This window comes from Rhodococcus sp. BP-316 (genome assembly GCF_019836105.1).
Classification (GTDB): Bacteria; Actinomycetota; Actinomycetes; order Mycobacteriales; family Mycobacteriaceae; genus Rhodococcoides.
In genome coordinates this window covers 1-115343 of sequence record NZ_JABUEE010000004.1, presented here as the reverse complement: position 1 = coordinate 115343, position 115343 = coordinate 1, and the positions used below count along the sequence as shown (strand labels likewise).

The 115343-nt window shown below is 69.2% G+C and carries 105 protein-coding genes, 1 tRNA gene, 1 other RNA gene and 1 riboswitch (1 of these 108 running past the window's edge); of the genes, 49 read left to right on the top strand and 58 right to left on the bottom strand.

The window, feature by feature from the left end:
* The 3 genes in view from HQ312_RS09080 to HQ312_RS09070 are tightly spaced (at most 38 nt apart) and all read right to left on the bottom strand, a layout consistent with a single transcriptional unit that may run on beyond the window.
* On the bottom strand, window positions 1-1667 hold the 5' portion of the coding sequence (locus HQ312_RS09080; protein ID WP_261782207.1) for an Rv1355c family protein. The gene continues 448 nt to the left of window position 1, outside the view; only the first 1667 of its 2115 coding nucleotides appear in the window; its start codon is at window positions 1665-1667; the stop codon falls past the left edge of the window.
* 5 nt (window positions 1668-1672) lie between these two features.
* The gene (locus HQ312_RS09075; protein ID WP_222638404.1) at window positions 1673-2425 is read right to left on the bottom strand and encodes a hypothetical protein; all 753 of its coding nucleotides are present in this window, start codon (window positions 2423-2425) and stop codon (window positions 1673-1675) included.
* Between the two features lie 38 nt (window positions 2426-2463).
* A complete protein-coding gene (locus HQ312_RS09070; protein WP_222638403.1) occupies window positions 2464-2877 on the bottom strand; it encodes a PAS domain-containing protein in 414 nt (137 codons plus the stop codon).
* A 245-nt stretch (window positions 2878-3122) separates the two neighbouring features.
* On the opposite strand from HQ312_RS09070, the gene HQ312_RS09065 reads away from it, so the two are divergent.
* Entirely contained in the window at window positions 3123-4967 is a 1845-nt protein-coding gene (locus tag HQ312_RS09065) for a bifunctional diguanylate cyclase/phosphodiesterase (RefSeq protein WP_222638402.1), read from the top strand.
* On the opposite strand, the gene HQ312_RS09060 is transcribed toward HQ312_RS09065, so the two are convergent.
* The gene (locus HQ312_RS09060) at window positions 4886-7126 is read right to left on the bottom strand and encodes a molybdopterin-dependent oxidoreductase (RefSeq protein ID WP_222638401.1); all 2241 of its coding nucleotides are present in this window, start codon (window positions 7124-7126) and stop codon (window positions 4886-4888) included. The two genes, HQ312_RS09065 and HQ312_RS09060, sit on opposite strands and share 82 nt — an antisense overlap.
* Before the next feature lie 71 nt (window positions 7127-7197).
* On the opposite strand from HQ312_RS09060, the gene HQ312_RS09055 reads away from it, so the two are divergent.
* Together HQ312_RS09055 and HQ312_RS09050 are read left to right on the top strand one after the other, a co-directional pair.
* Window positions 7198-8025, top strand: a complete 828-nt coding sequence (locus HQ312_RS09055; RefSeq protein ID WP_307108632.1) for a serine hydrolase — start codon at window positions 7198-7200, stop codon at window positions 8023-8025.
* 147 nt (window positions 8026-8172) lie between these two features.
* Complete coding sequence (locus HQ312_RS09050; protein WP_027505753.1) at window positions 8173-8676, top strand: DUF3145 domain-containing protein; 504 nt, start codon at window positions 8173-8175, stop codon at window positions 8674-8676.
* Window positions 8677-8745: 69 nt separating this feature from the next.
* Here HQ312_RS09050 and HQ312_RS09045 read toward each other — a convergent pair whose 3' ends face one another.
* From HQ312_RS09045 to aceE, 6 genes are all read right to left on the bottom strand, one after another.
* Window positions 8746-10179, bottom strand: coding sequence for an acyl-CoA carboxylase subunit beta (locus HQ312_RS09045; RefSeq protein ID WP_222638400.1), 1434 nt, complete (start codon window positions 10177-10179; stop codon window positions 8746-8748).
* A 130-nt stretch (window positions 10180-10309) separates the two neighbouring features.
* The gene (locus HQ312_RS09040) at window positions 10310-11560 is read right to left on the bottom strand and encodes a KasA/KasB family beta-ketoacyl-ACP synthase (RefSeq protein WP_027505755.1); all 1251 of its coding nucleotides are present in this window, start codon (window positions 11558-11560) and stop codon (window positions 10310-10312) included.
* Window positions 11561-11568: 8 nt separating this feature from the next.
* Window positions 11569-11880 (bottom strand): meromycolate extension acyl carrier protein AcpM, encoded by a 312-nt coding sequence (acpM, locus tag HQ312_RS09035; RefSeq protein WP_027505756.1) that lies wholly within the window; start codon window positions 11878-11880, stop codon window positions 11569-11571.
* 191 nt (window positions 11881-12071) lie between these two features.
* Window positions 12072-12989 (bottom strand): ACP S-malonyltransferase, encoded by a 918-nt coding sequence (locus HQ312_RS09030; RefSeq protein ID WP_027505757.1) that lies wholly within the window; start codon window positions 12987-12989, stop codon window positions 12072-12074.
* Window positions 12990-13117: 128 nt separating this feature from the next.
* Window positions 13118-14482, bottom strand: coding sequence for a CdaR family transcriptional regulator (locus HQ312_RS09025; RefSeq protein ID WP_081821256.1), 1365 nt, complete (start codon window positions 14480-14482; stop codon window positions 13118-13120).
* A 35-nt stretch (window positions 14483-14517) separates the two neighbouring features.
* Complete coding sequence (aceE, locus tag HQ312_RS09020) at window positions 14518-17304, bottom strand: pyruvate dehydrogenase (acetyl-transferring), homodimeric type (RefSeq protein ID WP_261782205.1); 2787 nt, start codon at window positions 17302-17304, stop codon at window positions 14518-14520.
* Window positions 17305-17674: 370 nt separating this feature from the next.
* Here aceE and HQ312_RS09015 point away from each other — a divergent pair, with 370 nt between their 5' ends.
* The 4 genes from HQ312_RS09015 (at window position 17675) to HQ312_RS22295 (ending at window position 18971) form a co-directional block, all read left to right on the top strand.
* Window positions 17675-18097: a DUF3052 domain-containing protein gene (locus tag HQ312_RS09015; protein ID WP_027505760.1), complete on the top strand. Its 423-nt coding sequence runs from the start codon at window positions 17675-17677 to the stop codon at window positions 18095-18097.
* On the top strand, window positions 18097-18561 hold the full coding sequence (locus HQ312_RS09010; protein ID WP_222638399.1) for a peroxiredoxin: 465 nt from the start codon (window positions 18097-18099) through the stop codon (window positions 18559-18561). The genes HQ312_RS09015 and HQ312_RS09010 overlap by 1 nt, the downstream gene beginning before the upstream one ends.
* 31 nt (window positions 18562-18592) lie before the next feature.
* Window positions 18593-18664, top strand: a tRNA-Val gene (locus tag HQ312_RS09005).
* A 4-nt stretch (window positions 18665-18668) separates the two neighbouring features.
* Window positions 18669-18971 carry a DUF1272 domain-containing protein gene (locus tag HQ312_RS22295; RefSeq protein ID WP_374198287.1) on the top strand — a complete coding sequence of 101 codons (303 nt, stop codon included), beginning with the start codon at window positions 18669-18671 and terminating at the stop codon, window positions 18969-18971.
* An 84-nt stretch (window positions 18972-19055) separates the two neighbouring features.
* On the opposite strand, the gene HQ312_RS08995 is transcribed toward HQ312_RS22295, so the two are convergent.
* A complete protein-coding gene (locus HQ312_RS08995) occupies window positions 19056-20213 on the bottom strand; it encodes an iron-containing alcohol dehydrogenase (protein WP_222638397.1) in 1158 nt (385 codons plus the stop codon).
* A 106-nt stretch (window positions 20214-20319) separates the two neighbouring features.
* Window positions 20320-21810, bottom strand: coding sequence for a CoA-acylating methylmalonate-semialdehyde dehydrogenase (locus HQ312_RS08990; RefSeq protein WP_042575241.1), 1491 nt, complete (start codon window positions 21808-21810; stop codon window positions 20320-20322).
* Between the two features lie 120 nt (window positions 21811-21930).
* On the opposite strand from HQ312_RS08990, the gene HQ312_RS08985 reads away from it, so the two are divergent.
* Window positions 21931-22836 (top strand): LysR family transcriptional regulator, encoded by a 906-nt coding sequence (locus HQ312_RS08985; protein ID WP_027505768.1) that lies wholly within the window; start codon window positions 21931-21933, stop codon window positions 22834-22836.
* On the opposite strand, the gene HQ312_RS08980 is transcribed toward HQ312_RS08985, so the two are convergent.
* Entirely contained in the window at window positions 22830-24299 is a 1470-nt protein-coding gene (locus HQ312_RS08980) for an MFS transporter (RefSeq protein ID WP_027505769.1), read from the bottom strand. The two genes, HQ312_RS08985 and HQ312_RS08980, sit on opposite strands and share 7 nt — an antisense overlap.
* Before the next feature lie 189 nt (window positions 24300-24488).
* On the opposite strand from HQ312_RS08980, the gene HQ312_RS08975 reads away from it, so the two are divergent.
* Complete coding sequence (locus tag HQ312_RS08975; protein ID WP_222638396.1) at window positions 24489-25868, top strand: amidase; 1380 nt, start codon at window positions 24489-24491, stop codon at window positions 25866-25868.
* Window positions 25869-26050: 182 nt separating this feature from the next.
* Here HQ312_RS08975 and HQ312_RS08970 read toward each other — a convergent pair whose 3' ends face one another.
* Together HQ312_RS08970 and HQ312_RS08965 are read right to left on the bottom strand one after the other, a co-directional pair.
* Window positions 26051-26458: a PaaI family thioesterase gene (locus HQ312_RS08970; RefSeq protein ID WP_056445720.1), complete on the bottom strand. Its 408-nt coding sequence runs from the start codon at window positions 26456-26458 to the stop codon at window positions 26051-26053.
* A 43-nt stretch (window positions 26459-26501) separates the two neighbouring features.
* Window positions 26502-27197: an acetoacetate decarboxylase family protein gene (locus HQ312_RS08965; RefSeq protein WP_222638395.1), complete on the bottom strand. Its 696-nt coding sequence runs from the start codon at window positions 27195-27197 to the stop codon at window positions 26502-26504.
* Window positions 27198-27267: 70 nt separating this feature from the next.
* On the opposite strand from HQ312_RS08965, the gene HQ312_RS08960 reads away from it, so the two are divergent.
* Window positions 27268-28242 carry a cobalamin biosynthesis protein gene (locus tag HQ312_RS08960; protein WP_222638394.1) on the top strand — a complete coding sequence of 325 codons (975 nt, stop codon included), beginning with the start codon at window positions 27268-27270 and terminating at the stop codon, window positions 28240-28242.
* Here the strand turns inward: HQ312_RS08960 and HQ312_RS08955 are convergent.
* The 3 genes from HQ312_RS08955 to HQ312_RS08945 are packed head-to-tail and all read right to left on the bottom strand — an operon-like array spanning window position 28171 to window position 30267.
* A complete protein-coding gene (locus tag HQ312_RS08955) occupies window positions 28171-29085 on the bottom strand; it encodes an SURF1 family protein (protein ID WP_027505774.1) in 915 nt (304 codons plus the stop codon). The genes HQ312_RS08960 and HQ312_RS08955 overlap by 72 nt on opposite strands.
* 37 nt (window positions 29086-29122) lie before the next feature.
* Window positions 29123-29581 (bottom strand): low molecular weight protein-tyrosine-phosphatase, encoded by a 459-nt coding sequence (locus HQ312_RS08950; protein WP_027505775.1) that lies wholly within the window; start codon window positions 29579-29581, stop codon window positions 29123-29125.
* Complete coding sequence (locus HQ312_RS08945; RefSeq protein ID WP_222638393.1) at window positions 29578-30267, bottom strand: HAD-IA family hydrolase; 690 nt, start codon at window positions 30265-30267, stop codon at window positions 29578-29580. The genes HQ312_RS08950 and HQ312_RS08945 overlap by 4 nt, the downstream gene beginning before the upstream one ends.
* 35 nt (window positions 30268-30302) lie before the next feature.
* Here HQ312_RS08945 and cobC point away from each other — a divergent pair, with 35 nt between their 5' ends.
* Genes cobC through HQ312_RS08925 form a run of 4 tightly spaced genes read left to right on the top strand, consistent with a single transcriptional unit; the run spans window position 30303 to window position 34384 of the window.
* Entirely contained in the window at window positions 30303-31364 is a 1062-nt protein-coding gene (cobC, locus tag HQ312_RS08940) for an Rv2231c family pyridoxal phosphate-dependent protein CobC (protein ID WP_222638392.1), read from the top strand.
* Window positions 31364-32524, top strand: coding sequence for a Nif3-like dinuclear metal center hexameric protein (locus tag HQ312_RS08935; RefSeq protein ID WP_222638391.1), 1161 nt, complete (start codon window positions 31364-31366; stop codon window positions 32522-32524). Before cobC ends, HQ312_RS08935 begins: the two co-directional genes overlap by 1 nt.
* 13 nt (window positions 32525-32537) lie before the next feature.
* The gene (locus HQ312_RS08930; protein WP_027505779.1) at window positions 32538-33275 is read left to right on the top strand and encodes a zinc ribbon domain-containing protein; all 738 of its coding nucleotides are present in this window, start codon (window positions 32538-32540) and stop codon (window positions 33273-33275) included.
* On the top strand, window positions 33272-34384 hold the full coding sequence (locus tag HQ312_RS08925) for a bifunctional RNase H/acid phosphatase (protein WP_222638390.1): 1113 nt from the start codon (window positions 33272-33274) through the stop codon (window positions 34382-34384). The genes HQ312_RS08930 and HQ312_RS08925 overlap by 4 nt, the downstream gene beginning before the upstream one ends.
* Before the next feature lie 37 nt (window positions 34385-34421).
* On the opposite strand, the gene HQ312_RS08920 is transcribed toward HQ312_RS08925, so the two are convergent.
* Together HQ312_RS08920 and HQ312_RS08915 are read right to left on the bottom strand one after the other, a co-directional pair.
* The gene (locus HQ312_RS08920; protein WP_374198293.1) at window positions 34422-35687 is read right to left on the bottom strand and encodes an SLC13 family permease; all 1266 of its coding nucleotides are present in this window, start codon (window positions 35685-35687) and stop codon (window positions 34422-34424) included.
* Entirely contained in the window at window positions 35687-36214 is a 528-nt protein-coding gene (locus HQ312_RS08915; protein ID WP_222638389.1) for a DUF1697 domain-containing protein, read from the bottom strand. Before HQ312_RS08915 ends, HQ312_RS08920 begins: the two co-directional genes overlap by 1 nt.
* Before the next feature lie 161 nt (window positions 36215-36375).
* Between HQ312_RS08915 and rnpB the strand changes: the two genes are divergently transcribed.
* The 3 genes from rnpB (at window position 36376) to HQ312_RS08900 (ending at window position 38887) form a co-directional block, all read left to right on the top strand.
* Window positions 36376-36799: RNase P RNA component class A (gene rnpB / locus HQ312_RS08910), an RNA gene on the top strand.
* 470 nt (window positions 36800-37269) lie between these two features.
* Window positions 37270-37455: a hypothetical protein gene (locus HQ312_RS08905; RefSeq protein WP_037185713.1), complete on the top strand. Its 186-nt coding sequence runs from the start codon at window positions 37270-37272 to the stop codon at window positions 37453-37455.
* A 16-nt stretch (window positions 37456-37471) separates the two neighbouring features.
* Window positions 37472-38887 (top strand): RNB domain-containing ribonuclease, encoded by a 1416-nt coding sequence (locus HQ312_RS08900; RefSeq protein ID WP_222638388.1) that lies wholly within the window; start codon window positions 37472-37474, stop codon window positions 38885-38887.
* A gap of 43 nt (window positions 38888-38930) precedes the next feature.
* On the opposite strand, the gene HQ312_RS08895 is transcribed toward HQ312_RS08900, so the two are convergent.
* The 4 genes from HQ312_RS08895 to panB all read right to left on the bottom strand — a co-directional run bounded on the left by HQ312_RS08895 (window position 38931) and on the right by panB (window position 42796).
* Window positions 38931-40466: a CYTH and CHAD domain-containing protein gene (locus HQ312_RS08895; protein WP_222638387.1), complete on the bottom strand. Its 1536-nt coding sequence runs from the start codon at window positions 40464-40466 to the stop codon at window positions 38931-38933.
* A gap of 39 nt (window positions 40467-40505) precedes the next feature.
* Entirely contained in the window at window positions 40506-41471 is a 966-nt protein-coding gene (gene pip, locus HQ312_RS08890) for a prolyl aminopeptidase (protein WP_027505785.1), read from the bottom strand.
* Between the two features lie 2 nt (window positions 41472-41473).
* Window positions 41474-41890, bottom strand: a complete 417-nt coding sequence (locus HQ312_RS08885; RefSeq protein WP_308123859.1) for a hypothetical protein — start codon at window positions 41888-41890, stop codon at window positions 41474-41476.
* 69 nt (window positions 41891-41959) lie between these two features.
* Window positions 41960-42796 carry a 3-methyl-2-oxobutanoate hydroxymethyltransferase gene (gene panB, locus HQ312_RS08880; RefSeq protein ID WP_027505787.1) on the bottom strand — a complete coding sequence of 279 codons (837 nt, stop codon included), beginning with the start codon at window positions 42794-42796 and terminating at the stop codon, window positions 41960-41962.
* Window positions 42797-42930: 134 nt separating this feature from the next.
* Between panB and HQ312_RS08875 the strand changes: the two genes are divergently transcribed.
* The 3 genes from HQ312_RS08875 to HQ312_RS08865 all read left to right on the top strand — a co-directional run bounded on the left by HQ312_RS08875 (window position 42931) and on the right by HQ312_RS08865 (window position 49154).
* A complete protein-coding gene (locus HQ312_RS08875) occupies window positions 42931-44520 on the top strand; it encodes an alpha/beta hydrolase (RefSeq protein ID WP_308123858.1) in 1590 nt (529 codons plus the stop codon).
* A 103-nt stretch (window positions 44521-44623) separates the two neighbouring features.
* The gene (gene glnA / locus HQ312_RS08870; protein ID WP_027505789.1) at window positions 44624-45964 is read left to right on the top strand and encodes a type I glutamate--ammonia ligase; all 1341 of its coding nucleotides are present in this window, start codon (window positions 44624-44626) and stop codon (window positions 45962-45964) included.
* A gap of 175 nt (window positions 45965-46139) precedes the next feature.
* Entirely contained in the window at window positions 46140-49154 is a 3015-nt protein-coding gene (locus HQ312_RS08865) for a bifunctional [glutamine synthetase] adenylyltransferase/[glutamine synthetase]-adenylyl-L-tyrosine phosphorylase (RefSeq protein WP_056445676.1), read from the top strand.
* A gap of 87 nt (window positions 49155-49241) precedes the next feature.
* Here the strand turns inward: HQ312_RS08865 and HQ312_RS08860 are convergent, their stop codons facing one another.
* From HQ312_RS08860 to glnA (HQ312_RS08840), 5 genes are all read right to left on the bottom strand, one after another.
* The gene (locus HQ312_RS08860; protein WP_027505791.1) at window positions 49242-50216 is read right to left on the bottom strand and encodes a glycine betaine ABC transporter substrate-binding protein; all 975 of its coding nucleotides are present in this window, start codon (window positions 50214-50216) and stop codon (window positions 49242-49244) included.
* Window positions 50216-51028, bottom strand: coding sequence for an ABC transporter permease (locus HQ312_RS08855; RefSeq protein ID WP_027505792.1), 813 nt, complete (start codon window positions 51026-51028; stop codon window positions 50216-50218). Before HQ312_RS08855 ends, HQ312_RS08860 begins: the two co-directional genes overlap by 1 nt.
* Window positions 51025-52230, bottom strand: a complete 1206-nt coding sequence (locus HQ312_RS08850) for an ABC transporter ATP-binding protein (protein WP_056445669.1) — start codon at window positions 52228-52230, stop codon at window positions 51025-51027. The genes HQ312_RS08855 and HQ312_RS08850 overlap by 4 nt, the downstream gene beginning before the upstream one ends.
* The gene (locus HQ312_RS08845; RefSeq protein ID WP_027505793.1) at window positions 52223-52873 is read right to left on the bottom strand and encodes an ABC transporter permease; all 651 of its coding nucleotides are present in this window, start codon (window positions 52871-52873) and stop codon (window positions 52223-52225) included. The genes HQ312_RS08850 and HQ312_RS08845 overlap by 8 nt, the downstream gene beginning before the upstream one ends.
* A 238-nt stretch (window positions 52874-53111) precedes the next feature.
* On the bottom strand, window positions 53112-54548 hold the full coding sequence (gene glnA / locus HQ312_RS08840; protein WP_027505794.1) for a type I glutamate--ammonia ligase: 1437 nt from the start codon (window positions 54546-54548) through the stop codon (window positions 53112-53114).
* Between the two features lie 226 nt (window positions 54549-54774).
* On the opposite strand from glnA (HQ312_RS08840), the gene HQ312_RS08835 reads away from it, so the two are divergent.
* Window positions 54775-55248, top strand: coding sequence for an RDD family protein (locus HQ312_RS08835; RefSeq protein WP_027505795.1), 474 nt, complete (start codon window positions 54775-54777; stop codon window positions 55246-55248).
* A 69-nt stretch (window positions 55249-55317) separates the two neighbouring features.
* Here the strand turns inward: HQ312_RS08835 and HQ312_RS08830 are convergent, their stop codons facing one another.
* The 5 genes from HQ312_RS08830 to sucB all read right to left on the bottom strand — a co-directional run bounded on the left by HQ312_RS08830 (window position 55318) and on the right by sucB (window position 60871).
* Window positions 55318-56070, bottom strand: a complete 753-nt coding sequence (locus tag HQ312_RS08830) for a DUF4191 domain-containing protein (RefSeq protein WP_222638385.1) — start codon at window positions 56068-56070, stop codon at window positions 55318-55320.
* A gap of 82 nt (window positions 56071-56152) precedes the next feature.
* On the bottom strand, window positions 56153-57190 hold the full coding sequence (gene lipA / locus HQ312_RS08825; protein ID WP_027505797.1) for a lipoyl synthase: 1038 nt from the start codon (window positions 57188-57190) through the stop codon (window positions 56153-56155).
* A gap of 24 nt (window positions 57191-57214) precedes the next feature.
* The gene (gene lipB, locus HQ312_RS08820) at window positions 57215-57982 is read right to left on the bottom strand and encodes a lipoyl(octanoyl) transferase LipB (RefSeq protein ID WP_222638384.1); all 768 of its coding nucleotides are present in this window, start codon (window positions 57980-57982) and stop codon (window positions 57215-57217) included.
* A gap of 24 nt (window positions 57983-58006) precedes the next feature.
* Complete coding sequence (locus HQ312_RS08815) at window positions 58007-58894, bottom strand: TIGR01777 family oxidoreductase (protein WP_056445658.1); 888 nt, start codon at window positions 58892-58894, stop codon at window positions 58007-58009.
* A 138-nt stretch (window positions 58895-59032) separates the two neighbouring features.
* On the bottom strand, window positions 59033-60871 hold the full coding sequence (sucB, locus tag HQ312_RS08810) for a 2-oxoglutarate dehydrogenase, E2 component, dihydrolipoamide succinyltransferase (protein WP_222638383.1): 1839 nt from the start codon (window positions 60869-60871) through the stop codon (window positions 59033-59035).
* A 310-nt stretch (window positions 60872-61181) separates the two neighbouring features.
* On the opposite strand from sucB, the gene HQ312_RS08805 reads away from it, so the two are divergent.
* Window positions 61182-61514: a hypothetical protein gene (locus HQ312_RS08805; protein ID WP_027505801.1), complete on the top strand. Its 333-nt coding sequence runs from the start codon at window positions 61182-61184 to the stop codon at window positions 61512-61514.
* A gap of 22 nt (window positions 61515-61536) precedes the next feature.
* Here HQ312_RS08805 and HQ312_RS08800 read toward each other — a convergent pair whose 3' ends face one another.
* Window positions 61537-63045, bottom strand: coding sequence for a leucyl aminopeptidase (locus tag HQ312_RS08800; RefSeq protein WP_222630518.1), 1509 nt, complete (start codon window positions 63043-63045; stop codon window positions 61537-61539).
* Window positions 63046-63150: 105 nt separating this feature from the next.
* On the opposite strand from HQ312_RS08800, the gene gcvT reads away from it, so the two are divergent.
* Window positions 63151-64266 carry a glycine cleavage system aminomethyltransferase GcvT gene (gene gcvT, locus HQ312_RS08795; protein ID WP_027505803.1) on the top strand — a complete coding sequence of 372 codons (1116 nt, stop codon included), beginning with the start codon at window positions 63151-63153 and terminating at the stop codon, window positions 64264-64266.
* Between the two features lie 33 nt (window positions 64267-64299).
* Complete coding sequence (locus HQ312_RS08790; RefSeq protein WP_027505804.1) at window positions 64300-65403, top strand: branched-chain amino acid aminotransferase; 1104 nt, start codon at window positions 64300-64302, stop codon at window positions 65401-65403.
* A 4-nt stretch (window positions 65404-65407) separates the two neighbouring features.
* On the opposite strand, the gene cobS is transcribed toward HQ312_RS08790, so the two are convergent.
* The 4 genes from cobS to HQ312_RS08770 are packed head-to-tail and all read right to left on the bottom strand — an operon-like array spanning window position 65408 to window position 68455.
* Entirely contained in the window at window positions 65408-66160 is a 753-nt protein-coding gene (gene cobS / locus HQ312_RS08785; protein WP_261769347.1) for an adenosylcobinamide-GDP ribazoletransferase, read from the bottom strand.
* Window positions 66160-67215, bottom strand: a complete 1056-nt coding sequence (gene cobT, locus HQ312_RS08780) for a nicotinate-nucleotide--dimethylbenzimidazole phosphoribosyltransferase (RefSeq protein WP_374198286.1) — start codon at window positions 67213-67215, stop codon at window positions 66160-66162. The genes cobS and cobT overlap by 1 nt, the downstream gene beginning before the upstream one ends.
* Window positions 67209-67775, bottom strand: coding sequence for a bifunctional adenosylcobinamide kinase/adenosylcobinamide-phosphate guanylyltransferase (locus tag HQ312_RS08775; protein ID WP_308123857.1), 567 nt, complete (start codon window positions 67773-67775; stop codon window positions 67209-67211). Before HQ312_RS08775 ends, cobT begins: the two co-directional genes overlap by 7 nt.
* 11 nt (window positions 67776-67786) lie before the next feature.
* A complete protein-coding gene (locus tag HQ312_RS08770) occupies window positions 67787-68455 on the bottom strand; it encodes a DUF3043 domain-containing protein (protein WP_374198285.1) in 669 nt (222 codons plus the stop codon).
* An 85-nt stretch (window positions 68456-68540) separates the two neighbouring features.
* Between HQ312_RS08770 and HQ312_RS08765 the strand changes: the two genes are divergently transcribed.
* The 3 genes from HQ312_RS08765 (at window position 68541) to HQ312_RS08755 (ending at window position 71209) form a co-directional block, all read left to right on the top strand.
* Window positions 68541-69590, top strand: coding sequence for a glycerate kinase (locus tag HQ312_RS08765; RefSeq protein WP_222638381.1), 1050 nt, complete (start codon window positions 68541-68543; stop codon window positions 69588-69590).
* Window positions 69591-69687: 97 nt separating this feature from the next.
* Window positions 69688-70068: an iron-sulfur cluster assembly accessory protein gene (locus tag HQ312_RS08760; protein WP_027505809.1), complete on the top strand. Its 381-nt coding sequence runs from the start codon at window positions 69688-69690 to the stop codon at window positions 70066-70068.
* A 166-nt stretch (window positions 70069-70234) separates the two neighbouring features.
* Complete coding sequence (locus HQ312_RS08755; RefSeq protein WP_027505810.1) at window positions 70235-71209, top strand: carbohydrate kinase family protein; 975 nt, start codon at window positions 70235-70237, stop codon at window positions 71207-71209.
* Window positions 71210-71223: 14 nt separating this feature from the next.
* Here the strand turns inward: HQ312_RS08755 and asnB are convergent, their stop codons facing one another.
* Window positions 71224-73149 carry an asparagine synthase (glutamine-hydrolyzing) gene (gene asnB, locus HQ312_RS08750; protein WP_222638380.1) on the bottom strand — a complete coding sequence of 642 codons (1926 nt, stop codon included), beginning with the start codon at window positions 73147-73149 and terminating at the stop codon, window positions 71224-71226.
* Window positions 73150-73444: 295 nt separating this feature from the next.
* Between asnB and HQ312_RS08745 the strand changes: the two genes are divergently transcribed.
* The 3 genes from HQ312_RS08745 to HQ312_RS08735 all read left to right on the top strand — a co-directional run bounded on the left by HQ312_RS08745 (window position 73445) and on the right by HQ312_RS08735 (window position 76016).
* Window positions 73445-74491: a cytochrome c oxidase subunit II gene (locus HQ312_RS08745; protein WP_371831725.1), complete on the top strand. Its 1047-nt coding sequence runs from the start codon at window positions 73445-73447 to the stop codon at window positions 74489-74491.
* Window positions 74492-74497: 6 nt separating this feature from the next.
* Window positions 74498-74914 (top strand): cytochrome c oxidase subunit 4, encoded by a 417-nt coding sequence (locus tag HQ312_RS08740; RefSeq protein WP_027505813.1) that lies wholly within the window; start codon window positions 74498-74500, stop codon window positions 74912-74914.
* A gap of 214 nt (window positions 74915-75128) precedes the next feature.
* On the top strand, window positions 75129-76016 hold the full coding sequence (locus HQ312_RS08735; RefSeq protein WP_222638379.1) for an alpha/beta fold hydrolase: 888 nt from the start codon (window positions 75129-75131) through the stop codon (window positions 76014-76016).
* Window positions 76017-76271: 255 nt separating this feature from the next.
* On the opposite strand, the gene HQ312_RS08730 is transcribed toward HQ312_RS08735, so the two are convergent.
* The 4 genes from HQ312_RS08730 to HQ312_RS08715 all read right to left on the bottom strand — a co-directional run bounded on the left by HQ312_RS08730 (window position 76272) and on the right by HQ312_RS08715 (window position 80811).
* Entirely contained in the window at window positions 76272-78008 is a 1737-nt protein-coding gene (locus HQ312_RS08730; RefSeq protein ID WP_037185718.1) for a cytochrome bc complex cytochrome b subunit, read from the bottom strand.
* Entirely contained in the window at window positions 78005-79240 is a 1236-nt protein-coding gene (locus HQ312_RS08725; protein WP_081821261.1) for a ubiquinol-cytochrome c reductase iron-sulfur subunit, read from the bottom strand. The genes HQ312_RS08730 and HQ312_RS08725 overlap by 4 nt, the downstream gene beginning before the upstream one ends.
* Complete coding sequence (locus tag HQ312_RS08720; protein ID WP_056446281.1) at window positions 79237-80118, bottom strand: c-type cytochrome; 882 nt, start codon at window positions 80116-80118, stop codon at window positions 79237-79239. The genes HQ312_RS08725 and HQ312_RS08720 overlap by 4 nt, the downstream gene beginning before the upstream one ends.
* 78 nt (window positions 80119-80196) lie before the next feature.
* Entirely contained in the window at window positions 80197-80811 is a 615-nt protein-coding gene (locus HQ312_RS08715; protein ID WP_027505815.1) for a heme-copper oxidase subunit III, read from the bottom strand.
* A gap of 287 nt (window positions 80812-81098) precedes the next feature.
* Between HQ312_RS08715 and HQ312_RS08710 the strand changes: the two genes are divergently transcribed.
* Window positions 81099-81590, top strand: coding sequence for a hypothetical protein (locus HQ312_RS08710; protein WP_222638378.1), 492 nt, complete (start codon window positions 81099-81101; stop codon window positions 81588-81590).
* Between the two features lie 11 nt (window positions 81591-81601).
* Window positions 81602-82645 carry an anthranilate phosphoribosyltransferase gene (gene trpD / locus HQ312_RS08705; protein ID WP_222638377.1) on the top strand — a complete coding sequence of 348 codons (1044 nt, stop codon included), beginning with the start codon at window positions 81602-81604 and terminating at the stop codon, window positions 82643-82645.
* A 1-nt stretch (window position 82646) separates the two neighbouring features.
* Here the strand turns inward: trpD and HQ312_RS08700 are convergent, their stop codons facing one another.
* On the bottom strand, window positions 82647-82922 hold the full coding sequence (locus HQ312_RS08700; RefSeq protein ID WP_027505818.1) for an Lrp/AsnC family transcriptional regulator: 276 nt from the start codon (window positions 82920-82922) through the stop codon (window positions 82647-82649).
* A gap of 64 nt (window positions 82923-82986) precedes the next feature.
* The gene (locus tag HQ312_RS08695) at window positions 82987-84729 is read right to left on the bottom strand and encodes a DEDD exonuclease domain-containing protein (RefSeq protein ID WP_308123856.1); all 1743 of its coding nucleotides are present in this window, start codon (window positions 84727-84729) and stop codon (window positions 82987-82989) included.
* A 175-nt stretch (window positions 84730-84904) separates the two neighbouring features.
* On the opposite strand from HQ312_RS08695, the gene HQ312_RS08690 reads away from it, so the two are divergent.
* From HQ312_RS08690 to HQ312_RS08670, 5 genes are all read left to right on the top strand, one after another.
* Entirely contained in the window at window positions 84905-85195 is a 291-nt protein-coding gene (locus tag HQ312_RS08690) for a hypothetical protein (protein ID WP_261769350.1), read from the top strand.
* Window positions 85196-85308: 113 nt separating this feature from the next.
* Window positions 85309-85474, top strand: a riboswitch (cyclic di-AMP (ydaO/yuaA leader).
* Window positions 85475-85490: 16 nt separating this feature from the next.
* Window positions 85491-86060 (top strand): C40 family peptidase, encoded by a 570-nt coding sequence (locus HQ312_RS08685; protein ID WP_222638376.1) that lies wholly within the window; start codon window positions 85491-85493, stop codon window positions 86058-86060.
* Window positions 86061-86350: 290 nt separating this feature from the next.
* Window positions 86351-87352 (top strand): C40 family peptidase, encoded by a 1002-nt coding sequence (locus HQ312_RS08680; protein ID WP_081821287.1) that lies wholly within the window; start codon window positions 86351-86353, stop codon window positions 87350-87352.
* A complete protein-coding gene (locus tag HQ312_RS08675) occupies window positions 87322-88638 on the top strand; it encodes a hypothetical protein (RefSeq protein WP_308119215.1) in 1317 nt (438 codons plus the stop codon). The genes HQ312_RS08680 and HQ312_RS08675 overlap by 31 nt, the downstream gene beginning before the upstream one ends.
* 26 nt (window positions 88639-88664) lie before the next feature.
* Window positions 88665-89789 carry a glycosyltransferase family 4 protein gene (locus HQ312_RS08670; RefSeq protein ID WP_222638375.1) on the top strand — a complete coding sequence of 375 codons (1125 nt, stop codon included), beginning with the start codon at window positions 88665-88667 and terminating at the stop codon, window positions 89787-89789.
* Here the strand turns inward: HQ312_RS08670 and HQ312_RS08665 are convergent.
* Entirely contained in the window at window positions 89777-91585 is a 1809-nt protein-coding gene (locus HQ312_RS08665; protein WP_027505824.1) for a long-chain fatty acid--CoA ligase, read from the bottom strand. The two genes, HQ312_RS08670 and HQ312_RS08665, sit on opposite strands and share 13 nt — an antisense overlap.
* 135 nt (window positions 91586-91720) lie before the next feature.
* Between HQ312_RS08665 and HQ312_RS08660 the strand changes: the two genes are divergently transcribed.
* From HQ312_RS08660 to HQ312_RS08640, 6 genes are all read left to right on the top strand, one after another.
* Window positions 91721-92098: a polyketide cyclase / dehydrase and lipid transport gene (locus tag HQ312_RS08660; RefSeq protein WP_222638374.1), complete on the top strand. Its 378-nt coding sequence runs from the start codon at window positions 91721-91723 to the stop codon at window positions 92096-92098.
* 124 nt (window positions 92099-92222) lie between these two features.
* On the top strand, window positions 92223-92660 hold the full coding sequence (locus HQ312_RS21860; RefSeq protein ID WP_027505826.1) for an SRPBCC family protein: 438 nt from the start codon (window positions 92223-92225) through the stop codon (window positions 92658-92660).
* A complete protein-coding gene (locus HQ312_RS08655) occupies window positions 92636-93916 on the top strand; it encodes an ArsA-related P-loop ATPase (protein ID WP_308123870.1) in 1281 nt (426 codons plus the stop codon). The genes HQ312_RS21860 and HQ312_RS08655 overlap by 25 nt, the downstream gene beginning before the upstream one ends.
* Window positions 93909-94307 (top strand): hypothetical protein, encoded by a 399-nt coding sequence (locus HQ312_RS08650; protein ID WP_222638372.1) that lies wholly within the window; start codon window positions 93909-93911, stop codon window positions 94305-94307. Before HQ312_RS08655 ends, HQ312_RS08650 begins: the two co-directional genes overlap by 8 nt.
* A gap of 37 nt (window positions 94308-94344) precedes the next feature.
* Complete coding sequence (locus tag HQ312_RS08645) at window positions 94345-95328, top strand: ROK family protein (RefSeq protein WP_027505827.1); 984 nt, start codon at window positions 94345-94347, stop codon at window positions 95326-95328.
* Window positions 95329-95518: 190 nt separating this feature from the next.
* A complete protein-coding gene (locus HQ312_RS08640; RefSeq protein WP_027505828.1) occupies window positions 95519-96256 on the top strand; it encodes a 1-acyl-sn-glycerol-3-phosphate acyltransferase in 738 nt (245 codons plus the stop codon).
* A 1-nt stretch (window position 96257) separates the two neighbouring features.
* On the opposite strand, the gene HQ312_RS08635 is transcribed toward HQ312_RS08640, so the two are convergent.
* Window positions 96258-97535 carry a glycosyltransferase 87 family protein gene (locus tag HQ312_RS08635; RefSeq protein WP_222638371.1) on the bottom strand — a complete coding sequence of 426 codons (1278 nt, stop codon included), beginning with the start codon at window positions 97533-97535 and terminating at the stop codon, window positions 96258-96260.
* A gap of 39 nt (window positions 97536-97574) precedes the next feature.
* Between HQ312_RS08635 and HQ312_RS08630 the strand changes: the two genes are divergently transcribed.
* Both HQ312_RS08630 and HQ312_RS08625 read left to right on the top strand, forming a co-directional pair.
* Window positions 97575-98084, top strand: a complete 510-nt coding sequence (locus HQ312_RS08630) for a polyadenylate-specific 3'-exoribonuclease AS (RefSeq protein WP_027505830.1) — start codon at window positions 97575-97577, stop codon at window positions 98082-98084.
* A 46-nt stretch (window positions 98085-98130) separates the two neighbouring features.
* Window positions 98131-99516, top strand: coding sequence for a class II 3-deoxy-7-phosphoheptulonate synthase (locus tag HQ312_RS08625; protein WP_027505831.1), 1386 nt, complete (start codon window positions 98131-98133; stop codon window positions 99514-99516).
* A gap of 15 nt (window positions 99517-99531) precedes the next feature.
* Here HQ312_RS08625 and pknB read toward each other — a convergent pair whose 3' ends face one another.
* Complete coding sequence (pknB, locus tag HQ312_RS08620) at window positions 99532-101553, bottom strand: Stk1 family PASTA domain-containing Ser/Thr kinase (RefSeq protein ID WP_308123855.1); 2022 nt, start codon at window positions 101551-101553, stop codon at window positions 99532-99534.
* Window positions 101554-101714: 161 nt separating this feature from the next.
* Here pknB and HQ312_RS08615 point away from each other — a divergent pair, with 161 nt between their 5' ends.
* On the top strand, window positions 101715-102083 hold the full coding sequence (locus tag HQ312_RS08615) for an Rv2175c family DNA-binding protein (protein WP_027505833.1): 369 nt from the start codon (window positions 101715-101717) through the stop codon (window positions 102081-102083).
* A gap of 12 nt (window positions 102084-102095) precedes the next feature.
* Here HQ312_RS08615 and HQ312_RS08610 read toward each other — a convergent pair whose 3' ends face one another.
* The 4 genes from HQ312_RS08610 to HQ312_RS08595 form a co-directional block, all read right to left on the bottom strand.
* Window positions 102096-103088 carry a phytoene/squalene synthase family protein gene (locus HQ312_RS08610; protein WP_222638369.1) on the bottom strand — a complete coding sequence of 331 codons (993 nt, stop codon included), beginning with the start codon at window positions 103086-103088 and terminating at the stop codon, window positions 102096-102098.
* Window positions 103085-104749: an alpha-(1->6)-mannopyranosyltransferase A gene (locus HQ312_RS08605; RefSeq protein ID WP_051613368.1), complete on the bottom strand. Its 1665-nt coding sequence runs from the start codon at window positions 104747-104749 to the stop codon at window positions 103085-103087. The genes HQ312_RS08610 and HQ312_RS08605 overlap by 4 nt, the downstream gene beginning before the upstream one ends.
* A gap of 101 nt (window positions 104750-104850) precedes the next feature.
* Entirely contained in the window at window positions 104851-106419 is a 1569-nt protein-coding gene (crtI, locus tag HQ312_RS08600) for a phytoene desaturase family protein (RefSeq protein WP_222638368.1), read from the bottom strand.
* Window positions 106416-107519, bottom strand: coding sequence for a polyprenyl synthetase family protein (locus HQ312_RS08595; protein WP_222638367.1), 1104 nt, complete (start codon window positions 107517-107519; stop codon window positions 106416-106418). The genes crtI and HQ312_RS08595 overlap by 4 nt, the downstream gene beginning before the upstream one ends.
* A 222-nt stretch (window positions 107520-107741) precedes the next feature.
* Here HQ312_RS08595 and HQ312_RS08590 point away from each other — a divergent pair, with 222 nt between their 5' ends.
* Window positions 107742-108788 (top strand): methylenetetrahydrofolate reductase, encoded by a 1047-nt coding sequence (locus HQ312_RS08590; RefSeq protein WP_308123854.1) that lies wholly within the window; start codon window positions 107742-107744, stop codon window positions 108786-108788.
* Here the strand turns inward: HQ312_RS08590 and HQ312_RS08585 are convergent.
* The 5 genes from HQ312_RS08585 to HQ312_RS08565 are packed head-to-tail and all read right to left on the bottom strand — an operon-like array spanning window position 108720 to window position 113686.
* The gene (locus tag HQ312_RS08585; RefSeq protein ID WP_222638366.1) at window positions 108720-109898 is read right to left on the bottom strand and encodes a glycosyltransferase family 2 protein; all 1179 of its coding nucleotides are present in this window, start codon (window positions 109896-109898) and stop codon (window positions 108720-108722) included. The two genes, HQ312_RS08590 and HQ312_RS08585, sit on opposite strands and share 69 nt — an antisense overlap.
* Window positions 109895-110626: a hypothetical protein gene (locus HQ312_RS08580; protein ID WP_056445605.1), complete on the bottom strand. Its 732-nt coding sequence runs from the start codon at window positions 110624-110626 to the stop codon at window positions 109895-109897. Before HQ312_RS08580 ends, HQ312_RS08585 begins: the two co-directional genes overlap by 4 nt.
* Before the next feature lie 23 nt (window positions 110627-110649).
* Window positions 110650-111501, bottom strand: coding sequence for a carotenoid biosynthesis protein (locus HQ312_RS08575; protein WP_222638365.1), 852 nt, complete (start codon window positions 111499-111501; stop codon window positions 110650-110652).
* Window positions 111498-113114, bottom strand: a complete 1617-nt coding sequence (locus HQ312_RS08570; RefSeq protein WP_051613370.1) for an NAD(P)/FAD-dependent oxidoreductase — start codon at window positions 113112-113114, stop codon at window positions 111498-111500. Before HQ312_RS08570 ends, HQ312_RS08575 begins: the two co-directional genes overlap by 4 nt.
* Entirely contained in the window at window positions 113111-113686 is a 576-nt protein-coding gene (locus tag HQ312_RS08565; RefSeq protein ID WP_231476337.1) for an N-acetyltransferase, read from the bottom strand. The genes HQ312_RS08570 and HQ312_RS08565 overlap by 4 nt, the downstream gene beginning before the upstream one ends.
* A 397-nt stretch (window positions 113687-114083) precedes the next feature.
* On the opposite strand from HQ312_RS08565, the gene HQ312_RS08560 reads away from it, so the two are divergent.
* Together HQ312_RS08560 and HQ312_RS08555 are read left to right on the top strand one after the other, a co-directional pair.
* Entirely contained in the window at window positions 114084-114524 is a 441-nt protein-coding gene (locus tag HQ312_RS08560) for an SAV_6107 family HEPN domain-containing protein (protein WP_231476320.1), read from the top strand.
* Between the two features lie 167 nt (window positions 114525-114691).
* A complete protein-coding gene (locus tag HQ312_RS08555; protein WP_222638364.1) occupies window positions 114692-115120 on the top strand; it encodes a DUF3040 domain-containing protein in 429 nt (142 codons plus the stop codon).
* The last annotated feature ends 223 nt before the right edge of the window (window positions 115121-115343 follow it).

Here is a 115343-nt window from a genome sequence, read left to right as displayed (position 1 = left end):
GCGACATCGATACCGGTGTCCGGATCGTCGTCGCCGGGCCACCGCAGTTCGGACATCATCTCGGCGTGCAGCGTGGTGGTGAGGTAGCGGAGTCGGTCCGATTCCGCCAGGATCTCGCCGATCTCGGACAGCGCCGCCCGATCCGTGATCACGACCGCTGAGCCGTCCTCCTCTGCAGCCGCCGCGCACAGGTCGCGCACGACCTCGTCGGCCAGGGCGGTCGGTGTGCCCGGGTGACGGTTCGTCGAACGCCGCATCATGGCCTCGTGGAGGGGAGCGAGGGCAGTGTCCGGCCTTCGCGCCACTGTCAGGTCGACGCGTACGCGACCGGCGCCCCCATCGACGACTGTCGGCACCGCCGTGAGTCCGGCTCGGGCCGCGGCGACCCGAGCGTTGAACACCGCGGCGCCCACGGCGATTCGGCTCCCGCGGTGCGCGACATCGAGACCGGTGGTGCGCAGAGGATCGAGCGTGATCGTGACGACGTCGTCGGACGTCGTCACGATCCACGGCTGAACGTTGCCGCCGGACGGTGCGCGCCGAGCGGCCTCCACCATCGAGTCCACGACCGAGGTCGGTGTCGTGGGCGCCGTCGTCGGTGCCGGCTCGTCGATGGGGTCCCCGGCGCTCTCGGTCGTTCCGAGGGTGTCGAGCGCGCCGTCGACGTCGATACGAGTGCGACCGGACGGCATGGATTGCCCCAACACGATGCGCCGCACCACCGCTGCGACCGTCGCTCCTCCCAGAGCGACGTCGCTCCCGAGCTGCGGCCACGTCGAGATCGTGCGGTCGACTTCGACCATGGACGCGGCGAACCGCGCGGACACGTCGGATGCACCGAGGATCGACATGACGTGGGGTGCCTTGTCGCGCGTGCTGAGACCGGTGAGGGCGCCCGACGAGAGCGTGCCGACAGCGCCGTGGAAGATCGGACGATCGGGCTCGAGATCGAACCGTTCCACGTCGAGAAGACCGCGGTCGCTGGTCTCCATGATCACCGGGATGCGATGCCGCTTGGCGGCTTCACGCAGCAGGACCTTCACGTCGAGGGAATCGCATTCCTCGATGACGATGTCGAGGCCGTCCAGGAAGTCGTCGACCGTGTCGGCGGTGATACCGCGTGCTTCGACGCGCACGGACAGGTAAGGGTCCAGCTCGGCGATGCGCCGGGAGACGATGTCGGTCTTGCTCTCGCCCAGGTCGAGAACGGTCGACGGGATCCGGTTGAGGTTGGAGAGCTCCAACTCGTCGAAGTCGGCGACCCGCAATTCCCCGCACAGTCCCTCGAGGGCCAGGGTGTGCGCGACCGCGTGCCCCACGCTGAGACCCACGACGCCGATCTTCGCCGCGCCGAACCGGTCCTGCTCCTCGGCGGTGATCTTGTTGCGGTTGCGGTCGAGCCGGAGCCGCCGGAACCCGCGAGGCCCGAGAACGCGGACGAGCGTGCGGCGCCACGGATAGTGCACCCAGCGAGGGGATTCGTCCAGAACGTCGGCATCGGGCCGGGGGACCAGAGCGGACAGTCCCCGTTCCTGGGCGTCGAGTGTGTCGAGAACGACGGTCACACCGTCGCCGAGCAGAGACTCGACGACCGCTCGGTCGCTCGGGGACCGCGGGTCGAGAATCGTGGGTGTGGCGTCGTCCGCCCGAGTGGGGTCCACCAGCATGTCGGTCACCGAGTTGGGCTCCTCGTCGATCGGTCGGGTACGGCGGTGGCCGCCCACGAATGTGCCAGTTGGGCTGCTGCGTCGTCTATTCGGCGCACATGGCGTGGATCGGCCCGGTCGCGATAGCTCTCGAGATCCCACCACAGAGCGCGGGTGCGATAGCGATCGTCGGGGTAGACGGCCGGTTCGACGGACTCAGCTGTGACGGCGCCGGTGCTCTGCCACATTCGCACCACATGATCCGCTGCCGTGACCAGCGCGTAGCGGGCGCCCAACAGCGAGCAGCCCAGCGGTCCGGCGTACCCGATGACGTCGGCGAGGTGACGATCGCGTGCCGCCGTCGACTCGACCCAACCTGTCTTGAGCTCCACGACTCCGCGCCCCAACCGCTCGTCGACCATCTGCCGCAGTACCATCCGGCCGATCGGGTGATGCCGCCACTCGATGTCGGCATGCGTGTCTCGCGCGTCGGTGTAGGGCCCCTGCAGTCTGGCACCGGCGAGCATCGCCCCGGAGGTGTCCAGCGCGCAGAAGAACAGAGCGGTGGTCGAGCCGTCGCGGATGGTGTCGTGTTCCAGCGCCGGCAGAACGTCGTGGTGGGTGTAGCTACGGTGTGCACCCTTGAGGAAGCGAGTCCACAGATCAGGTCTGCTGGAAGGCGTCGTCGCGATGATCGTGCAACCGAAGTGTCTGTCGACGTAGTGACCCTGAGTGTGCGCCCGGACCGGGGAGAAGGGCAACGCTGACGGGGCCGACATGAGGCACTCCTGCGTCGTGAGTGTGAGCCGAGGGAAAGTCAGGCGACCGCGTCGACCGGGGTCGACTCGACCATCAGGTAGCGGCGGTCGCCCACCACCATGCGGGACATGGCCATGTCGACCTCCACTGCCCGGCCGTCCTTGCGGACCAGCCAGAGACGCGTGGCAACGGACCCTGTGAAGTACGCGCGCTCTGTCGCGTTAATGAGGGCTGCACTGTCCGCAGGATGGAGGATGGAGGACGACGGCACGGCCGCGAGCTCGTTCGCCTCGTACCCGAGCAGGCTGCTGCAAGCGGAGTTGTAGAACGCCAGGGCTCCCGAGGAGTCGTGCACGGTCGTCGCTCGCGTCGATCGGACGACGCGGGTGTAGAGACTGGACAGTTCGGACTGCGTGGAGCGGCGCATCAGCGTCGTGTTGACACGTGCATCGATAGCTTCCGTACCCGACATGTGATCCATTGTGGCACAGTGCCTTACGGAAGTGCTTGGTCGTCCACCAGGGGAAAACCGGCACGAAACCCATTTTGTTGTGGGATGTCATGAGTTGCAGGTCACGTCGTTTTCGGATCAGATGGTGTGCAGAGTGCACTACGACGCCACTCGAGCTGCGACATCGGCGCGCGGTGTGGCGTCGATCGTGGGGGTAGGGCGCCGCAGCGGGGGCATGCGTCGTCCGGGGGATTTCAGGAGAAGTCATGGAAGCGATCGACGGCTCGGCGCATGTTCGGCGTCCGCTGAATGCGTTGGTCTCGGAACTCGCGACCCGGCTTCTCGGCGCAGACGCCGCCAACGTCGTCGTCGCGTATCGCCGACTGCTCCGTGATCTCGCAGTCGACTTCGAGATGGACACCTGTTTCCTCCGCCACAACGACTCCGACGTCGATGCCACTGTGCTCGTCGCCGAGTGGCCGCCCCGTCCGGTCGTACCGGTTCCAGATCCCCTCGGTGTCGTCTACTTCGCCGATGCCGATCCGGTTTTCGCCGTCACCCGGGAGCAGGATCGAGTCCAGATCTACCGGCCGAACGATCAACCCGAGAATTACCGAGAGCGGATCGAGAACGGATCCGGGGTGTCGGCCACGACGGTGGTGACGGTCCCTCTTCTCGGCGACGGCCGCACCCTGGGCGTCCTGGGTTTCGTTCGATTCGCCGACCGCGAGTGGACCGCGGAGGAGCTCGAGGCAGTCACTGCGGTCGGAGCGATGCTCGCCCAGGTGCAGAGGCGCGTGGCCGCGGAGAACGAACTGCGCCACACCGCGATGATCGACGAACTGACCGGGCTGATGAACCGTCACGGGCTGACCGAGCTGCTCGACGGGCGCGCCGGCGACGGCACCGCGGTGGGCGTGCTGTTCGTGGACATCGATCGGCTGGCCGCTCTCAACGACTTCCTCGGCCATCGCATGGGTGACGAGTTCCTGCGCACCGTCGCGGACCGCATCCGCCGCCGACTGCCGGACGGGGACGTGGTGGCGAGGCTCGGCGGGGACGAGTTTGTCGTCGTCCTCGGTGGTGCGCCCACGGCCGAGGACGGTGCGGAGCGTGCGGAGATGGTCCGGTCGGTGGTCGCCGAGCCGATGGTGGTGGGGGACGACAGGGTGACCCGCACCGCGAGTATCGGCGTGGCCGTGGGAACCGCGGATCCGTCGGAGATGCTGCGCCGGGCGGATCAGGCGGCGCTGCACGTGAAGTCGTCGGGTGGCAACGGCGTCGTCCTCTACTCGGACGAGATCGCGGCGACCAACGACCTGCGGACCGACGTCGAGCTGACGCTGGGCCATGCCATCTCTCACGACCGGTTGGTGCTGCACTTCCAACCCGAGGTGGACCTGCGTTCCGGTGAGATCACCGCAGTGGAAGCTCTCGTCCGCTGGCCGCATCCGACCCGCGGCATGCTCGGGCCCGACGTCTTCGTGCCCATCGCCGACGCGGCGAACCTCGCCCCGGAGCTCGGGCGCTGGGTCATCGATGCGGCGTGCCGGGCGTATGTGAGCTGGCGGGACGCCACGGGTCGCACCGACCTGGTTCTGCGCGTGAACATCTCGCCGGTCCACCTCGCCGTGCGCGACTTCGCGCAGGAGGTGGCGGACGTCCTGCGGACCCACGGGATCGACCCGGCCTGCTTCTGCCTGGAGCTGTCCGAGGTCGCGGTGGTGGATTCGGTGGCGCGATCGGGCGCAGCCCTGACCTCCCTGCGCGACAAGGGAATCAGGACGGCCATCGACCACTTCGGTGTCGGGTACTCGTCACTGCTGCACCTCAAGAGGCTGCCGCTCGACGTGCTCAAGATCGACAGGCACTTCACCGACGGGCTCGGCGTGGACGGCGACGATCGTGCGCTCGTCTCGGTCATGATCGGACTTGCTCGGTCACTCCGGCTCGACGTCGTCGCCAACGGAGTCGAGACGTCTGCGGCAGCGCGCACTCTGGTCGAGCTGGGCTGCCACCGCGCGCAGGGTCACGCCATCTGTCCGCCCGTCGACGAACCCACCCTCAGCTCGCTGCTCGTCGACGGGACTCGGCTGCTCGACGTGTCCTGATCGTCGGTCCCGACGAGCCGGAGCGTCACCGGGACACCGTTGAGGACGGCATTTCCCGCGACGCCCTCGACGCGGTCCGGATCGGTGAGGTCGTTGACGCTCGGTCCGCGGACGTCGCGGGCCACCGTCAGTAGCACACCGTCGCGGTCATGCCCGAAACCGTGCGGGATGCTCACGACGCCGGGCATCACCGAGTCGCTCGCCGTCACCTCGATGCGCACGGAGCCGGCGGCGGACACGACCTCGACGGTGTCCCCGTCGGCGATGCCGAGACGGTCGAGATCGGCGGGATGTGCCAGCAGACCGTGGCGCGGCTTGCCCTTCACGAGACGCGGCGCGTTGTGCATCCACGAGTTGTTGCTGCGAACGTGGCGGCGCCCGATCAGGAGCAGTTCGCCGTCCGCGGACGGCGTCGCGGCGAGCAGAGCGCTCCGCAGTCTGTCGATGTCCGGGGTGATCACGTCGTGCATCAGACCGATACGCCGATCGCGGGTGAGCAGCTTGCCCGGCAGACCGGGACGCAGCGGACCGAGGTCGGTGCCGTGCGGGTTCTTTCGAAGTGTCCGCAGAGTGACCCCGCGAGCGCGCAGCAGCAGGAGTTCGACCGTTCGGGCGGGGGACAGCCGAGTGCGCACCTCACGGACCACCGCCGCGGCGTTCACCCGACCCAGGGTCCGCGCACGCGTTCCGCGGCGGCGGACGGCGGCGTAGCGCAGACTCAGATCGCGGAAGATCTCCCAGTCGTGGCGCGCGTCGGCCTCCTTCGGCAGGACGGCCGGATTGAACTTGGCGGTGTTCCGCACCGCGAACGTCGAGAAGATCAGGTCGTAGTGGTCCCGCTCGAGGGCCACCGTGGACGGCAGGATGATGTCGGCGTGGCGTGAGGTCTCGTTGACGTAGATGTCGAAGGACACCATGAAATCGAGCCCGGCGAACGCGTCGTCGAGCCGGGGGCCGCCCGGCATCGACAGCACCGGGTTGCCCGACGCCACCACCATGGCGCGGACGCGCCCGGGCCCGTCGGTGGTCATCTCGTCCACGAGGGTCGACGCCGGGAGCTCGCCACTGAACTCGGGCAGATCCCGCACCCGGCTGCGCCACTTGTCGAAATGACCGCGGCCGGTGATCTTGTTCGCGATCAGGTCGACGGCCGGATCGGTGAACAGCACGCCGCCGACCCGGTCGAGATTGCCGGTCAGGATGTTCAGGACGTGCACTGCCCACTGGCACACGGTGCCGAACTCCTGGGTGGAGACACCCATCCGGCCGTAGACCGCGGCCGATCCGGCGCTCGCGAGATCGCGTGCCAGCGTGCGGATCACGTCGGCGTCGATACCGGTGAGAGGTGCCACGGCCTCGGGCGTGAACGCCGCCACCGCCTCGGTCACACCCTCGACGCCGTCGACGTACGGGGCGGGGGTAGCGGCGCCGTCGGCCAGGACGACGTGAACGAGCGCCAGCAGCAGATGAGCATCCGTGCCGGGACGGATGAAGTGGTGGGTGTCGGCGACGTCCGCCGTCTCGGTGCGCCTCGGGTCGATCACCACCATGCGCCCGCCACGTGCGTGCAGTTCCTTCACCCGCTTCCCGAAATCGGGCACCGTCATCATGGATCCGTTCGACGCCATCGGGTTGGCGCCCAGGACGAGGAAGAAGTCGGTGTTGTCGATGTCGGCGATCGGCTGACGGAGCTGATGCCCGTAGAACAACATGTTGGTCAGCTGGTGCGGCAACTGGTCCAGCGACGTGGCGGAGTACCGGTTGCGGGTGCGCAGCATCGACAGGAACGGGATGCCGTGGGTCATGGCGCCGAGACTGTGCACGTTGGGGTTGCCCGCATAGACACCCACGGCGTCGGCGCCGTGCTCGTCACGGATGGCGGACAGGCGTCGGGCCACGAGGTCCACCGCCTCGTCCCACCCGATCTCGCGCCACCCCGACTCGGTGCGCTGCAGCGGTCGGCGGACACGGTCGGGGTCGTTCAGGATGTCGACGAGCGCGGTCGCCTTGGGGCAGATGTGTCCGCGGGACAACGGATCCTTCTTGTCCCCGCGGACGGACTGCACACCCTCGTCGGTCACCGTGTACTCGAGTCCGCACATGGCCTCGCAGAGGGTGCAGGTGCCGTGGGCGGTGCGGGTGGTTCCAGCCGAGGTCATTCCACGCACGCTAGTCGCGTGTACCCGGACGCATCGAGATTCTGTGACGAGTGTGAATTACAGTCGGGCTCGTGGTCACCGGCAACGCATCCGAGATTCTGTCCTCACTCACCGACTGGCCGGTCCCGGCGGTGTCGGCCGCGGTGATCACCGACGGTCCCGACGTGGCCGCGCGGCACGGTGATCGGGATCGCGTGCAGGAACTGGCCTCGGTCACCAAGCTCCTCGTCGCCTACGCGGCGCTCGTCGCGGTGGAGGAGGGTGCCGTCGAGCTCGACGAGGCGGCGGGACCCGAAGGATCCACCGTCCGACACCTTCTCGCCCACACCTCGGGAGTCGCGTTCGACGACCGACGGCCCACCACGGCGCCGGGGACGAAACGCATCTACTCGAGCGCCGGCTTCGAGATCCTGGCGGAGCACGTGACCGAGCGTTCCGGCATCGAGTTCGGGGAGTACCTGTCCGCCGCCGTGCTCGAACCGTTGGGTATGACCTCGACCGAGCTGCACGGGTCGGCCGGCCACGGAGCCCGCTCCAATCTCTGCGACATGGAGGCGTTCGCGGCAGAACTGCTCGCACCGACGCTCGTCTCCCGCCAGACCGTCGACGAGGCGACGAGCGTGCAGTTCGAGGGACTCGGAGGCATCCTCCCCGGGTACGGGTCGCAGCGACCCAACGACTGGGGTCTGGGCTTCGAGCTCCGTGACCACAAGTCGCCGCACTGGACGGGGGAGACGAACTCGGCGCGCACGTTCGGGCACTTCGGGCAGTCGGGAACGTTCCTCTGGGTGGACCCCGAAGCCCGCGTCTCGTGCGTCGTGCTCGCCGACCGCGCCTTCGGGGACTGGGCCAAGCCGTTGTGGACCGCGTTGGGTGACACGGTGCTCGCGGGCGTGTGACCCGCCGCGACACGCCGCCGGAACCCACCCGACACACCGAACGACTGGTGTAACAGGGGTAACTCGAGGCACACTGGTAGAAGCCGTACATCAGCAGACGCGTCAGGCCGTTGGGGAAGACGTCCCTCGTCGAAGCTGGAGGCAACGGTGAACGCACTGAACCAATTCGCGGACTCGACCACGGGTGTCGTCTACATTCACTCGTCGCCGGCCGCGCTGTGCCCGCATGTCGAATGGGCGCTGTCCGATGCGCTCGACTGCCGAGCAAATCTCAAGTGGACCGCGCAGCCCGCATTCGACGGTCAACTGCGGGCCACCACCAACTGGACCGGCCCCGTGGGCACCGGCGCCCGGTTGGCCAGCGTGCTGCGCTCATGGCAGATGCTGCGTTTCGAGGTCACCGAGGACCCCAGTGAGGGTGTCGACGGTGAACGCTTCGCGCACGTGCCCGGCCTCGGCCTGTGGCACGGCGCCACCAGTGCCAACGGCGACGTCATGGTGGGCGAGCAGCGGCTGCGGTCGATCCTCGAACAGGGACGCGGCGACGTGTACGCGCAGCTGGATCACGTTCTCGGTACCGCCTGGGACGCGGAGCTCGAACAGTTCCGTCTCGGTGGAGTCGGCGGAGAGGTCACCTGGCTCGCGAGTTAGTGGGCCTCCGGCCCCCGTGAGCCTTTTGCGCATCCAGGGATGCGCAAAAGGCTCACGGGGCGACGCCACTCAGAGCGGGATGTTCTTGTGGCGACCACGGCGCGCCGGGGCGTCCGCCAGCGCGCGGGTGAGAGTGCTGCGGGTGGCGGCCGGATCGATGATCGCGTCCACGACGCCGATGCCCACGGCCCGCTCGACACCACCGGCGATGGCCTCGTGCTCGGCCGTCAAACGGTCGTGCAGCGCCTCGCGCTCGTGATCGGGCGCCGCTGCCAGTGCCTTCTTGTGCAGGATGCCCACGGCCGCCTTGGCGCCCATGACCGCGACCTCGGACTCCGGCCAGGCGTAGACGGCCGTTGCTCCGAGAGCCCGTGAGTTCATCGCGATGTACGCGCCGCCGTAGATCTTGCGGGTCACCAGTGTCACGCGGGGCACGGTGGCCTCGGCGAACGCGTGCAGCAGCTTGGCACCGCGGCGGACCACGCCCTCCCACTCCATGCTGACGCCTGGCAGGTATCCGGGGACGTCCACGACGACGACGAGCGGGATGCCGAAGGCATCGCACAGGCGGACGAAGCGGGCGGCCTTCTCGGCGGACTCGGAGTTGAGGCACCCACCGAGGCGGATCGGGTTGTTGGCGATGACACCGACCGAGCGACCGCCGAGGCGGCCGAGCCCGGTGACGATGCTGCGCGCCCAACCACCCTGGAACTCCTCGAAGGACGACTCGCCCTCGACGTTGTCGAGCAGCTCGTTGACGACCGGGTGCACGTCGTACGCGCGGCGGTTCGACGCGGGCAGGAGTGCCTTGAGATCGGTGTCGCCGTGCTGGGCGGCGGCCAGGTCGAACTCGCCCTGCTCACTGAACATCGACACGAGCCGACGTCCCCGTGCGAGGGCGTCGAGTTCGTCGTCGGCGACGATGTGGCAGACGCCGGACTTGCGGAAGTGGGTGTCGGGCCCACCGAGCGAGGCCATGTCGACCTGCTCGCCGGTGACGCTGCGCACCACGTCGGGACCGGTTACGAAGACCCGGCCCTCGGGGGCCATGATCACGACGTCGGTGAGCGCGGGGCCGTACGCGGCGCCGCCGGCGGCGAATCCGAGCACGACCGAGATCTGCGGAACGGTGCCCGACGCACGGACCATGGCCTCGAAGACCAGCCCGACGGCGTGCAGGGCCTCGACGCCCTCGGCGAGACGGGCCCCACCGGAGTGCCAGATGCCGACGATGGGCGCTCCGGAGTCCAGGGCCTCGTCGATGGCGGAGACGATGTGCTTGCAGCCGTCGACTCCCATGGCGCCGCCCATGACGGTGGCGTCGGAGCAGTAGGCGATGGTGCGGACTCCGTCGATCTCACCCGAGGCGGCCAGCACACCGGACTTGTCACGGTCGTGCAGCGGGGTGGTCGTACCGGAGTCGAAGAGCTTCTCGAGACGGGCGAGGGGGTCGCGCGGGTCACGCGACGAGGAGTGGCGGGTGTGCGGAGCGAGGACGGTCATCGTGTTCTCCCCTTCATACTGCCGCTCCCGGCAGGGGAGTGGTGGTGCGGGCGAAGATCCGGCGACCGCGGTCGCCGGACCTCCGCCCTCGTGCGCGTACGACTGTCACGCCGTGACGGCTGCGGAGCCGTCAGTGGCGTCCGAAGGCGAGCGCAACATTGTGCCCACCGAATCCGAACGAGTTGTTCAGTGCGTACTCGATCTCGCCGCGACGGGCCTCGCCCGACACGACGTCGAGGTCGATCTCCGGATCCTGGTTGTCCAGGTTCAGCGTGGGCGGAACGATCCCGTCCCGGATGCTGAGCACTGTCAGGATCGACTCCAGGGCGCCGACAGCGCCGATGGAGTGCCCGAGGGCCGACTTCGGCGCGTACACCGATGCGTGGTTGCCCACCGCAGCGTTGATCGCGGTGGCCTCGGCCGTGTCCCCGATGGGAGTGGCCGTGGCGTGTGCGTTGACGTGCGAGATGTCCTGCGCCGTCAGTCCCGCCGTCTCGATGGCCCGGCGCATCGCACGCGCCGCACCGGTTCCGGCCGGATCGGGAGCCACCAGGTGGTACCCGTCCGAGGTGATGCCGGCGCCGAGAAGGCGAGCATGGATCGTCGCGCCGCGAGCCTTGGCGTGCTCCTCGCTCTCGATCACCATGAGCGCACCGGACTCGCCGAAGACGAAGCCGTCACGATCCTTGTCGAACGGCCGCGAGGCCGCCTGCGGATCGTCGTTGCGTGTGCTCATGGCACGCATCATCGAGAAGGCCGCGATCGGCACCGCGTCGATGTGTCCCTCGACCCCACCCGTGACCATGATGTCCGCGTCGCCCATGACGATCATCCGCCATGCGTGAGCGATCGCTTCCGATCCCGACGAGCATGCCGACACCGGTGTGATGACACCGGCGCGTGCACCCAGGTCGAGCCCCACGACAGCCGACGGTCCGTTCGGCATGATCATCTGCACGGCGAGCGGGGACACCTTGCGGTACCCGCCCTCGCGCATCTTCTTGTCGGCGTCGAGCAGTGCGTCTCCGCCGCCCAGGCCGGTGCCGATCGAGACGCCGAACCGCTCCGAGTCGACCTCGGGGCTGCCGGCGTTCTTCCACACCTCCTTGCCCAGGACGTATGCCATCTGCTCGACGTAGCTCATGCGTCGTTGCTCGACGCGAGAGAGAAGAGTCGATGGATTGACGGCCAGATGGCCGCCGATGCGAACCGGAAGATCGAACTCGGTGACGAAATCGTCCTCGAGCACGTCGATGCCGCTCTCCCCGTTCAGCAGTCCCTTCCACGTCGCGTCGACGTCACCGGCGATGGAGGTGGTCACCGCCAGGCTGGTCACGACGACGTTGCGGAAGCCCCCGTTGGCTGTGCTGGGCGTGGTCACGGTCGTGCTCACTCGCCTGCGGAGTCGCTCTGGTTGTCGAGCTTCGCCTTGATGGCCTCGGCGGCCTCGGGGTTCTCGGCTTCGAGCTTCTGGATGTAGTTCACGGCGTCGCCGACGGTGCGGAGGCTGGCGAGATCCTCGTCGGGGATCTTGACGCCGTACTTGTCCTCGGTCTGCACTGCGATCTCGACCATGGAGAGGGAGTCGATGTCCAGGTCGTCGACGAACGACTTCTCGACGGTCACCTCGGACGGCTCGATGCCGGTGACCTCTTCGATGATCTCGGCGAGTCCGGCGATGAGTTCTTCCTGCGTGGCCACGGAGTGGCTCCCTTCGTGTAAGGAACTGTGCACACGGCGCGACTGTGCGCCGGTGCGGATGCTGTCTCGACGAACGCTCGTTCTCGAGTCGGGCCGGCTACGTACCGGCCCCGCTCACCTCACGACGTGCGGTGAGCGATGCGCATCCCCGGCCCGGTCCGTGACGGACCGGCGGGGTTGCGCGCAGTAACCTAACCGACCGATACCGGGGCGGTGAGGCCGGAGACGTCCTCCGGAGTCTTGAGGGCGACCGTCGGGGTGCCGCGCATCTCGCGCTTGGCGATCCCGACGAGGGTGCCGGCCGGCGGGAGCTCGACGATCGAGGCGACCTCGGCCGCGCGCAGCGTCGCTGTGCACAGATCCCACCGGACGGGCCGGGTGACCTGGCCGGCGAGCTTGGCCAGTGCGTCCGCGCCGGAGGTGACCTCGCGGCCGTCGAGGTTGGAGAGCAGGCGACGCGTCGGATCGGACGGCGTGATGGAGGCAGCTGCGGCGACCACGGCGTCCTGCGCGGGTGCCATGAAGCGCGTGTGGAACGCGCCGGCGACGGGCAGCGGGCGAATGCGTGCCTTCTCGGGCGGGTTCGCGGCGAGCTCGGCGAGGTCGGTGAGGAGACCGGCGGCCACGATCTGGCCGGCGGCGTTCCGGTTGGCGGCCTCGAGGCCGAGCTCGGTCAGACGCTCGAGCACCGCGTCCTCGTCGCCACCGAGCACGGCGGACATGCCGGTCGGAGCCAGTGCGCAGGCCTTGGCCATCTCGGCGCCGCGGATCGCGGCGAGAGCGACCGCGTCGTCGGCGGAGATGACGCCCGCGACGGCGGCTGCGGCGAGTTCACCGACGGAGTGGCCGGCGACGACCATGTTCTCCGGCAGTCCGTGCGTGCGCTCGATCTCCTCGAAGGCGAGGAGCGCAGCGGCCACGACGAGCGGCTGGGTCACGGCGGTGTCGGTGATCTCCTCCGCCGTGGCGGTGGTTCCGAGCCGCGTCAGGTCGAGGCCCGACGCCTGCGACCAGAGGGCGAGACGATCCGCGGCCCCGGGGAGTCCGAGCCACGGCACGAGCATGCCGGGTGTCTGAGAGCCCTGTCCGGGCGAAAGCACTGCAATCACGGAACTAAGAAAACACTGTGAAGGCCGTTTCAGGAGATGTTCTACGCGATGAACCTTGTCGGTCGTATTTGTCAGAACCCTACAAACGCCCTGCAGGATGGGTCGCATCGCTCCTGGCGCAAGATCCGTTACTGTATGAGATTCCCAAATGTTCCGGCTGTGACTGTTGTTATCGGTGATGGGCTTTCGTTATGGGATTGCGACAGGCGACCCACTGTTGCCGCGATTCTCAGGACGTACGCATCACGGGCATTGGTGGGATCCCGACCAGTCACCTCCGCGATTCGCTTGAGCCGATATCGCACAGTATTTGGATGAACAAACAGTGACCTGGCACACGTCTCGACCGCTCCGCCGCAATCGAGATACGCATCGAGCGTGTCCGAGAGTGCCGATCCGGCAGCCTGGAGCGGCTGGACGATGAGCTCGTTGAGCGACGTGACCGCCGCCTGATCGCCCAGCAACGCTCGTTCCGGCAGTAGTTCACCCGCGTGCACCGGCCGCGGTGCTCCCCGCCATCCGACCACCGCCTGCATCCCCGCGAACGCCTCCACGGCACTCGAGTGCGCGGCGCCGAGGGTGCGGGTCGTCGGGCCGATGACCACAGGGGTGTCGGAGAAGTTGCGCATGAGGTCGTCGAGGAAGGCGGCACTGGTCGGGTCGCCGGAGAGATGACCGGAGACCACCATGACCAGACGCGTGCCCTGCACCACGGCGAGCGCGGCGCGATGGTGGCGCTGCGCCACCGTGTGCACGGTCCCGACGACGGAGACGCCCTGATCCGGTGGAGGCGATCCGACGAGCACGGTGGCCGGGGCGGTCGCGTCCCAGTTGAGGGTCGCAGCACGCGAGAGCATGTCCGAGCCGGTGTCGCCGCGGACGACGGCGTCCACCACGAGGGCCTCGAGCCGGGTGTCCCACGCGCCACGCGACTCGGCCGCGCTCGCGTACACCGACGCGGCGGCGAATCCCAACTCGCGCCCGTAGCGCAGCACTGCTTCCGTGAGTGCGACGAGTTGCTGATCGTTGCGCGCCAGGGCCGGGAGCCACTGCTCGAAGAACTCCATGGCGACCCGGACCATGTCGACGGTCTGCCGCAGAGTCAGGCGCCGCGCCAGATCCTGCGGGATGACCTGGAACGCGTCGAGGCTGAAGCGGATGTCGCTGTCGGGGTTCTGCAACCACTCGAGGAAGTTGACGACGGCCGTCTGCACGAGCATCTGCACACTCGCGCGCTGCGACGCATCGAGGTCGCTCACGAACGGCAGCTGATCCTGCATCTGGGTCAGCGCCTCGGTGGAGAGCCTGCTGGAGAACTGCTTCACCCGTCGCAGCAGTGCATCGGGAAGCGGGACTCGTTGTTGTCTCGCGCGGATCGCGCCACCGGGTCGGTGGGCCTCCGCGGCGGCGCGGCGGAGCTCGCGGCGTTCCCGGACACGCTCCGATTCCCCCTCCGGCGAACCGTCGGGGGAATCGGGAGCGATGTCGGCCATGGCCACGAACTTACGCGGCGTGCCTGGTGCAACTGTCAGGCGACGCCCGGATCGGCCGTGGAGATCGGAGCGGCCAGGACGTCGTCGATCTGGTAGCGCTCGGCTGCCTCGACGGCCTTGTCCTTGTCCACCTCACCCGAGCGGGCGAGCGCGGACAGCACGGCGACGACGATCGACTCGGCGTCGACGTTGAAGTGCCGCCGTGCCGCGGTGCGGGTGTCGGAGAAGCCGAACCCATCGGTGCCCAGCGTCGTGTAATGGCCGGGAACCCACTGACGGATCTGATCCGGGACAGCACGCATCCAGTCCGACGCGGCGACGAAGGGTCCCTCCGCCTCCTGCAGCTTGCTGGTGACGTACGGGACGCGCGGCTCGTCGCCGGGGTTGCGCAGGGCCTCGGTCTCGGCGTCGACACCGTCGCGGCGGAGTTCGCCCCAGCTGGTCACCGACCAGACGTCCGCGGACACGCCGTAGTCCTCGGCGAGGAGTTCCTGCGCACGCAGCCCGGACGGCATGCCCACACCGGAGACCAGGATCTGTGCCTTCGGGCCGTCGGCCTTGCCCTTCCGGAACAGATAGATGCCCTTCAGCAGACCCTCGACGTCGAGGTTCTCGGGCTCCGCCGGCTGGCGGTACGGCTCGTTGTACAGAGTGATGTAGTAGAAGATGTTCTCTCCACCGAATCCCTCCACACCCTCGGTGCCGCCGTACATCCGGCGCAGACCGTCCTTGATGATGTGCGCGATCTCGAACGAGAACGCCGGGTCGTACGCGACGGCCGCCGGGTTGGTCGCCGCGAGCAACAGCGAGTGTCCGTCGGCGTGCTGCAGGCCCTCACCGGTGAGGGTGGTGCGGCCGGCGGTGGCGCCGAGCACGAAGCCGCGGGCCATCTGGTCGGCAGCGGCCCAGAGGCCGTCGCCGGTCCGCTGGAAACCGAACATCGAGTAGAAGATGTACAGCGGGATCATCGGTTCGCCGTGAGTGGCGTACGACGTGCCGACGGCCGTGAAGGACGACGTCGAGCCGGCCTCGTTGATGCCCTCGTGCAGGATCTGGCCGGTGACGTTCTCCTTGTAGGCGAGCATCAGTTCCGAGTCGACCGAGGTGTAGAGCTGGCCGTTGCGGTTGTAGATCTTGAGCGACGGGAACCACGAGTCCATACCGAAGGTGCGGGCCTCGTCGGGGATGATCGGCACGACGCGATGGCCGATCTCCTTGTCGCGAAGAAGTTCCTTCATGACGCGGACGAGCGCCATGGTCGTCGCGACCTCCTGCTTGCCGGAACCCTTCATGATCGACTTGTAGGTCGAGTCGGGCGGCATGGGCAGCGGCTTCGCCGACGTGCGACGCTCCGGGACGTATCCGCCCAGGGCCTTGCGGCGATCGAGCATGTACTGGATCTCGGGGGAGTCCTCGCCCGGGTGGTAGTACGGGGGCAGGTACGGATCCTTCTCGAGCTCCTCGTCGGAGATCGGGATGTGCTGGATGTCGCGGAACGCCTTGAGGTCGTCCAGCGTCAGCTTCTTCATCTGGTGGGTCGCGTTGCGGCCCTCGAAGTGCTTGCCCAGCGTGTAGCCCTTGATGGTGTGCGCCAGGATCACCGTCGGCTGGCCCTTGTGCTCCATCGCGGCGGCGTACGCGGCGTGGACCTTGCGGTAGTCGTGGCCACCGCGCTTGAGGTTCCAGATCTCGGCGTCGCTCAGATCCTTGACCAGTTCCTTGGTCCGCGGATCGCGACCGAAGAAGTTGTCGCGGACGTAACTGCCGTCGTTGGCCTTGTACGTCTGGAAGTCGCCGTCGGGCGTGGTGTTCATCAGGTTCACCAGCGCGCCGTCGCGGTCCTTGTGCAGGAGCGTGTCCCACTCGCGGCCCCACACGACCTTGATGACGTTCCAGCCGGCGCCACGGAAGAACGACTCCAGTTCCTGGATGATCTTGCCGTTGCCGCGCACCGGGCCGTCGAGGCGCTGCAGGTTGCAGTTGACGACGAAGGTCAGGTTGTCCAGACCCTCGGTGGCAGCCACGTGAGCGAGGCCTCGCGACTCCGGCTCGTCCATCTCGCCGTCGCCGAGGAACGCCCACACGTGCTGATCGGTGGTGTCCTTGATGCCGCGGTCGGCGAGGTAGTGGTTGAAGCGCGCCTGGTAGATGGCGTTCATCGGGCCGAGGCCCATCGACACCGTCGGGAACTCCCAGAAGTCCTGCATCAGACGCGGGTGCGGGTACGACGGCAGGCCGCCGCCCTGATCCGCGTGGCTGTACTCCTGGCGGAAGCCGTCCATACGCTCGGCCGGAATGCGACCCTCGAGGAACGCGCGGGCATAGATGCCGGGGGAGGCGTGGCCCTGGATGAAGATGTGGTCACCGCCGCCCGGGTGGTCCTTGCCGCGGAAGAAGTGGTTGAAGCCCACCTCGTACAGAGCAGCGGACGAGGCGTACGTGGAGATGTGGCCACCGACGCCGACGCCGGGGCGCTGCGCGCGGTGCACCATGATCGCGGCGTTCCAGCGGATCCAGGCGCGGTAACGGCGTTCCATGGACTCGTCGCCGGGGAACCACGGCTCGTTCTCGGTGGGGATGGTGTTGACGTAGTCGGTCGACGTCAGCGCGGGAATGGACACACGCTTCTCGCCGGCACGCTCGAGCATGCGCAGCATCAGGTAGCGGGCGCGCTGCGGCCCGGAGCGCTCGAGGAGCTGGTCGAAGGATTCCATCCACTCGTCGGTCTCGTCACTGTCGATGTCCGGAAGGTACGACGCCACCCCCTCTCGGATGACGCGAACACGGCCGTCCGTGCTCGCCTTCCTGGCGACAGCGCCCATCGCGGCGTCTGCCGCGTCGGTGCGCTCTTCCTTCGTCGATTCCGACAACGTGTGTTCTCCTCGATGTGGCGGGAGCATGGTGTGCTCCCGGTCCAGTGCGAGCCGGTCCTGTGACGCCGGCCCGCTGTGCAGCTTCACGGTGATCTGGGTCAATCTCGGGTGATCGAGGTCAATCCTGCCCCATCGGACCCCGCTTGGTGCAGGTGGTTCCCGATTGGGTAAGCGTGAAATCAATGCAACGGAAAAACGCGCAGATCGCCGCGTCGGCTTGCGCCGGGGCGCCCGACCCTGTTCGCTTTGACTACTGCACACTTTGCTGTATCGCCCGGTCGGTCTCGATCGGGTTCACGACTCGAAGGAGGACACGACCGTGGTCGCCGCGGCGGACGCCCAGAACTATGCCCAGAAGCTCGGAGTCACCCGCGACATGGTCGTGCAAGAGTTGGGTTGGGACGAGGACACCGACGACGACTTGCGGGCCGACGTCGAGGAGATGATCGGCGGCGAGACCGTCGACGAGGATTCCGACGAGGTGGTCGACGTCGTGCTGCTGTGGTGGCGCGACGGGGACGGAGACCTGGTCGACGCCCTCATGGACGCCATCACCCCCCTCTCCGACGACGGTTTCGTGTGGGTCCTCACTCCCAAGACAGGCCAGTCCGGCCATGTCGAGCCCAGCGAGATCGCCGAGTCCGCACCCACCGCGGGCCTCACCCAGACCTCCACCACGAACCTCGGTGCGTGGATCGGCAGTCGGCTGGTGCAGCCCAAGGCTCAGCCCACGAAGCGCTGATGACGCTCGAGGTGGGAGTCGAGGCTCCCGACTTCACGTTGAAGGACCAGAACAACCAGCCCGTCACGCTGTCGGACTATCGCAGCAACAAAAACGTGCTGCTGATCTTCTTCCCGCTCGCGTTCACCGGCACGTGCCAGGGTGAACTCTGCCGGGTGCGCGACGAGCTGCCGAAGTTCGAGAACGACGACACCGCGGTGCTCGCCGTCTCGGTCGGTCCGCCTCCCACGCACAAGATCTGGTCCGCCGAGCAGGGATACACGTTCCCGCTCCTGTCGGACTTCTGGCCGCACGGCGCCGTGGCGCAGCAGTACGGCGTGTTCAACGAGGACCTCGGGTTCGCCAACCGCGGCACCTTCCTCATCGACACGTCCGGAGTGGTGCGGTTCGCCGAGATGATGGGTCCGGGCGAGGCCCGTGACCAGGGGGCTTGGGAGAAGGCTCTCGCCACGCTAGATTCTTGAGCGCGTTCCCCGGCTCGGTCGGGGAACGACGGGGCGTATAGCTCAGCGGTAGAGCTCTGGTTTTACACACCAGCGGTCGGGGGTTCGAACCCCTCTGCGCCCACATCATGGACATGCGGCCCAATTGCGAACGGTGCGACGTGGATCTGCCCCCGTCGTCCGTCGACGCTCGTGTCTGTACCTACGAGTGCACCTTCTGCACCGCCTGCGTCACGCGCCTGTCGAACGTGTGCCCCAATTGCGGTGGCGGATTCGCCCCGCGTCCGGTTCGACCCTCCCGCGAATGGCGGCCGGGTTTGTCGGTGGCGCTGCGACCCGGATCGACCGTGCGAGTGCACACGCCGTACACCGAAGCGGAGCTCGACGAGTTCGTGGACCGGGTGAAGGGTGTGCCGCCGACTGAGCGGTGAGTGGGTTGTCGTGCGCTGGGCGATGGGGTGCTGGGGCTGCCGGGCGCTGCGCGCGGGGGAGCGCGACGGGGCGGCGCCGACCGGTCAGAACACCTGTCGGTACAGTTCCTCGATCTGCTGCGCCGTGGGGACCACCGGGTTGTTGTTCGGCGAGCCCGAGGCAAGTGCCTGCTCCGCCATCAACGGGACGAGCTTCTCCCACTTGTCCGCATCGAGACCGTGCGCGCTCGGGGATGGCACTTCGACCGTCGCGCAGAGGTTCTCGATGTAGGTGACCAGTGCTGCCGAGGCCACGTCGTCGCCGTCACCCTCATGTGCGGCGCCGAGTTGCCGCGCGCACTCCGCGTACCGCTCCGGGGCGCCGGGGATGGAGAACGCGGTGACGGCGGGCAGCAGCATCGCGTTCGACAAGCCGTGTGCGACATGGAAGTGGCCACCGATGGGTCGGCTCATGCCGTGCACCAGACACACGCTGGCGTTGGAGAACGCCATCCCGGCCTGGGTGGACGCGGCCATCATCGCGGCGCGCGCCTCGGCGTCGTCCCCGTCGGTGTACGCGCGTACGAGGAACCGTCCGATGGTGCGCATGGCGTTGAGGGCCAGCGCATCGGAGATCGGGTTCGCCTTCGTGCTGACGTACGCCTCGATCGCGTGGGTCAACGCGTCGACACCGGTGTCCGCGGTGAGGCGTGGCGGCATGGACATCGTGAGTTCGGGGTCGACGACGGAGGCGATGGGGAGGAAGGACAGGCCGGGGCACAGCATCTTCTCGTCCGACTCGCTGTCGGTGATGACGGTGAACTGCGTCGCTTCCGAACCGCTTCCGGCCGTGGTCGGGATGGCGATGATGGGCAGCGCCGGTCCGGTGTACGGGCCGGGTGCCTTGTAGTCGCGCATGACGCCGCCGCCCTTGCTCAGCACCGACAGTGCCTTCGCGGTGTCCATGGGGCTCCCGCCGCCGAAGCCGATGACGGCGTCCGCGTCGTGCGCTGCGACGGCGGCGACCCCGGCGGTGAGGGAGTCGGTGGTGGGGTCGGGAACCGTCTCGGCGAACAGCGCGCCGGTCTTGCCGGCGGCCGCGATGATGCCCATGACGCGGTCCGCTGCACCCGTGCTGACCATGAACTTGTCGGTCACGAGGAGGGGGCGCTCGACTCCGAGGTCGTCGAGTACCTGGCCGAGGTCCTCGACGGCGCCGGGTCCCATACGCAGGAAGCGGGGAAAGGAAATGGATGTCGACATCGTCGTCGTGCTCCTTCTCGTGGTCGGGCGGTGCGTGATGCGGAAATGCCGATGCCGCACCGCCTCCCGAACTGCGGAGAGACGATGCGGCGCGGCGTGGACCTGACTAGTCGTTCTCGGGGAATCCCAGGTTGATGCCGCCGTGGCTGGGGTCGAGCCAGCGGGAGGTGACGGCCTTGGCGCGGGTGAAGAAGTGCACGCCCTCGGTGCCGTGGGCGTGGGTGTCGCCGAAGAGGCTGTTCTTCCAGCCACCGAAGCTGTAGTAGGCCATGGGAACCGGGATCGGCACGTTGATGCCGATCATGCCGACCTCGACCTCGTTCTGGAAGCGTCGAGCGGCGCCACCGTCGTTGGTGAAGATGGCGGTGCCGTTGCCGTAGGGGTTGTCGTTGATCAGCTGCAGCGCCTCGTCGTACGTGTCGACGCGGACGACGGAGAGCACCGGTCCGAAGATCTCGTCGGTGTAGATGCTCATCTCGGGGGTGACGTGGTCGATGAGGGTGGGTCCGAGCCAGAAGCCCTCGTCTCCGCCGTCGGCCTTCACGGTGCGGCCGTCGACGACGATGGTGGCGCCGGACTCCTCGCCCGCGTCGACGTACGAGGCGACCTTGTCGCGGTGCGCCTTGGTCACCAGCGGGCCCATGTCTGCGCCGCGGGTGCCGTCGCCGGTCTTGAGCGGGGTGGTGCGCTCGGCGATCTTGGCGACCAGCTCGTCAGCGATGTCGCCGACCGCGACGAGGGCGGAGATGGCCATGCAGCGCTCACCGGCGGAGCCGAAGCCGGCGTTGACCATGGCGTCGGCAGCGAGGTCGAGGTCGGCATCGGGGAGCACGATGGCGTGGTTCTTGGCGCCGCCGAGGGCCTGGACGCGCTTGCCGTGCGAGGTGCCCGTGGCGTAGACGTACTGCGCGATGGGGGTGGAGCCGACGAAGCTGATGGACTTGATGTTGCGGTTCTCGAGCAGCTCGTCGACGGCCGTCTTGTCGCCCTGGAGGACGTTGAAGACGCCGTCGGGCAGGCCCGCTTCCTTCCACAGTTCGGCGATCCAGATGCTCGCCGTCGGGTCCTTCTCGGACGGCTTGAGCACGACGGTGTTGCCGGCGGCGATGGCGATGGGGAAGAACCACATCGGCACCATGGCCGGGAAGTTGAACGGGCTGATGATGCCGACGGGTCCGAGCGGCTGGCGCAGGGAGAAGACGTCGACTCCGGTGGAGGCGTTCTCGGTGAAGCCGCCCTTGAGCAGATGCGGGATACCGCAGGCGAATTCGACGACTTCCTGGCCGCGGCTGATCTCGCCGAGCGCGTCGGAGAGGACCTTGCCGTGCTCGGCGGTGATGATCTCGGCGAGTTCGCCCTTCTTCGCGTTGAGCAGTTCGCGGAAGTTGAAGAGGATCGCGGTGCGCTTGGACAGCGAGGTGTCGCGCCAGGCGGGGAAGGCGGCGGTGGCCGAGTCGATGACGACGCGGGCATCCTCGACGGTGGCGAGAGCGAGCTCGCCGGTGACCTGACCGGTGGCCGGGTTGGTGACGGGGGAGGTCTTGTCGGAGGTGCCGGCGAACGGCTTGCCGTCCACCCAGTGCGTGATCGTGTTCACGGAGATTCCTTCGGTCGAGTGCTGGCCTGTGACCTGAGTCTCCCTAGCAGAATTGCGTCTGTCAAAGGCCAAAGGCGCACTCTCGCGTGCAGATCTGCACGTCGTGGGTACGCTCACGGCATGTTCTCCGCCGATCACCTCCGCTTCTTCCTGGAGGTCTCGCGCCACGGGCGCCTCAACGACGCCTCGCGAGTGCTGGGTGTCGACCACACGACGGTGGGCCGCCGCATCACCAGTCTGGAGAAGGCGGCGGGCCATCGACTCTTCGATCGCACGCCGTCGGGCTGGCGGCTGACGGAGGCGGGGCGACGCCTCGTGGGCTACGCGGAGACGGTGGAGTCGACGCTGATCGCGGCGTTCGAGGACCAGACGACGTCCGTGGGCTCGCTGACCGGCTCCGTGCGGATCGCCGCCCCGGACGGTTTCGGTGCCTTCGTGCTCACGCCGCAGCTGACGCGGCTGCGCCGGGACCACCCCCGACTCGACGTCGAGCTGGTCACCGCCACGGAGCACGACGCGCTGAGCACCCGCGGCTTCGACGTCGCCGTGAGCCTGGAGCGGCCGTCGCCGCGATTCATGTCATCGCGGAAGCTGGCGTCGTACGAGCTCAAGCTGTACGCGTCACCGTCGTACCTCCGCGCCGCGCCCACACTGGAGAGCCTCGACGACCTGCGTCGGCACGTCCTGATCTGGTACGTCGACGCGCTGTTGGACGTGGTGCCGCTGCGCATCCTCGACGCCATGCATCTCGACGGTCGACCGCAGTTCCAGACCAACAACATCACCGGGCACTGGCTCGCGGCCCGCCACGGGCTCGGGATCGCACCGTTGCCCAACTACATCGGCGAGCCGGACGACCAGCTGGTCTGCGTGTTGCCCGACGAGTTCGCCGTGCGCCGCGACTACTGGACCGCGATGCCTCGCGATCTCACGCGACTGGCGCGGGTGAAGGCCGTCGACGAACTACTGCGATCGATCGTCGCCGACGACGTGCACCTTCTGGCACCGGATGCGGACGATCAGTGAGCCCGTCGCGGTAGTGCGAAGACCAGGACGAACGCGAGCACGGCGAATCCGGCGCTGACTCCCATGGCGTGCGCCGCGCTGTCGGTGAACGCCGTCGCGACGGCGTCCTCACCGGGGCCCATGACGTTCAGCGAGCCGAAGAGGACGCTGCCGATGATGGCGATGCCGATCGCGCTGCCGACCCGCTGCATCGTCGAGATGACACCGCTGGCGGCGCCCGCGTCGGGCCGATCTACCGTCGCGACGATGAACTGCGCATTGGGAGCGATGAAGGCGCCGTTGCCCAGGCCTGCGATGAACAGGGGCAGCAGCAGCTTCCAGTTGGTCAGGGCCGACGCATCGGTGAACAGCAGGACCAACCAGGCCCACACGAGTCCCAGGGTGACGAGGGCCGTGCCGAGCACCAGGACGTTACGGCCGAGACGTTCGGCCAGCCTGTTGGACTGCGACGACGAGATGATGCTGCCGATCGCGAACGGGATCGACACCACGCCCGAGGCGAGGGCCGAGTTGCCGAGACCGGTCTGCCACAAGATCGAGATGGTGAAGAAGATCGACGTGAAGGCAGCGAAGTAGACGAGGGCGAGAATGACCCCGCCGGTGAACGCGGGCCGGGTGAACAGTCGCGGCGGGACCAGGGGGGTGCGGCCGGCACGCGAGTAGCGCACCTCCCACGCGCCGAACAGCCCGATGAGCACGATGCCGGCGCCGAGTGTCACGTACGTCCATGTCGGCCATCCGGTGTCCTGGCCCTCGATGAGGGGGACCAGGATGGCGACGAGACCTGCCGTGACGAGTGCGAGACCCACCCAGTCGATACCGCGCGCGGGGGCGTCGGGGGAGTCGATCTCGGAGCGGGTCGGCAAGATCTTCGCGGCCAGGATCAAGCCGATGAGTCCGAACGGCAGGTTGACCCAGAAGACCAACCGCCATCCGCTCTCGCTGCCGGCGGCCTCGATGATCAGACCGCCGATGATGGGGCCCAGTGCGGACGAGACGCCGATGACGGCGCCCATGATGGCGAAGGCCTTGCCCCGCATCTGCGGCGGGAACAGCAACTGGATGTAGGCGGTGACGGCGGGGACGAAGATGCCGCCCGCGAGTCCCTGCACGATGCGCGCCGCGACGAGCTGCAGATCGTTCTGCGCGAGTCCACACGCGAGGCTGGCCACCGTGAAGAGGGCGAGTCCGGTGAAGAACACCCACTTGTGGCCGATGCGGTCGCCCACCCGACCCGCCGGGATCAGTGCCAGGCCGAACGCGAGCGCGTATCCGGAGATGATCCAGGACAGGGTGGCCTCGGACGCGTCGAGGCTGGTGCGGATGGTGGGGAGCGCGACGTTGACGATGGTCGTGTCGAGCAGGGCGATGAACATGCCCATGAGCAGGACGATCAACGACTGCCAGGCGCGTCGGGAGACCGCGGGGGCCGCGTTGTCGGCCGAGGTGGAAGTGGTGGACACCCGAGAAACCTTTCGCACAGGACAGTAACTGACGACCGTATTCGGTGAAGACGTGAGTCTCGGACCGGTCGTGGCCGCATTCTCTAGAGTTGCGTGCACCACGGAGCGCGGCGCACGGGGTGCAGCGTTCCCCGCGGGACGCGCACGCAATCACCGCTTCGCCGGTGACGGAAGCGAGGGGGATCTTCGATGACACATGCGTTCACGGACGATGCGTTGGGGCGCGACGACGCGGTGGGGCTCGCGCTGCGAGTGCGCAGGCGCGAGGTCTCCGCCGCGGAACTGGCGTCGGCGGCACTGTCGCGCATCGAGAAGATGGCCGAGTTGGACGCGCTGGTGGGGCCACCACTGACGACTCCCGTCGTCGGCGACCAGGCGGGGCCGTTCGCGGGTGTGCCGACGCTGATCAAGGACAACAGCGACGTCCGAGGGCTGCCGACGGGCCAGGGCTCCGAGATCATCCGTGCTCGTCCCGCGGACCGGCACGGTCCCGTGGCCCGCGAGATGCTCTCGATGGGGTTCGGTGTCATGGCCAAGACGACGCTGCCGGAGTTCGGTCTCAGCGCGTCGACCGAGTTCCCGACCCGGCCGCCCACCCGGAACCCCTGGAACACCGAGTACTCGACGGGCGCGTCCTCGGGCGGATCCGCGGCGCTGGTGGCGGCGGGGGCGGTTCCCCTCGCACACGGCAACGACGGCGGCGGCTCGATCCGGATCCCAGCGGCCTGCACGGGGCTCGTGGGCCTCAAGCCGTCGCGCGGCAGGTTCGTGCTGCCGGCGCTGGAGAAGCTGCTGCCCGTCGCGATCGTCTCCGAGGGCGTGCTGACGCGCAGTGTCCGTGACACCGCCGCGTTCTGGGCCGCGGCCGATCACGCGAGTGCACGACGCCTGCGACCGATCGGCACCGTGACGGGCCCGTCGGCGCGGCGACTGCGGGTCGGTGTGATCCGGCAGTCGCCCGCGGGCGGCCCCACCGACGTCGAGACGCTCGCCGCGCTGGACGCCGCCGCCGCGCTCCTCGAGCGCCTCGGTCACACGGTGGACGAGATGACCACCGTGCCGATCGACCCACGCTTTCCCGAGGACTTCGTCGAGTACTGGTCGTTCCTCGCCTACGTTCTGCAGAAGACGACGCCGCGTCTCGAGGGCCGCACGGAACGCGACTTCGACACGCTCACCGTGGGACTCGCGGACCGCTTCCGTCGTACGCGGTACCGATTGCCGTCGGTGGTGCGTCGACTGCGCAGGGCCGGTGCCGACTACGCCTCGATGTTCGCGAGCGTCGACCTGGTGCTGTCCCCGGTGCTCGGGCACACCACGCCGCGGCTGGGGCATCTGTCGCCGCACGTGCCGTTCGACGAGTACCTCGAGAGGCTCACGTCCTACGCCGCGTTCACTCCGCTGCACAACGTGGCGGGAGCGCCGGCGATGTCGCTGCCGCTGGGGCGCTCGAGCGCCGGACTGCCGGTAGGGGTCATGTTCTCCGGTGTGCAGGGCGACGAGCGAACGCTGCTCGAGGTGGCCTTCGAGATCGAAGGCGCGGCACCGTGGCGTTCCCTCGCCGACTGACACGAGAACGTCGCCCGTTCTCCGTGTTGCGACCCCCGACGGGCCGGCGGGTGCCTAGTGTTCTGGGACAGGGGGCGACCCGAGCCCGCTGACAGGCACGAACGTCGGAGGAACACATGTCCGCAGGGCTCGTCGACATCCTGATCCGCATCAGCTACCTGTTCCGCGGCTGGAGCTTCTAGTCAGGCGTTCGGGTTCGCCACGTTCTGCAGTCGCACCTGACCGCGGGCGATCTCCTTACCTGAGTCGGCGCTGGTGATGATCACCTGCCAGAGCTGCTGTACCCGACCCTGTTGCAGCGGGGTGGCGACCACGTCGACCCGCCCCTCGGTCATCGACCGGAGGAAGTCCGTTCCGTTGTGGACGCCGACCGCGAACTGTCCGCGGTCCGAGACCGCCACGCTCGCACCGATACTCGCGGCCGATTCGACGGCCGAGGCGTAGACGCCGCCGTGCACGACGCCCCACGGGGTGTGATGATCGCTCGTCAGATCGATGTGTCCGCGTACCTCGGTGCCGGTGGCCGTGGTGACCTGCAGCCCGGCTGCGGCGGTGAAGACGGTGTCGGCGAAGTTCTGCAGGTCGGTCATGGGGTCTCCTGTGTAGGCGGACCCACAGTCAACCCCAACGAGCTCAGCGTCGGTCGACGTGTCCACCGAACACGATGGAGGCGTCGGCGAGTGCCACGCTCACGGTCGGCGTGCGTCCGTGCAGGTGACCCAGCGGACCGTCCGATGCGAACGTCCACGTCGTCGACAGCGCGCGGGTGGTCGCGTAGATCGTGTTGCGGGACACGACGGTGCGACCGCCGAGGTGCTGTGCGGTGGTGAGCGGAATGCGCGGCGTGCCCGGTGTGAGTCGGCGCCCGACCCGCGCGTCGAGCGCCGCGACGGGGGCACCGTCGAACGTCATCGACGCGGTGACACGCGGCCCGCTCGTCTCGCGGCGGAATTCGCCCAGATGCTTCGGTATGGACCACAGTTCGCGCCCACCGGTGCGGGACTGCGGACTGTCGACCCAGATGTGCGGGATGGTGGCCATGACGGTGACGCCGCGCCGGACGAGTACCGAGCCGATCAACTCGTCGTAGGACAGGACGCCGCCCGAGGTGTAGCGCACGAAGGCCGCGGAGACGACAGCGTGCCCGCCGACCGTCACCAGCCGGGCATCGGCGTCGGACACGGCGGACACCACGTCCTGCGGGAGCTGGTGGACGGGAACGCGGTAGACCGACACCAGCAGGGTGCCGCCGAGGTACCAGGGCTCCGGCGGATACAGCTCGCCGTCCGCGCCGGTGTGCCAGTCCTGCGTCCGCGTCGACTCCGTCATGCGCACAGGGTAGCCGAATACGTGGACGTCCGACTATCTGACCGTGACGCGACGGATAGGATCGCGGACGATGATCACCGCACCCGCCGTCGGAATCGTGTCCGGATACCTCGCCGACCTGATGCTGGGGGATCCACGACGCCGTCATCCCGTGGCCGCCTTCGGATCTCTCGCCGCCGCCCTCGAGACGCGGACGTACCGGGACGACCGACTCGCCGGAACCGTCCACACCGCACTGCTCGTCGGTGGAGCCATCGGCGCGACGGCCGCGGCGGATCGACTCGTGCGCGATCACCCGGTTCCGCGTGCGACGCTGACGGCCGCCGCGGTCTGGGCGTGTCTCGGCGGAACGACGCTGGCCCGCACGGGTCTCGCGCTGGCCGACGCCCTCGACGCCAACGATCTTCCGGCCGCGCGGGCGATTCTGCCGTCGCTCTGCGGGCGTGATCCCGCTCTGCTGGACGACGCGGGCGCGGCGCGGGCGGCGCTCGAATCGGTGGCCGAGAACACGTCGGACGCGACGACGGGCGTGCTCTTCTGGGCCGCGGTGGCAGGGGCTCCCGGCGCTGTCGGCTACCGCGCGGTCAACACCCTCGACGCGATGATCGGCTACCACTCGCCGCGCTACGAACGGTTCGGATGGTGTGCCGCCCGGCTCGACGACGTGGTCAACCTGATCCCCGCCCGACTCACCGGACTCCTCACGGCAGCATCGGCGCCGACGGTGGGTGGGACGCCGCGGGACGCCCTGGCCGCGTGGCGCGCGAGCGCGTCCAACCATCCGAGCCCGAATGCCGGAGTGACCGAGTCGACCGCCGCGGGCGCCCTCGGAGTACGGCTCGGCGGCGAGACGGCCTACGCGCACGGTGTCGAACAGCGGCCCGTCCTGGGCAGGGGAAGCGTCCCCACGACGAACGATCTGCGGCGTGCGGTGCGCCTGTCGGCCGCGGTGCAGGCGAGCGCCGCGGCGGTGTCAGCGCTTCTTGCCGTAGCGATCGGTCAGCAGCGTCGTCGACTCGGCCGCGGGCGCCGACTTCCTTCGTAGGCCTCGCCGCGGCTTCAGCAGCGCGTCCAGTCCGTCGTCGTACTCGTCGGGAGCGGCGGTGGGCTCGAGATCGTCGCTCGGTTCGAGATCGTCACTCGACTCGGCGTTGCCACGCCGCCGTTCCTTGATCTCGGCGCGCACGAAGTACGCCAGACCCAGCGGAGCCATGATGCCGAACGCCAGCCACTGCAACCCGTAGGACAGGTAAGGCCCGGCGTCGAGCTGCGGCAGCGCGAGAACACCGAGACCGCCGGGCTGCGCGTCGGCGAGCTGCACGTACCCGTCGACCGGATCGGTGCCGGTCAACTCACCGACCTGGGCGGGCGTGATCGTGTAGACCTGCGGGACCCCGGGGCCGGCGACGGCGGGCTTGTCCGGAACCGACGGTTCCGAGACGCGCAGGCGGCCCTCCAGCGTGACGGTGCCGGCCGGCGGGGGATCGAAGGTCGGGACGTCGATACCCGTGGTGGGCAGCACGTAGCCGCGGTTCACCAGGATCGTGGGCCCGGCGTCGGTGACGAACGGGGTGAGGACTTCGAAGGCCGGGGTGTCGTCGACGCTGCGCAGGCGGACCACCACATCGCTGTCGGCGTCGTACGTCCCGGTGACCACGACCCGTCGCCAGTCGTCCTCGGGGGCGACGACCTGCTCGGTCAACAGGTCGGCAGCATCGACCGGTTCCGCGTCGAAGGAGCGGCTGATCTGCTCGTTCCGCGCCGACGTGGTGGTGTTCTTGCCCAGTTGCCAGGGCGCGAGAACGGAGAAGCAGAGGTACGCGAAGAGGATGACGACAGCCGCGAGTGCCAACCACCCGGGACGGAGAAGGAACGACAGTCGGCGCACGACTACACAGCGTAGTCGTCGCGTCGCGACGGGGGTGTCAGTGCTGCGTGAGGGCCTCGAGTAGACCGGGGACGGCCGCCTCGATCTGCTCGCGCACCGTCCGGAAGTCGCCGTCGTCGCCATAGTACGGATCGGCCACCGAGTCGGAATCGGCGTCCGGGTCGAACGAGCGCAGCAGTGCCAGCCGGTCCGCGGGGACGCCGAGGCGACGGAGGTCGCGCTCGTGAGTTCGATCCAGCGCGACGACGAGGTCCGCACCCAGGATCTCGGCATCGACGGTGCGGGCGCGATGGGCCGACGGGTAGCCGTGCGACTCCAGCTCGGCAGCGGCGCGCGGGTCGGCGGCGTCGCCGACGTGCCAGTCGCCCGTGCCGGCGCTGGTGACGCGCACCCGGTCGTCCATCCCGGCATCCGCGAGGGCCTGCGTCACGATCTTCTCGGCCATCGGCGACCGACAGATGTTGCCCGTGCAGACGAAGGTCACGTGCACCGTCATGCCGCGTCCGTCGTGAGCGAGGAGAGCAACGTGGTGAGTTCCGCCGCCGATCCGACGGACCACGAGGCCGCGTTGTGCTCGGACTCGAATCCATATCCCCACCGGACCAGGACGACGGGGATGCCCCAGTGCCCGGCGCCGAACACGTCGTGGTCGCGGTCGCCGACCATCACCACCGACGCGGTACCGCCCTCGGCCGTGGACCGAGCCGGGCGCCCCACCTGCTCGAGTGCGCGCGCGACGACGTCCGCCTTGGACCGGCGGCTGCCGTCGTCGCTGGCGCCCGCGATGAAGCGGAAGTAGTCGGCCAGGCCGAAGTGTTCGAGAATGCGCCGTGCGAATCGTTCGTTCTTCGACGTCGCGACCGCCATCGGGACACCGGCGGCCACGAGCGCGTCCAGCACGTCGACGATGCCCTCGTACACCCGGTTCTCGGACCAGCCGCGGCTGTCGTAGTACTCCGTGTAGGCGGCGCGGGCGCGCTCGACCCTGTCCTCGTCGAGACCGAGGGACCGGAACGTGTCGATCATCGGCGGACCGATGACGTGCGCCCGGACGTCGTCGCCGGGCGGCGGGCTCCCCACCGTCGCGAGCGCGTGATCGAAACCGGCGAGGATGCCGGGTGCGGAATCGGTGAGGGTGCCGTCGAGGTCGAAGAGGACGAGGTCGACGGCTGTGGTGGACATGGGGGTCAGTATATGGAGCGCCTACAGTCACCCGAGTGACAGGCGACGCCCGTATCGATCCGCTGCTTCGCCACCACGGCGACGTGGAGGTCGAGGCGGGCATGCTCGACTTCGCGGTGAACGTTCGTGGGTCCCGGCCCCCCGAGTGGTTGCGGCGCAGACTGATCGAGGCGGTCGACCGACTCGCGGCGTATCCGTCCGAGGCCGAGGACCGGCGGGTTCGTGACCGAGTGGCGTTGCGCCACGGTCGATCTCCGGACGAGGTGCTGTTGCTCGCCGGAGCGGCCGAAGGATTCGCGATGCTGCCTCGGCTGCGCCCGCGCCTCGCCGCGGTCGTCCACCCGTCCTTCACCGAGCCGGAGTTCGCCCTGCGCAGTGCCGACGTCCCGGTGCATCGGGTCGTCCTGCCCGCGCCGTACCGGCTCGTCGACGCCGCCGTTCCGCACGACGCCGACCTGGTGGTGCTGGGCAATCCCACCAACCCGACGTCGGTCGGCCATCCCCGCGCGGACGTGCTCGCACTCCGGGCGGAGGGACGCGTGCTCGTCGTGGACGAGGCATTCGCCGACACCGTGCCCGGCGAGCCCGAGTCCCTGGCGTCGCAGTCTCGTCCCGACGTGGTGGTGCTGCGCAGCCTCACCAAGTCGTTCGCCCTCGCGGGGCTGCGGTGCGGGTACGCGCTCGGAGCGCCGGACGTCCTCGCCACACTGAACCGGGGCCGACCCCACTGGCCGCTGGGCACCCTGCAGCTGGCCGCGATCGAGGCGTGCTGCGAACCCGACGCCGTCGCGTCCGTGGACGCCGACGCGCTCGTGCTCGCCCGCGAGCGGCAGTACCTCGTCGAACGGCTCCGCGTACTCGGGGTGGAGGTGTCGGCACCGGCGACGGCGTCGTTCGTGCTCGTCCGCGCGGAGAACGGCGCAGCGATCCGGGCCGCGTTGCGGGACCGCGGTGTCGCGGTCCGCCGAGGCGACACCTTTCCCGGCCTCGGCCCGGATCACCTGCGGATCGCGGTGCGGGGCGCGGACTCCGTCGACCGACTCGCCGACGCGTGGGGTGACGTGGTGCGCGAGATGGGCACACCTAGGGTCGAGTGATGGCATCGACGGGAACCGCAGCGCCCACCCTGGCCGAGATCATCGACGTGCTCGACGCGGCGTACCCGCCCCGGCTCGCCGAGAGCTGGGACTCGGTCGGTCTGGTGTGCGGCGATCCCGCGAACTCCGTGACCACCGTGATGTTCGCCGTCGACGCCACGGCCGCCGTCGTGGACGAGGCGATCACCGCCGGTGCCGATCTGCTCGTGGTGCACCACCCACTGCTGCTGCGCGGCGTGGACACGGTCGGTGCCCACACGCCCAAGGGCGCGTTGGTGCATCGCCTGATCACGGCGGGGTGCGCTCTGTTCACCGCCCACACCAACGCGGACTCGGCGCAGCCCGGAGTGTCCGACGCGCTGGCGACACTGCTGGGCCTCACCGATCTGCGCCCCCTCGACGAGAAGTCGGACGGGGGCCTCGACAAGTGGGGTGTGTACGTCCCGGTGGCCGACGCCCCCGCTGTGCGGCAGGCCATGTTCGACGCGGGCGGCGGGTCGATCGGCGACTACCGCGAGTGCAGCTGGAGCGTCGTGGGCGACGGCCAGTTCCGTCCCGTCGACGACGCGCGGCCGGCGATCGGCACCGTCGGCACCGTCGAATCGGTCGAGGAACGGCGCGTCGAGATGGTCGCTCCGCGCTCTGCGCGCGCGGTCGTTCTCACCGCGCTGCGCTCGGCGCACCCCTACGAGGAAGTGGCGTTCGACGTCGTCGAGACGGCCGGGTTGCCGGCCGACTGCGGGCTGGGCCGGATCGGGACGCTGGCCGAGCCGATGTCGTTGCGCGCCTTCGCCGACCGCGTCGGCAGCCGGCTCCCGTCCACTGCCTGGGGAGTGCGCGCCGCCGGCGACCCGGACGCGACGATCCGGCGGGTGGCCGTGTGCGGTGGATCCGGGGACTCGATGCTCGGCGCCGTCACGGCAGCGGGTGTCGATGCCTACGTGACCTCCGACCTGCGACACCACGTGGCGGACGAACACCTGCGGGCCGGCGGACCCGCGCTGATCGACGTCGCGCACTGGGCGGGGGAGTTCCCGTGGTGCGCCCAGGCGCGCGACCTGCTGGACAGCGCGTTCGGTGATCGCGACGGCTGGACCACCCGGACACTGACGATCAGAACGGATCCGTGGAGCATCGGCGTCCGTCCCCCGCAGGACTAGTACCGTGACACGCGTGAACGTCGACCCGAAGATCCAGCTCTCCCTCCTCGACCTGGCCGCCATGGACACCGAACTGGCCCAGCTCGCACACCGTCGACGCACTCTTCCCGAGCAGGTCGAGCTCGATGCACTCGAACGCGAGCGGATCGACCGCAAGGACGCAGCCGTGGGCGTGCAGATCTCGCTCGACGATCTGGACCGGGACATTCGCAAGCTCGAGGGCGAGGTCGACGCCGTGCGCCGCCGCGAGGAGAAGGACCGCGCTGCGCTGGCCTCCGGCGCGGCTCCCGCGAAGCAGCTCAGCGAACTCCAGCACGAGCTGGGCAGCCTCGAGCGCCGCCGCGGCATCCTCGAGGACGAGTTGCTCGAGGTCATGGAGCAGCGCGAGGCGTCGCAGAGCGACTACGAGCACGCCGGTGCCAATCTGACACAGGTCGAGGACACGATCGTCGACGCCACCCGTCGACGCGACGACGCGCTCGCCGACGTCGAGAACGCCGAGCGCACTCGGTCGGCGCAGCGCGAGGAGCTCGCCGCGCAGCTGCCCGCCGAGGTGTCCGCGATGTACGAGAAGCAGCGTGAGCGGTCGGGCATCGGTGCGGCCCTGCTGCGTGGTCGGCGCTGCGGTGCGTGCCGGATCGAGCTGGATCGCGGCGAGATCGCGCGCATCGCCGGCACCGCGCCCGACGTGGTCGTGCGGTGCTCGGAGTGCAACGCGATCCTGGTGCGCACCAACGAGTCCGGTCTGTGAGTCCCCAGCTCGACTCCGTCCTGGTGGAGGCCGACGGGGGATCGCGAGGCAACCCCGGGCCCGCCGGCTACGGAGCCGTCGTGTGGGACGCGGCGCGAGCCACGGTGTTGGCCGAGCGCCGCGAACACCTGGGAGTGGTGACGAACAACGTCGCCGAGTACCGCGGACTGATCGCCGGTCTCGAGGCGGCCCGCGAACTCGGGGCCTCGCGCGTCTCGGTGCGGATGGACTCCAAGCTGGTGGTCGAGCAGATGTCCGGCCGCTGGAAGGTCAAGCACCCGGACATGATTCCGCTGCGCGCGCGAGCAGCCGCTGTCGCGGACACGTTCGACGACGTGCAGTACGCGTGGATCCCGCGCGCCGAGAACTCGCATGCCGACCGGCTGGCCAACCAGGCGATGGACGGTGAGGACGCGCTGCTCACCGGTGCGGCCGAGGTCGCGAGCGCACCGACGCCGGTGTCGGAACGGCCTGCCTGGCAGTCCGTCTCGGGTGCCGCGACCCGCACGATCCTGCTGCGGCACGGCCAGACCGCCCTGTCGGTGGATCGTCGGTACTCCGGCCGAGGCAACCCGGAGCTCACCGAGCTCGGGCGAGCGCAGGCGGCGGCCGCGGCGCAGCGTGTCGCACTGCTGGGCGGCGTCGACGTCGTCCTGAGCTCACCGCTGGGCCGGGCGTTCGACACCGCGTCGGCCGTCTCCCGCGCGATCGACGTCCCCGTCACCGTCGTCGAGGATCTGACGGAGACGGACTTCGGCGAGTGGGAGGGCCTCACCTTCCTCGAGGCCACCGAGCGCGATCCCGAGCTGCATCGGCGGTGGATGGGCGACACGTCCGTCGCGCCGCCCGGCGGCGAGAGCTTCGACGCCGTTCTCGAACGGGTGCGCCGGGTCCGCGAGCACATCGCGACCGAGTACGCGGGGAAGACCGTCGTCGTGGTCTCGCACGTGACGCCCATCAAGACGCTCCTGCAGCTCGGCCTGGACGTCGGCCCGTCGATCCTCTACCGGATGCACCTCGACCTGGCGTCCATCAGCATCGTCGACTGGTTCGACGACGACGCGGCCTCCGTACGCCTGGTGAACGACACGTCGTTCCTCTGGGCCTGATGGAGGAACCGACACGTCGTTCCTCTGGACCTGACCACTACACCTGCAGGGCGAGCCACAGGGCGACGGTCGCCGCGACCACGGTGATCGGTGTGGTCACCAGACCCACCACGGTGAACGTGCGCAGGCTCGGCGGCTCGCCCTCCGCGCGAGCCACGCGGCGCCACAACATGATCGCGAGCGACCCGACGTAGGTGAGGTTGGGCCCGAGGTTGACGCCGATCAGCATGGCGAGCAGCGCGCCCACCGGTGCAGCGCCTGTCGTCGACGTCAGTGCGGCGAGCAGCAGCAGCGTCGCGGGCAGGTTGTTGAGCACGTTGGAGGCGACCGCGGCCACCGCGGCGACGGTCAGGAGCGCGAGCAGCGTGGACGACGTCGGCAGGATCTCGGTGACGGCCTCGCCCACCGGACCCCCGGCGAGTCCCGCGACCACCACTCCGAGCGCGAAGACGAACACGCAGAACCACAGATCGAGTGCACGCACGATCGCGACGGGAGTCGTCTCGGACCGGCGCAGCGCAGGAACGGCGAGCACGATCGCGGCCGCCGCCGCCACCCACACCGGTTCGAGGCCGAGCGACCCACTGACCGCGAAACCCACCAGGGCGCAGCCGATCACGACGAGGGCGAGCGTCGGCGCCGCCACGGACGGACCGTCGTCGTCCGGCGGGTTCTCCACTTCGCGCAGGTCGCCACGGAACAACCAACGGAACGCGGCGTACTCGAGTGCGATCGCGACGAGCCACGGCGCTGCCATCAGCGCGGTGAAGTGCAGGAACGACAGACCGGTGGCCGAGAACACCAGCAGGTTGGTGAGATTCGAGACCGGCAGCAGCGTGGAGGCCGAGTTCGACAGGTGTGCCACGGCGTACGACGCCGGCCGTGGCGACATCCCGGCGCGGCGGGCTGCGGCGATGACGACCGGGGTGAGCAGGACGACCGTCGCGTCGAGACTGAGCACTGCCGTGGTGAGGGACGCGGTGACGAACACGAGCATCAGGAGCCGCGTGGGGGAGGATCGCGACCGGGCGTGCAGGACGGACGCGATCCACGTGAACACACCGTGCGCGTCGGCGAGGTGAGCGAGAGCCAGGATCGCCGCGAGGAACGCCACCGTGGGGGCGAGCTCCGCCGTCTCCTCGAGTGCGTCGCTCGTCGACACGACTCCGAGCAGGATCGCCAGTGCCGCGGCCGGAACGGCGATGGTGGCCTCGGGGAGTCCGCGAGGGCGAGCGATGGCGAAGACCAGGACGGCAGCCACCAGCAGCGCGGCCACGACGGTCCGCGCGGTGGAATCGGTGATCACGCGAGGATCTTGCGCAGAGTGCGGAGGTTTCGCGTGGTCGTCGTCGACTTGTAGGACGCGCGCGCACTGGCCTTGCCGACGACACTGGACAGGGTGTCACCGCGCACGACCTCCCAGAACAGGACGTGATGCGGCCCGAGTGTCGACCTCTCGACGACGGGGTCGGCCGTCTCGCCGATCGCCGCGAGATCGGTGGTGGACACACCGTCCGTCGAGAAGATCACGTACGGGTGGCGTACCGCCTCGTCGGTCTCCCACGGGAAGGCGGCGACGATCTCGGCGAGCTGCTCCACGGTCACGACCACCACCCACGCCTCGTAGCCGAAGGCCTGCCGCAGGACGCCCTCCACGTCGGAGCGCACCACGGCCGGGTCCTGCGTCGTCGCGGTGAGCACCACGTTGCCCGACGCGAGAACGGTGCGCACCGCGGTGTATCCGGCGTCCTCCAGTGACGACCGCAGGGCCGCCATGGAGATACGGATGCCGCCGACGTTGATGCCGCGCAGGAGGACGACGAAGGTCATGCGCGTGACTCTAGATCCCCGGTCCGACCGTCCGTCCGCTCGGCACACCCACCCCCCGCGAGTACGTCCGAACTGTCGTGATCGGGGCTCGCCCAGCGACGGTTCGGACGTACTCGCGTGGGTGGGACGGGGTGGCGGAGCGGCTACCATGACGGGGCGGACGAGTTGGCCGGGCGGCCGCGGCACGGAGAACTGACGACCGGCGTCGTCAAGCTTCGAGCCGAGGAAAGTCCGGACTCCACAGAGCAGGGCGGTTGCCAACAGCAACCCGAGGCGACTCGCGGGACAGTGCCACAGAGAAGAGACCGCCGACCGGTCCTCGGATCGGTCGGTCAGGGTGAAACGGTGCGGTAAGAGCGCACCAGCACCCCGGGTGACCGGGGTGGCTCGGTAAACCCCGCCCGGAGCAAGATCGAAGGTCGCACCGCCGTTCGCGGTGGTGCGTCTGCGCAGGTGTCCGAGGGCTGCTCGCCCGAGCCTGCGGGTTGATCGCTCGAGGTACCCGGCGACGGTGTGCCCAGATGGATGGTCGCCACCCGGGATTCGTCCCGGGGACAGGATCCGGCTTACACGCCGACTCGTCCGCGCACACGACCAGCACGGACCGCTGCGGTGGAGGGCGGACTAGAACATACGTTCGATGTCCTCTACAGTGAGTATCGGCGGGCCGGCGGTAGGAAACTACGGGAAGCGTCGGCCCGCCGCCACGTATCGAGTCCTCCTGAACGACGAAAGGCCCCGTCCTCGATGAGGGCGGAGCCGTTCGTGAGCAGAGTGGATCAGATGGGGTCGACCACCAGCAGGGTGGCCCAGTACGTCGCGGCGTCATGGCCCATCAGCGGCAACAGTTGATCGAAGAGAAGGGTCGACATGTCGTACTCCTATCGGGTGCGTGGTCCGGCTCCGGTCCGGCGTGTGTACCCGGACATGCGAGAAGTGTAACGCGGCCGCTGGTCCCGCGGTGTGTGCGGTCGGCGCGTCGCCGACCGTGAATCACGAGGCCGCAGAACGCGAAGTCTGTTCCGTCGGGGCGGATCTGGGGCACACTGTCGATCATGAGTGACGACGACGATCAGTGGTACTTCCGTATCAGCGACAAGGCTGTCGTGCAGGGCAAGGAGGCCGGTGCGATGGACCGCATGGGCCCCTACCCCGACAGGGCCACCGCCGAGCGCGCCCTCGAGATCGCCGCGGAGCGTAACAAGGCCGCGGACGACGCCGACGACACCTGGTCTTCGTGACCGCATCGGCGCGCTCGTGACCGCGTCGGTATCGAGGCGGGCCGTTGCGCCTCGGGTCGACGGTGTCGACTTCTCGGCTGTGCGCGCCGAGTTCGACCTGCCGACCGGGTACCCGCCCGACGCGGTCCCGGTGGCGGACTCTCGTCCGACGCGGCGCGACGCGACCGACCTGGAGTTCGTGACCATCGACCCGCCCGGGTCGATGGATCTGGACCAGGCTCTCGTCGTCCACCGCACCGACGCGGGTTTCCGCCTGTACTACGCCATCGCCGACGTCGGTGCGGTCGTCGCGCCGGGAAGCGTGCTGGACGAGGAGGTGCGCCGCCGTGGACAGACGCTCTACCTCCCGGACGACAGCGTGCCGCTGCACCCTCGGCAGATGTCCGAGGACGCGTCGTCCCTCCTGCCGGACCGGGTACGGCCGGCCGCGCTGTGGACCATCGACACCGACCCCGCGGGGACGGCGACGTCCTGGCACGTCGAGCCGGCGACGGTGCGCTTACGGCAACGGTTCACCTACGCCGAGGTGCAGTCGGCTGTCGACTCCGGCACCGTGCATCCGTCGCTGACGGCGCTGCAGGATCTCGGTCGAGCGCGGCGGGCACTCGCGGTCGCGCGCGGAGCCATCGAGCTCACGCTGCCCGAACAGGAGGTCGTCGCCAACGGTTCCGACAGCGGCGGATGGCGCCTCGAGATCGCACCGCGCACCGAGGCCGACGCGTGGAACGCCGAGATGTCCCTGCTCACCGGAATGTGCGCCGCCGCGATCATGCTCGAGGCGAAGGTCGGCATCCTGCGCACTCTCCCGCCGCCGGGCGCGTCGGACGTCGAGGCACTGCGGGCGGTGGTGCGGGCACTGGGCCTGCAATGGCCGACCGGTGCCTCGCCCGGCGAGGTTCTCGCCGGCCTGGACCCGGCGGCTCCCACGACTCTCGCCGTGATGACCGAGGCGACCACGCTGTTGCGCGGCGCCGCGTACGTCGCCTTCGACGGTGAGACACCCGAGGAGCCGGACCATTCCGGGATCGGTGGACCGTACGCCCACGTCACCGCGCCGCTACGTCGGCGCGTCGACAGGTACGCCACCGAGGTGTGTCTCGCTCACTGTGCCGGAACCGCTGTCCCCGACTGGGTGCTCGCCGAGTTCGCAGAGCTGCCCGACGCGATGCGGCGCAGCGATTCGCTGGCGTCGAAGGTGGACCGTGCGTGTATCGACCTCGTCGAGGCCAGGGTGCTGGCGGACCGCGTCGGCGACACCGTCTCGGCCGTCGTGCTTCGCGGACGAACCGACAAGCGGCCCGCCGAGGTCTTCGTTCCCGAGTACACCGTCGTCGGCCCGTGTTCGGGAGACCCGGCCGAGGGCACGACCGTCACCGTGCGGGTGGGGCCGGTGGACGTCGCGACCCGGCGAGTGGAGTTCTCGGTCGGGTAGACCGGAGGCCGGTCGTCGGTGGTCGGGTAGGCCGCTCAGGTTGTCAGCCGAGGGAGGCTGCGCGGCGTCGCAGCTTCGTCCACGCGCGGGGGAGCGGCTCGAGTGCGTCCGCGCTGTCGTGTCCCTCGTTCGCGTACAGGACACCGAAGGTGAAGGTGTCCTCACCCCGTTCGGCCGCGGAGGCGGCCTCGGTCAGGATGGTGGTGCGCGACACCGCACTGTCCTGGACGTCGCCGAGGACGGACTGCACCTTCTTCGCGGCCTTCGCGACGCCGGCGGCCGTCGCTCGTACTGCTCCGTCCGAGAGCGCGCCCGCCCCTGCTTCGGCCGCGTAGCGCAGCTTCTTGGCGTTCTTGCGCACGTCGTGCAGCGCCTCGGCACGCTCGTGTCCGGTGAGCGCGGCCGCGTGGGCCTCGGCTCGGGCGATCTTCCGGTACTGGCCCCGCAGCACCTTCCGGAAGACCTTGTCCGCGCGGCTGTCCGACGGACCGACGGTGGGTGCTGCCAGGAGAGCGTCGAGTGCGTCGAGCAGGGCGAAGTAGCGTTCACCGCTCAACTCCCGCACGACCTCCTCGTGCGCGAGCGTGTACAGCCGTCGCTGGGTGCCGACGAGGGTCTCGACCACGGGACCGCGCACAGCGTCTGACGTCAGCGCCGCGAGCGCCGCGTCGTAACGGGCCGCCAGCACCTCGGCGTCGCGAGCGGTGCCGAGAATGTCGGCGAGCCAGGACAGTTCGCCACGGACCGCGTCGACGGACGGTCGGTCGAGCAGATCGCGGTAGGACCGCAGCACGCTGCGCAGTCGCCGCGTGGCGACGCGCATGGCGTGCACCGCGTCGTCGTCGTTCTCCCGCACGCGCGGATCCGCCGCGAGGAGAGCGGACACGTCGGTGGCCAGGGCGGCGAGCAGCGCGGACCCGGCGGTGCCGTCGGGCGTGGCATCGCCGGTCCGGAGATCCGCCAGGCGGGATCCGAGCGCCCGTGCGAGCTTCGACGGTGAGGAACCGGGGTCGGCGCCGTGGGAGAGCAGGTAGGTGCTCACCTTCTCCAGGGTGCGGCGGTCACCGTCGAGCAACTCCACCTCCCATTCACGCCAGCGAACAGTGGTGTCGTCCAACAGGTTTCGGGCGGTGACGGTGTCGTCGCACAGCTCCGCGGCGGTCTGGTGCCGCTTCGTGGCCACGACGGTGACGATGCGGCGGGTCTCGATGCTCGCGACGGGCACGAGCGGTTTGCCTCGCACGTGCGCCGTCACACGATCGGCGACCTCGGCCGGCACGCGAGCGGTGTTGCCGCCCGCGGACAGCGGGCTCCGCAGCTCGAGACGCTCGTCGGACGAGACGGGCATCTTGATGTGCCATCCCGCGTCGGAGCTTCCGGTCCGTCGACGCACCGTGATGCGTCGACGCGCCAGATCGAGATCCGGGGTGTCGAAGTACGTGGAGACCGGGTGTGTCAGCTCCGGTGCGGACGCAGACACGATCGACTTCGCCCCCGTGAGCTCGGGAACCGGCGTGTCCATGCCGACGTCGAACTTCGCCTCGATCTCCGTGTGCGCATCCGCACCACCTGAACTCATGGTGACATCTTTACCACCTGCAGGTGAACGGCCGGTTCGTCAGCGGCGGAAGGAGTCCGTCGCCTCGACGAGGTGATGGATGATTCCCGGTTCCGCGGCGGAGTGCCCGGCGTCGTCGACGATGTGGAGTGTCGACGACGGCCAGGATCGATGCAGATCCCAGGCGCTCGTGGCCGGGCACACCACGTCGTAACGGCCCTGCACGATGACACCGGGGATGTGGGCGATGGAGTCCATGTTCGCCAGCAACTGATTCTGTTCCAGGAACCCCTGGTGCACGAAGTAGTGATTCTCGATGCGCGAGAACGCGAGTGCGAACCGTGCCTCGGAGTTCTGCTCCACGCGTTCCGGTTTCGGGAGCAGGGTGCTGGTGGCGCCCTCCCACGTGGACCACGCGACCGCCGCGTTCAGCGCGGTCTCCGGGTCGGACGAGTGAAGGAGTCGGTGGTAGATCTCCACGGGGTCGCCGTCGCGCTCCGCCGCCGGGATCGGGGCGAGAAACTTCTCCCACAGTTCTGGGAAGAGGTGTCCCGCGCCGCCGCGGTAGTACCAGTCGATCTCCGACTCACGCAGCAGGAAGATGCCGCGCAGCACCAGTGACGTGACGCGGTGCGGGTGCGCCTGGGCGTACGCGAGCGACAACGTCGATCCCCACGACCCGCCGAACACCGACCACGTGTCGATGCCGAGATGCTCACGCAGGACCTCCATGTCGGCGATGGAGTGTCCGGTGGTGTTGACGGAGAGATCGGCGCCGTCGGCGACGTGCGGCGTGGACCGACCGCACCCGCGCTGGTCGAACAGCACGATCCGGTAGGCCTCGGGATCGAAGTAGCGACGCTGATCGGGACCCGTGCCGCCGCCCGGTCCGCCGTGCACGAACACCACCGGAGTGCCGTCGGGGTTGCCGCTGACCTCGAAGTGGAGGTGCTGCCCGTCGCCGACATCGAGCATCCCCGAGTCGTGCGGGTCGAGTTCGGGGTAGAGGGACCGGCGCGCCGTCATCGTCACAGCCCCACGAGGCCCGACGCGAGATCGGGAATCTCGAGGATGTCGACGACCTGGCTCCGTACGTCGGAGCACGCGTCGGTGGCGGCCGTGTCGACGATCCCGCGGTTCTGGATCACCGCGGCGTTCAGTCCGTAGCGTGCCGCCCACGTCTGCACCAGGATGTTCAGGCCGCCGCGGCCCACGGTCGGACCCTGCACACGCCAGTTCGACAGCTGTGCCTCGAGGTCGGTGCACAGCGACTGAGCCTGATCCTCGGACACCGTCGGGGTGGCTGGAGCCGCCGACGTGGTCGTCGTGGGAGCGGCCGTCGTCGTCGACGCAGTGGTGGTGTCCGACCCGCCTGCGCACGACGTCAGGGTCACGGTCGCTGCTGCCAGAACACCCGCCGCGGCGAGTCCATGTCGCATCATCATGGCCCCGAGTGTGCCACCCGGGTGCTTCCCCGATCGGCCCGCCCGCGTCGCTCGCCCGGGGTCGCAGTCCTAGAAGCTGTGCTCCTGCGCGGGGAAGGCCCCCGACCGCACCTCGGCGGCGTAGGTCGACGCCGCGGCGCGCAGCTGGTCGCCGACGTCGCCGAAACGCTTGACGAACTTGGCGGTGCGACCGCTGGTGAAACCGGCCATGTCCTGCCAGACGAGAACCTGGGCGTCGCACTCCGGACCGGCACCGATGCCGACGGTGGGGATCGTCAGCTTGCGCGTCACCTGGCCGGCGAGATCGGCGGGCACCATCTCCATGACGACGGCGAAGGCGCCGGCCTCCTGGACGGCGATGGCGTCGGCCACGAGCTGCTCGGACGCGTCGCCGCGGCCCTGCACGCGAAAACCACCGAGTCCGTTGACGCTCTGCGGGGTGAAGCCGATGTGCGCCATCACGGGGATACCGGCGGCGGTGATGGCGGCGATCTGCGGGGCGACACGCTCGCCGCCCTCGAGCTTGACCGCGTTGGCCTGGCCCTCGCGCATGAAGCGGACAGCGGTCTCGACGGCCTGCTGCGGAGAGATCTCGTAGGTGCCGAACGGCAGGTCGGCGACCACGAGTGCGTTGGGGGCACCACGGACCACGCCGCGGACCAGGGGGATGAGCTCCGCGATGTCGATGTGCACCGTGGTGTCGTAGCCGTAGACGACGTTGGCGGCCGAGTCGCCCACGAGCAGGACGGGGATGCCGGCCTCCTCGAAGATGCGCGCGCTCGAGTAGTCGTATGCGGTGAGCATGCTCCAGCGGTCGCCGGAGGCCTTCATCGCCTGCAGGTGGTGGGTGCGGGTCTTGCGGCCCGTGGGTGCGGATCCGTACAGCGGGGTCTCAGCAGCAGACATCTAGCGTCCCTTTCGTCCTCGAGGCCCGCTCGGCGGGTCCCCGGGTAGAGGTGATGACGCGTTCAGTCTGCCACCGCCGGGTTCCGCGGCACGAGTGCGCTTGGTCACACACCACGCCGTGCCACCATCGAGACGTGTCCTCCCGTCGCGTGTCCGTCCGTCTCGCCGTCTCCCTCTCGGTTCTCGCAGTGCTGGCCGCGGCGTGCGGCTCCGATGTCGGCGGCACTCCCACCGACGACGAGGGTGGGTCCGTGCCCGTCACGACGACGGAGACGCGTGCCGATCAACCGTCGACGCTGGACGCCTTTCGGGCGCAGCGTGTCACGTGGGGATCGTGCGAGGGATTCGTGACCGACGGGTCCGAGCTGGACCCGAGCCTGCAGTGCGGCCGGGTGACCGTGCCGATCGACTACGACGATCCGGCCGGGCCCACCGCCTCACTGGCGCTGTCCCGGTCGGCGGCGACGGGGGAGAAGGTGGGCTCGATGCTCGTCAACCCCGGCGGACCCGGCGCGTCGGGCCTCTCGACTGCGACGGTGGCGCGGGGTACCGCCGTCGAATCGTCCTTCGACGTCATCGGATTCGACCCTCGGGGCATCGGTGCGTCGGTGCCGGCGGTGCGCTGCGACACTCCGCGGGAGTTCGACGCCGAGCGTGCGGACAACGACGTGGACACCTCGCCCGCCGGCATCACCGAGACCGAGAAGGAGAATCAGGACTACGCCGCGCGGTGCGCCGAGCGCAACGATCCGGTGTTGCTCGAACACCTCACGTCGGCCGACGTCGCGCGGGACATGGACGTCGTCCGGTCGGTGCTCGGCGACGATCAGCTGACGTATCTCGGATTTTCGTACGGGACGCGGCTGGGCTACACCTACGCCGAACTCTTCCCCGAGAACGTGCGCGCGATGGTGCTCGACGGCGCTCTCGACCCCGCTGCGAACGCGGCCGACGAGGTGGTCGCCCAGGGCGCAGGCTTCCAGTCGGTGTTCGACGCCTTCGCGGCCGACTGCGCGGGGCGGTCCGACTGTCCACTCGGTACCGACCCGGCGGGAGCCGTGCGTTCCTTCCGGGCCCTGGTCGATCCGTTGGTGGACCGGCCCGCGAGCACCGAGCTCACCGGGCCGGAGGGTGCCCGCTCGCTGAGCTACGACGACGCCGTGACCGGAGTGCAGCAGGCGCTCTACAGCACCGAACTGTGGGGACCGTTGAGGCGCGGACTGACTCAGCTGGAGAACGGTCAGGGCGACATCCTGCTCTCGCTCGCCGATCTCTACAACGGGCGCCTGAGCGACGGCACGTACAGCAACACCAACGACGCGTTCACCGCCGTGCGGTGCGTCGACGATCCGCGGGTGACCGACCGGGCGGAGGAGGGCGCGCTCGACGCCCGGTTCCGCGCCGCCGCGCCGTTCCTGGACGACGGCCGGGGCAACGGCACCGCGCCGCTCGAGCCGTGCGCCTTCTGGCCGGTCCCCTCGGCAGCCGACCCGGGGCCGGTCTCGATACCGGGACTCGCACCGACCGTGGTGGTCTCGACCACCGATGATCCCGCCACCCCGTACGAGGCCGGGGTCGCTCTGGCCGCGCAGCTGGGCTCGTCGCTGGTCACCTATGAGGGGAATCAGCACACCGCCTCGTTCGCCGGGATCGCCTGCATCGACGACGCCGTGTCCGCCTACCTCGTCGACCTGACGCCTCCACCAGCAGGTCTGCGCTGCTGAGCCGTGACCTCACAGTCGTCGCCACCGCGCTGTGAGGTCCAGAAAGTGCGACCGGTTTCACGATGTAACACGGATTTAATGCAACGTGCCTAGCCTGACGGTCATGGATCGCCAAAAGGAATTCGTGCTTCGCACTCTGGAGGAGCGCGACATCCGGTTCGTCCGTCTGTGGTTCACGGACGTGCTCGGCTACCTCAAGTCCGTGGCCATCGCTCCGGCCGAACTCGAGGGCGCGTTCGAGGAGGGCATCGGCTTCGACGGCTCGGCGATCGAGGGCTTCTCACGAGTCTCCGAGGCCGACACCGTGGCCAAGCCCGACCCCACGACGTTCCAGATCCTGCCCTGGACCACCAGCAAGGGCGAGCAGCACTCCGCCCGCATGTTCTGCGACATCGCGATGCCCGACGGGTCGCCGTCCTGGGCCGATTCCCGGCACGTGCTGCGTCGACAGCTCTCCAAGGCCGCAGACCTCGGATTCAGCTGCTACGTGCATCCCGAGATCGAGTTCTTCCTGTGCAAGGAACTGCCCGACGACGGTCGGCCCCCCGTCCCCGCGGACAACGGCGGCTACTTCGACCAGGCCGTCCACGACGAGGCGCCGAACTTCCGGCGCCACGCCATCGACGCCCTCGAGTCCATGGGCATCTCGGTGGAGTTCAGCCACCACGAGGCCGCGCCCGGTCAGCAGGAGATCGACCTGCGCTACGCCGACGCCCTGTCCATGGCCGACAACGTGATGACCTTCCGCTACCTCGTCAAGGAGGTCGCGATCGACGAGGGCGTGCGCGCGACGTTCATGCCCAAGCCCTTCAGCGATCAGGCCGGCTCGGCCATGCACACGCACATGAGCCTGTTCGAGGGCGAGACCAACGCCTTCCACAACCCGGACGACCCCATGCAGTTGTCCGAGACCGGCAAGGCCTTCATCGCGGGCATCCTCGAGCACGCCAACGAGATCAGCGCGGTCACCAACCAGTGGGTCAACTCCTACAAGCGTCTGATCCACGGCGGCGAGGCCCCCACGGCGGCGTCCTGGGGTCCGTCGAATCGCTCTGCGCTGGTACGCGTTCCGATGTACACGCCGAACAAGGCGTCCTCTCGTCGCGTCGAGATCCGCAGCCCCGACTCGGCGTGCAACCCGTACCTCACCTTCGCCGTGCTGCTCGCGGCCGGACTGCGCGGGGTGGAGAAGGGGTACACGCTGCCGCCCGAGGCCGAGGAGGACGTGTGGTCGTTGACCTCCGCCGAACGCCGCGCCATGGGCTACCGGGAGCTGCCCAGCAGCCTCAACGAGGCGCTCGCCGCCATGGAGGGCTCCGAGCTGGTGGCCGAGGCGCTCGGCGAGCACGTCTTCGACTACTTCCTGCGCAACAAGCGTCGTGAGTGGGAGTCGTACCGTTCGCACGTGACGCCGTTCGAGCTCAAGACCTACCTGGGTCTGTAGGGCCGGCGCGACTGCGCGATTGTCGAGTGAACGGGGCTGTCGAGTAACGTCGACACGCCATGAACATGTCGGAATGCACCACCGTCCCGAGATTCGTCGACCCGCGGTTCGTCCACCCGACGTTCGCTGACGCCGACCCGGCGGTCGACTCGTACACCGTGGTGGAGGCTCGCCCGTGATTCCGCCCAGTTCCCGTTCCACCGTGCCCAGCCCCGGACGGCTCGGTCTCGTCGAGGCGTCTGCCCCGGCGAACCTGTCGCTGCTGGGCTGGACCGACGAGGACAGCACCGAGCTGCTGTGGTCGCTGTCGCGCTCGCCCGACGCCGATCTCGCGCTGCGCACTCTCGCGCGCCTCGCCGAGGATCTCGGTGACAACTGGTCCGACCTCGACGCCCGCCTGCGCACCGACAAGAGTCTGCGCGGCCGCATGTTCGCTCTCGCCGGATCGTCCAGCGCTCTCGGTGACCACCTGGTGTCCGAGCCGGAGAAGTGGCGCCTGCTCACCACCTGCACGGAGTCGTTGCCCACGGCCGACGAGCTGCGCGACTCGATGCTCGCGAGCGTCGGTGCCGTCGCGGAGACGGGCGACGACGCCCTCGGTCAGGTGTTCCGGGCCGAGCTGACCGGACCCAAGGCCATCATCGCGCTGCGCACGGCGTACCGCGACCACCTCATGATCCTGGCCGCCGCCGATCTCGCGGCGACCGTGGAGAACGAGCCCGTCGTGCCCTACGAGGTGGTCGGTCGTCAGCTGTCCGATCTGGCGGACGCGGCGCTCACCGCGGCACTGTCGGTGGCCGTCACCGTCACGTTCCCCGACGGGCCCTGCTCGGTCCGACTCGCGGTCATCGCGATGGGCAAGTGCGGTGCGCAGGAACTGAACTACGTGAGCGACGTAGACGTCGTCTTCGTCGCCGAACCCTCCAACTCCCTCGCCACCCGCATGGCCGGCGAGATGATGCGCATCGGCTCGTCCGCCTTCTTCGAGGTCGACGCCGCACTGCGTCCCGAGGGCAAGCAGGGCGAACTGGTCCGCACTCTCGACTCGCACCTGGCGTACTACCAGCGGTGGGCGAAGACCTGGGAGTTCCAGGCGTTGCTCAAGGCGCGCGCCATGACCGGTGACGCCGAGCTGGGCCAGGCCTACGTCGACGCGGTGACGCCGATGGTGTGGGTGGCCAGTGAGCGCGAGGACTTCGTCCCCGAGGTGCAGGCGATGCGCCGCCGCGTCGAGGAGATGGTGCCGGCCGAGCTGCGCGAGCGCGAGATCAAGCTGGGGCGCGGCAGCCTGCGTGACGTCGAGTTCGCCGTCCAGCTGCTGCAACTCGTGCACGGACGAGCCGACGACTCCCTCCACGAACGCGGTACCGTCGCCGCGCTGTCCGCTCTCGCCACCGGCGGCTACATCGGGCGTGACGACGCGGCCAACCTCACCGCGTCCTACGAGTTCCTCCGCCTCATCGAGCACCGGCTGCAGCTGCAGAAGCTGCAGCGCACGCACCTCCTGCCGCCGGACGACGACGACGAGGCGATGCGCTGGCTCGCCCGCGCCGCCCACATGCGTCCCGACGGCAACCACGACGCGACCGGCGTTCTGCGCCAGGAGATCCGTCGCAACGCGCAGCGGATCCGGCGGTTGCACGCTCGGCTGTTCTATCGCCCTCTGCTCGAATCGGTGGCCCGGCTGGACAGCGACTCGCTGCGCCTCAGTTCGGATTCCGCGATCCGGCAGCTCTCGGCGCTCGGCTACTCGGCTCCGCAGAACGCGCTCGGGCACCTGAGCGCACTCGTCGGCATGGGTGCGCGCAAGGGTCGCATCCAGTCACTGCTGCTGCCTACGCTGCTCGAATGGCTGGGCGACACACCGGATCCCGACGCGGGCCTGCTGGCCTACCGACGGCTGTCCGAGGAGGTCGCCGAGCAGTCCTGGTTCCTGCGGCTGGTCCGCGACGAGGGCCCGGTGGCGCAGCGCCTGATGCAGGTGCTCGGGTCGTCGGAGTACCTGCGCGGTGTGTTGGTCAACGCGCCGGAGGTCATCCGGCTCTTCGCCGACGGATCGACCGGCCCCAAACTGCTCGACGTCGATCCCACCGAGACGTACGGCGCCATCCTGAAGTCCTCTGCGCGCTACGACGATCCGGTACGCGCGGTCGCGGCGGCGCGGTCCCTGCGTCGCTACGAACTGGCGCGGGTCGCCTCGGCGGACATCCTCGGACTGCTCGAGGTCCCCGAGGTGTGCCGGGCGCTGTCCTCGGTGTGGGCAGCGGTCATCAACGCCGCCCTGGACGCGGCGGTCCGTGCGTCCGTCGCCGAGCGCGGCGGCACCGCTCCCGCGTCGATCGCCATCATCGGCATGGGTCGACTCGGTGGTGGTGAACTGGGCTACGGGTCCGACGCCGACGTGTTGTTCGTGTGCGAGCCGGCCGAGGGCGCCGACGACAGCGACGCCGTCAAGTGGGCCAACGCCATCGCCGATCGTGTCCGCAAGCTCCTGGGTTCGCCGAGCCAGGACCCGCCGCTGGAGGTGGACACCGGACTTCGTCCCGAGGGGCGCAACGGGCCTGTCGTGCGCACACTCTCGGCCTACGACGCGTACTACTCGCAGTGGGCGCAGCCGTGGGAGGTGCAGGCCCTGCTCCGCGCCCACCAGGTCGCCGGCGATCAGGACCTGGGAATCCGGTTCCTGCTCATGGCCGACCGCATCCGGTACCCCGAGGGCGGAGTCTCCGAGGACGCCGTCCGCGAGATCCGGCGCATCAAGGCCCGGGTCGACGCGGAGCGACTGCCCAAGGGAGCCGACCCGAAGACGCACACCAAGCTGGGGCGCGGGGGACTGGCCGACGTCGAGTGGACCGTGCAGTTGCTGCAACTGCGTCACGCCCACCGCATTCCGGCGCTGCACAACACGTCGACCCTGGAGTGCCTCGACGCGATCGGCGCCGCGGAGCTCATGAGCCCTGGCGACGTCGACCTCCTGCGCCAGGCGTGGCTCACGGCCACGAAGGCCCGTAACGCGCTGGTCCTGGTGCGCGGCAAGCCGACCGATCAGTTGCCGGCTCCCGGCAAGGTGCTGTCAGCCGTCGCGCAGGTGGCCGGCTGGCCCAGTGGCGACGCGGGGGAGTTCCTCGACAACTACCTGCGCGTCACCCGTCGGGCCAAGGCCGTGGTGGAACGCGCGTTCGGTTCCTGACCCGTACCGGTTCTGCACAGAGAACGACCCCGCTCGGCCGACTGTGCCGGGCGGGGTCGCCTTCTGTGCAGTAGGTGTACCTCGGGGTCAGTCGGCCCCGGCGGTGACGAAACCCTGCTGCACCATCCAGTCACGCGCCACCTCGGCGGGTTCCCGGCCGTCGACGTCGACCTGCTTGTTCAGCTCGGTGATGGCGTCGATGGTGAGCGCCGCGGACACCGGCGCGGTGATCTCCGCGATCTCCGGGTAGCGGTCGGCGATCTCCTGACGCAAGTTCACCGTCGCGTTGTAGCGCGGGAAGAACAGCTTGTCGTCCTCGACGACCACCAGGTCGAGACCCTTGATGCGGCCGTCGGTGGTGAACACCTCGCCGAACTTGCACTGCGAGCCGTCCGCCGTCGCCTGGTAGATGATGCCCGTCTGCAGGATCTGGCGGTTCACCGCGTTCGCGTCGAAGCCGTACGCCGCCGCCATGCCGGGGAAACCGTCCTGGCGGGAGTTGAACTCGGTCTCCACGCACACCGCCGCGGCGGCGGGATCACGCTGCACCAGGGCGGCGTAGTCGGACAGCGTCTTCACGCCGGTCTCCTGCGCCGTCTGCTGGTTCATCGCGAGTGCGTACGTGTTGTCCATCGGCGCCGGGTTGACCCAGACGATGCCGTTCGCCTTGTCCGCGTCCCGCACCGCGTCGTACTGCTCTGTCGCGTCGGGAATGGGAGTCTCGTTGCCGAGGTAGTTGATCCAGCCGGTGCCGGTGTACTCGTAGGTGACGTCGACCTGGCCGCTGATCATGGCCTGCCGCGTACTGTTGGATCCCGAGATGTTGGTCAGGTCGCGGACGTTCGCCCCCGCCGCCTCGAGCGCGAACTCCAGGATGTAGCCGAGGATGATCTGCTCGGTGAAGTCCTTGGAACCGACGGTGAGCTCGGCACCTTCGAGACCCGGCTGCGCCGTGATGCTTCCGGGTTCGACGGCCAGGGGCACCGCGCTGCCGGACTGCAGCCCGCAGCTGGTGAGGGCGAGGGTGGAGACCGCGCACAGTGCGATCAGGGTACGGCGCATCAGCGCAGTCCTTTCGGTCCGAGGAAGGCCTCGGCGAGAGCGCCCAACCAGTCGACGAGCAACGCCAACGCCACCGCGAGCACGGCGCCCACGACGAGGATGAGCGGCTGATTGAGCTTGTACCCGGTGTCGATGAGCACGCCGAGGCCGCCGGCGCCGACGAGGAAGCTCAGCGTGGCGGTACCGACCGCCAGCACGAGAGAGGTGCGCAGGCCGGCGAGGATGTACGGCACCGCGAGTGGGAACTCGATGCGCCACAGGATGCCGGAGCCCGACATGCCCTGTCCGCGTGCGGCATCGATGTAACTGGCGTCCACCTGCTGGAACCCCAGCATGGTGTTCCGCAGCACCGGCAGCAGCGAGTAGAACGCGATGGGCAGGACACCGACCCAGAACCCGGTGCTGCCGGTCGCCAGGAACAACAGCACCAGCAGGCCGACGGCAGGGGCAGCCTGGCCGATGTTCGCGATACCGATGAAGACGGGAGCGAGTCGTCGATAGCCGTTGCGAGTGAGGATGATTCCGAGGGGCACCGCGATCAGCACGACGAGTGCCGTCACGACGAACGTGATCAGGACGTGCTCGAGAACGCGCTGGGAGATCGTGGCGACGTTGATCGTCGCCGCCTGCGTCGCCGTGAGATCACGCGTGAGGGCGTAGACCAGCGTGACCACCACGAGGACGAGAACCAGTGCGGGCTGGACGACCAGACGGATCCGTTCGGCTCGCCGCGCTGCCCTGGCCGCGGACTTCGCATCGCCCTCTGCGTCGGCGGGATCGTCGACGACGGACGCCTCGACCGACGCCGTCACGACGACGCGCCCGAGACGGACGCCGCGCCCGCGTCGACCACGTCGTCGTGGTCGTGCGCGTGCTGCGAACGGATGGTCTTGATGGTGTCGATCAGTGCCTCGATGGTGACGGTGCCGACGTACTCGCCGCGCTTGCCCGTCACGGTCGCCGTCGCGTTGCCCTCGGCGAGCAGGGCCTCGAGCGCGTCCTGCAGCGTGGACTGGATCGACACGAGCTCACCGATCGGCACACCGACGTCGCGGAGGCTGCCCACGCCGGCGAGGTGACGACGGTCGGTCCACCGGATGGGCCGCTTGCGGGAGTCGAGGATGAGACCCCACGCCTCCGGATCGGTGCCGAGCGCCCGGTTCATCGTCTCGACGGGCTCGTCCTCACCGAAGGCGGGAACATCGCTGAGCTCGATGTCGCGCACACGCATGAGGGTGAGCTGCTTGAGAGCCGCACCGGCGCCGACGAAGCCGGCCACCGTCTCGTCGGCGGGATTGGCCAGCACGGCCTCGGGGGTGTCGTACTGCAGGATGCGGGACTGGTTGCCCAGGACGGCGATCCGGTCGCCCAGCTTGACGGCCTCGTCGAAGTCGTGTGTCACGAAGACGATCGTCTTGCCCAGCTCGGCCTGCAGGCGCATCAGCTCGTCCTGCAGGAGGCCGCGGGTGATGGGGTCGACGGCACCGAACGGCTCGTCCATCAACAGAACCGGGGGGTCGGCCGCCAGAGCGCGGGCCACACCCACGCGCTGCTGCTGCCCACCGGAGAGCTGGCGCGGGTAGCGCTCGCGGTACTGGCCCGGATCGAGTCCGACCAGATCGAGCATCTCGTCGGTGCGGTCGGAGATCTTCTTCTTGTTCCACCCGATGAGCCCGGGGACCATGCCGACGTTCTGCGCGATCGTCATGTGCGGGAACAGGCCGGCCTGCTGGATCGAGTAGCCGATGGTGCGCCGCAGCTCGTTCGGATCGATGGACAGCGCGTCCTTGCCGCCGATCGTGATCCGGCCGGACGTGGGCTCGATGAGGCGGTTGATCATCCGCATCGTCGTCGTCTTGCCGCAGCCCGACGGTCCCACCAACACGACGACCTCACCCGCGGGGATGGTGAGCGACACGTGGTCGACCGCGGCGGCCTTCTGGTTGGGGTAGGACTTCGTCACGTCCTCGAGGACGATCTCTGCTCCGGTGGTGGTGCGAGTCGTGTCAGTCACGGATACCCCTCGAGGTGGTGAGTTTGCCGATCAGGACGTAGATCCCGTCGAGGATCAGCGCCAGGATGACGATCAGGACGGTGCCGGTGAGGGCCTGGGGAACTGCGGTGGGGCTGCCGACGCGGGCCAGTCCGGAGAACAGGAGATTGCCGAGGCCGGGGCCCTTGGCGTACGCGGCGATGGCGAGAATGCCCATCGCCATCTGAGTGCTGACGCGCATCCCGGTGAGAATCGACGGCCACGCGAGAGGAATCTCGATGCGACGCAACACGGTGGCTCGGCTCATGCCGATACCGCGTGCCGCATCGCTGACCGCCGGATTCACCGCGTCGAGTCCGACCACCGTGTTCCGGATGATCGGCAGCAACGAGTACAGCACCAGCGCGGTGACGGTCGGCTTGACGCCGAGACCGAGAATGGGAATCAGCAGTCCCAGCAGCGCGAACGACGGGATGGTGAGCACCGTGCTCGCGAGAGCGGTGGCGACGGCGGAGCCGGCGGGACTGCGGTAGACGAGAACTCCGATGGCGACACCCAGGATGGTCGCGATGACGACACACTGGACGACGGCGGAGACGTGAAGATAGGAATCGATCGCGAGCTGCCTTCGGCGGCCGACGATGAAGTCCCACAGAGCATCCATCAGGTGCAGATCCTTCGCTCGGCAACAGGAGAGACGCGACTGTGGTGGTGCCACGACGTCCGGCGTCCGGGTGGATCGTCACCCGGAACACAGCGGACACCCGTATCTACCCCGAAAGTTCGGAGTTCAATCCAGCTTTCGGTCGAGTCGTGTCCGCATCGTTCCCGAATCGTCCCGGAAACGACGCGAGCCCGCGCCGGACAGGGTCCGGAGCGGGCTCGACGTGGTGGAACGTGACTCAGCAGTCGTAGTACAGCTGGAACTCGTACGGATGCGGACGGAGGTTCACCGGCGCGATCTCGTTCTCACGCTTGAGCGAGATCCAGGTCTCGATCAGGTCGGTGGTGAAGACGCCACCGGCGGTGAGGTACTCGTGGTCGGCCTCGAGGCGGTCGATCACGGCAGGCAGCGAGGTGGGTGCCTGCGGGATGTTCTTCGCTTCCTCGGGCGGGAGCTCGTAGAGGTCCTTGTCGACGGGAGCGAGCGGCTCGATCTTGTTCTTGATGCCGTCCAGGCCGGCCATCATCTGCGCGGCGAACGACAGGTACGGGTTACCGGACGCGTCGGGCGCGCGGAACTCGAGACGCTTGGCCTTCGGGTTGTTGCCCGTGGTGGGGATACGGACGGCGGCCGAGCGGTTACGGCCCGAGTACACCAGGTTGATGGGGGCCTCGTAGCCCGGCACCAGGCGGTGGTACGAGTTGATCGTCGGGTTCGTGAACGCCAGCAGCGACGGCGCGTGGTGCAGGATGCCGCCGATGTAGTGACGAGCGAGATCCGACAGACCCGCGTAGCCCTTCTCGTCGTAGAAGAGCGGCTTGCCGTCCTTCCAGAGCGACTGGTGGACGTGCATGCCCGAGCCGTTGTCACCGAAGAGCGGCTTCGGCATGAAGGTCGCGGACTTGCCGTGCTGCCAGCAGGTGTTCTTGACGATGTACTTGAACAGCTGCAGGTCGTCGGCTGCACGCAGCATGGTGTTGAACTTGTAGTTGATCTCCTGCTGACCGCCGGTGCCGACCTCGTGGTGGCCGCGCTCGAGCTCGAAGCCCGCGTTCTGCAGGTTGGTGGAGATGGCGTCGCGGATGTCGACGTAGTGGTCGTACGGCGCGACGGGGAAGTAGCCGCCCTTCGGGCGGACCTTGTAGCCGAGGTTGGGGGACCCGTCGGCCTCGGTCTCGGCGCCGGTGTTCCAGGCGCCGGAGCTCGAGTCGAGCTCGTAGAACGCGCCGTTCATCTGGGAGTCGTAGCGCACCGAGTCGAAGATGTAGAACTCGGCCTCGGGACCGAAGAACGCGGTGTCGGCGATGCCGGTGCTGGCGAGGTACTCCTCGGCCTTGCGCGCGACGTTGCGGGGGTCGCGGCTGTAGGACTCGCGGGTGTACGGATCGTGGACGAAGAAGTCCATGTTCAGCGTCTTGGCGTGACGGAACGGGTCGATCTGAGCGGTGCCGTAGTCGGGCAGCAGCATCATGTCCGACTCGTGGATCGACTGGAAGCCACGCACGGACGAGCCATCGAACGCGAGACCGTCTTCGAGGGTGTCCTTGGTGAACGCCTTCGCCGCGATCGAGAAGTGCTGCTGGATACCCGGGAGATCGGTGAAACGGATGTCGACGTACTCGACGCTCTCGTCCGCTATGTACTTGATGACCTCTTCGGCCGTGGTGAAATCCACGCTGGAACTCCTTCTTGTCGAGTGCTGGTCCGCGACGTCTGTGTGAGTGCGGCAGCTGCGCCACGCCGACGGTAGGGAAGTGGTGTTGCCTCACCGTCAAGTCCGTGTTTCGTCGGTGTTACGCGTCCCGTCGTCGCAGCTGCTGGCTGGTGGGAAGACCCTCCCGCCGGGGCGACACCTATCCTGGAGCAATGGCCCCGCACTCACACCAGTATGGAGAACACTCATGGCACGGATGACCGGATCGTGGCTCTCGGGCCCCGCCGCCGCGCTGCCCGACGGTGACCACGAGCAGCAGGCCTACCAGGGCGAGTACCTGGGACTTCCCAAGGTGGGGCCGGGTTCGCTCGCGCCGACACCGAGGCGTGTCGCGGCGTTGGCCATCGACTGGCTGATGTCGATGGGTGTGTCCGCGCTGTTCCTCGGCGGCAGTGTCGCCGGGGGCAACCTGTCGACCCTGACCCTGGGAGTGTGGTTCCTGCTCGGATTCGTGTCCGTGAGCTTGTTCTCCTTCACGCCCGGTCAGTTCTGCATGGGCATGCAGGTGGCGCGCATCGACGCTCCGGGCCGCGTGGGAGTCGTGCGCGCGCTGGTGCGTCAGGTCTTCATCGCCTTCGTGGTGCCCGCCGTCATCACCGACATCGACAGCCGCGGCATGCACGACCGCGCGACGGGCACCGCACTCCTCATGTCCCGGTAGTGGGGCTCACCCCTCGTGCGCCCTTTGCGCATCCCTGGGTACGCACAAGGCGCACGGGGCCGGAGGCCACTAGCGACGCTTGATGGTGCGCTGCACACCCTTCATCTTCGCGCCGCCCGGCATCGGTCCCTTGGGGAGTGCCGGGCCACCGCGGGCGCCCAGCGCCGAGAGCCGTGACTCGATGGTCTCCATGCGCTTGCTGTCGATGTTCTTCGGCAGCTTGGTCAGGTACTTCTGCAGCTGCGAGAGCGGCACCTGGCCCTCGTCGTTGCCGACGACGACGTCGTAGATCGGGGTGTCGCCGACGAGGCGTGCGGTCTTCTTCTTCTCCTGCGCCAGCAGTGCCTTCACGCGCTGCGGTGCGCCCTCGGCCACCAGGATGACGCCGGGACGACCGATGACGCGGTGCACGGCGTCCAGCTGCGTGGTGCCGGCGACGGCGGTCTTGACACGCCACCCGCCCTGCAGGTTGTCCAGTGCCCACGCGGCGGCGCCGGCCTGGCCCTCGGCCTTGCCGTACACCGACTTCTGCACGCGGCGACCGAAGATCACGAACGCGATGAGCACACCGATGAGGAGCCCGAACGGCAGCAGGAGCCACTCGATCCCGAAGATCAGCCCGATCAGGAAGAACAGCACCGCCATACCGACGACCGATCCGATCATCAGCGGCAGGAGGAGCTTGTCCTCCTTGCGCTGCATCTGGAAGGCCTGCCACAACTGGGAGCGCCGTTCCTTCGACGCCTGCTTGCGTGCTGCCTTCGCCGCGGCCTTCGCCTCTTTCGAGGCCTTGCCCTTGCCTGCTGTACCGCCGTTCGCCATGGCTCCCAGGATAGGCGCAGACGCAGCGCGACCCGCCATCCGGTAGGACGGCGGGCCGCGTGGTGTCGCTGGGGGTGTGGGGTCAGCGGGCTGCCAGGCGCGCCATCAGCGAGCTGGCTTCCTGGGACGCCTCGCCGCCGTGCTCGAGGTGGGACATGTTCTCGGAGATCGCACGGCCGTGGTGAGCCATGGCCTGCGCGTAGAGGCGACCCGCGCGGTACGAGGAGCGGACCAGGGGACCGGCGAGGACGCCGGCGTAGCCCATGGCCTCGGCGGCCTTGGAGTGCTCGACGAACTCCTCCGGCTTGGCCCACCGGTCGACCGGATGGTGCCGCGGCGACGGGCGCAGGTACTGGGTGATGGTGAGGATGTCGCAGCCGGCGTCGTGCAGGTCCTGCATCGCCTGCGTGACTTCCTCGTAGGTCTCGCCCATGCCCAGGATCAGGTTCGACTTGGTCACCAGGCCGGCGTCTCGCGCCGCGGTGATGACGTCGAGGCTGCGCTGGTAGCGGAACGCGGGACGGATGCGCTTGAAGATGCGCGGCACCGTCTCCACGTTGTGCGCGAGCACCTCGGGGCGCGAGGAGAAGACCTCGGCCAGTTGGTCGGGGTCGGCGTTGAAGTCGGGGATCAGCAGCTCGACACCGGTGTTGGGGTTGAGGCGCTTGATCTCACGGACGGTCTCGGCGTACAGCCAGGCGCCGCCGTCCTCGAGATCGTCGCGGGCGACACCCGTGATGGTGGAGTAGCGCAGACCCATCGCCTGCACCGACTCGGCCACGCGGCGCGGCTCGTCCCGATCGAGGTCGGCAGGTTTGCCGGTGTCGATCTGGCAGAAGTCGCAGCGACGGGTGCACTGCTCACCGCCGATGAGGAACGTGGCTTCGCGGTCTTCCCAGCATTCGTAGATGTTGGGACACCCGGCCTCTTCGCACACCGTGTGCAGTCCCTCGCGCTTGACGAGTCCCTTGAGTTCGGAGTACTCGGGGCCCATCTTCGCGCGGGTCTTGATCCACGACGGTTTGCGTTCGATCGGGGTCTCCGCGTTTCGGATCTCGAGGCGGAGAAGCTTGCGTCCGTTCGGAGCTTGTGCAGGAGAGTTCTCGGGTGCGACGGTCACCGCATCGATGCTACTCGCGGGGGGTCATCCGCCGAAGTTCACCGTGGTGAAGCGTGGCGTGGGTGCGACGGGCGTTCTGTTCAGATCGTGCACCGCCAACGGCAGGCGACCGTCGAGTGCGTCCAGGATGCGCTGCGTGACCGCCGGAGTGACCTCGTCGACGGTCACGTCGCGGCCGAGTTCGTCCGACAGTGTGGTGACGCCGGCGTCCGCGATACCGCACGGAACGATGGTGCCGAAGCCCTCCAGGGACGCATTGCAGTTCAGGGCGAAGCCGTGCAGAGCCACACCCCGCTGCACGCGGACCCCGATGGCAGCCACCTTGCGTTCGGGCTGCCGTCCCGGACCAGAATTTCGGGCTCCGCGCACCTCGCCGGCCGCGAGCCAGACGCCGGAACGGCCGTCGATACGCCCGACCTCGAGGCCCAGATCGGTGCACACGGCGATGAGTGCCTCCTCGATCAGCCGGACGTACCGAACGACGTCGACGGGCTCCGCGAGCCGCACGATGGGATAGCCGACCAGCTGCCCGGGGCCGTGCCAGGTGATCTTGCCGCCACGGTCGACGTCGATGACGGGGGTGCCGTCGCGCGGCCGATCCTCGGGAGCCGTACGCCGACCCGCGGTGAAGACGGCGGGATGCTCGAGAAGCAGCAACTCGTCGGCGCCGACGTTCTCGGCACGACGGCCGGCGACCTCGCGCTGGATCTCGAGAGCGTCGAGGTAATCGATCGTGCCGAGCGAACGCACGAGCATCGGCCGGGAGTCGGCGCGGGCGGAGCGGGTGATCATGACATCGAAGAGTACGCCGCCGGGTCAGCCGACGGTGTCCGCGAGCGCCTCTCCGATGGTGTTGTGCTCGAACGTGAATCCGTGCTTCTCGAGCACCGCGGGGATGGCTCGCGGATTGTGCAGGATGGCCTCGTTCGCGAACTCGCCGATGATCGCGGAGATCGCGAACCCGGGCACCATCCACGGTGCCGGGCGATGCACCGCTCGCGACATGGCGCTGTTGAACTGGGCGTTGGTCACCGGTGCGGGCCCCTGGAGGTTGACCGGTCCGGTGATGTCCTGATTCTCGAGGGTGAAGACGATCGCCCGGACCTCGTCCGTCAGTGAGATCCACGGGAAGTACTGGCGGCCGCTGCCGAGCCGACCGCCCAGCGCGAAGAGGTACAGCGGGCGGAGCTTCCCCATCATGCCGCCGTGCCGGGACAGGACGGCAGCGCTGCGCAGGAACACCACCCGGACGCCGTTCGAGGCCGCGAAGGACGTGGCGTCCTCCCAGTCGCGACACACCTCGGCGAGGAAGCCCGTACCGACCGGCGCCGTCTCGTCGACCACGGTGTCGCCGGTGTCACCGTAGAAGTTGATGCCGCTGGCGTTGACGAGCGTCGGCACCTTCGCCTCGACGACGGCGCGGGAGATCACCTCTGTGGGGACGATGCGACTGTCGCGGACGGCCTGCTTGTACGCGCCGGTCCACCGCTTGTCACCGATCCCGACACCGCACAGGTTCACCACGGCGTCGGCGCCCTTCAGCGCCTCCGGGTCGAGCGATCCGGCGGTGGGATCCCAGCCGATCTCGTCCGGTCCCGCGGGTGCACGGCGGACGAGGCGAAAGACGTCGTGCCCTCCGCTGCGCAACGCCGCCACGAGCGACGTGCCGATGAGTCCGGACGAACCTGCGATGACGATGCGCACGAGTGACTGCCTCCTGGGACGGCGACGGGGGCACCCACTGCGCGGTGTGCAGCGAGTGCCCCCTCGTTCGACAGGTCACAGATTCCCGGAGGTCGGGGCTGCGAAGTGTCGGGGACTTCCGAGATTACCGAAGAAGCGTCAGAGGCCGAGGTCGGCTTCGAACGCGCCCTCCTCGAGGCGGTGCTTGATGGTGGTCAGGAAGCGACCCGCATCGGCGCCGTCGACGAGACGGTGGTCGTAGGTGAGCGGCAGGAACGCCATGGAGCGGACACCGATGGACTCGCTGCCCGAGGCGTCGGTCACCACGACCGGGCGCTTGACGATGGCCCCGGTGCCCAACATGGCGGCCTGCGGCGGAACCAGGATCGGCGTGTCGAACAGGGCGCCCTGGCTGCCGATGTTGGTGATGGTGAACGTGCCACCGGACAGCTCGTCCGGCTTGAGGCCGTTCGACCGTGCCCGTGCCGCGATGTCCGCGATGGCGCGTGCGATGCCGGCCAGCGACAGGTCGCTCGCGTTGTGGATGACGGGGGAGAGGAGGCCCTGCTCGGTGTCCACCGCGATGCCCAGGTGCTCGGCGTCGTGGTACGTGATCTCCTTCTTCTCCTCGTCGATGCTCGCGTTCACGTTGGGGTGAACCTTGAGCGCCTCGACGACGGCCTTCGCGAAGAACGGCAGGAACGTCAGGTTGACGCCCTCGCGCTCCTTGAACGTGGCCTTGGCGCGGGTGCGCAGTGCTGCCACCTTGGTCAGGTCGACCTCGAACACCTGCGTGAGCTGCGCCGACGTCTGCAGCGACTCGCGGGTCTTCTTGGCGGTGATCTGCCGGATGCGGTTGATCTTCTGCGTCGAACCGCGCAGGTGCGCGAGTTCGGGCCGCACGCCGGCAGTGGACGGTGCCGAGGGCGTGGCGGACGCGGCGGGAGCTGCGGCAGCCGGAGCGGCCTTCTCCTCGGCCGGTGCCTTCTTCGCCTCGGCGGCGGCGAGGACGTCCTGCTTGCGGATGCGCCCACCCACGCCGGTTCCCGACACGGAGTTCAGGTCGACGTCGTTCTCCTGCGCGAGCTTGCGCACCAGGGGAGTGACGTACGGGCTGGAACCGCTTGCGTTCGAGTCACCTGCAGGCGCCTCGGACTCGGACTTCGAGGAGTTCTCGGACTTGCTCTCGGACTTCGGCTCCGGCGTGTAGACCTCGCCGGCGGGCTCGGGGTCGGCCTGCTTGGCGGGCTTCGCTTCGGCCTCGGGCTCCGGCTTCTTCTCCGGCTCGGGCTTCTTCTCGGGCTCCGGCTCGGGCTCGGGCGCGGGCTCCTTCTTCGCGGGAGCACCGGAACCGATGACGGCGAGCTGGCCGCCGACCTCGACGGTGTCGTCCTCCTCGGCGCTGATCTCGAGCAGAGTGCCGGCGACCGGGGACGGGATCTCGGTGTCGACCTTGTCGGTGGAGACCTCGAGGAGCGGCTCGTCCACGGCGACCTCGTCGCCGACGGCCTTGAGCCACCGGGTGACGGTGCCCTCCGTGACGGACTCGCCCAGTTCGGGCATCGTGACGGGAGTGCCGTCGCCGCCACCGGTGGAACCGCTGCTCGCACCGCCGTCGTCGTCGCTCTCGGGTGCGGGCGCGTCGGCCTCGCTCTCGCCCTCGACGGACGCCTGCTCGGCGGCGTCGGACGGGCCGGCGTCGGCTTCGTCGCTGCTCGAGTCGTCGCTGCTCGAGTCGTCGCCGTCGGACGGTGCCTCGTTCGCGTCACCGATGACACCGAGCTCACCGCCGATCTCGACGGTGTCGTCCTCCTGCGCGACGATCTTGGTCAGGACACCCGCTGCCGGAGACGGAATCTCCGTGTCCACCTTGTCGGTGGAGACTTCGAGCAAGGGTTCGTCGACTTCGACCGTGTCCCCCTCCTGTTTCAGCCACCGTGTGACAGTCCCCTCGGTGACGCTTTCACCGAGAGCTGGCATCTGGACGGAGAAGGTCATGTCTGTTGACTCCTCGACAAGTTGTAGTACGGGTGTAGCGGCTCGTGGTCGCTAGCGGGTGTGGTGTCTAGCCGGTCGCGGTACGTGGACCATTGTGGCCGCGTCGCACCGTTCTCGCGGCGAGTTGTGCCGGTAACGGGTGACGCGCACCGTGAGATGGTTCACGCGATGCCCGATCATCCTGTCACTTCGTGAGACGGTTCGCGCTCGGTGGGGTCGGCGTGCCGTCCGGATGATGGTGTGTACCGGATTGAGTGCATTTCGTGCACGCGAGAGTCGCGTGCACTGCTCGGCGGATGGAGGAGACACCGTGGGACTGTTCGACAGATTCAAGCGCCCGAGTCGATCCCGAGGCGGAGCGTCGTCGTCCGACAGAGCGCATCTCGCCGACTGGACGGCCGCCCGCATCGGCGTCGAGGCCTACGTCGAACCGGAGACGACGGTCACTCCGATCACCGTGGTGCTGGTCGCGAACGACGGTGAGTGGACCCGCCGCGCGGTGGGCGGCGAGAAGGGCGCGCGCAAGCTGGGCGAGGACCTGAAGATCCCGGTCTACGACGTGCGCAAGACCGGGTATCCGCAGCGGATGCGGGACCACGACGCCCGACAGAAGATCATCCGGAGGCGCGAGCAGGGAGCCTGAGCTCCCCGCTCGCGCGAGCGGGTCAGCCCTGCTCGGCGATGTCCTCGAGCACCGAGATCATGGTGCGAACCGGGACACCGGTGCCGCCCTTGCTCGTGTAGCCGTGCGGCCCGCCGGTGTTGAAGGCCGGCCCGGCCACGTCGATGTGCGCCCACTGGACGCCCTCGGCGACGAACTCCTTCAGGTAGAGCCCGGCCGCGAGCATGCCGCCCCACCGGTGGTTGGTGACGTTGGCGAGGTCGGCGACGCGGGAGTCGAGATCGGGTCGCAGTTCGGCCGGCAGCGGCATCGCCCAGGCGTTCTCGCCGATGCGCTGCGAGATGGCGGCGACGCGGTCGCGGAACACCTCGGTGCCCATGACACCCGGGGTGCGCGTGCCGAGGGCGACCATCTGCGCTCCGGTGAGGGTCGCGGTGTCGATGAGATAGTCCGGCTCGTCCTCGCAGGCGCGCACGATGGCGTCGGCGAGAATGAGGCGGCCCTCGGCGTCGGTGTTGATGACCTCGACCGTGGTGCCGCCGTACTGGGTCAGCACGTCGCCGGGACGCTGCGCCGTGGACGACGGCATGTTCTCGGCCATCGGCACCGTCGCGGTGACGTCGATCGGCAGCTTCAACTTGGCCGCCAGCACCACCGTCGCGACCACGGCGGCCGCGCCGGCCATGTCCGAGGTCATGTTCTCCATGCCCGCCGCGGGCTTGATCGAGATGCCGCCGGTGTCGAACGTGATGCCCTTGCCGACGAGTGCGACGGTGGGGGACTTCTTCTTTCCGCCGGACCAGGACAGCCGGACCAGACGCGGCGGGCGGGACGAGCCCTTGCCGACGCCGACGATGCCGCCGTAGCCCCCGCGCTCGAGTGCCTTCTCGTCGAGCACCTGCACGGTGAGGCCGGCCTCGGTCCCGAGGGCACGGGCGCGCTCGGCGAACTCGGCCGGGAAGAGGTGGCTCGGGGGCGTGTTGACGAGGTCACGCGCGGTGGCGACCGCCTCGGCGACGGCCTCGGAGCGCGCGAGTTCGGCGCGAGCCTGCTTGTCGCGCGGCGATCCGACGAGCAGATCCACCCGCGTGATCGGTGTCGCGTCGTCCTTGGGCGCCGACTTCTGCTTGTACTCGCTGAACTGGTAGGCGCCGAGGTAGAGGCCCTCGGCGGCGGCGGCGAGGCCGACGGCGGACAGGGTCGTCGCGACGTGGCCGATGCCGGTGAGCGCGCGCGCCGCCGATCCGGCCGCACGACGCAGCACGTCGTCGGTGCGCTCGGCGGCGGTGCCCAGACCGACGGCGAGAACGCTGGCGGCGGGCAGGGACGAGGGTGCGGGAACGCGGGTGACCTGATCGGCCCGGCCGGTGGCGCCGAGGGCCGTGACCGCGGCGAGGACGTCTGCGGCGGCGTTCCCGAGGAAGTCCTCGCCGACGATGCGGACACCGTCGTCGGTCTTCTCGAGTCCGACGACGACGACCTCGACGGCCTTGTCGATGGTTCCGGCGAGGACCAGTTCGGGTCCGAGTGTGCGCTGCGACTGACTGCTCACGTGCTGCTGCTCCTGATGGTCGGGGACGGTCGGTGAGGGTGGAGCGACGCAGTCGATCGTATGCCGACCCCGACATCGGGCTCGTCTGAGTTAGCGTTCCCCACCATGAGCGAAGAGTTGTTGCACGGTCCGGTCCACGAGGCGCACGTCGCCCTCGGAGCCACGTTCGCCCCCTTCGGCGGGTGGACGATGCCGGTGTCGTACGCGGGCACCGTCTCCGAGCACACGTCGACGCGCACCACCGCGGGGTTGTTCGACGTGAGTCACCTGGGCAAGGCGGTCGTCTCCGGTCCCGGCGCCGCGGCGTACGTCGACTCGGTGCTGACCAACGCGCTCGACCGCATCGGGCCCGGCCAGGCGCAGTACACGTTGTGCTGCACCGAGAACGGCGGAGTGGTCGACGACCTCATCGCCTACCTCGTGTCCGACGACGAGGTGTTCCTCGTGCCCAACGCGGCCAACACCGCCGCCGTGGTCGAGGTGCTCGCGCAGGGTGCCCCGGCCGGCATCGAGGTCCGCTCGGCCCATCGGGAGTACGGCGTCCTCGCCGTGCAGGGACCGCGGTCGGCCGACGTCCTCGCCGCCGTCGGGCTGCCGTCCTCCCTCGATTACATGGCGTTCGAGGACGTCGCGTTCGGATCCGGCTCGGTACGGGTCTGTCGCACCGGCTACACGGGGGAGCACGGGTACGAGCTGCTGCCGCAGTGGGACACGGCCGCGTCGCTGTTCGAGGCGCTGCTGGGCGCGGTGCGCGAGGTGGGCGGCGAGCCCGCCGGTCTCGGAGCGCGCGACACGCTGCGCACCGAGATGGGCTACCCGCTGCACGGGCACGAGCTGTCCGTCGACATCAGTCCGCTGGAAGCGCGCTGCGGCTGGGCGGTGGGTTGGAAGAAGGACGAGTTCCGCGGACGCGACGCCCTCGTGGCGCAGAAGGAGGCGGGCGCACCCCGCACCCTCGTCGGCCTCCGCGCCGTCGGACGCGGTGTGCTGCGTCCGGATCTGACCGTCCTGCGCCCCGGGAATTCGGTCGGCACCGGAGAACCGGTCGGTGCGACCACGTCCGGCACCTTCTCGCCGACCCTCAAGGTGGGCATCGCGCTCGCGTTGCTCGACACCGCGGCGGGCGTCGCCGTCGGTGACGCGGTCGACGTGGACGTGCGTGGTCGGGCGATCGCGTGCGAGGTGGTCAGGCCGCCGTTCGTCGAGGCGCACGTGCGGTGAGATGCCACACCACGCTGCTTTAGAGTGTTCGGCATGACTGGCCTGGAATTCACGCGTCACGAGCACCCGTCGCCCGCCACCGCGGAAGCGCGGGCAGCGGTGTTGCAGGCGCCCGGGTTCGGCGTGCACTTCACCGATCACATGGTGGCCATCGACTACGACGCCGGCACCGGGTGGCACGACGCGGTGGTGACGCCCTACGCGCCGTTCCCGATGGATCCCGCGGCCATGGTTCTGCACTACGGCCAGGCCATCTTCGAAGGTCTCAAGGTCTACCGCCAGCCCGACGGCAGTCTCGCGTCGTTCCGCCCCGGCGCGAACGCGGAGCGCCTGCAGAGCTCGGCCGCGCGGTTGGCGATGCCGGCCCTGCCGGTGGAGCTGTTCCGCGAGTCCATCGAGCAGCTGCTCGCCGTCGACCACGAGTGGGTGCCCGTCGCCGGCGGCGAGGACGCGCTTTACTTGCGGCCGTTCATGTTCGCCACCGAGGCGGGGCTGGGCGTGCGCCCGTCGTCCTCCTACCGCTACCTCCTCATCGCCTCGCCCGCCGGCGCGTACTTCCCGCGCGGGGTCAAGCCGGTCAGCGTGTGGCTCTCCACCGAGTACGTGCGCGCCGCGCCGGGCGGCACCGGCGCCGCGAAGTTCGCGGGCAACTACGCGGCCTCGTTGCTGGCCCAGGCGCAGGCCGCGGACCAGGGCTGCGACCAGGTCGTGTGGCTCGACGCGCTCGAGCGCCGCTACGTCGAGGAGATGGGCGGGATGAACCTGTTCTTCGTCTTCGGCTCCGGACCCGACGCGCGGTTGGTCACGCCGTCCCTGTCCGGCTCGCTGCTGCCCGGCATCACGCGTGACTCGCTGCTGGCGCTCGCCACGGACGCGGGCTTCGCCGTGGAGGAGCGCAAGATCTCCACGGACGAGTGGCAGAAGAAGGCGGAGTCGGGCGAGATCACCGAGGTCTTCGCGTGCGGCACCGCAGCCGTGATCACCCCAGTCGGCAGCGTGAAGTCGGCCGAGGGCGACTTCCGTATCGGTACCGGAGAGCCCGGCGAGGTCACCATGGCGCTGCGCGACACACTCACCGGAATCCAGCGCGGCACCTTCGCCGACACCCACGGCTGGATGAGCACGCTGCGCGACTGATCGCTCAGCCGACGAGGCAGAGCACGAGCACCACGGCGGTGGTCAGCTCGATGCTCGCCCCGAGCACGTCACCGACGAGACCGCCGAATCGCCGAACGCAGTGCCGGGCGAGCAGAGTGACGGCAGCGAGTGCCACCGCGACGGCTGCCACTCCCTGCAGCGGGACGCCGGGGACGGCGAGCAGCCCGGCGGCGAGTGCCACGAGGACCCACAGGGTGACCACGGCGGGTGACTGCGACGCCGCGACGAGTGAGCCGAAGCCACTGCCGGTGGCGGCGGGCACCGAGCGGCGGCACACGATCACGACGGCGCACCGGGACACGACGGCAGCGACCACGATCGCGAGAGCGTCTCCCCGAGAGACGAGTTCGCCCATGGCCACCGCCTGCACGCCGAGAATCAGAACGAGGGTCGCGGCCCCGAACGGTCCGGTGGACCCGGACTTCATGATCGCCAGCGCACGCTCGGCCGGGCCGTAGGACCCGAGTCCGTCCGCGGTGTCCGCGAGCCCGTCGAGATGCATTCCGCGGGTCAGCAGCGCCAGGGTGCCGACGCCCAGCAGTCCCGCGAGCGTCGGCGGCAGGTCGGCTGCGGCGCACGACCACACCACCAGTGCGGCCGCGCCGCCGAGCGCCAGGCCCACGAGTGGGACGATCCCGATCGCGCGGCGTGCGTCGTCGCGATCGACGGCGTCCGGACCACGCACCGGCAGCACCGTCAGCCAGGAGAACGCCAGGCGCACCGGGTCCAGGAACATCAGGGCCGCGTGCTCACTCCGGCATCGGAGAACGTCGCCATGTCGGCGAGTGTCGCGACGGCACCGGACAGGATCGGTAGCGCGACCATCGCCCCCGAGCCCTCGCCGAGACGCATCGACAGGTCGAGCAGGGGATCGAGTCGCAGGTGTGCGAGCGCCAAGGCGTGTGCCGGTTCCGTCGACCGATGGCCGGCCAGCCACCACGACGAGGCGCCGACCGAGAGATCGTTCGCGACCAGTGCCGCCGCCGTGACGACGACGCCGTCGAGCAGCACCGGTGTGCGACGCACCGCGGCCTGCACCAGGAAGCCGGTCATCGCGGCGAGATCGGCGCCGCCGACGGTGCGCAGCAGTGCGATCGGGTCGCGGGTGACGGGACGCGCACGCCGCAGGGCGTCACGGATCGCGGCGGTCTTGCGGATCCACCCCGCGTCGTCGATGCCGGTACCGCGGCCGACCGCCGCCACCGGTTCGGTGTTGGTGACGGCAGCGATCAGCACGGTGGCGGGGGTGGTGTTGCCGATGCCCATGTCGCCGGCGATCAACAGGTCGGCGCCGCCGTCGACCTCCTCGTCGGCGATGTCGCGGCCCGCTGTCAGGGCGGCGATCACCTCGTCCTGCGACAGTGCGTCCTCGCGGTCGATCGACCCGCTGGAGCGACGCACCTTGTGCGACGACACGGAGTCGTCGGTGTCCGCGTCGACCGCGATGTCCACCACTCGCACGGTCGCACCGGACACCGTCGCCAACGCGTTGATCGCGGCGCCGCCGGCGGCGATGTTCGCGACCATCTGCGCCGTCACCTCGGGCGGGTACGCGGAGACCCCACCGTTGGCGATGCCGTGATCGCCGGCGAAGACCACGGCGCGAGCCCGAGCGAACCGATGCGGAGGGCTCACGCCCTGGCACGACGCGACCCACACGGCGAGGTCCTCGAGACGGCCGAGCGAGTCCGCGGGCTTGGTCAACGACGACTGCCTGGCTCTCGCCTCGCGGGCGATCTCGGCGTCGGGTGGATCCACCGGACGGAACAGTGCGGAACTCTCGGTCACCACGTGCCTCTCGATCGGTCGGTGGGTCGGTCACTCGGTCGGCTGAGGGGGACGAACAACCCGGCCACCACCAACGTCACCGCGTCACACACCTGCGCGAGACGGGCGTTCGCGGCACCGATCTCGTCGCGGAAGAGTCTGCCCGCCCGCGACTCCGGGATCACGCCCAGACCCACCTCGGGGGAGACGAGCACCAGCGGACCCTCGAACCGGTCGACGGCCGTCACCAGGTCGTCGACCGCCCCCACCACCGTGCCCCGCGGCGAGTCCCACGCGCGCAGATCGTCCAGCGCGCCGGTGAGCCAGGTCCCCAGGTCGTCGACCAGTGTGGGCACGTCGTCCCGCAGGGCCTCGGACAGTGCCGCGTACGAGGTGATCTCGACCGTGGACCAGTGCTCCGGCCGCGTCCGTCGATGCGTGTCGATGCGGGCGTCCCAATCGGCGTCCGCACTGTTCCGCCGCCCGGTGGCCACGTACCGGACCTCGGCGTGACCGGCCAGCAACGACTCCGCATGGCCGGACTTGCCGGATCGGGCACCTCCGAGGATGAGCGTGCGCGTCACCGCGGGTGCGCTCAGACCGCGTCGCCGGGGCCGACGCGAGGCTTGGGGGCACGCATCTTGCGGACCTGCGACGCGCGGACGAACGAGTACCAGCCGAGCTTGAAGCCGCCGTCCGGAGTCTCGGGGAAACGGTCCTGCACCTTGTTGTTGACGCGGCGGCCGAGCAGATAGCCGTCGATACCCATGAAGATCATCATGATGAACAGCGCGAGCGTGACGATCGACTGCACCTCGGGGCTCAGGAACAGTGCCACGAGAAGGATCAGGGCCATCGGCATGAAGAGCCCGACGAAGTTGCGACGCGAGTCGACCAGGTCACGCGCGTAGGCGCGGACGGGGCCCTTGTCGCGGGGGAGGAGGAACTTGTCCTCGCCGGCCATCATGCGGGCACGCTGGTCCGCGGCCTTCGCGCGACGCTCGGCCGAGGCGGCCTTGCGCTCGTCCTTGCTGCCCCGCGTCGCCTTGCGTCGCGCCCGGGCCTCCTTGGCCGTCAGCGGCGCCGGTGCGACCGGGCCACGGCGGCGGCCCTCGGCCTCACGCCGTGAGGGCGTCGGACGCCCCTTGCCGAGGCTGACGTTGCCGCGGGTCTGCGCCGTGCTCTCGTCCAGGCTCGTCGACTCGTGGTCGACGGGGGTCTGGGTGTCGGACTTCTCACTCGACTTACCGAAGGGCAGCTTCACCCCCACAGGTTATTCGACGTTCACCCCCACGCGAACACCGCAGTCGTGGGCTCTCACGACAGGCGCTCCTCGTTAGAGTGTTCCGATGCGCGTTCTCATCGCCCCCGATTCCTTCGGAGACACCCTGACCGCGGCCGAAGCAGCCGACGCCATCGCGGCGGGGTGGTCGAGCGCGCGCGACGACGAGCTGATCCTCGCGCCCCAGTCCGACGGCGGACCCGGGTTCGTCGACGCACTCGCGGCCGACGGCGGCGAGGTGATCGAGTCGACCGTGTCCGGACCCCTCGGCGACGTCGTGACCGCGCGCTGGTTGCTCGACGGCGCGACCGCCTACGTGGAGGTCGCGCAGACCGTCGGTCTCGGACTGCTCGGTCGTTCGCCGGATCCGGAGTCGGCCGTCGCGGCGTCCAGCAGGGGAGTGGGGCAGATCGTCGCGGAGGCGCTGACCCGTGGTGCGACCACCGTGGTGGTCGGTCTCGGTGGCAGCAGCTCGACCGACGGCGGCGCGGGCATGATCGAGGCTCTCGGGGGACCCGACGCGGCGGTCGCGGCTCTCGCGGACGTCGACCTCGTCGCGGCCACGGACGTCGACAATCCGTTGCTGGGTCCGGCCGGTGCGGCCGCGGTGTTCGGACCGCAGAAGGGTGCGGACGCGGACACCGTGCGTGTCCTGGAGGAGCGGAACGCCGACTGGTGCGTCGAGCTCGATCGCGTCGCCGAGCGCGCGGTGGCGGACCTGCCGGGGGCGGGTGCGGCCGGCGGCCTGGGCGCCGCGTTGCTCGCGCTGGGAGCGACCCGCACGTCCGGGGCCGATCTGGTGGCCGAGCGCACCCGTCGCCACGAGGTGATGCCGACGGTCGACGTGGTGCTGACGGGCGAGGGGAAGTTCGACTCGCAGTCGTTGCGCGGAAAGGTGGTGACCGCTCTCGCGGGGTCGGCTCGCGAGCACGGTGTGCGCACGGTGGTCCTCGCCGGTCAGGTGCGTCTGGGCGAGGACGACATGCGCGCGGCGGGCATCGAGTCGGCGCACTCGGTGACCGATTTCGCCGGATCGGTCGACCTCGCCATGTCGGACGCGCGTGCCCAGCTGACCGGACTCGCCGCGGACGTCGCCCGCACCGGCTCGTGGGCGTGACCGCCCCGGCGATCGTGTGGAATAGCGGGGTCGGGAGTACCGTTGACTGTGTTCGCCGGCGTTGTCGCCGAGAGGGCACGAACGATAGGGAGAACCCATGACTGTGCAGAACGACGTCGCCACCAGTGACGTGACCACCACCGACACCGAGACGCACGCCGTCCTGATGACCGAAGCGGCCTCGTCCAAGGCCAAGGCACTGCTGGATCAGGAAGGCCGCGACGACCTGGCGCTGCGCATCGCGGTTCAGCCCGGCGGGTGCGCAGGGCTGCGCTACCAGCTGTTCTTCGACGACCGCTCGCTCGACGGCGACCTGGTCAAGGACTTCGGCGGCGTCACGCTCGCCGTGGACCGGATGAGCGCGCCGTACGTCGAGGGCGCGTCGATCGACTTCGTCGACACCATCGAGAAGCAGGGCTTCACGATCGACAACCCCAACGCCACGGGTTCGTGCGCGTGCGGTGACTCCTTCAACTGAGTCCCGAGTAGTCTCCCGCCGTCCCCGGCACCCTGCGTGGGTGCCGGGGACGACGTGTGTCCGGGGTGCGTCGTCCCGGGGCGTCCGTCTGATGGGGTTCACCCACTCGTCACCCGGGTAAGGTTCACAGCAGTTCTCCTCCACCTGCTGCGAAAGGCCCTCGGACGTGACCATTGCGGTGTCCGGCTCCATTGCTACCGACCATCTGATGCGGTTTCCCGGTCGGTTCGCCGACCAGTTCCTCGCCGATCAGCTGGCACACGTCTCGCTGAGCTTCCTCGTCGACGACCTCGTCATCCGCAAGGGCGGGGTGGGCGGCAACATCGCCTACGCCATGGGTGTTCTGGGCGGCGCACCGCTGCTCGTCGGCTCGGTCGGTCCCGACTTCGCCGAGTATCAGACGTGGCTCGAGGACAACGGCGTCGACTGCTCCGCCGTCACCCTCTCCGAGACGGCTCACACCGCGCGTTTCGTCTGCACCACCGACGAGGACATGGCACAGATCGCCTCGTTCTACCCCGGCGCGATGACCGAGGCCGGCGACATCTCCGTCCACACCGTGGCCGAGGGTCGCGACCTGGAACTCGTCCTGGTCGGCGCCAACGACCCGGCCGCGATGATGCGCCACACGGCGGAGTGCCGCGAACTGGGCATCCCTTTCGCCGCGGATCCGTCGCAGCAGCTCGCACGCCTCGACGGAACGCAGGCCACCGAGCTCATCCAGGGTGCCGAGTACCTGTTCACCAACGAGTACGAGTGGGGCCTCCTCCGTCAGAAGACCGGGCTGACCGAACGCCAGATCCGCGACACCGTCGGCCTGCGCGTGACCACGCTCGGCAAGAACGGCGTCGAGATCGTCGGCGCCGACGGCACGGACATTCGCGTCTCCGTGGTCCCGGAGACCAGCAAGGTCGACCCCACCGGTGTCGGTGACGCGTTCCGCGCCGGCTTCCTCGTCGGCCGCGCCAACGGGCTGGGCCTCGAGCGCGCCGCCCAGCTCGGATCGTTCATCGCGGTGCTCGTGCTCGAGACCACCGGCACCCAGGAATGGACGCTCGTCCGTGACGACGCGATCAAGCGCCTCACCGACGCGTACGGCGACGAGGCCGCGGCCGAGATCGCCGCGATCCTCCCGCAGTAGTTCGCGTCTGCCGGCTAGAGCCGAACCGGGTACGTGGGTTCGGCGATGGCCGGCACGATGCGCTTCTCGACGAAGATGCCGTGCCACACCATGAAGATGAGCACGGTCCACAACCGGCGGCTGTGATCGCTGCGTCCCTCGCGGTGGTCGTTCAGCATGCGGGTGATCGCGGCCTTGTCGAGCAGGTGATCGGTCTGGGAATCGGCGATCTGCTGGTGCGCCCAGTCGAAGAGCTCGGTGCCCCGCAGCCAATGCCGAAGCGGCACAGGGAAACCCAGCTTCGCGCGGTTGAGTACATGATCGGGCACGATGCCGTCGAGTGCTTTGCGTAGCGCGTACTTCGTCGTCGACTTCGTGATCTTCTGCTCCAGCGGCAACTGCTCCGCCACCCGGAACACCTCGTTGTCGAGGAACGGCACGCGCAACTCCAACGAGTTGGCCATCGTGATCTTGTCGGCCTTCACCAGGATGTCGCCGCGCAGCCACGTGAACAGGTCCAGATGCTGCATCCGCGCCACCGGGTCCCAGCCGGCGGACTGCGCGTAGATCGGCGCCGTCACGTCCTGATGGGTCCACTCGGGCCGGAACTCGCGCAACACCGACCGCAGCTGCGCATCGTTGAAACTGCGCGCATTGCCGTAGTAGCGCTCCTCCAGGCTCATCGACCCGCGGTGCAGGAGACTCTTGCCGCGGGTGCCCTCCGGGATGCGCTCACTCAGTCGACCGGCGGCGCGTCGCAGGGAGGGTGGCAGCTTCTCGAACGGTGCGAGCGACAACGGCTCCCGGTAGATGGTGTAGCCGCCGAACAACTCGTCCGCACCCTCGCCCGACAGCACCACCTTGACGTGCTTCCGTGCTTCCTTGGCGACGAAGTAGAGCGGCACCAGCGCCGGGTCCGCCACCGGATCGTCGAGATACCAGACGATCTCGGGGATCGCCGCGGCGAACTCCTCGGGCCCGACGACCTTGATGACGTGCTTGGCGCCGATCGCAGCGGCCGACTCGGCCGCGACGTCCACCTCGGAGTAGCCCTCACGCTCGAAACCGGTGGTGAAGGTGACCAGATCCGGGTTGTGCCGCATGGCGAGCGCGGCGATCGCCGTGGAGTCGATGCCGCCGGACAGGAACGAGCCGACGGTGACGTCGGCACGCATGTGCTTGGCGACGGAGTCCTCGAGCGCCTCGGCGATCTTGCGGTAGCGCGCCGCCTCGGTGCCCGACGGGACGGGACGCACCGGGAACGTCGGCCGGAAGTAGCGAGTGACGGTCGGCTCGGAGCCGGGAGTCAGGCGAGCGGTGCAGCCGGACTCCAGGCGACGAATGCCCGCGTGGAGCGTCTCGGGTTCCGGCACGTACTGCAGCACCGTGTAGTGCTCCAGGGCGCGGGGGTCGAGCTCGTCGGACACGCCCAACGACTCGAGGAGTTCGAGAATGCTCTTCTTCTCGCTCGCGAACGCGGTGCCCGCGGCGCCCGTCGAGTAGAACAGCGGCTTGATGCCGAACGGGTCACGCGCGAGGAACAGTTCCCGCTTCTCGGTGTCCCACAGCGCGAAGGCGAACATGCCCCGCAGGCGTCGAACGGCGTCGTCGCCCCAGAAGTGGAACGCGGCGAGAATGGCCTCGCCGTCACCCTCGGTGGCGAACGTCGCGCCGTGCTCGCGTGCCAACGTCTCGCGCAGTTCGAGGTAGTTGTAGATCTCGCCGTTGAACACCAGCGCGTAGCGCTCCGGACTCTCCGCGGGGCCCCAGCGGAGCGGCTGGTGCGAGTGCTCGATGTCGATGATCGAGAGCCGGTTGAAGCCCAGCGCCAGATCGTCGTCGTGCCACGTTCCCGGCTCGTCCGGCCCGCGGTGTCGCATGCAGTGCGACGCGTGGCCGACGGCATCGACGACATCTTCCGCGGATGCGTTCGACGTCAGCAGTCCCAGCAGTCCACACACGGTCGGTACGCCTCGTTTCGTTCGGGTGTCGGCCCGGTAGCGGGCCTGGTCACAGGCGTCGCCGGGACCTCGACGGCCCGACGCGCATCGGTCCGAGTATGCCGCAGTGCGGCGGGAACGCCGAAGTGACCGGCCGGGCCCGGTGTCGCCGCCCAACTCGCACCCGACCCGACACGAGAACCGAGCCCGCTTTGGTCTACGCTGCGTAGTACACGAGTACCTCGTGCGTGTGAGCGACTTCGGTGGCTCGTCCGGACGGTTCTCGTACTCTCCATCTGGCAATCAGGAAGGCGTGATCGTGGCGCAGCGTGGTGGTGGATCCGGTCGTCGGACGACACGACGAGTCGGATTGGTGGCCTCTCTTGCAGTGGCCGCCGTGGTGCTGTCGGGCTGCGGCATCGACAATTCCGTACTTCGATTCGGATGGCCGTCGGGCGTCACGCCGCAGGCCGAGCGGATGCGCGAGCTGTGGACGTGGTCCGTCATCGCGGCGCTCATCATGGGCGTCATCGTGTGGGGCCTGACCTTCTGGACGGTGGCGTTCCACCGCAAGAAGAAGGACTCGCCGGAGTTCCCGCGCCAGACCGCGTACAACGTCCCGCTCGAGCTGTTCTACACGGCCGTGCCGTTCGTCATCATCGCCGTCCTCTTCTACTTCACGGTCGTCGTGCAGAACTACGTCCAGGAGAAGCAGGACAACCCCGACGTGGTCGTGGACGTCACCGCGTTCCAGTGGAACTGGAAGTTCGGCTACCGCACCGTCGACCTCAAGGACGGGCAGCCGCTGTACGACGGCACCGACCAGGAGCGCGAGCAGGCAGCAGAGGAGGCCGGCACCCCCGAGGGTGAGGAGCCTGGCCCGCTGTTCGGCCGCGAGAAGTCCGACCAGTCGTACCTGCACTACAACGAGGTCGAGACAGTCGGCTCCAGCTCCGAGGTCCCGATTCTCGTGCTGCCCACCGGCAAGCGCATCGAGTTCGAGATCGCGTCCTCCGACGTCATCCACTCGTTCTGGGTTCCCGAGTTCCTGTTCAAGCGCGACGTCATGCCGAACCCGGACGAGAACAACTCCGACAACGTGTTCCAGATCAGCGAGATCGAGCGTGAGGGTGCCTTCGTCGGGCGCTGCGCCGAGATGTGCGGCACGTACCACGCGATGATGAACTTCGAGGTTCGCGCGGTCAGCCCCGAGGCCTTCGAGAACTACATGGCGGCGCGTCGCGACGGCCAGACCAACGCTCAGGCGCTGGAGTCCATCGGCGAAGAGCCTCGCGCGACCTCCACCTCGCCGTTCAACACCGACCGCACCGTCAAGGCTGCGACCGTGGCAGAAGGAAACTGACATCCCATGAAGATCGAAGCGAAACTCTTCGAGATCCTGACCGGGTTCTTCATCCTCGTCGGAATCCTCTACGGCGTGTTCACCGGCTTCTCGCGGACCGGCATCGAGTGGGCCGGCCTCACCGCCATCGCCCTCTCGGCGGGCCTGACGCTGATCGTCGGAACGTACTTCCGGTTCGTCGCTCGTCGACTGGACACCCGTCCCGAGGACTACGACGACGCGGAGATCGCCGACGGTTCAGGCGACCTGGGCTTCTTCAGCCCCGGTAGCTTCTGGCCCATCATCCTCGCCGGATGCGCCGCCTTCATGGCACTGGCGTTCGCGTTCTACGAGCCCTGGATGCTCGCGGTCGGCGCCCTCGCCATCATCGCCGCCGCAGCCGGACTGGTCTTCGAGTACCACGTGGGACCCGAGAAGCACTGACACAGCTCCACCCCGAACGCCCCCGGCCTGTGGTCGGGGGCGTTCGGCGTCGGTGAGGTGGGATTGCGCCCTCCTGGTGGGCTTCTCGCACCTCCGGTGTTCCCGCACCCACGCTGCGCCGTCGCACGTCGCCTTGCCGAGCAACACGCATGCGTGACGCGAGGAAGGGTGCGGGAACTGGTGCCCTGCCGGCCGCTCGCGCGATGATGACGACGTGTTCGAGAACTTCGACGAATCGATGATCGAGGTCGAGGCCGCGTCGATCCTCACCCGGCACTGCGGCGCGGGCGATCTCCCCGTGCTGTTGCTGCACGGGCACCCGCGTACGTCGGCGACGTGGCACCGTGTCGCCCCACTGCTGGTCGACGCAGGACATACGGTCGTCTGCCCGGACATGCGCGGGTACGGCCGCTCGCAGGGCCCGGCGCCGACACCCGACCACTCCGCACACTCGAAGCGGGCGATGGCCTCGGACATGGTGCAGGTGATGGCCGCACTCGGGCACCGACGCTTCGCCGTGGTCGGTCACGACCGTGGAAGTTACGTGGCCCTGCGCCTGGCCCTGGATCACCCGGGCCTCGTGACCGCGCTGTCCCTGCTCGACTGCATCCCCATCAGCGAGCACCTCGACCGGGCGGACAGTCGATTCGCGACCCGATGGTGGCACTGGTTCTTCTACGCCCAGCCAGACCTCCCCGAGCGCGCCATCACTGCCGATCCCTCTTCGTGGTACCGCGGCGATCCGGCCCTCATGGGAGTGGAGAACCACCGTGAGTGGCTGACGGCGATCCACGATCCCGATGTCGTACGCGCGATGCTCGAGGACTACCGAGCAGGACTCACTGTCGACGCCGACCACGAACGCGCCGACCGAGCGCAGGGGAGGACGTTGGCCGTGCCGGTGCAGGTGCTGTGGTCCACACGGGACGACCTCGAGGAGTTGTACGGTGACCCGTTGACCATCTGGCGTGCATGGGCGCCGGGCGTCGTCGGGCACGGCATCGATTCGGGACACCACATGGCCGAGGAGGCCCCGCACCACCTCGTCGACGCGCTGTTGCCGTTCCTCGCCTCGGCGGGGCGGTGGGATTCAGTGCAGTAGCCCGCGCTCCACACGGTCCAGTGCACCGGATCTGCTGGGGCGGGGTGTTCTTGTGCAGTGATCCGCGGTGAGCGCGGATCACTGCACACAGGAGTGGTGGGTGGCATCCCGATCCACCGGCGCGGGTCTCGGACTGCGCTGACACCCCGCCTCGCCGAGCGACGACGGGTGCGGGAACGAGCGGTGGGGGAGGGGACAGACGAGAAGAGGCGCCACCCGAGTGGGTGGCGCCTCTTCAACCGTTCAGCGGGTCGCTCAGTGCCCGTTGGACTCCGGTCCGTGACCGTTGCCGTTGGACGAGCCGTTGCCGTTCGAGTGGCCGTTGGACGAGCCGTTGCCGTTCGAGTGCCCGTTGCCGTTCGAGTGCCCGTTGCCCTGCGACAGGATCTTCGCCTGGTAGGTGCGGAGCATGGTGAGCTGATCGTGCTCACCCTCGTGCGACAGACGCTCGTGCAGCCGGTGCTCCTCGTCCGAGTCCGGAGTGAAGATGCTGCCCGAGCCGGGCTTGCCGGCGGAACCGAGCTTGTTCATCTTCTTCGGGATCGCAGCACCCTGGTACTCGAGCGGGATCGGGTGGCCGTGATCGTCGACCGGGCCGAGGGGCTGGTGGATCTCGACGTAAGCGCCGTGGGGCAGGCGCTTGATGACGCCCGTCTCGATGCCGTGCTCGAGCACCTGGCGATCGCTGCGCTGGAGACCGATGCAGAAGCGGTAGGTCAGCAGGTAGACGATCGGAGGCAGGACCACGAGGCCGATGCGGCCGATCCAGGTCATCGCGTTCAGGGAGATCGAGAACTTGTACGCGATGATGTCGTTGACGCAGCTGAGCGTCAGGACCACGTAGAAGGCGATCGCCATGGCGCCGACCGCGGTACGCACCGGAACGTCGCGGGGACGCTGCAGCAGGTTGTGGTGAGCGTCGTCCTTGGTGAAGCGCTTCTCGATCCAGGGGTACGCGATCATGATCGCGAACACCGCACCCATGATGACGGCGACCCAGAAGACGGCCGGGATCATGTAGTTGCCGATGTAGAGCTCCCACGCGGGCCACAGTCGAGCCAGGCCGTCCGTCCACATCATGTAGAAGTCGGGCTGCGAGCCGGCCGAGACCTGCGACGGGTTGTACGGGCCCAGGGCCCACACCGGGTTGATCTGCAGTACGCCACCCATGACCGCGAGGACACCGAAGGTCATGGCGAAGAAGGCGCCGGACTTGACCGCGAAGACCGGGAGGATGCGGACACCCACCACGTTGGTCTCGGTGCGGCCGGGGCCGGGGAACTGCGTGTGCTTCTGGTACCAGACGAGCGCGAGGTGAGCTGCGATGAGCGCCAGGATGATGGCGGGCAGGAGCAGCACGTGCGCGACGTACAGGCGCGGGATGATCAGCGTGCCGGGGAAGTCACCGTTGAAGATCAGCCAGTGCATCCACGTTCCGATGACCGGGATGGAGATCGTGATGCCCGAGAACGCGGCGCGCAGCCCGGTACCGGACAGCAGGTCGTCGGGGAGCGAGTAGCCGAAGAAGCCCTCGAACATCGCCAGGATGAGCAGCAGCGAGCCGATGACCCAGTTCGCCTCACGCGGGCGACGGAACGCACCGGTGAAGAAGATGCGCATCATGTGCACGATGATCGAGCAGGCGAACAGCAGAGCTGCCCAGTGGTGGATCTGGCGGATGAACAGACCGCCACGCACCTCGAAGGACAGGTCCAGCGTGGTGGCGTACGCCTTGGTCATCTCGACACCGCGCAGGGGAGCGTAGGCGCCCTGGTAGGTGGTCTCCGTCATGGAGGGGTCGTAGAAGAGGGTCAGGTACGTACCGGACAGCAGCAGGATGACGAAGCTGTACAGCGCGATCTCGCCCAGCAGGAACGACCAGTGGGTGGGGAAGACCTTGTTGATCTGACGACGCATACCCGCTGAGAGGTGATAGCGGGAGTCGACGTCCTCGGCTTGCTTCGCAGCGAGCGTGGCGATGGATGGACTCATCGTGAACCTTCCGATGACGACGCAGCAGAAGCGCTCTCCTGCTCGTGTACTCCGGCCGGACGTTCCCAGTAGGCGGGTCCGAGCGGCTCGATGAAATCGCCCGCGGCGACGAGGTAGCCCTCGTCGTTGACCGTGATGGGCAGCTGCGGAAGAGCGCGGGCGGCCGGTCCGAAGATCGGCTTGGCGTACTCCAACGCGTCGAATTGCGACTGGTGGCACGGGCACAGGATCCGGTTGGTCTGCTGCTCGTACAACGATGTGGGGCACCCGAGGTGGGTGCAGATCTTCGAGTAGGCGAAGTAGTCGCCGTAGTTGAAGCTCTCCTGGCCCTTCCGCTTGATGGTGCGGTCGGCGTCCTCGGTGCGCAGACGGATGAGCATGACCGCGTTGCGGATGCCCTTCAGTGCGTGCGAGAGCTCCTCCTCGTTTCCACGCTCCGACTCACGGAACGGGAAGACGGTCTCCATGGCGCCGGCGTCGAGATCCTCCGGGCGGACGAGAACGATGTCGTCGACGCGTCCGGTGTAGCGACGCAGGTAGACGGTCTCGCCCTCGTAGTTCGGCGTCCAACCCGAGACCCAGAGCGAGGACTCGTCGCCCTCGGCCCACGGGTTCTTGATCAGACCGCCGAGCGGGAGGATCGACATGACGCCGAGCGCGCCGCCGCCGAAGACGAGGCTGCGCTTGATCATCTTGCGTCGACCCAGCGTGGAGGTGTCGAAGGAATCGCTGAGCTCGGCGACGACCGTCTTCTTGTCCACCTCGCTCGATCCACCGTCGTGGCGGTCCTGGATGGACACCTCTTCGGGGATGAACTTCTTGGTGAACTGCACGGCGCCGACGCCGACACCGATGATCGCGAGACCCATGGTGAGACCGATGAGCGGTGTGTACAGGCTGTACAGCCCGTAGCTGTCCTCGCCCATGCCGGCGTACTGCCACGGCCAGAACAGGTAGATGGCGATGAAGGCCACGGCCGACACACCCGCCAGGAAGAACCAGAGGCTGACGCTGCGCTCGGCGCGCTTCTCGGCCTTGGTTCCGGGGACGGGCCAGCGTGCGCGACGGAACGCCACGTCCACGTGATCGAGGTTGGTGCCGAGTGCGACGAGCTCGTCGCGGCTCATGGCGGCCAGTTCCTCGTCCGTGTACTTGCGGTCCGGGTCGAAGCCCTCGGGGAACTTGTTCGGATCGCCGGGCACGCCGTCGTCCTTGCGGTTGTCGTCGCTCATGACCTCACTCCGATCCACAGTGCTGCTGCGACGACCGCTCCGATGCCGACCACCCAGATGGCGATGGCTTCCGTACCGGGGCCGAAGCCGCCGAGTCCGTATCCACCGGGAGGCTGCGTCTCGGAGGAGGACTTGACGTACGCGATGATGTCTTTCTTCTCTTCGGGCGTGAGCTGGCGGTCCGAGAACTTGGGCATGTTCTGCGGGCCGGTGACCATCGCCTGGTAGATCTGCTGCTCGTTCGCCGGGTCGAGTGTGGGTGCGTACTTGCCCGAGGACAGCGCGCCGCCGCGACCGGTGAAGTTGTGGCAGGACGCGCAGTTGAGGCGGAAGAGCTCGCTGCCGCGGGCGATGTCGCCGCCACGGAGTGAGTCCTGCGCGATCTCACCGTTGTCGGTGCGCACCACCGTGGGTCCGCCGCCGTTGGCCTGGATGTAGGCGCCGAGAGCGTCGACCTGCGACTGGTTGTACTTCGGGGGCTTCCGCTCGGCCTGGGCCTCGTTGCGCGCCATCGGCATGCGACCGGAAGAGACCTGGAAGTAGACGGCTGCTTCGCCGACGCCGATGAGGGACGGTCCGCGGTCCTGGACACCCTGGAGGTTGGCGCCGTGGCACGTCACGCAGGACGTGTCGTAGATCTGCTGGCCTTCGCGCACCATGGCCGCGCTGTCTTCCTGCGCGGTGGCGACCTGGGCGTCGGGGGTGAGGGCGGCGGCGAGGAAGCCCGCGCCGACGAGACCCATGAACAGCGCCATGGCGCCACTGACCCGGCGACGGGTACGACGCTTGCGACGCGCCTTGGTCGCCGAGGCGTCCGGCGTACCGGCGGACACGACAGTGCCGTCGTCGTCGGGAGTGGCGGGGGGAGAGGAACTCATCTGTATCCCTTGTCGTGTCGGGACGGCTTGTCGGATGCGACCGATGAGGCTGTCATCGGGTATTCGACGCCTGCTCGGTCAGCGGATGAAGTAGATCGTCGCGAACAGCGCGATCCAGACGATGTCGACGAAGTGCCAGTAGTACGACACGACGATGGCGGCGGTGGCCTGAGCCGGCGTGAACTTGCTGACCAGGGTGCGGGCGATCAGGAAGACGAAGGCGATCAGACCGCCGATCACGTGCAGGCCGTGGAAGCCGGTGGTGATGTAGAAGACGGAGCCGTAGACGCTGCTCGAGATCGAGGTGCCCTCGTGGACGAGGTGGTAGTACTCGTAGCCCTGGCCGGCGACGAAGAACGCGCCCATGGCCAGAGTGATCGTGTACCAGCGACGCAGTCCGAACACGTCGCCACGCTCGGCGGCGAACACGCCCAGCTGGCAGGTGAAGGACGATGCGATGAGCACCGCGGTCACGGGGACGGCCAGCGTCAGGTTGAGCTCGGTCGGCTCTGGCGGCCACTGGCCGGGAGCGGCCTGAGCCCGCGCGACGAAGTACATCGCGAAGAGGCCGGCAAAGAACATCAACTCGCTGGACAGCCACACGATGGTGCCCACGCTGACCATGTTCGGTCGGTTCAGCGAGTGGACACGCTGGGTGATGGCGGATCCCGAAGTACCTACTGCGCTCGTCACATCGAGAAGTATGACTCGTCGTAGTACGGATGGCATAGCCGGGGCGGTATTGGCGAGTCGAGCATCGTTCGCGCGCGCGTGACACAGAATGCCTCCTCGTGGTCCGGTCGGCCCGTCTTCCTGGACTTTCTGTTCAATAGTACTCGTCTGTGCACGTCGGACCGGGTTCCGTCGACCCCCGCGCCCGTGATGTATCCCGCACGCCGGAGTCTCGACCCGAGCTTCAGACTCGATGCCTCCCGAGCGACTCCGGGACCGGTTCCAGCGGCATCTGGCACTGTCGTGACATGACTTCGGGCTCTGGTCGTGGGCGGACACGGTGGTGGCAGCGGCTGTTCGGCCGGGCGGCTCCGGAGCCCCTCGACCCCACTCGCACCGACCTCGTCGTGGTCGCGTCGTGCTTCGACAACGTGGAGGCGTGCTCGACGACCCTCGAGCGCGCGGCGCACACGGACCCCCTCTGGTCCGCGGACGACGACGTGGTGTTGCGCCACCACCTGCTCCTCCCCGCCGATCAGATCGCCGACGCGGTGTCGGTGGCGGCGCAGGACGGATACAGCGAGGCGACCGCAGGTCCCATGGCGCAGACTCCCGGGCATCTGCCCGGCGGTGTCTCCGACGCGACCGTCCTGGTGCTGCAGCGGGTGCAGGTGCTCGACGCGCTGCACTGCTCGCAGGAACGGTCACGGATGGCGGGGTTGGCCCAACGGCGCGACGGGGTGGTACTGGGCTGGGACGCCCTCCAACCGGCTGCCGAGGACGCATCGCCGGAGCACTAGGCTTCCCGCTCATGAGCGCTGGGGATGGCACGCGTACATGGGCACAGGTCCTCGGGGCCCTGGCATCACGCCAGGACCTGACGGGTGCCGACACGGCGTGGGCGATGGACGAGATCATGTCGGACAACGCCACCGCGGCCCAGATCGCTGCCTTCGGTGTCGCCCTCAAGATGAAGGGCCCCACGTCGGACGAACTGCGCGGACTGGCCGACTCGATGCTCGGCCACGCCAAGCGCGTGCCCGTGGACGACGACGTCGTCGACATCGTCGGTACGGGCGGCGATCGGTCCCACACGGTGAACATCTCGACGATGGCGTCGGTGGTCGTGGCGGCCGCGGGAATCCGGGTGGTCAAGCACGGCAACCGGGCCGCCTCGTCCAAGAGCGGCGGAGCCGACGTGTTGGAAGCGCTGGGCGTGCGTATCGACCAGGGGCCGGAGCGGGTCGCGGCGAGTGTCGCCGAGCTGGGCATCGGGTTCTGCTTCGCGCCCGTGTTCCACCCGGCGCTGCGCTTCGCTGCGGCGCCTCGCAAGGAGATCGGCATCCCCACGGCCTTCAACGTCCTCGGGCCGCTGACGAACCCTGCGAGTCCGCGCGCCGGTCTGGTGGGATGCGCGTTCGACGATCTGATCGACGTCGTCGCGGGCGTGTTCGCGGCGCGCGGCAACTCCGTCCTCGTGGTGCGCGGCGACGACGGGCTGGACGAGATCACCACGTCGACGACCACCTCGGTGCGCATCGTCCGGAACGGTGTCGTCGACCACGCGGTGCTCGATCCACGCGATCTCGGTATCGAGCGGGTGTCCCTCGACGCCCTCCGAGGCGGGGACGCCGCACACAACGCGGACGTGGCGCGTCGGGTGTTCGGCGGCGAACGAGGCCCCGTGCGGGACGCGGTGCTGCTCAATGCAGCAGGTGCCATCGCGGCGTTCCGCGGCGTCGACGGTTCGCTCGAGGACGCGATGGCCGGTGCGTTGACGACGGCAGCCGCCGCGGTGGACGAGGGAGCCGCTCAGACGCTGCTGACGCGATGGGCGGCGTTCACGTCGGCCTGAGTCACTCGCCGATGGAGAAGCCCGCGTCGACGTCGGCGCTCGAGTAGGACTTGAACGCGATGTGCGTGTCTGTCCGCACCACGCCGGTGACGCGGTTGACGCGCTCGGTGATCACCTCGGCGATCTCCTCGTGCGTACGCACCTTGACCACGGCGATCAGGTCTACGTCGCCGGCGCACGAGTACACCTCGGACACACCCGGTACGTCGGCGACGGCACGCGCGGTCTCCGGAATGGAGTGCACCTCGGCGTGGATCAGAACGATGGCGGTGATCATGGTGAACCTTCCGAACTGTCGTGAGAGGGCGAACTGCGGGTCAGCCTAGTTCTCGGCCGTGCGGTCATCCCCAGGCCATCGTGCGTTCCTTCTCGCGGCGTCCGACGTCGCGCACGGCGGCGCACCACTGTGCCCATCGCCCCGCTCCGTGCGCCGGTTCGCACCATCCGTCCGTGGTGTCGACGATGCGGACGCCACCCGACTCGAGCCACCGCGCGATCAGCGCCACCTCCTCCGGCGTGGCACCGCGTAGGGGAGTGGCGTCCGGCACGACGGTCTCCGCACCGGCGACGAGTGCTTCCACCACGGGCATGGGCGCGACGCCGCGGCGGGAACGACCGGCACTGGCGAGACGTCCGTGCCGGACGACGACGAACTCCCACCCGCCGTCGTCGGCGCGGCGGGCGGCGATCAACTGCTCGATGGCCGCGAGTGCCTGCAGCCGCTGCACCGACCGCAGGGCCGTCAACAGGGTGGCCGCGCGGTCGCGCAGGCGGGCCGCGGACTCGAAGAGCAGATCCTCGGACAGTGCGTCGATCCGGGCGGCGACGGCATCGAGCACCGCTGCGTCGGCACCCTCGGTGAGAGCACGGAAGGCGACGGGCGCGTCGGCGTACTCCTCGGGAGTGAGCGGGCTCGCCGTCGCCGCCGTGCATCCACCGACGGCCTCGGTGGAACAGTCGTGCACCGCCGAGGCGGCGATGCGGTGGGTGCAGGAGCGCAGCCGGGTGTGCTCGGCGACGAGAGCGGCGGCCTCGGCGGCCGCCCCGCGAACGGAGAACGGTCCGAGCGCGCCGGGCGCCGGTGTCCGGACGATGGAGATGCGCGGGAACGCCTCGCTCGTCAGGGTCAGCCACCAGCCCTTGCGGGGGTACTTCGATCGACGGTTGTACGGGGGCGTGTGCGCACTGATGAGCCTCAGTTCGCGCACGCCCGCCTCGATGGCATGGCTGCACTCGACGTGGTCGACCCGGGTCGCGAGGGCGACCATCTCCTTCATGCGTCCGCGGGTCTCGGATCCCGTGAAGTAGTTCCGGACGCGGCGGTGGAGGTTGCGCGAGGTGCCGACGTAGAGCACCTCGTCGGACGGTCCGCGGAAGAGATAGACACCGGGGGCGTGCGGAAGGCCCGCCGCGAGCGTGCGTTTGGCGCGGTGCGCCGAGGACACCGTCGGCAGGTAGTCGACGAGTTCGGCGTAGCTGTGGACGCCCTGGTTGCCCACCCGTTCGATCAGCCGGTGCAGCACGTCGACCGTGGCCCGTGCGTCGTCGAGAGCCCGGTGGGTGGGCCTGGTGGACACCTGGAAGAGGGTGGCGAGCGAGGACAGCTTGACCGAGGGCGCCTCGTCACGGGTGAGCACCCGCCGGGCGAGCGTGACGGTGCACAGCACCCGGAACGACGGCCACGCCAGATCCATTCGCGTCGCCGCCGCGCGGAGGAACGCGGTGTCGAAGCGCGCGTTGTGCGCCACCAGCACGCTGCCGCGGGCGAACTCGACGAAGGTGGGAAGGACCCGCTCGATCCGAGGGGCGTCGAGAAGCATCGCACCGGTGATGCCCGTCAACGCGACGATGGCGGGCGGAATGGACCGGCCCGGGTCCACGAGCGTCGCCATCTCACCGATCACCCGGCCGCCGCGAACCTTGACGGCACCGATCTCGGTGATCGCGTCCTCGCCCGGTCGGCCTCCGGTGGTCTCGAGGTCCACCACCACGAAGGTCGTGTCCCGCAACGACTGGTCCAGTTCGTCGAATGCGAGCTGCACACCGCGTGCATGCCCCGACACCACAGTCGCCCCATCAGTCACGTGCGTCACCGTAGGTGGTCCCACCGACAGGAACCCGGTCCGTCCACGACGAGCACGCCGTGTCGGTGCACGTCGTTAGCGTCCGTTTCCGAGGCGTGATCGAGCGTCGGATCGGGTGTGATCCGGGCTGAACATCACGGCGAGAGACCGTGAACCACAATGAGACGGAGATCACATGATTGTCGATTGCGGCGAGTGCACCGTGCGCGGAGACGCGTGTTCGGACTGTGTCGTCTCGGTGTTGCTGGGGGTGCCGGGCATGCCCGCGGCGTCGGCCGGCGGCCCGCGTGACACCCCCTTCGCCACGCGCAGAATGCGTCTCGAGCAGGACGAACAGGAGGCGATGGCCGTTCTGGCGGAAAGCGGGTTGGTGCCCCGGTTGCGGTTGGTAGGCAGAGAAATTCCCTCACCGCAGGAGACCGGCCACGACCGACCCGCTGCGGGGCCGGAGCACGCCGCGGGGTGAGTCGGACCGTGATCGTTTCGCGACACGAGTCGGCTGGGCTCGACATCGGGGATGCCGTTTCGTAATCTTTCCGAGACATTGCGGAGTCGAGCAGAGCCACCAGGGACTGCGCCGCAAGGTCACCGCCTAATCGGCCACCTCTTCCGGGTGGTCGTACCGGGAACCCACCGTTACACCGGGGTGAATCCCGTCGCAGTCGCACCAGCGGCTCGTCGGGTAGGGCTGATCTTCCCAGCCCGAACCCGTCAGCTAACTCGGTCGGCGGATATCAGGAAGAAACGGAGCACATCTTTTCGTGGCGAAACACCGCAAACCCAGCACTGCCTCGCGGCCGGTCCGCAACGTTCTCGTCGCCAGCGCGCTCACCGCAGGCGCTGTCGCCATCCCCGCCGCCCCCGCCTTCGCGGCACCGGTGGAGATCCCCGGTATCGGCACCTTCGAGGTCCCGGACCAGATCCTGAGCCAGCTTCCCCCCATGCCGCAGGTCCCCGCGCTTCCCGGCCCGGCCGCACCGCAGTCCAGCGCCGCGCAGGTCGCCGTGCAGGCAGCCGAGAGCAAGGTCGGCGCACCGTACGTCTACGGAGCCGCAGGCCCCAGTGCGTTCGACTGCTCCGGTCTCATGAAGTGGGCGTACCAGCAGGCCGGTATCGAGCTTCCCCGCACGAGCTACGACCAGGCCGCGGCCGGCGTGCCCGTCTCGCAGGCGGATCTGAAGCCCGGCGACGTCGTGTCCTTCTACGGCGGCTCGCACTCCGGCATGTACGTGGGCAACGGCAACGTCGTCCACGCGTCCACCGAGAGCCAGCCCGTCAAGATCGCTCCGCTGTCGTCGATGCCCTTCGACGGCGCACGTCGCTACGCCTGACGCAGCGACACCTTCGCTCGACACCCTGACGCCGCACGAAACCGATCGCCCGGTCGGTTCTGTGCGGCGTCAGTCGGTGAATCCGCCGTTTTCGACGGGTTCTCGGGCTTCGTGGACAGAATCATCGTTCGCGTCGTAATCTTTCCGTGACGTCCTCGGCCATCATCCGCGCCGCCGAGCGACCCGGACTCGTCCAGATCGGAGAACCGTTCATCGTGCCGTCATCGGTCCACCCCCGCGTTCGTCCCACTTCTCGTACGAGACTGCGTGGACTGGTGATCGTGAGTGCGATGACAGCGGCGATCGCCGTCCTCCCCGCCGGTCCCGCCGGCGCCGACCCGGTTCCCGGCGCGTCCGCCTCCGAGGCGGTCACGAAGCTCACCGATCTCTCGCGCGAGTCAGAGCAGACCACCGAGGCGATGCACAACGCCCAGATCGAGCTCGACGCGAAGCTCGCCGCCCAGCAGGAGGCGGACGCTCGACACGACGCGGACCGTGCCGCTCTCGACGCGGCCACGGCGCAGATCGACACGGTGCGGCCCGCCGTCGACAAGATCGCCCGTGCCAACTACCAGGGCGCTCGGACGAACCGGCTCTTCGCGGTCATGGTCAGTGATTCCCCGCAGCAGTTGCTCGACCAGATGTCCGCTCTCGACATCATCTCCACCGACGCGGCCGCCACCGTCGGCACCTTCCGGGAGGCCAGCGACGCCGCAGCGGCAGCCGAGGCGGCGTCACAGCAGTCCGCCGACGCGGCCCGGGTGGCCACGGAGCAGGCGAAGGCTGTCAGCGACGACCTGCAGGGCAAGCAGAGCCGTCTGCAGAGCGAGATCGCAGATGTCGTCGCCGCGTTCGGTTCGCTGTCCGACACGGAGAAGCAGGGGCTGGCCGGCGCCGCGTTCCCGCCGGGCTTCGATCCCTCCGCCATCCTCGGCGCCCTCCCGCCGGGATCGCAGGCCGGAGCACTGTCGGCCGCGTTCACGCAGATCGGCAAGCCGTACGTGTGGGGTGCGACCGGCCCGGACGGGTACGACTGCTCGGGCCTCGTGGTGTGGGCCTACAAGCAGATCGGTAAGACTCTCCCGCGGTCGAGTCAGGCGCAGGCCGCCGGCGGCACCCCCGTCGACAAGGCGAACCTCCAGCCCGGCGACGTGGTCCTGTTCTATCCCGACGCATCGCACGTGGGTCTCTACGCCGGTAACGGCAACGTGGTCCATGCATCGACCTTCGGTGTTCCCGTTCGTGTCGAGTCGATGGCATCGTGGCCCTTCTACGGCGCTCGCCGCTACTGACGGTCCGCGCCCTGGCGGCGCTGGGCCTGGTTCTCTCCCTTCTGGTGGCGTGTTCGCCGTCGGCACCCGACGAGCAGACGCCCACGACGACTGCGGGCCCGGACGCCCGCACCGTCGGTGTCACGGCACTGCTCGACTCATGGACGGCCGCACTCCGCTCCGACGACGAGGCCGCGCTGCGCGAGTTGATCGACTCCGACGCTGACCCGGGATTCGCTGATCGCGAGATCGCCCGCGCGCAGGCGCTGCGCGGTCTGCCGCTGTCCGACTTCGGCTACGAGCTCACTCCGGGTCCCGAGACTCCGGTGCCGGTCGATCGGGCGGATGCACTCGCGGCCACCGAGGTGTGGGCGCCGAACGTCGCACTGCGCTACGCCTGGGCCGACGCCGACATCGGTTCCACGAGTCGCGACATCGCACTCGTCGTCGCTCGTCGGGGCGACACGTGGCGTCTGGTCTCCGATGCCGACCTGCCGCAGTACGGGCGCACCACGTGGCGTGGCCCGTGGGACTTCGGGCCGGTGGTCACGGAGCGAGTCGCCACCGGGTCGACCACGTCGCTCGTCGTGGGTCACGAGGCGCAGCGCGCCTTCATCGACGACCTCGCGGCAGAGCTGCCCTCCGCGGTGGCGGCCGTGACCGAGTTCGCCGGGCTCGGATGGTCTCGCCGCGCGGTCCTGACGGTCACCGGTTCCGATGCCGAGTTCATCAGCGCGGCAGACGGATTCACGTCCACCGATGTCGCGGCCTCGACGATCGCGGATCCGGTCCGCGGGGGCCTGGTCACCGGCCAGCGCATCGTCTTCGGCCCGACTGCGCCGGACCGGCTCACCGACTCGACCCGCCGCACCGTGCTGCGCCACGAGCTCACCCACGTGGCCATGCGCGCGGTCACCGGGGAGGACGCGCCCCTGTGGATGCTCGAGGGTTTCGCCGACTACTCGGGCTATCGAGGCTCGGGACTGTCCTTCGACGAGATCGCGCCCACCCTCGCGGCCGTGGTCCGCGCGGCGGGACCGCCCAGGGTCCTCCCGGAGGACTCGGACTTCGCCGCAGGTGGCAGTCGCGGATCGATCGCGTACGAGTCCGCCTGGTCGGTGGCCTCGTTCGTCGCCGACCGGTTCGGGGAGCCGGTGCTCCGGCAGCTGTACGACCGTTTCGCGGCCGGACCGACCGATCCCACCGTGACCGACTCGGTCTTCTCGGCCACGCTGGGCTTCGGCACCGTCGACTTCCTCGCGCAGTGGGGGCAGTGGGTGGCGGAACAGGCCGCCGGGCAGAGCTGACGGCGGTCTCCGTCTACGGTGGTCCCATGCGTCGAACGCTGCTGGTGACCAATGACTTTCCTCCGCGGCGCGGCGGCATCCAGTCGTATCTGCACACCTTCGCCCAGCTGTTGCCCGCGGACGAACTGGTGGTCTACGCACCGCGGTGGCGTGGCGACTCCCACGTGCGGTTCGACGCGGAGCAGCCCTTCGAGGTGGTGCGGCACCCGACGACGTTGATGCTTCCGACACCGGCCGTTGCCCGTCGGGCGGCCAGGCTGGTGGCCGACCGACAGTGCGACTCGGTGTGGTTCGGGGCCGCTGCTCCGCTCGCCGTGCTCGGACCGCACCTGCGCCGTGCCGGAGCCGAGCGCGTCGTGGCCTCCACCCACGGTCACGAGGTGGGCTGGTCGATGCTGCCGGCGGCGCGGCAGGTGCTCGGTCGTATCGGCTCGACGACGGACGTCGTCACCTTCGTCAGCCGTTACACGCGCGGCCGATTCGCCGCGGCCTTCGGGGCGGACGCGGCCCTCGAACACGTGCCGCCGGGGGTCGACTCGACCGTGTTCGCGCCCGACACGTCGGCACGGGAGACACTGCGCGCGCGCTACGGCCTGGGTGATCGGCCGACCGTCCTGTGCCTGTCGCGGTTGGTGCCGCGCAAGGGACAGGACATGCTGATCCGGGCGCTACCGGGGATTCGCGCGGAGATCGACGGGGCCGTGTTGGTCGTCGTCGGCGGCGGTCCGTACGGCGACACCCTGCGGGCTCTGGCGCAGTCGTGCGGGGTGGCGGATCACGTCGTGTTCACGGGGTCGGTGCCGGCCGAGGAACTGGCGGCACACCACACCCTCGCCGACGTGTTCGCCATGCCGTGTCGCACCCGCGGTGCCGGTCTGGACGTCGAGGGCCTGGGCATCGTGTTCCTCGAGGCGTCCGCGTCCGGCGTGCCGGTGGTCGCGGGCCGGTCGGGTGGAGCGCCGGAGACCGTCGTCGAGGGCGTCACCGGCACAACCGTCGACGGCACCTCGGTCGACGACGTCCGGCGCGCCGTCGTGGACGTGCTGTCCGATCGTGACCGCGCCGCGGCGATGGGGGCCGCGGGACGCGAGTTCGTCTCCACCGAGTGGCGGTGGGACGACCTCGCCGCCCGACTGGCTCACTTGCTGTAGATGGCCTCGATGTCGCTCGCGTAGGACTTCTGGACCACGGCGCGCTTGAGCTTCATCGTCGGGGTCAGCTCGCCGCCCTCCTCGGTGAAGTCCGCCGGCAGGATCCGGTACTTCTTGATGGACTCCGCGTGCGAGACCGTCTTGTTGGCTTCGGCCACGGCAGCATCGATCTCCGCGACGAGGTCGGGATCCTTCGTCAGGTCGGCGACGGTGGCGCCCTCGTCCTTGCCGTTGCGCTGCTTCCAGCCGGGGAATGCGTCGGGGTCGATGGTGATGAGCGCGCCGATGAACGGCTTCTGGTCACCGACGACCATGGCCTGACCGATGAGCGCACTGGCCCGCAGCGAGTCCTCGAGGCCGGCGGGTGAGACGTTCTTGCCACCCGCCGTCACGATGATCTCCTTCTTGCGCCCGGTGATGGCGATGAAGCCGTCCTCGTCCACGGCGCCGAGATCGCCGGTGTGGAACCACCCGTCGGTCAGCGCCTCGGCGGTGGCGTCGTCGTTCTTCCAGTAGCCCTCGAAGACCACGCCGCCCTTGAGCAGGATCTCGCCGTCGTCGGCGATGCGGACGGCGTTGCCCGGCAACGGCTTTCCGACGGTGCCGATGCGCTGTTCGTCCGGCGTGTTGACCGCCGCCGCGGCGGTGGTCTCGGTCAGGCCGTAACCCTCGTAGATGGTCACACCGATGCCGCGGTAGAAGTGCGCGAGGCGCTCACCCAGCGGGGCGCCGCCCGAGATGGCGAGTTCGCACTGCCCACCGAGCGCTGCGCGAAGCTTGCCGTAGACCAGACGGTCGAACAGAGCGTGCTTGGCGCGCAGCACGATCGACGGGCCACCGGTGTCCCGCGCCGCGCTGTAGGCGACGGCGGTGTCGGCGGCCGCGTCGAAGATCTTGCCCTTGCCGTCGCCGTGAGCCTTCTGACGCGCGGTGTTGTACACCTTCTCGAACACGCGCGGGACGCTGAGGATGAAGTGCGGTCGGAACGAGCCGAAGTTGTCGACGAGGTGCGGGATGTCGTGGGTGTGCCCGAGTGTCGCGCCCTGGTCGAAGGCGGCGATGGACACCGCACGTGCCAGCACGTGGGCCATCGGCAGGAACATCAGGGTGGTGCGTCCCTCGGTGAGCATGCGGCCGATGGAACTGGCGGCGATACCGCGGGACTCGGCGATCAGGTTGGAGTGCGTGAGCACGCAGCCCTTCGGCCGTCCCGTGGTGCCGGAGGTGAAGACGAGCGTCGCCGGGTCCGAGGAGCGCAGCGCCGCGACGCGGTCGGCCACCGTCGCGTCGGTGATCTGGGCACCGGCGTCGGTGAGGACGTCGATGGCGCCGGGCCGCTCGGCGGAGGCGTCGATCTGCAGGACCGTCGCGACACCCGGCAGCACGGGAAGGATGTCGGTGAGGATGTTCGTGTGGGCCACCGTCTCGGCGATCATCGCAGCGGCGCCCGAGTTCTCGAGGATCCACCGCACCTGGTCCGACGACGACGTCTCGTACACCGGAACGGTGACGGCGCCGGCGGACCAGATCGCGTAGTCGAGCAGGGGCCACTCGTAGCGGGTCGACGACATGAGGGCGACCCGGTCGCCCTGCTTGACGCCGGATGCGATGAGCCCCTTGGCCACTGCGCGAACCTGGGCCGCGAAGTCCGCTGCGCGGACGTCCGACCACCCGTCGCGGGTGGCGCGGCGGTACACCACGACGTCGGGCCGAGTCTTCTCGTGCGCGAACACGGCGTCGACCACCGACGCGTCGTCCTCGATGGTGAATGGTGCCGGGACGGTGAACTCGCGCACGGATTCCTCCGATGTCGTAGCGGTTTCGGACGAGGCTTCACAGTAATCCTGTCCATTCCCCGGATGTCACCGGCACGTGCTCGTCGACCGAGGTCGTCGACGCCGTCGACGAGGGCACGTGGGATTCTGGTCCGCATGAGCAGTGTGCAGGTCGCCGACCAGACGTTCGTCGCGGCGCGGGCCGAGGACGTCGCGGCGCTCGTGTCGGACACCCGTCGATGGCGGGCCTGGTTCCCGGGTCTCACCGTCACGGTCCAGGAGGACCGGGCCGAGAAGGGTGTCCGATGGGTCGTCGCGGGACAGCTCCGGGGAACCATGGAGGTGTGGCTCGAGCCGATGCTCGACGGCGTCGTACTCCACTACTTCCTGCACGCGGAGCCGACCAACGGAGTGCAGGAACCGTCCACCCACCGCCGACGAGTACTGGGCAAGCAGATGTCGTTCGAGATCAAGGCGCTCCTCGAGGCCGGGCGGGCGGCGGGAGAACCGCCGGTCCCGGGGCTTCGGTCCTGACTCGCGGGTACTCGCGGCGACAGGAACCGACCCCGCCGTTCGGGCGGTGCCACCGGACGGTCGATCATGTGGGTACACGGACGCCGATCAGGTGACGGCACGCGGCGCGGAGGGAACGAGTTCCATGGCAGACAAGACCACGAAATCGATCGTCGTCGGAGCGGCGCCGGACGAGGTGATGGCGGTCATCGCCGATTTCCCCAGGTATCCGGAATGGGTCACCGCGGCCAAGTCGGTCGAGATCCTCGAGGAGGGGGAGTCCGGCCGGGCTCGCCGGGTCCGGTTCGTGCTCGACGCGGGCATGGTCAAGGACACCTACGAGCTCGAGTACGACTGGCGGCCGGACGGCACCGCGGTGTCGTGGACGCTCGTCGCGGGGGAGATGCAGAAGTCCCAGGTCGGGTCCTATGTGCTCACCGAGAAAGGTGCCGGAAGCACCGAGGTGACCTACGAACTGACGGTCGATCTCGCCATTCCCATGATCGGCTTGTTCAAGCGCAAGGCGGAGAAGGTCATCACCGACACCGCGTTGAAGGAATTGAAGAAGCGAGTCGAAGGCTGAGCGATCGCGTTCCCGAGACCGCCGCGCGGATCACGTTCGTCGTCGGAGCCGGCGGTGCGGGCAAGTCCACCGTCGCCGCGGCCCTGGCCGTCGACGCACACCGCGCCGGTCGGCGTGTGCTTCTCGCGTCGGTCGACGGCGCGGATCCGTCGGACCTGGTGCCCGACGTCGCAGTCGAGGTGCTGCGCATCGACCCCTCGGCCGTTCTCGAATCGCAGTACCGCCTGCTGACCACGGCTCTGGCGATGGCCGGACGCCACGACCACGGCGCCGGTCCGACGCTGCCGGATCCCGAGGAGCTGACGTCGCTGCCGGGCGCCGAGCCGCTCACCGCGCTGCTCGAGGTGGTGCGCGTCGCCGACAGCGGCGAGTGGGACGACGTGATCGTCGACTGCCCCGGACCGATGTCCTGGCGGGAGATCGTCGCGACCCCCGGAGCTGTCGCGGGGTACGTCGAACGCATCTGGCCACGTCATGCCCGCGTCGTGGCCTCGACGGGCCAGGACGTCCGCGCGGCCGTCCTGGTGGAGCTCGTCGATCGTGTCGTGGCGGCGGCGACGTCGGTCACCGCCGTGCTCGAGGACGACGGACGGACCTCTGCGGTCGTCGTCTCGCGTCCGACCGCGCGGTCCTTCGCAACGGCGCGAGAGCTGGTGGCAGTCACCAGTTTCCACGGCGTCCGCGTCGCTCGTGTGGTGGCCGTGGGGGTGATCCCGGACCTCGGGGCCGGGGCGCCGTCGTCCGTGCTGGGCACGCATCCCGGCGTGTTCTGGATGGACCGGGCGCACGCGGAGCATCGCGCGGCGCTGGCGGAGTTCCGCGGCGCTGTGGGCGACCTCCGCGTCGACGTCGTGTCGGCCCAGCCCACCGAGCCGGTAGGGTCGACTGCTCTGGGGGCCGTCGCGGCCGACCTGAACGGGCAGGTGGCGGCCGGACACGGCGGCGCGCTGCCCGCGCTGTCGCCGCGGGTGCGGCACGAGTCCGGGCAGGGCCTGGACTCGGTGTACGTGATGGACGTCCCGCTGCCGTTCGTCGACACGGACTCGGTGGCGGTGGGTCGGGTGGAGGACGACGTGATCGTGAGTGCGCAGGGCAGTCGACGACGACTGCGGTTGGCGTCTGTGCTGCGTCGGTGCGTGGTCACCGGTGCCGGCGTCGACGAGGGCGTGCTGTCCGTGACCTTCGCCCCCGACCCGGCGCTGTGGCCGGAGAACCTGCAGAAGGCGGACGTACCGGGGGAGTCCGGCGATGGATGAGGGCCGGCGGGACCTGGCGGCCGAGCTCCGGGTTCTGGCCGAGTTGCTCATCGACCGGGTCGAGCCGGTGCTGCGCCGCCTCGACACCGAGGACGCGCCCGAGTGGCAGGGCTGCTCCTGGTGCCCGTTCTGCGCTCTCGCCGCTGCCCTGCGCGGGGAACGCCACGATCTGCTGACGCTGGTCACCGGTGAGATGGATGGTCTGATCGACGTGCTCCGGGACTTCCTGCAGACCCACGGTTCGGGGCGACACACGCCCGGCGCCGCGGAACGAGCCGACGCGCCGGAGGGCGCTGCGCCACCCGTCGTTCGCCCCGCGAGCTACCAGCCGATTACGGTGACCAGGACGCGTGAACCCGACCCGGCACGCAGACCCGATCGCGACCAGTGACACCGGTCGCCCGCCACCACGTGAGGATGCCGCAGACGTGAGCGCCCAGTCCCGGTCCAGCCGGCCTCTGACCATCGGCATCGACGTGGGCGGCACCAGCATCCGCGCGTCGGTGGTCGACGTCGACGGCCAGGTGCTCGACTCCACCCAGGCGCCCACGCCGCAGTCCTCCCGCGCACTCGAGAACGGCATCGACCGGGCTGTGCGTGAACTCGCGAGCCGCCACGACATCGCGGCCGTCGGTCTCGCCGTCGCCGGGTTCATCAACTCCGACCGCACCGTCGTGCGCTTCGCCCCCCACCTGCCGTGGGTGAACCGCCCGGTCGCGCGAGAGATGACGGAACGCCTCGGCATCCCGGTCATCCTCGAGCACGACGCCAACGCCGCCGCGTGGGCGGAACACCGCTTCGGTGCGGCCGCGGGCGGTGGGAACGTCGTCATGATCGCGATCGGCACCGGCATCGGCGCCGCACTCCTCATCGACGGCAAGCTCTACCGCGGCAGCTACGGCATCGCGCCGGAACTCGGCCACCTGCAGGTGGTTCCCGACGGGCGTCAGTGCGCGTGCGGCAAGCGCGGCTGCTGGGAGCGCTACTGCAGCGGTACCGCGTTGGTGGACACGGCGATCGAGCTCCTCGCCGCCAACCCGCGGGGATCGACGGTGCTCGCGCGTGAGGCCTTCCTCGATCCCGGATCCCTCACCGGTCGACGTATCGCCAACGCCGCGCAGGACGGTGACCTGGTGGCCATCGAGACGATGTCCGAGTTCGCACGGTGGCTCGGCATCGGTCTGGCGCTGGTGTCGGACGTCTACGACCCCGACCGCATGGTCATCGCCGGCGGCGTCGCCACGTCGTCCGCGCTGTTCCTGGACACCGCCCGTGAGCACTACGCCGCGCAGATCACGGGCGCCGGCCACCGGCCCCTCGCCCGGATACGCGGAACCCAGTTGGGGGAGGCCGCGGGCATGATCGGCGCGGCCGAGCTGGCGCGCGTCGAGGTGGGCGCGGCACGCGCCTGACCGCCTCGGCGGAGGGATTCGTGTCCGGCCGATGGCCGGGTGATGACGGCGGTGTGAGATGTGTCCGAGCTGACGCTCGAACTGTGGCTGGTGTCATAAAGCCCCGGTACAGTTACGCCCACGAGATGTCCGAGCGGGCCGCGGGCATCGCGGTGCGGGTCGCGGGTACTTCGAGAAAGGCATGTCGGGCATGTGGTACTGGATATTCAAGTACGTCCTTCTCGGGCCGGTGTTGCAGGTGATGGGCCGTCCTCGCGTGGAGGGCCTGGAGAACATCCCCGACGACGGGCCGGTGATTCTCGCCAGCAACCACCAGGCGGTGTTCGATTCGTTCTACGCGTGCCTGGTCGTGCCGCGTCGCATCACGTTCCTCGCGAAGAGCGAGTACTTCACCGGCAAGGGCCTCAAGGGCCGCTTCCAGAAGTGGTTCTTCTCGTCGGCGGGACAGGTCCCGATCGATCGCACCGGTGCCTCCGCCGCGCAGGACGCGCTCGACGCGGGACTGCGCGTGCTGGCGAAGAACAAGGTGCTGGGTATCTACCCGGAGGGCACGCGCTCGCCGGACGATCGGCTCTACAAGGGCAAGACGGGTATGGCGCGTCTGGCTCTCGAGAGCGGCGTCCCGGTGATTCCGGTCGCGATGATCGGCACCGCGAAGATGAATCCCATCGGCTCGCGGATTCCGCGCCCCACCAAGCTCGGCGTGAAGTTCGGTAAGCCACTGGACTTCTCGCGGTACGAGGGCATGGCCGGCAACCGGTTCGTCGAGCGCGCCGTCACCGACGAGGTGATGTACGAGCTCATGAAGCTCAGTGGTCAGCAGTACGTCGACGTGTACGCGGCGAGCATGAAGAAGACGCCCGCCCCCGTGGTGGATCCGGCTCCGTCGACCGAGGCCGCGCGCATCCCCGACACCCGCGCGGGCTGAGTCAGACCGCCTCGGCGGTCACCCCGGGGCGTTCGGGACTGCGTCGATCGCGCAGCGGCACCGCCGCCACCGCGATCACGAACACCAGTCCCCACCACACGTAGGACGAGGCCTGGATCTGGTCCCACAGGGGCCAGCCCAGGCCGTTCCATCGTCCGGGCGCGAGGCGCCAGTGCGACGGATAGTGCAGCAGCACTGCGCCGATCACGGCGAGGGCCACCAGTGCGGGGGCGCGCCGCGTCACGCCGACGTGCACCAGGACCATCAGCATCGGCACCGTCCACACCCAGTGATGCGACCACGACACCGGTGAGACCAGCAGGCCCAGAGCGGCATTGACGCACAGGGCCAGCAGGTACTCGTGTGCCGCCAGAGCGCGTCGCATCGCGACGAGGGCCACCAGCCCCACGACGGCGCTGCACACGATCCAGACGATCGTCCGCGGGCCGTCCGCGAGACCCAGCCGCGCGAGCATCCCGGTGAGGGACTGGTTCGAGATGTACCCCGGCCCGCCGATGCGGTCGGAGTCGAGCAGCACCTCGGTCCAGTACTGCACCGAGTCGCGGAACGTCGCGACGAATCCGAGTGCCGTGAACCCGAGGAACGACAGGCCGGTGACCACGGCCGCCCGGTACTGCCTGCGCAGCAGGAAGTAGAGGACGAACACCGCCGGCGTGAGCTTGATGGCCGTGACGAAGCCGATGAGCAGACCGCGCGGCCACGGGGTGCGCTTCAGCAGGACGTCGAGGACGACGAGGCACATCAACACGACGTTGATCTGCCCGTAGTCGAGGGTGGACCACACCGGTTCGAGCGCGAACGCGATCGCGGTGATGCCGCCCGTGACCCACGCCGTCGTCCCGGCGGACAGGTGCACCAGACAGCGCAGGCACACCGCCACCGTGACGGCGAGCAGGATCATCGTCATCGCCGTCATGATCAACGAGGCCGCCGGCAGCGGGAGGACCGCCATCGGCGCGAAGGACACCGCGGCCATCGGGGGATAGGTGAACGGCAGCGGGATGTTCACCGAGGTGCGCGGCAGGACTCCGTAGAGATTCACGCCGTCGAGCAGAGCCCGGCCACCGATGCGGTACACGTCGAGGTCGAGCCGGTAGATCGCACCCCACTCCCGCAGCGGGGGCAGACCGACCACGTTGAACGCGATGCCCGCCACGAGCCCGACGCACACCGCGACCTTCGCGATCACGGCGACCGGTCGGGGCAGCGACGCCCCCGGCCCGGTGTAGGGAGGGGCGGACGGCAGAGTCCACGTCATGGTCGGGGTGGATCCTTTCGGTGACCTAGGCTCGCAGACGTGCGTTATTTCTACGACTGCGAGTTCATCGAGGACGGCCGCACGATCGATCTGGTGTCCATCGGGATCGTGGCGGAGGACGGGCGTGAATATTACGCCGTGTCCACGGAGTTCGATCCCGAGCGCGCGGGCACCTGGGTCCGCCGCAACGTCCTGCCGAAGCTCCCGCCGTTCTCGTCGCCGCTCTGGCGCTCGCGCAGCCGCATCCGCGACGACATTCTCGAGTTCGTGTCGGCGCCGCACGGCACCGTCGGACCGACCGTCGAGATGTGGGCCTGGGTGGCGGCGTACGACCACGTCGCGCTGTGCCAGCTGTGGGGTTCGATGACGGCGCTCCCGCGGATCATGCCGCGGTACACGCGGGAGTTGAAGCAGTACTGGGAGGAGCACGGGTCGCCCGCGCTGCCGCCGGTGCCGGACGACTCGCACGACGCGCTCGCCGATGCCCGGCACAATCTCGCGAAGTTCCGGGCCGTCGAGGCCGCGAGAGCGTGGTCCGGTCGGGAGTGACACACCGCTGGTCCCGGCCGTCGGAGCGGGCGACTACTCTGTACGCGTGAACTGGACTGTCGACGTTCCGATCGAACGCTTGCCCGAGCTTCCCCCGCTGCCCGAGTCGATGCGCGAGCAACTCGACGTGGCGCTGGCCAAGCCGGCGGCGCAGCAGCCCAGCTGGCCCGCCGATCAGGCGGAGGCCATGCGCAAGGTCCTCGAGAGCGTGCCGCCCATCACGGTCGCCAGCGAGGTCGAGGCGCTGTCGGAGAAGCTCGCGTCCGTCGCCCGCGGCGAGGCGTTCCTGCTGCAGGGCGGCGACTGCGCCGAGACCTTCGTCGACAACACCGAGCCCCACATCAAGGGCAACATCCGCACGCTGCTGCAGATGGCCGTCGTGCTCACCTACGGCGCGTCGATGCCCGTGGTGAAGGTCGCGCGCATCGCCGGCCAGTACGCCAAGCCCCGCTCCTCCGACGTGGACGCCCTGGGCCTGAAGTCCTACCGCGGCGACATGGTCAACTCCCTCGTGGCCGACGACGCCGTCCGCCAGCACGACCCGTCGCGCCTGGTCCGCGCCTACGCCAACGCCAGCGCCGCGATGAACCTGGTGCGCGCGCTCACCGGCGCCGGCATGGCCGACCTGCACAAGGTGCACGACTGGAACCGCGAGTTCGTGCAGAACTCGCCGGCCGGTGCCCGGTACGAGCAGCTCGCCTCCGAGATCGACAACGGTCTCAAGTTCATGGACGCGTGCGGCGTCACGGATCCGAACCTGCACCAGGCCACCATCTACGCCTCTCATGAGGCGCTCGTGCTCGATTACGAGCGCGCGATGCTGCGTCTGGACAACGACGACGAGCACGCCAAGCTCTACGACCTGTCGGCACACTTCCTGTGGATCGGCGACCGCACGCGGCAGCTGGACGGCGCGCACATCGCGTTCGCCGAGCTGGTCTCCAATCCCATCGGACTGAAGATCGGTCCCAGCACGACGCCAGAGATGGCCGTCGAGTACGTCGAGCGGCTCGACCCGACCAACAAGCCCGGCCGGCTGACGCTGATCTCGCGCATGGGCAACGGCAAGGTGCGGGACCTGCTGCCGCCCATCATCGAGAAGGTGCAGGCCACCGGTCACCAGGTCATCTGGCAGTGCGACCCCATGCACGGCAACACGCACGAGGCGTCCACCGGCTACAAGACGCGCCACTTCGATCGCATCGTCGACGAGGTCCAGGGCTTCTTCGAGGTGCACAACGAGCTCGGGACGCACCCGGGTGGCATCCACGTCGAGCTCACCGGTGAGAACGTCACCGAGTGCCTCGGCGGCGCCCAGGACATCTCGGACCTCGATCTGTCCGGACGGTACGAGACGGCCTGCGACCCGCGACTGAACACGCAGCAGTCCCTCGAGCTGGCCTTCCTCGTCGCGGAGATGCTGCGCGGCTGATCGCCGGAGCAGAACTCAGGGCAGCGCGGTCAGAGTGACCGTGCTGCCCTTCTGCACTCGGTCGCCCTGACCGGGCGACTGGGCGATGACGAGCGAGCGATCCGTCTGCGCGACCTGGCGCACCACCACGGTGAGCCCCAGGCGTTCGAGTTCCGACCGCGCCGAGCCGACGGTACGTCCGAGCATCGAGGGCACCTCCACGGCCGTCGACACCCGCAGCGTGACGGTCGATCCCGCGGTCACGGACGTGCCGCTCGCCGGGTCGGTCCCGATGACACGGCCACCGTCGACGTCCTCGTCGAAGACGGAGTCCACCGTCGCCACGGTGATGCCGACCCGATCGAGTTCTGCGCGCGCCTGCTGCTCCGTCTCGCCCCGGACGTCGGGAACGTCGACGGGGGGAGCGCCCTTGCTGGTCACCACCCGGACCTCGCTGCCCACCGGCAGGACCGTCCCGGGCGCGGGGTCGAGTGCGGCGACCGCACCGACGGGTGCGGCGCTGCTGAAGGCGTCACCGCCGTCCACGGGGACGAACGTCCGCTCCCGCAGTGCCGCCTCCACCGTGGTCGAGTCCGCGTTCCCGAGGGCCGGAACGGTGGGCCTGCCCTGAGAAACGAGAAGGGTCACGGTCTCGCCCCGGGCGATCCGTGACCCTGCGGGAGGATCGGTTCCGAGTAATCGGTCCACGGGATCGCTGTCGGTGTAGCGGCCCTCGACGGTCGCCGAGAGATCGGCCGCCTCGATGGCGGAGACGGCGGTGGATCGGTCGAGCCCGTCGATGGCCGGCACCGCGGTGAAGCGGCCGGACCCGGCCCACCAGCCGACGGTGCCGAGCAGGACCGCCACGATCACGACGATCGCGAGCCACGTGAGTGCGACTCGACGCGACCTGCGCTTGTCCGCGTCGAAGTCCGGGAACGCGAAGGCTTTCCGGTCCACCGGCTCGGCGGCGGTGGACCGCGGTTCGTCGGCGCCGCGGGGAGTCGCGGTGGTCACCATCCGCGTGTGCTGAACGCCGCCGGTGGACGGCTGCCCGCGGTCGGAGGCGGCGGAGAAGTCGTCCGCGGGGACCGACACGATCTCCGTCTCCGGAGTACGCGGAGCCTGCGGAGCGTAGGGGCGCGGAGCGTTCAGCGTCTCGGCGCTCAGATGCTCGGCCGACCGCGACGGGGACGGCACCCGGTAGTGGGGCAGAGCGAGGGTCCTGGTGACCGAGCGCACCGCGTCGCCCATCGTGCCGGCGTCGCCGAACCGCTCCTCGGGCCGCCGCGCCGTCGCGTCGCGCACCAGTGCGTCGAAGTGGGGCGGCACCCCTGCGATCACCGAGCTCGGCGGCGGAACGTCGTTCTCGATGCGCTGGTACGCGATCGAGAGAGAGGTGTCTCCCTGGAACGGCGTGCGTCCGGTCAGCAGTTCGAAGAGCAGGATGCCCGCCGAGTACACGTCGCTGCGCGCGTCGGCCGATCCGGTGGTCACCTGCTCGGGGGAGAGGTAGGCGGCAGTGCCGAGGATGACGCTGTTGGACGTCGTCGTCGACGCGGCCACGGCGCGCACCAGACCGAAGTCGGCGATCTTGACCTCGCCCGCGTCGGAGATCAGCACGTTCTCCGGTTTGACGTCGCGGTGCACGAGGCCACCGCGGTGCGCGACCGCGAGTCCGTCGAGTACGGGTTGGAGAACGGCGGCGACGGCGTGCGGGGGCATGGGACCGCGTTCGCGGAGCAACTCGCGCAGAGTGCCGCCCTCGACCAGTTCCATGACCAGGAAGGCGTGCTGACCGTCGCGACCGTGATCGTGGACGGCGACCAGACCCGGGTGGCTGAGCCGGGCGACAGCGCGCGCCTCGAACTCGAAGCGACGCACGAACTCGGGGTCGGCGGCGAACTGGGGATCCATGATCTTGATGGCCACGGGCCGGTCCAGACGCAGGTCCAGACCCCGGTAGACCGTGGACATACCGCCGCGGGCGATCGGCGCGTCGACGCGGTAACGACGGTCCAGCAGCGCGCCGAGCAGCGACGGACCTGACGTTGTCACCTGCGTCCACTCTCCTGTCGTGTTCTCGCATCGATCGATGCCGATCATTCGATGGTAGCCAGTGTGACGGATGAGGTAGCAGTCACGTGTGCGGGAACACGGCGCGGGAGGCGGGCGTCGGCGAATTGTCCTGGCGGCGGGCCGTGACTACCTTTGACCGCGTGAGTGCCATTCCCTACTGCGACGACGTCCTGCCTGCCGACGAGGCCGTGATCGCGATTCCCGACGCCGCCGAGATCATGGGCGTCCCCGTGACGAAGCTCTACCAGATGGTGCGTGAGCACAAGCTGATCGCGGTGCGCCGCGATCGAGTGGTCTCGATCCCCGCGAAGTTCGTCGGCGAGGACGGCGAGCCGATCAAGTACCTCGCCGGTGCGATCGCGGTTCTGCTCGACGGCGGCTACAACCACCCGTCGATTCTGCGGTGGCTCTTCACCCCGGACGACAGTCTGCCGGGCATGCCGGCCGACGTGCTGCGCGGCGACCACGCCCGCGAGATCATCCGCCGCGCCCAGGCCATGGCCTTCTAGCGCTCGATCGGATCAGGCGGCGCGTGACCCGGGCCGCGGGAGCCGTTCTCCGGCTCTGACGAGAAGACCTCGACCGGCCGCGGTCGCGGCGACACGAGCGCGCCGAGGAGTGCCCACGCGAGAGCGGACGGACAACGACCGGTAACCGTCGTTCTCCACGGCTTCGAGGATGTCCTGGTACAGCGCGAACGCGACCCGGATGCCCTCGCGCGCCCGCGGTTCCAGCAGAGCGATGCCGGGCTCGGCGGTGCGGTAGAGCGCGCGGGTGGTGGCGATGATGTCGGCCAGAGCGCGGCGGACCCTCGGATCGACGGAGTCCGTACGGCGGCACCACCACAGCAGGTCCTCGTCGACGCCGTAGGCGGTGAGCACGTCGCCGGGCAGATAGATGCGGTCGCGCGCGAGATCCTCGCCCGCGTCGCGAACGAAGTTCGTGACCTGGAAAGCCTCGCCGAGAGCGGACGCCGTCGGGCGGGCCTCCTCGACCGGACACACGGTGCCGAGGATGGGGAGCATCTGCAGCCCGATCACGGCGGCGGAGCCGTACATGTACGTCGACAACTCGTCCATGGTGGCGTAGCGATCCTTGTAGATCGCCGAGTGCGGTACGTCCATGAGCATCGACGTCATGAAGGCTGTGAAGTACTCGGACGGGATGTCGTAGCGACGTGCGGTGTCGAACAGGGCCGCCAGGATCAGCTCGTTGCGCCGGTCGGGTCCGGGCGGGACCGACGTCGGCGGGGCGATGGTCGAGCCGAGACCCTCGTTCAGTCGCTCCTCGATGCGGGTGAGCAGCGCCAGGTCGAGTGCGACCGCCGTGTCGTCGCCGCGCTCGGCGATCATGTCGACGTCGATGATGTCGTCGACCATGCGTGCGAACGCGTACAGCGCGTGCACCGCGGGCCGACGGTCGGTCGGCAGCAGGCGGGTGGCGAGGAAGTACGTCTTACCGTGTTCGGCTGCCACGTCCCGGCACAGCGCGTAGGCCTCGGGAAGATCGGTCACTCGGTCAACTCCTGGCTGGGCTGGTCCGGACGGGGCTGGTCCGGGCGGGCGGTCTCGGCGCGGACGCGCGGGGCCGGGACGAACGTGTTCTCGTGCTCCGGGTGTGTGACGGCCCGCAGGCGGAGGGGATCGACCGTCCGGAGCGACAGCGCGGCGACCACTGCGGCGAACGTCGCCAGTACGACGTGCGGGAACGTGTAGAGACCGATGGACCCGTCCGGCTGGAACACCAACATGAGCCAGGCGGAGAGGCCCACCAGCACGGTCAGAGTGGTCGCCGACATGGTGAGACCCGCGGCGACGGCGAGTGGCCACGAGTAGTACCAGGGGAGAGCGGCCGGGGACAGGATCACGATGGCCACCAGCGACACGAGGATGCCCAGCAGTGCGCCGCGCTCCGAGTGGCGCGATCGCCACCACGCCGCGGCCAGGATCGCGGCCAGAGCCACCGCGCACAGCATCCTGGTCACCTCGAGCACGGGGCCGAGCCGAGCGCCCGTGAACCACCCGGTGAAGACCGTGACCAGGTGGGCGAGGATGGTCGGCAGCGAGAGCCAGTTGATGATCTTGGCCGAGCCCGAGAGCGCCGTCAGCCAGCCGATGCCGACGCCGGCCACCAGTGACGCGACGACGAACACCGCGACGAACACGGCGAAACCGATACCTGCGGTCTTCGCGAACACCAGCAGGACGTGCTGGCGTCGCGGCGGGTCACCACGCTCGGCCCGCGCCTCGTTCTCGGTGCGGAGCCGGTCGCGCTCGTGGAGCATCCAGATCCACACCAGGAAGGGCAGCGCGATGCCCGCGGTGGCCTTGATCGCCACGGCGACCGCGACGAGCCCCATCCCGGCGACGTGGTGCCGGTCGAGGACGGCGGCGATGCCGGCCGTCATGAGACCGACCATGAGCATCTCGTTGTGGACGCCGCCGATCAGGTGGATCAGGACCAGGGGATTGAGCACGGCGAGCCACAGGGCCACGGCAGGATCCGCGCCGAAGTGTCGGGCGATGCGGGGAACTGCCCACATGGTGAGGGCGAGCCCCGGCAGCATGGTCAGGCGCAGGAGCATCGTCCCGGCGATCACGTTGTCGCCCGTGAGCGAGGTGATGCCCTCGCCCAGCAGGAGGAACAGCGGGCCGTAGGGCGCGGTGGTGGTGGTCCAGACGTTGCTCACGTTGTCCAGCAGCACACCGGGATTGGCGACGGGACCGACGGCGTACGGGTCGAACCCGTCCCGGAGGAGGGCGCCCTGTGCGAGGTAGGAGTACGCGTCGCGGCTGAACATCGGGACCGCGAGCAGGAGCGGCGCGATCCAGAGCGGCACCACCCAGCGCAGCTGCCGCACCGTGGTCCGGTGACCGAGAGTGGCGCGTCCGAGACGGACCCACGCGGCGATCATGAGCAGCACGCCGATCCACACCATGACGGTCGACAACACGAGTCCGTGCCCGAAGCGGAGCCAGGACAGGTGCATCGCCTCGAGCAGCGGGTCACGACGGCGCACGGCACCCGAGCCGAAACCGCCGAAAGTGATGAGCGCGGACCCGGCCAGACCCACCAACGTGGCGCGGCCGGCGCGTCCCCCGAAGAACCGTCGTGTCGATCGCCACGACGACTCGTCGGTGGCGTCCGCGGCCCGGAGTGGGGAGGACGTCGTCATGTTCCTCCCCGGAAGACGCGACATGCCGGCGACCGTGCGGAAGCCGGGCTGAACTCACGTGAGTTTAGAGGCTCCGGACCGGAAGACGAACCGGCCCGCCGTCAGACGGCCACACGGGCCGAGCGACGCACGGACGGATCGATGCGTTCGGCGGCCAGTCGACCCGAGATCAACACCGTCGGCACACCCACTCCGGGGGTGGTCCCACACCCGGCGAGGACGACGTTGTCGATGCCCTTGACCAGGTTGCGGCGCCGGAACGGGCCGGTCTGGCGGAAGATGTGCGACGCCGAGAACGGGGTTCCCGCGACCATCCCCTGCGCGAGCCAGGTGGCCGGCGTGTCGATGTGGTCGATCTCGAGGTGCTCGGACACGCCCGTGTAGCCGCGGCGATCCATCTCGAGCAGGATCTCCCGCACGTAGGGGTCGGTGATGGCGGACCAGTCCAACGGAGCGCTGTCGAGATTGGGGCAGGGCGCGAGGATCGAGATGGGCTCCTGCTCGACGCCGTCGTGCGTGACGCGCAGAGCCGGATCGGTCAGCGAGGTCCGGGTGATGAGCAACGACGGGTCCGACATGAGTGTGCCGCGCCCGCGCGAGGCGGTGAGCTCCTCGAACGTCTCGTTCCAGTTGTGCCCGAAGTCGATGACGTGGTGCGAGCGGGACGACCACCGCGCGGTGACGTCCACCGGCACGCGGCCGTGCACCACGACACAGGACGGTGACGCCCGGATCTTGCGGCGCACGGTGATGCCGGCGGTGGCGAGAAGGCGATCCGTCACCAGGAGATCCGGCGTGAGGATCAGGGAGTCGCACGTGTGCCGCTCGCCGTTCTCGGTCACCACCGCGCGAGCGCGGGTCCCGCCCTTCTCGATGGCGGCCACGCCGGTGGAGAGCAGCAGCGTGCCGCCCGCACTCACGAACGCGTCGGCCATCGCGTTCGCGATCGACTGCATTCCGCCGTCCGGGAACGACACACCCAACGACGTGTCCATGTGCGAGATCGCGGAGTAGACCCCGAGAGCTTTGGCGGGCGCGACCCCGGCGTAGAGAGCCTGGAAGGTGAAGATACGGCGCAGTCGCGGGTCGTCGATGAGCTTGTCGATCCGCTTTCCGAGTTTTCCGAACCCCCCGAGGCGCAGCAGGGTCAGCGTGTTCGCTCGTGCCGTGCGCTCGCCCACGAGGTCGAGCGGTGAGTCGAAGTTGTCGTCGATGTAGCGGTCGAACTCCGCGTCGAACATCGATCCGATCCACGCGCGGAGCGTGCGGTAGCGCCGAGCCTCGTCCGGCCCGCACTTCTCGCCGACCTCCGCGATCATCCGCTCGGGATCGGAGTGCACGTCGATGGTGGTGCCGTCGGCGAAACGGGTGTGGTACGCCGGATGCAACGGTGTCAGACGCAGGGGAGGCGTGGTGGACTCGCGGGTCGCACCCACCGCGGCGAGCGCCTGATCGATCAGGTCGGGCATCGTGAGAACGCTCGCGCCCGTGTCGATGCGGTAGCCCGGCGCCGCGACGGAACCCACCCGGCCGCCGACGGTGTCGGACCTCTCGATCACGGTGACCTCGCGACCGGTGCCGCGGAGGTGGAGCGCCGCGGCGAGGCCGGACAGACCGGCGCCCACGACGATCACGTGATCGGTGGGTCCGGACACGGTGGCATGCGTCATGAGGTTCTCCTGGTGGCGGTGTAGGCCATGGCCGTGAGCCGCCTCTTGGCGTCCTCGGTGACATCGGACGCGTTCAGCGCCGCCAGGGCGCTGTCGGTCAGTGTGGTGATGCGGCGCTCGACGTCGTCGACGGCACCGAGATCGATCATGTGCGCACGCAGGTCGTCGACGGCAGCCTCGGAGAGGTCGGTGCCGATTCCCGCGCGCAGAGCTGCCGCGGTGGCGGGATCGCGTTCGTCCGCCGCGTCCAGGGCTGCGGCGAGGAGCACCGTCCGCTTGCCCTCACGCAGATCGTCGCCGGACGGCTTGCCGGTCACGGACGGATCCCCGAACACTCCCAGCAGGTCGTCCCGCAGCTGGAAGGCGATGCCGATGTCCGCACCGAACGTGCTGTAGACCTCCAGCAGGTCGGGGCCGGCGCCGGCGAGCGTGCCGCCGATGAGGAGAGGGCGTTCCACCGTGTAGGCCGCCGTCTTGTAGCGGTCGATCTGGAGCGCGGCCTCGACGGAATCGTCTCCACTGGCCTCCACGGCGATGTCGAGCAGCTGCCCGCCGAGCACCTCGGTGCGCATCGCGGACCACACCGGAGCGAGGCGTGCCGACGTGGCGGAGTCCAGTGCCGCCGCGCGGACGAGATCGTCGGCCCAGCAGAGCGCGATGTCGCCCAGCAGGATCGCGACCGACTCGCCGAACTTGTCCGAGTTCCCGCGCCACCCGGCCGCGCGGTGCCGTTCGGCGAAGGTGACATGGACGGTGGGGAATCCGCGACGGGTCGAGGACGCGTCGATGATGTCGTCGTGCACCAGCGCACACGCCTGGACGAATTCGAGGGCGGAGCACACGTCGAGGACGGCGTCGGCCTCGGCGGCGTGCGGATCGCCGCCCGCACCCAGGAAGCCCGTCCACGCGAAGGCGGGGCGGATCCGCTTGCCGCCGCGGAAGACGAAGGAGGTGAGCTCTGCCACGGCGTCGGTGTAGACGGGACCGACCGAGTCGACCGTGGCCTGCTGCGTCGCGACGAAATCGCGCAGGGACGTCTCGACCGCATCGACGAACGTCCCCAGGGGCCACTGATCACGGTCGTCCGCGGCGGACTCCACGTCGAGCGGTCGGTGGGCGGCGGGGCTGTGCGGTGCGGCGGACAGAGTTTCCTCCGGTGTTCGGTGCGGCGGACGGAGTCCGCGGGCAGTCGGTCGGGATGCGATCGGGTCGCGGGCGCAGCGTCCTGGCACCCCCGACTCTATCCGGGTATTCGGACACGGCGCCGGTGCGGACGACCTGGGGGCCCGAGCAGGTCGGCGCGGGAATCTATGCTGTGAGGCGTGACAGACGAATCCTCCCGCGCGCGGGTCAGCCGCACTCCGTCGGTGATCGACCGGTTGAATTCCGCGGCGCACGGGAGTGTTCCGTTCTCCGTCGAGTTCTCGCCTCCTCGCGACGAGGCCGCCGAGGACCGCCTGTGGCGTGCCGTGCGCACCTTCGAGCAGATGCATCCCGCCTTCGTGTCCATGACGTACGGGGCGGGCGGATCCACGCGTGATCGCACGGTGCGGGTCACCGGCGAGCTGGCGGAGGTCACCAACCTGCTGCCCGTGGCCCACCTCACGGCCGTGGGGCACAGCCGCACCGAGCTGCGCGCGATGGTCGGGGCCTACGCGGACCGCGGCATCTCCAACATTCTCGTGTTGCGCGGCGACCCTCCCGGCGATCCGCTGGGTCCGTGGGAGAAGCATCCGGACGGCGTCGAGTACGCGGAGGAACTGGTGCGGTTGGTCTGCGAGCTGGGCGACTTCCACGTCGGTGTCGCGTCGTTCCCCGAGGGACACCACCGCGCGCCCGATCTCGACCACGACACCCGCCATCTGGTCGCGAAATTGCGTGCGGGCGCCGAGTACTCGATCACCCAGATGTTCTTCGACGTCGAGGACTATCTCCGCCTGCGTGACCGTGTCGCCGCGTTCGATCCGGAGCAGGGCGCCAAGCCGATCATCCCCGAGATCATGCCCATCACGTCGCTGCGCAGCGTCAAGCGTGCGATGGAGCTGTCGGGATCTGCGCTGCCCGCATCCGTCGAGGAGCGCCTGTCCGCCGCGGCCGGGTCCGACCCGGACGAGAACCGGGCCGCCGTGCGCGCGGTGGGCATCGAGATCGCCACCGAGATGGGGGAGCGACTGATCGCCGAGGGCGCCCCCGGCCTGCACTTCATCACGCTGAACTTTGCGAAGGCCACCAGTGAGGTCGTCGGCAATCTCGGGCTCGCCCGCCCGGTTCCGGAGGGCACGGGTGGGATCGGTACCGGATCAGTGCCGGGTGGCCAGAACGCGCGACTTCCACACGAGAGTGCCCTGGCGGCGTCCCCGGTCCGATGAGGCCAGCAGCGCCGAGCCCGCCGCGATGGACAGTGGGTGCAGCGCCGAGGTGACGACGTCGCGGGCCAGCGAGTCGTCGCTGCCCTCCGCGCGCCGCGCAGCGATGCGCGACACCCATCCCGCCAGGTACCCGGCGACTCCCCACCGGCGGGTCGATCCGCGCGCGGTCATCGCGATCGGTGGCAGGACCCATACGGCTGTGGCGATCGCCGAGACGGCGAGAGTGCTTGCAGCGCCGCCGAACTGGGACCAGAGCCACTTCGCGTGACCGGCACGCACCTGCGCGGCGTCGGTGTACATGCGGCACGTCGCGACGCGCCCGCCGTACGCCACTGCCGTCGGGAGACCGCGGGAGCGGACGTGCCGCACCAGCGTCAGATCGTCGGCCACCGCGAAGCGTGTGCACTCGTGTCCGCCGACCACGCGGTAGGACGGTGCGTCGAGCACGAGGAACTGCCCGTTGGCCACGCCCATCGACGGCCGACGGCCTCGATTGGCGGCCCGGACGAGGAGGGTCACCGACCACGACCACGACAGCAGAGGCTGGACGACCCGCTCGATCGTCGTCACCGCCGTCTCCGCGGGCCACGGGCAGAGCATGGCCACGTCGTGCTCGCGGAGAACGGACGCGGCGGCGTCCAGTGCATCAGGATGCAATCGCACGTCCGCGTCGAGGAAGACGACGAGGGTCGGATCGGTGGTCGCGAGCGCGCGGCGGCCGAGGTCGAGGCAGGCGAGGGACTTGCCCATTCCCGGCGCGTCGGCCGGCTCGGTCGTGCGGCCCGCCAGGATCCGGAAACGCGGATCGTCACCCACGACGGCCCGGGCGACGTCCGCGGTCCCGTCGGACGAGTCGTCGTCCAGCACGAGCACGGTCATCGCGGACCGGGAGCGCTGAGCCATCAGATCCCGCAGCAGGTCGGGGAGACGGTCTGCCTCGTCACGGGCAGGAATGCAGACCGTGATGCGCTCACCGGCCCGCACCGTCGCCGCGGACGAGGGCAGCACGCGGGGTGCTGTCGCTGCGTTGATCAGGGCGATGCCCGCGGTGGCGATCGAGGCGAGAGAGCCGACTCGGACCGCGTTCCGGGCTCGGCGCCGGGCGGTCACCGGCGGCCGGCCGACTCCGCATCGCGTCGGCGTCCGCCGGAAGCGTCGCGGGCGACGTAGGCCATGCCGCCGACGATGGCCGCGATACCCACGGTGACACCGAAGACGATGCCGGCCCACCCGGCGAAGCTGCGCGTGTTCGGATCCGAGTAGCGCACCTCGGCGCGCAGGGTGCTGCGCTCGCCGGCGGGGAGCTTCCAGGACACCACGTTGTCGCCCTCGCGGGCGCCGTTGGTGGTGGTGACACGAGCGGGGAAGGCGATGGTGAACTGCACGTCGCTGCCCTCGGCTGGTACGGAGCTCAGATCGACCTGGCCGGCGAGAGTGACGAGGTCACCCGCGCGGACCAGGGACAGCTGGTAGAGGCCGACCGACTGGTCGGACAGTGCCGCGAGCTGCTGCACGTCACCGAACGTGAGGTCGCTGAACAGCGCCTCGCTGCCGACGTACCCGTCCGAGTCGTACGGCTGCACCCGGATCTTGCTGCCCAGGCTGTCGGGGACCTCCATGCCCGGTCCGGTGTCACCCTCGGCCGTCGGCACCGTCGCGGCGACGATGCGGCCGGACACCCTGTCGTTCGAGGACACGCCCATGGACACCTGTGCCCGGAGGCACCCGGCCAGCAGCGGAACCGTCAGCAGGGCGAGCACGAGGACGGAGACCACGCGGCGCGGTACGGAAACGCGCGGCGACGTGCGAGGAGCAGCGGGGTGGGGCACAGCGGTCATCGTGCCAGGCCGCCGCGACACCGTCAGTGAACGGGTCGGTCAGCGCGGCGTGGCGCGTCGCGAGCGATGTCCGACCGGGGTCGGGACAGGGCGAGGAGGAAGGGGACACCGACGACGCCCATGGCGACGAGGCCGTACAGAGCGGACCAACCGAGGTCCGGCAGGAAGACCGCATGGGCGAGAGCGGAGCCGAGCCACGTCCACACGAACAGTCCCCACGGCACCAGCGGGCTCACCGTGGGCGTGCGCATCGGTGACCGCCCCAGGACCTCCATGGCGACGGCCATGAGCGCCGCGACGAGCAGCCATCCCACATAGTTGGTCCACGGGATGCCGTCGAGCCCGGGCAGGGGAGCGAAGGGACTGCACCAGGTCCACTGACCGTCGGCCACCATCTGAGGGTCGAGATACAGATCCCACCCCACGACGCCGACGGTGGTGAGTCCCACGCGGGTGGGCACCGGTCGGCGCATCCGCTGCGCGACGACGGTGGCGGCGCACCACACCGGGTACAGGCCGGCCGTCCAGGCGAACGGAACCACCACCGGCACGTGGGCCAGGGAGGGTCCGATGCGGTCCTGCGCGTACTCGTAGCACCCGAAGGGCATGCCGGTTCGCGTGCCGATGATCTCGGCCGTCAGGCCGATCCCGGCGGTGAGCAGCACCATGAGCGTGGCCCACCCGGCCCCGCGTGCGCTCGCCGCGTGCGTGACGCAGGCGGCGGCGAGCAGAGCGACGACACAGAACGTCACGGCGTCCTTGACGCCGCCCGAGACGAGCGGGTAACTGATCTGCGCGAGGACGGCCGCGACGGCGAAGCCCACCGCGACGGGTGTGGCTCGCCCCGACGCGCGGAGAGTGTCTCCCGACCTCATCGGCGGCCCGGGAGAGCGGCGCCCAGACGCGACGCCACGCGCTTCAGAGGACTGCCCGCGCGTTCGGCGATCGCGAGCCGGGCGGCACTGCGGCCGCTGGATCCGGAGACACCGCCGCCGGGGTGCATCGAGGCGCCGGTCAGGAAGAACGACGGGGCTCCGGGCACGGTCATGTCCGCGAGCGCCGGCATGGGGCGCCACATCATCATCTGGTGCAGTGACATCTCGACGTGCATCACGTTGCCCCCGACGAGCCCGAGTTCCTGTTCGAGGTCCCACGGGGACTGGGTGTGCCGCTGCAGGATGCTGTCGGCGAAGCCGGGGGCGTACTTGTCCACCTCGGCGACGATCCGATCACCCTCCAGTTCCGCCACCTCGGGGCTGCCGCCTCGCCAGCTCCGACCGTCGGCCAGTCGGTACGGGTGCCACTGCGACCACAGCGAGACCTGGTGTTCGCCGGGCTTCGCGATCGATGGGTCGACCGCGCTGAAGCTCATGGCCAGCACCACCGGCGCCGGCGGGAGATCGCCTGCCGATGCCGCTCCGTGCGCCCGACGGAGCTGGGCCCGGTCGTGTACCAGCAGTTGCAGTCCGCGGCTGGACGACTCGACGCCGGGAGCGCCGGGATACTGCGGCAACGACGACGTCGATGCGCGGACCACCATGCCGATGCCCGGCCCCACGTCGATCTGCCGTCGCCACGACTCCGTCGTCGCCGTGTCGAAACCGCCGGCGTCGAGGAGGTCGAGCGTGGTCAGGATGTGGCACCCGGCGATGACCGTGCGTGCGCGCACCTCCTCGCCACTCGCGGTGCGGACCGACCATCCGTCTCCGACACGCGTGACCGACACGACGGCGTCACCGAGGGTGACGGTGCCTCCGTCGGCCTCGATCTTCGTCTGCAGCGCGACGCTCAGCGCGCCACTGCCGCCGACGGCGCGGCCGGGCGGGGTCGTGTGCATCAGAGCGTTGAAGGCCACCATCGGGGCCGTGCCGGGCTCGGACATCGGCGGACCGGACTGGGCGCCGAACCACGCGAGAGCCGCTTTCAGGCGCTCGCTGTCGAACCACCGGTTCAGAAGCGAGTCGCCCGACGCGAGGAACTCGCGTGACAGGGCCGCCGCACCGTCGCTCGCGTCCATGCCCCAGAAGGAGGACAGCAGAGCCCTCCCGGTGGGCGGACTCCCGAACGACGTCATGACACGTGCGCTGCGGGGCCCCCACAGTGCGACGAACGCGCGGTACGCGTCCGCGTCCTTGCGTCCGCACGCCGCCTCGATCGAGGCACAGGTGGCGTCCAGGTCCACGGAGAACACGATGCCCGGCTCGTCGGTGCCGGGCGGAGGCGGCGCGAACGCCCACGGGTCGCAGTCGAGATAGCGCAGGCCGTGATCGGCGAGACGCAACTCCTCGATGATGCCGGTCTGCCGGATCATGATGTGCGCGGACGAGCCCCGATCCACCTTGTGGCCGGGGAAGCGCTCGACCGTGGAGGCCGCGCCTCCGACGACGGTGTCTCGTTCGAGGACGCGGACGGACCATCCGGCATCGGTCAGGTAGGCGGCGGAGACGAGTGCGTTGTGACCCGATCCGACGACGGCGGCATCGATCACGTGGTCGGCCCCTCTTCTGTGGTGGTGTCGAGACCGAGTCCGGTCCCGGGTGTCAGGGGTAATTCGCGGCCGAGCACCGCGAAGGGTCGGGCGTCCCCGGCGAAGTGGAATCGGCGCACGACGTCCTGGAACCCCGTCCGCCGGTAGAGACGCCATGCTCGATTGTCCTCGCCGGTGACCTCGGGGGTGGAGAGCAGCACGGAACTCTCCCGGCGGCCCGCCATGAGGGCGAGCAGGAGCCGTTCGCCGAGACGGTGCCCCTGAGCCTCGGGGGAGACGTGCAGCTCGGTCAACTCGACGTAGTCCGAGAGGACCCGCTCGGCGTTCTCGGCGGACCACCCCGCTCGTCGCATTCCGTCGCGGACCTGCTGATGCCACCACTGATGTGGCGCTCCGCGATAGCAGTAGGCGATCGCCACCAGGTGGTCGTCGTGTGAGACTCCTCCCACCGCGCCCCACCCCGGCCGCAGGATGTGCTCCGCCCACATCGGCGCCCGATGCAACTCGGTTCCGCGCGGGTAGCCCATCGCGGCGACGTAGACGGACAGGGCTTCGGTCAACCGTCGGCGCATGTCCTGCGGGGTGAGTTCGATCAGACGAATGCCCTCGTCGGAGGGGCCGCCTCGGGCGTCGTGAACGGTACTCACCTCGATCCCTCGCATCGTGTCGGACGTCCGCGCTACAGTGAAGTCATCGAACACGCGTTCGAACGAATCGACCTCGGGTCGATCGGCCCGACATCGGGTCGATCGCGCGAGACGGTCCGGAGAACATGTCCGACCTCCATGCTTACATCGCGCTCGATCGGCCCGCTCAGGGGAGTAACCGACAGGCCGACGGTGTTGAGAAGGACGTGGGACGCCGATCGGTTCACGTGTCGGAGAGGGAGGCAGCGCAATGGCTCGGAGCACGGGTGGTCACACTGCGGCACGCCGCAGCTCTGCAGACCGCACGGAGGGTGGTGAGACGATGACGAACGGCACGGTGGTCTCGTTCGACGCCTCCGCGGCGCCGTCGCGCACGCACGCCCGCGCCCGCATGTTGCTGCGTCGTGCGGACGCCATTCTCGGTGACGCGGCCGGTGCACCGTCGGCGGCCGACATGTTCCTCGAGTCCTACGTCGCCGCGTTGCGCGGTGCCGGCGCCCTGCTCGACGCGGTCGATCCGGTGCCCAAGCGTGGGGCGTCCCGCAGCGCCTGGGTGCGCATGCGGACGGCTGCGCCGGAGTTCACGGAGTGGGCGTCGTACTTCGCCGCGTATTCCACGCTGCGTGCGTCCATCGAGGCGGGCTCGGCCGATCGGCTCGACGCGGCCGAGGCGGACGAGTTCTTCTCGCAGGTAGGACGCTTTCTGCACCGCGTCGAGGACCGTGTGACCTCGCGGTCCGACGCGGTCGCGGTGCCCGCGTAGACCTGGTCGCCACCACGGAGCGACTTTTTCTCGCATACTGGTGGTGCAGGTAGGTGGCTCGCCGCCGATTCTGCTCGTATCATCGACAACAGGTAGCCGGACCGATCGGCTACCTCTCACTTCTGGCAAAGAAGTGAGAGCCACCATCCAGTGCCGGGGGAGGTACCGTGCCACTCTCCGAGCACGAGCAGCGCATGCTCGACCAGATCGAGAGCGCTCTCTATGCCGAGGACCCCAAGTTCGCGTCGACCGTGCGCGGCGGACGGATTCGAGCCGCATCCACGCGGCGTCGTTTTCAGGCCGTCGCTCTGTTCGTGATCGGCCTCATTCTGCTCATTGCAGGCGTGGCCCTCCCGTTCAAGCCCGGTGGATTCCCGATCATCAGTCTCGTCGGCTTCGTGTTCATGTTCGGCTCCGGCGTTCTGCTCTTGCTGCGCAAGCCCACCGCGCCCCAGTCCGAGCAGTCCGAGGGCGACAACCCGCCGGCACCGGGAGGCGGCCCGCGCCGTTCCGGTTCCGCACCGCGCCGAGGTCCTCGCAAGGGATTCTCCTCGCGGATGGAGGATCGTTTCAAGCGACGGTTCGACCAGGAATGAGAGAGACCGGAGCGGTCACATCGATCGCTCCGATTCTCGCGTGAGGGGCAGCACGCCTCTCACACCGATGCTGTGACACATCAGCGCGGCACCCACCACGGGTGCCGCGCTGATGCCGTTCAGGGACCCGTGGGTGTCGATCCCCCCACCGCGCCCCACCGAGGGTGGTCTCTGTCTCTTATACACATCTGACGCTGCCGACGAATAGCCTTGTGTAGATCTC

Bases quoted from the DNA above. Each gene is read 5' to 3' on its own strand.
- HQ312_RS08580 (WP_056445605.1), bottom strand. From the start codon at position 110,626: ATGACCGCTGTGCCCCACCCCGCTGCTCCTCGCACGTCGCCGCGCGTT.
- HQ312_RS08720 (WP_056446281.1), bottom strand. From the start codon at position 80,118: ATGAGTTCCTCTCCCCCCGCCACTCCCGACGACGACGGCACTGTCGTG.
- HQ312_RS08575 (WP_222638365.1), bottom strand. From the start codon at position 111,501: ATGAGGTCGGGAGACACTCTCCGCGCGTCGGGGCGAGCCACACCCGTC.
- HQ312_RS08690 (WP_261769350.1), top strand. From the start codon at position 84,905: ATGATTGTCGATTGCGGCGAGTGCACCGTGCGCGGAGACGCGTGTTCG.
- HQ312_RS08845 (WP_027505793.1), bottom strand. From the start codon at position 52,873: ATGGATGCTCTGTGGGACTTCATCGTCGGCCGCCGAAGGCAGCTCGCG.
- sucB (WP_222638383.1), bottom strand. From the start codon at position 60,871: ATGACCTTCTCCGTCCAGATGCCAGCTCTCGGTGAAAGCGTCACCGAG.
- HQ312_RS09075 (WP_222638404.1), bottom strand. From the start codon at position 2,425: ATGTCGGCCCCGTCAGCGTTGCCCTTCTCCCCGGTCCGGGCGCACACT.
- HQ312_RS08860 (WP_027505791.1), bottom strand. From the start codon at position 50,216: ATGCGCCGTACCCTGATCGCACTGTGCGCGGTCTCCACCCTCGCCCTC.
- glnA (WP_027505789.1), top strand. From the start codon at position 44,624: ATGGATCGCCAAAAGGAATTCGTGCTTCGCACTCTGGAGGAGCGCGAC.
- HQ312_RS09045 (WP_222638400.1), bottom strand. From the start codon at position 10,179: ATGACCGTCCTCGCTCCGCACACCCGCCACTCCTCGTCGCGTGACCCG.
- aceE (WP_261782205.1), bottom strand. From the start codon at position 17,304: ATGGGCGCTGTCGCCAGGAAGGCGAGCACGGACGGCCGTGTTCGCGTC.
- HQ312_RS09025 (WP_081821256.1), bottom strand. From the start codon at position 14,482: ATGGCCGACATCGCTCCCGATTCCCCCGACGGTTCGCCGGAGGGGGAA.
- HQ312_RS08725 (WP_081821261.1), bottom strand. From the start codon at position 79,240: ATGAGCGACGACAACCGCAAGGACGACGGCGTGCCCGGCGATCCGAAC.
- HQ312_RS08915 (WP_222638389.1), bottom strand. From the start codon at position 36,214: ATGACCTTCGTCGTCCTCCTGCGCGGCATCAACGTCGGCGGCATCCGT.
- HQ312_RS08765 (WP_222638381.1), top strand. From the start codon at position 68,541: ATGCGCGTTCTCATCGCCCCCGATTCCTTCGGAGACACCCTGACCGCG.
- HQ312_RS09060 (WP_222638401.1), bottom strand. From the start codon at position 7,126: ATGACCTCGGCTGGAACCACCCGCACCGCCCACGGCACCTGCACCCTC.
- cobS (WP_261769347.1), bottom strand. From the start codon at position 66,160: ATGTTCCTGGACCCGGTGCGCCTGGCGTTCTCCTGGCTGACGGTGCTG.
- HQ312_RS08680 (WP_081821287.1), top strand. From the start codon at position 86,351: ATGACAGCGGCGATCGCCGTCCTCCCCGCCGGTCCCGCCGGCGCCGAC.
- HQ312_RS08710 (WP_222638378.1), top strand. From the start codon at position 81,099: ATGACTTCGGGCTCTGGTCGTGGGCGGACACGGTGGTGGCAGCGGCTG.
- HQ312_RS08605 (WP_051613368.1), bottom strand. From the start codon at position 104,749: ATGACGACGTCCTCCCCACTCCGGGCCGCGGACGCCACCGACGAGTCG.
- HQ312_RS08565 (WP_231476337.1), bottom strand. From the start codon at position 113,686: ATGCGCCGACGGTTGACCGAAGCCCTGTCCGTCTACGTCGCCGCGATG.
- HQ312_RS08740 (WP_027505813.1), top strand. From the start codon at position 74,498: ATGAAGATCGAAGCGAAACTCTTCGAGATCCTGACCGGGTTCTTCATC.
- HQ312_RS08965 (WP_222638395.1), bottom strand. From the start codon at position 27,197: ATGACGGAGTCGACGCGGACGCAGGACTGGCACACCGGCGCGGACGGC.
- HQ312_RS08950 (WP_027505775.1), bottom strand. From the start codon at position 29,581: ATGACGGTGCACGTGACCTTCGTCTGCACGGGCAACATCTGTCGGTCG.
- trpD (WP_222638377.1), top strand. From the start codon at position 81,602: ATGAGCGCTGGGGATGGCACGCGTACATGGGCACAGGTCCTCGGGGCC.
- HQ312_RS08650 (WP_222638372.1), top strand. From the start codon at position 93,909: ATGGATGAGGGCCGGCGGGACCTGGCGGCCGAGCTCCGGGTTCTGGCC.
- HQ312_RS09070 (WP_222638403.1), bottom strand. From the start codon at position 2,877: ATGTCGGGTACGGAAGCTATCGATGCACGTGTCAACACGACGCTGATG.
- HQ312_RS08760 (WP_027505809.1), top strand. From the start codon at position 69,688: ATGACTGTGCAGAACGACGTCGCCACCAGTGACGTGACCACCACCGAC.
- HQ312_RS08975 (WP_222638396.1), top strand. From the start codon at position 24,489: ATGACACATGCGTTCACGGACGATGCGTTGGGGCGCGACGACGCGGTG.
- HQ312_RS08835 (WP_027505795.1), top strand. From the start codon at position 54,775: ATGGCACGGATGACCGGATCGTGGCTCTCGGGCCCCGCCGCCGCGCTG.
- HQ312_RS09065 (WP_222638402.1), top strand. From the start codon at position 3,123: ATGGAAGCGATCGACGGCTCGGCGCATGTTCGGCGTCCGCTGAATGCG.
- panB (WP_027505787.1), bottom strand. From the start codon at position 42,796: ATGTCTGCTGCTGAGACCCCGCTGTACGGATCCGCACCCACGGGCCGC.
- HQ312_RS08885 (WP_308123859.1), bottom strand. From the start codon at position 41,890: ATGATGATGCGACATGGACTCGCCGCGGCGGGTGTTCTGGCAGCAGCG.
- HQ312_RS08985 (WP_027505768.1), top strand. From the start codon at position 21,931: ATGTTCTCCGCCGATCACCTCCGCTTCTTCCTGGAGGTCTCGCGCCAC.
- HQ312_RS08660 (WP_222638374.1), top strand. From the start codon at position 91,721: ATGAGCAGTGTGCAGGTCGCCGACCAGACGTTCGTCGCGGCGCGGGCC.
- HQ312_RS08895 (WP_222638387.1), bottom strand. From the start codon at position 40,466: ATGAGTTCAGGTGGTGCGGATGCGCACACGGAGATCGAGGCGAAGTTC.
- HQ312_RS08790 (WP_027505804.1), top strand. From the start codon at position 64,300: ATGACTGGCCTGGAATTCACGCGTCACGAGCACCCGTCGCCCGCCACC.
- HQ312_RS08945 (WP_222638393.1), bottom strand. From the start codon at position 30,267: ATGTCCACCACAGCCGTCGACCTCGTCCTCTTCGACCTCGACGGCACC.
- gcvT (WP_027505803.1), top strand. From the start codon at position 63,151: ATGAGCGAAGAGTTGTTGCACGGTCCGGTCCACGAGGCGCACGTCGCC.
- pip (WP_027505785.1), bottom strand. From the start codon at position 41,471: ATGACGGCGCGCCGGTCCCTCTACCCCGAACTCGACCCGCACGACTCG.
- HQ312_RS08635 (WP_222638371.1), bottom strand. From the start codon at position 97,535: ATGACGTGGACTCTGCCGTCCGCCCCTCCCTACACCGGGCCGGGGGCG.
- HQ312_RS22295 (WP_374198287.1), top strand. From the start codon at position 18,669: ATGGACATGCGGCCCAATTGCGAACGGTGCGACGTGGATCTGCCCCCG.
- HQ312_RS08970 (WP_056445720.1), bottom strand. From the start codon at position 26,458: ATGACCGACCTGCAGAACTTCGCCGACACCGTCTTCACCGCCGCAGCC.
- HQ312_RS08560 (WP_231476320.1), top strand. From the start codon at position 114,084: ATGACGAACGGCACGGTGGTCTCGTTCGACGCCTCCGCGGCGCCGTCG.
- HQ312_RS08905 (WP_037185713.1), top strand. From the start codon at position 37,270: ATGAGTGACGACGACGATCAGTGGTACTTCCGTATCAGCGACAAGGCT.
- crtI (WP_222638368.1), bottom strand. From the start codon at position 106,419: ATGACGCATGCCACCGTGTCCGGACCCACCGATCACGTGATCGTCGTG.
- HQ312_RS08670 (WP_222638375.1), top strand. From the start codon at position 88,665: ATGCGTCGAACGCTGCTGGTGACCAATGACTTTCCTCCGCGGCGCGGC.
- lipB (WP_222638384.1), bottom strand. From the start codon at position 57,982: ATGATCACCCGCTCCGCCCGCGCCGACTCCCGGCCGATGCTCGTGCGT.
- HQ312_RS08700 (WP_027505818.1), bottom strand. From the start codon at position 82,922: ATGATCACCGCCATCGTTCTGATCCACGCCGAGGTGCACTCCATTCCG.
- HQ312_RS08935 (WP_222638391.1), top strand. From the start codon at position 31,364: ATGGCATCGACGGGAACCGCAGCGCCCACCCTGGCCGAGATCATCGAC.
- HQ312_RS08995 (WP_222638397.1), bottom strand. From the start codon at position 20,213: ATGTCGACATCCATTTCCTTTCCCCGCTTCCTGCGTATGGGACCCGGC.
- HQ312_RS08730 (WP_037185718.1), bottom strand. From the start codon at position 78,008: ATGAGTCCATCCATCGCCACGCTCGCTGCGAAGCAAGCCGAGGACGTC.
- HQ312_RS08830 (WP_222638385.1), bottom strand. From the start codon at position 56,070: ATGGCGAACGGCGGTACAGCAGGCAAGGGCAAGGCCTCGAAAGAGGCG.
- HQ312_RS08640 (WP_027505828.1), top strand. From the start codon at position 95,519: ATGTGGTACTGGATATTCAAGTACGTCCTTCTCGGGCCGGTGTTGCAG.
- HQ312_RS08960 (WP_222638394.1), top strand. From the start codon at position 27,268: ATGATCACCGCACCCGCCGTCGGAATCGTGTCCGGATACCTCGCCGAC.
- HQ312_RS21860 (WP_027505826.1), top strand. From the start codon at position 92,223: ATGGCAGACAAGACCACGAAATCGATCGTCGTCGGAGCGGCGCCGGAC.
- HQ312_RS09010 (WP_222638399.1), top strand. From the start codon at position 18,097: ATGACGCTCGAGGTGGGAGTCGAGGCTCCCGACTTCACGTTGAAGGAC.